This is a genomic window from Pseudonocardia zijingensis, assembly GCF_042657305.1.
Classification (GTDB): Bacteria; Actinomycetota; Actinomycetes; order Mycobacteriales; family Pseudonocardiaceae; genus Pseudonocardia; species Pseudonocardia zijingensis.
Map to the genome: position 1 here is coordinate 53,249 of NZ_JBHSKO010000007.1, position 113,116 is coordinate 166,364.

The following is a 113,116-nucleotide window of genomic DNA, read 5'->3' on the forward strand; positions in this document are numbered from 1 at the left end:
GGCGACAAGACCGGCCTCATGACGGCGCTGGCCGCCGAGGGGTGGGAGCTGCTCGCCGACGCGCTGGCCGAAACCGCCGCCGAGGGCGACGACTTCGGCGCGCTCGGCGTGGCCTACGTCGTGTTCGCCACCTCGCACCCGGCCCACTTCGCCGTGATGCGCGCTCCCGGTCTCGCGCGCGCGGACGACCCCGCGCTCGAAGCCGCCATGGCGAGGGCGCGCGAGCAGCTGGAGGCGGGGGTGCGGCGGTTCGAGGGCGGCAGTTCGGACGACGCCGCGGTCACGGCGCTCACCGCGTGGTCGCTCGTCCACGGCCTGGCCGCCCTGATCCTCGAGGGTGCGGTGCCACTGAAGCCGGATGCGGACGTGGCGGAACTGGCCCGCGCGGTGACCGACCGGCTCCGCCCACCCACCTGAGCACCTGACCGGGGCCGTCACCAACCCGAGAAGAAGCGCTCCTCGACCCGCGGGCGGCCGCTCGACGTGCCGACAACGAGCTCGGTGGGCAGCGTCACCCGGCGCGGGCGGTTGCGGTCGCCGCGCTCGAGCAGGAGCTCACCGGCCACCCGACCCTTCTCCAGCACGGGCTGGCGCACGGTGGTGAGCCCGGCGCGCTCGGCCTCGGGCACCCCGTCGAACCCGGTGATCGTGAGCTGGTCGGGCACGTTGAGGCCGCGGTCGGAGGCGTGGCGCAGCGCGCCGAGGGCGAGGATGTCGGACGTGCAGACCAGCGCGGTGATGTCGGGGTGCTCCGCGAGCAGCGCCGCCGCCGCGTCCTGACCGGCGTCGACGCTGTGCTCGAAGCGCTCGTGCACCGGTACGTCCGCCCAGGCGACGCCCACCTCCGCGAGCCCGTCGCGGATGCCGGCGAGCCGGTCGCGCTGCACGGGGTAGGTGGCGGTCGCCTGCCGGTCGAGAGATGCGGGTCCGTCGTGGTGCCCGGCCGCGAGGCGCATGCAGAGGACGCCGACGCGCCGGTGGCCGAGCCCGGTGAGGTGCCGAGTGAGCGCGAGCATCCCGGCGCGGTCGTCGACCCCGACCCGGTCGACGCCCTCGACCCCCGTGGGCTGGTCGCACACCACGGTGGGCACCGGGCGTTCGAGCACGGCGAGGAAGTGCGGGTCGTCCTCGCGCACCGAGTAGACGACGAACCCGTCGACGCCCGCCTGGTGCACCGCCGTGACGTCCGCCTGCTCGGGGCTCACCGGAACCAGCAGCAGACCCTGCCCCGCCTGCTCGCACGCGAGCGCGAGCCCTTCGAGGAAGCCGGTGGCGGCCGGGTCGCGGAAGGCGTACGAGAGCGCCTCGGTGAGCAGCAGGCCGACGGCACCCGCCTTGCGGGTGCGCAACGACCGCGCGACCGGATCCGGGCCCGGGTAGCCGAGCCGCCTCGCTGCTTCGAGCACGCGGGCGCGCAGCGGCGCGGACAGCTGGTCCGGACGGTTGTAGGCGTTCGAGACCGTCGTCCGCGAGACACCGAGTTCGGCAGCGAGCGAGGCGAGAGTCGCGGGACGGCGGACGTTGGGAGGCCCTGCCATCGTCGAACCGTAACGGTTCAGACACTCCGCGGGAAAGCCGTGTGACACGGCCCTCCGAATCGGCGACCCTCGAACGGCTACAGTGAATCGACAACCGTTATCAGTACTGTTGATCTTTGGGGAGTGCCTCGCCATGCCGATCCGCCGCGCAGCCGTCGCAGCGCTCGCCGTGCTCACCGTCGCAGGCTGCAGCTCCGGAGCGGAGTCACCGGCCGACGCGCCGGCCGCCGAGGGCGCGACCGTGCCCGTCGTGGCCTCCACGAACGTGTACGGCAGCATCGTCGAAGCCGTCGGCGGCTCGCGGGTCAGCGTCGACTCCCTGATCGACGACCCGGGCGCCGACCCCCACTCCTACGAGACCACGCCCGCTGACGCCGCGGCCGTCGGCCGCGCCCGGCTCGTCGTGCTCAACGGCGGCGGCTACGACGACTTCGTCGGTCAGCTGGTGGCGTCGTCCGGCACCAACCCCACCGTGATCGACGTGGCCCACGTCTCGGGCCTCGCCACCACCGAGGACGCGCACGCCGATGACGCGCACGCCGACCAGGAGTACGAGGACCACGCCGAGGCCGAAGGCGAGGAGCACGGGCACGACCACGGCGAGTTCAACGAGCACTTCTGGTACAGCCTGCCCACGGTGCAGAAGGTCGCCACCCGGGTGGCCACCGACCTCGGCACCGTCGACCCGGAGGGCGCGGCCGAGTTCACCGCCAACGCCAAGGCGTTCAACGCCCGCGTGGCAGAGCTGATCACCCGCACCGAGGCGATCGGCGCTGCCCGGCCCGACGCCCGGGTGGCCGTCACCGAGCCGGTGCCGGGCTACCTGGTGGAGACCGCCGGGCTCACCGACGTCACCCCGGCGGAGTTCACGGAGGCCATCGAGGAGGACACCGACCCGCCCGCCTCCGTCCTGCGGGAGACGCTCGCCCTGTTCTCCGACGACCCGGTGCGCGCGCTCATCGTCAACGCGCAGACCGAGACCCCCAGCACCGACCAGGTGCGGGAGGCGGCGCAGACTGCGGGGGTGCCCGTCGTCGAGATGACCGAGACCATGCCCGAGGGCGTCACCGGCTATGCCGACTGGATGAGCGGCCAGATCGACGCCCTCGCCGGCGCACTGGGCGCCACGTCGTCGGGGAGCTGACCCGTGGCCGCCCCTCCCACCACCACCCCGGGCGTCCCGACGCTGCCCGTCACCGCGCCCGCGGTGTCGCTGCGCGGCGCGAGCGTGAGCTTCGGCGAGCGCACCCTGTGGGAGGGGCTCGACCTCGACGTGCCGCCCGGTGAGTTCGTGGCGGTGCTCGGCCCCAACGGCTCCGGCAAGACCACGCTGGTGCGGGTGCTGCTCGGCCTGCTCCCGCTCACCGCGGGCGAGGTGCGCATCTCAGGGCGCCCGCCTCGGCGCGGGAGCCCGAGCATCGGCTACGTCCCCCAGCAGAAGGCGCTCGACCCCGACCTGCCGCTGCGCGGGCGCGACCTCGTCGGCCTCGGGCTCGACGGCCACCGCTTCGGCATCGGGTTCCGCGGCCGCCGCGAGCGCCGGGAGCGGGTGGACGCCGCCCTCGCCGCCGTCGGCGGCACCGCCTATGCCGACGCGCCCGTCGGGCGGCTCTCCGGCGGCGAGCAGCAGCGGCTGCGCGTCGCCCAGGCGCTCGTCGGCGGGCCCGACGTGCTGCTCTGCGACGAACCGCTCCTCTCGCTCGACCTGTCCCACCAGCGCACGGTCACCCGGCTGATCGACGAGCGACGCCGCGCCGCCGACACCGCGGTGCTGTTCGTCACCCACGAGATCAACCCCGTGCTCCCCCTCGTCGACCGCGTGCTCTACCTCGTCAACGGGCGGTTCCGGATCGGGCCGCCGGAGGAGGTCATGACCTCCGAGGTGCTGTCCGAGCTGTACGGCACGCACGTGGACGTCCTGCGGGTGCGCGGGCGGCTCGTCGTCGTCGGGGCCGAGGACCACGGGGAGCACTGCCACGAGGAGTCGGCGTGAGCGAGTTGCTGGGCAGGCTCTTCTCCTTCGAGGACATCGGCGAGCTCCTCGGGGTGCCCTTCGTGCAGACCGCGCTGATCGCCTGCGCCGTGCTCGGCGTGGTGGCAGGCGTGCTCGCCCCGCTGATCGTCTCCCGTGGCATGTCCTTCGCCGTGCACGGCACCGCGGAGCTCTCCTTCACCGGTGGTGCCGCCGCCCTCCTCGCGGGCGTCGCGGTGCAGTACGGCGCCGTGCTGGGTGCGGTCGTCGCGGCGGTCGTCTTCGGCGTGCTCGGGCTCCGCCAGCGCGAACGCGACGCGGTGATCGGCGTGGTGCTCGCGTTCGGGCTCGGGCTCGGCGTCCTCATGCTCTCGCTCTACGAGGGGCGGGCATCGAACAAGTTCGGGTTGCTCACCGGCTCGGTCGTGGCCATCGACACGGCCAACATCGCCGTGCTCAGCGTCGTCACGGTGCTGGTGATCGCCACGCTCGCGGTGCTGTACCGACCCCTGCTGTTCGCCAGCACCGATCCCGACGTCGCCGTGGCCCGCGGCGTGCCGGTGCGCATGCTGTCGCTGGTGTTCTCCGTGCTGATCGGGCTCACCACGGCGCTCGTGGTGCCGATCGTGGGGGCGATCCTCGTGCTCACCGTGATGATCACACCGGGTGCGGCCGCCGCACGCGTGACCGCCAACCCCGTGCTCGCCACGGTCCTCGCGGTCGTCTTCGCCGAGACCGCCCTGCTCGGCGGGATCGTGCTCTCCCTCGCCCCGGGGCTCCCGATCTCCGGCTACGTGGCGGCGATCGCGTTCCTCATCTACGTGGTCTGCAGGCTCGTGGGCAGCAGGCGCCGCGCCGTGAGCGTGGCCTGACCCGGATCAGGCGCGCCGGACGCGCCGCTGGCGCGCCACCTCGGCGAGCACCACACCGGCGGCCACGGAAGCGTTGAGCGACTCGACCTGGCCCGCCAGCGGGATGGAGACCGTGACGTCGCAGGTCTGCCGGACCAGCCGGGACAGGCCCTTGCCCTCCGACCCGACCACGAGCACGAGCGGGTCGGTGGCCAGCTCGAAGTCGTCGAGCGAGACCGTGCCCTCAGCGTCGAGACCGGCGATCATGAAACCGGCGGTGGCGTACTCCCGCAGCGTGCGGGTGAGGTTGGTGGCGCGGGCCACCGGCACGCGGGCGGCGGTGCCGGCCGAGGTGCGCCACGCGACGGCCGTCATGCCGGCGGCGCGCCGCTGCGGCACGACCACGCCGTGGCCGCCGAAGGCGCCCACCGAGCGGACGACGGCGCCGAGGTTGCGCGGGTCGGTGACCCCGTCGAGCGCCACGATCAGGCCCGGGTCGGGCGACTCGCTCGCCGCCTCCAGCAACTCGTCGGGGTGGGCGTAGGCGTAGGGCGGCACCTGCAACGCGACGCCCTGGTGCAGCGCCCCGCCGGTGATCCGGTCGAGGTCGCCGCGCGGCACCTCGAGGATCGAGATCCCCCGGTCGGCGGCCAGCTGCACCGCCTCGGCCACGCGGTCGTCGGCGTTGGTGCCCAGCGCCACGTGCAGCGCCGTGGCCGGCACACCGGCCCGCAGGCACTCGACCACGGGGTTGCGGCCGAGCACCGTCTCCGGGGTCTCGCCGTCGCCCGGACGGCGCCGGTCGCCCCCGCGGCCGCCCTGCTTGGCCTTGGCCGTGGCCGCACGGGCGGCGCGGCGGGCCGCCGGGTGGCCGGGGCGCATCTCCGCGGGCGGAGTGGGCCCCTTGCCCTGCAGACCCCGGCGACGCTGACCGCCGGATCCGACGACCATGCCCTTCTTGGTGCCTTCCTTGCGCATCGCGCCACGGCGTTTGGAGTTGCCGGCCATGTGTCTACGAATCCTTCAGGGACCAGGTGGGGCCGTCGGGGGAGTCCTCCACGGCGATACCGGCGGCCGTGAGGCGGTTGCGCACCTCGTCGGCGGCGGCGAAGTCACGATGGGCGCGCGCCTCCTGGCGCTGGACGAGGAGGTCCTCGACGAGCGCCGCCAGCGCGCCGCCCGCGCTGTCGGCCGCGCGGGTGTGCTCGGCCCAGTGCGGGTCGAGCGGGTCGAGCCCGAGCAGGCCCGTCATCGTCCGGACGGAACCGGCGGCCGCCAGCGCCCCGGCCCGGTCGCCGCCGTCCAGCGCGGCGTTGCCCTCCCGCACCGCACCGTGCACGACGGCGAGCGCCGCCGGGGTGCCGAGGTCGTCGTCCATCGCGGCCGCGAACTCCGCGGGCACCTCACCCGGCTCGGGGATGCCCACCCGCTCCCGAACGCGGTGCACGAACGACTCGATGCGCCGGTACGCGGCCACCGCCTCCTGCAGCGCGTGGTCGGAGTACTCGATGGACGAGCGGTAATGCGGCCCCACGAGGTAGTACCGCAGCTCCACGCCCCGCACGCGCTGCAGCAACGCCTCGATCGACAGCGTGTTGCCCAACGACTTGGACATCTTCTCGCCGCCCATGGTGACCCACGCGTTGTGCAGCCAGTACCGCGCGAACGGGTCGCCCGACGCGTTGGACTGGGCGCGCTCGTTCTCGTGGTGCGGGAACACCAGGTCGAGCCCGCCGCCGTGGATGTCGAACTCCGGGCCGAGGTAGAACGTGGACATCGCCGAGCACTCGAGGTGCCAGCCCGGCCTGCCCCGGCCCCACGGCGTGGGCCAGGACGGCTCGCCCGGCTTGGCCGCCTTCCACAGCGTGAAGTCCTGCGGGTCGCGCTTCGCGCCGATGTCGCCCTCGCCCTGGGCCACGTCGTCGACCTTCTGGTGCGACAGCTCCCCGTAGCCGGGGAACGACCGCACCGAGAAGTACACGTCGCCGCCCGCGGCGTAGGCGTGACCACCGTCGACCAGCCGCTGCATGATCTCGACCATCTGCGTGATGTGGCCGGTGGCGCGCGGCTCCACGGACGCGGGCAGGCAGCCCAGCGCGTCGAAGGCCGCCGAGAACGCGCGCTCGTGCGTGGCCGCCCACTCCCACCACGGCCGGCCGGCCTCCGCCGCCTTGCGCAGGATCTTGTCGTCGATGTCGGTGACGTTGCGCACCAGCAGCACGTCCAGGCCGCCGTGGGCGAGCCAGCGGCGCAGCACGTCGTAGTTCAGGCTGGACCGCACGTGCCCGATGTGCGGCAGACCCTGCACGGTGGCCCCACACACGTACATCGACGCAGCCCCGGCCCGCAGGGGGACGAAGTCCCTCTGCATCCTCGTGGCGGTGTCGTGCAGGCGAAGGCTCACGACACCAGGGTACGGAGCCGGTGTGGCGTCCATCGCGCCTGGTGTTCCGTTTCGTCCACGACAGGGTGCCCCGGGCGGCCGACGATGGGCGTATGAGTCACATCACGGCCCTCTACCCGCGGCTCGTCGTCGACGGCGCCGACGCCGCGCTCGACTTCTACGCCCGCGCGCTCGACGGCTCCGTCACCGAGCGCTTCACCGGCCCCGACGGCCGGGTCGTGCACTCCGTGGTCGAAGCGGGGCCGGCCCGCTTCGCCGTCAAGGACGCGGGCGACGGCGATCCCGCCCCGACCGGCGACGGCGTCCCCGTGATCATGTCGCTCGACGTGTCCGACGCGGACGCCGTCGCCGAACGCATGCTCGGTGCGGGAGCGACGGTGATCTTCCCGTTGGCCGACCACGGCTACGGCCAGTACGCGGGGCGCCTGCGCGATCCCTACGGCCACCAGTGGCTGATCAGCCAGCGCGTGGAGGAGCTCACGCCGGAGCAGATCCAGGAGCGGGTGGGGTAGCTCGGCCGGATGCCTCCGCTGGTTCAGGAAAGCCACATTCAGGGCCTCAGCGGCCCTGAATGTGGCTTTCCAGCCCTTCGGGACCGGCCACCAGCAGCGCCGTCGCGATCGCCGCGAGGCCCTCGCCCCGGCCCGTGAGGCCCAGGCCGTCGGTGGTGGTGCCCGACACCGACACCGGGCCGCCCACGGCGTCCGAGAGCACCCGTTGCGCCTCCGCGCGCCGCGTGCCGATCTTGGGCCGGTTGCCGACGACCTGCACCGCGGCGTTGCCGACCTGCCACCCCTCGGCGGTCACGAGCCTGCGCACCTCGGCGAGCAGGGCGAGCCCGCTCGCGCCCGCCCACTCGGGGCGCCCGGTGCCGAACACCGCGCCGACGTCTCCGAGGCCGGCCGCGGACAGCAGCGCGTCGCACAGGGCGTGTGCCGCGACGTCGCCGTCGGAGTGGCCCGCGCAGCCGTCCACGCCGTCCCAGCGCAGCCCGGCGACCCAGCACTCGCGGCCCGGCTCCACGGGGTGCACGTCCGTGCCGATCCCGACCCTCACAGGCGGATCCTCCCCCCTGCGATCAGCTCGGCGACCTCCAGGTCCCACGCGCTGCGCACGGCGAATGCCGCCGGGTGGCCGGGTACCGCGTGCACCCGGTGGCCCTCCGCTGTGCGCCTGCGGACCAGAGCCAGAGGGTCGGCGCAGTCCTCGCCGCCCCACAGGCCGGCCTGAACGGCGATCGGCGTCTGCAGGACGCGCAGCCCCGCCCGGTCGGGGGTGCCGGTGACGACGCCGTGCTCGTCCACCGACTTGACCGTGTCGGTGAGGGGCAGCACGGGTACGGCCATGCCGTGACCGTCGCGGACCGCCTCGACGACGGCCGTGGCGAGCTCGCCAGGAGCCATCGGCCGACAGGCGTCGTGCAGCAGGACGACGTCACCACCACCAGCTGTGACGAGGTCGTCACTTCCCGTGGCGCCGCGTCGTTGCAGGGTGTGTGCCCTCGTCCCGCTCAGCGCCCGCATGTCGACGGGCGCGCCCGCGCAGGCCGCCTCGACCTGCGGGCGCAGCTCGTCGACGGTGGCGACGGTGACCAGTTCGACCTGGGTACACGCCGCCAGCGCCTGCACGGCGCGCACGACCATCGGGACGCGACCCACCGGGGTGAGCGCACGCTCCGAACCGGCCACGACCACCGCGACTACGCGCACCGGGCGGCCTTCGAACAGAGGCAGAGCCGCCGCGCTCAGGCGTTGGCGGTGGCCAGGACCTCGTCGAGCAGGACCTCGGCCCGCTCCTCGTCGGTGCCCTCGGCGAGCGCCAGCTCGCTGACGAGGATCTGCCGAGCCTTCGCCAGCATGCGCTTCTCACCCGCGGACAGCCCGCGGTCCTTCTCCCGGCGCCACAGGTCGCGGACGACCTCGGCAACCTTGTTCACATCACCCGAGGCCAGCTTCTCGAGATTGGCCTTGTACCGGCGCGACCAGTTGGTGGGCTCTTCGGTGTGCGGGGCGCGGAGCACCTCGAACACCCGATCCAGCCCCTCCTGGCCGACCACATCGCGGACGCCGACAACCTCGGCGTTCTCAGCGGGAACACGCACCGTGAGATCACCCTGCGCGACCTTCAGGACGAGATACTTGCGCTCCTCGCCCTTGATCGTCCGAGTCTCGATGGCCTCGATGAGAGCGGCACCGTGGTGCGGGTAGACGACGGTCTCTCCGACCTTGAAAACCATGTGTCCTCTGCCCCTTTCGCTGCCTCCAGGTTAACACGCCCGAACCCGCCTTCGCTCCCCGGTGTGCACTGTCGTCGCAGGTCAGGGGATTGACAATGGCGGCGAAACGTGCAGGTGCGCGTGCAGCCGACCGAGCGAGGGGACCGCGACCAGCACTGCTACCGGTGGCGTTAGGCTTCGACCGGTCGCACCCGCGGCCACCCGAGCGATCACCGCGGGCATCCGGTGCCCGCCCCCGTCGCGGCGCCTGCCCCCGCTCGGCGCGGTGCCCGGCAATGAGGAAGGACGTCCCAGAGGTGAGCGACCCCCGCCGGAACCGAGCCCAACTCGTCGTCGGCGCCCTGATCGCGGCCGTCGCGGTCGCGGGCTGCGGCGCAGGCCAGATCACGCAGACGAGCCGCCAGGTCGCCGCTGTCGAGGGAGCCAACGTGACGGCGGGGCCGATCTCCATCCGCGACGCGGTGATCGAGTACGAGGAGCCCGCAGCGGGCGCCACGATCTACCCCGTCGGCGGCAGCGCTCCGATCGAGATGGTCATCGTCAACACCGGCACCGAGGTCGACCGCCTGGTGGCGGCCAGCAGCCCGGTCGCTTCGTCGGTGGAGATCAGCGGTGTGCTGCGGATCCCGGGCGGGCAAGCGCTCACCATCGAGGGCGCCCCGGCGCCCGTGGCGGCGCCCGCCCCCGCGGAGGGTGCCGCACCGGCGGAGGGAGCTGCTCCGGAGGCTGCCGCGGGCGCGACGCCCGAGCCCACCGCTGCTCCGGCCACCGAGGCTCCGGCCACCGAAGCTCCCGCGGGCGAGGCCCCTGCCGCCGAGCAGCCCGTTCCCGCTGCCCCGCCGGCGGCCGAGGGTGAGCCGGGCGTCGGCCACATCGTGCTCACCGGCCTGCGCGAGGACGTCCGCGCCGGCCTGACCTACCCGCTCATCCTCACGTTCGAGCGCGCGGGCGAGGTGCGGTTCGACGTGCCGGTGGCCAACCCGGACACGCTGCGCGAGGACGCGGCGCACTGACGGCGTGACGGGGCGCACCCGCGCGGCACGCGGCGGCTACCGCTGCGCCGAGTGCGGGCACCAGGCCGCGCAGTGGGTCGGGCGCTGCCCGACCTGTCAGGCGTGGGGCACGCTCGAGGAGACGGCTCCGGTGGCCGCGCCGCGCCAACGGCAGCGGATCGCCGCGGGCGCTCCGAGCGCACCGGCTCGCCGGATCGCCGACGTGGCGCTGGACGCCGCGCGCGCCCGGCCCACCGGGGTCTCCGAGCTCGACCGGGTGCTGGGCGGCGGTCTCGTGCCGGGCGCCGTGGTGCTGCTCGCGGGAGAGCCGGGGGTGGGCAAGTCGACGCTGCTCCTCGAGGTCGCGGCGCAGGCCGCGCGCACCGGCCGTGTGCTGTATGTCACGGGCGAGGAGTCCGCGGGCCAGGTGCGGCTGCGCGCCGAGCGCACCGGCGCCGTGCACGACGAGCTGTACCTCGCCGCGGAGTCCGACCTCGGGGCGATCGTCTCCCACATCGACGAACTGCGCCCCGACCTGCTGATCGTCGACTCCGTGCAGACGATGTCGAACGCCGAGGCGGACGGCGCCCCCGGCGGGGTCACCCAGACCCGCTCGGTCACCGTGGCGCTCACCGCGCTGGCCAAGGAGCGGGCGCTGCCGGTGCTGCTCGTGGGACACGTCACGAAGGACGGCGGCATCGCGGGCCCCCGTGTGCTGGAGCACGTCGTCGACGTCGTGCTCGCGTTCGAGGGCGACAAACACTCGACGCTGCGCATGGTGCGCGGGGTCAAGAACCGCTTCGGCCCGGCCGACGAGGTGGGCTGCTTCGAGATGCGCGACGCGGGCATCGTCGGCATGCCCGACCCGTCGGGGCTCTTCCTCGCCCGGTTCGGCGGCCCACCGGTGCCGGGCACCGCGGTGACCGTCGTGATGGACGGCAGGCGGCCGCTGCCCGCCGAGCTGCAGGCGCTCGTCACGGGCAAGGACATCCCCAGCCCGCGGCGGGCGGTCAGCGGCCTCGACAGCGCCCGCGTGGCGATGCTCCTCGCCGTGCTCGAGAAGCGCGCGGGCGTGCGGCTGCACGACGCCGAGGTCTACGCCGCCACGGTGGGCGGCATGCGCGTGGTCGAGCCGGCCGCAGACCTCGCGCTCGCGCTGGCGATCACCTCGGCCCGCCGCGACGTGGCGCTCCCCACCGACGTCGTGGTGCTCGGCGAGCTGGGCCTGGCCGGTGAGGTGCGGCGGGTGGCCGGGGTGGAGCGCAGGCTCGCCGAGGCCGCCCGGCTCGGGTTCACGCACGCGCTGGTGCCACCCGACAGCGGGAGCGCCCCCGCCGGCATGCGCCTCACGGAGGTCCGCGACGTCGGGGTGGTGCTGGACGCGATCCGCTGACCCGTCAGGGGAGGCGCACGAACTGGGTCGGCGCGCTGATCACGTCGTCGACCCGGCTCAGGAGGCGGTACTCGCCGGCGGGTACCGTCTCGCGCTGCACCGGGCAGCCCGGAGCGGACGTGCGACCGGCCCAACGCACGGTGAACGCGAGCTCCTCGCCGGGCCGCAGCGTGCGCGGGTCCGGGCCCTTCGCGGACGAGCAGTCGTCGCTCGACCAGAGCCGCGCGCTGCCGTCGGCGCTCCACACGACGATCTCCTGGCGGACCGGGTCGAGGTCGCGCACGCACGGCTGGTCGGACCTGTTGGCGACCACCAGCCGCAGCATCGTGCGCCCGCCGACGCGGCTCTCCGGGCCCATCACCTCGGCCCGCACCTCGAGCACCTCGTTGGCGCACGGCCCCGGCTCGGCCGGCGGAGCGGAGGTGGGCAGTTCCTCCGCGACGAGGCCCTCGGCCGTGGCCGTCCCCTCCTCCTCCGGCGCGCCGGGGCTGACGGGGGTCATGGGCGTGGTGGGCCCCGCCGCCCCCGGCTGCGCGGCCGTGGAGGGCTGCGCCTCGGCGGGCGCCGTCGAGGACGGCAGCACCGGATCCGGAAGCGCTGCGACGGGCGGCGCGGCCGGGGGCGGGGAGGCCAACTGGGGAGCGGACACGGCTGCACGGCTGGCCGGGCGGGAGGTCCCGGACTCGTCGGATTCGGGGGAGCCGCCGTTCGCGAGGGCGGCGACGCCGAACGCGATCAGCACGATCACCGCCACCGCCGATGCGGTGGCCACCGCACGCCGCCTCCAGTAGACGGCTGCGGGCAGTGGACCCACCGGCTCCCACACATCACGGAGGGTATAGCGCCAACTACCACGAGTCGCGAACCGGGGCGTGTCACGGCGCGTCGCGACGCGCCGGAAGCACCCGAGCGGCGGTCGATCATTCGGGCCAGTGATCCACCGAGGGGGGCTGAGCAGCCGCGATCGGGCGTCCGGAGGCCGCATGGCACGATCGTCAGCCGTGTCGGTGGCCGCACTCGTGCTCGACTGGTATCCGGCTGCGGCGCGTGACCTGCCGTGGCGCCGCGAGGGCACCACGCCGTGGGGCGTGCTCGTGAGCGAGTTCATGCTGCAGCAGACGCCGGTCGCGCGCGTCGAGCCGGTCTGGACGGAGTGGATCGCGCGCTGGCCCGCTCCGTCGGCGCTGGCCGCAGCGTCGCGGGCGGACGTGCTCCGGGCGTGGGGCAAGCTCGGCTACCCGCGCCGGGCGCTGCGGCTGCACGAGGCCGCCGGGGCGATCGCGACCCGGCACGGCGACACCGTGCCGTCGGACGTCGAGGCCCTGGAGGCGCTGCCGGGGGTGGGCTCCTACACCGCACGGGCGGTGGCGGCGTTCGGCTACGGGCTGCGCTGCCCGGTGGTCGACACGAACGTCCGCCGGGTGGTCGCGCGCGCGGTGCACGGGCGCGGAGACGCCGGTCCCGCCCGCACGGCGGCCGACCTCGCCGACGTCGACGCGCTGCTGCCGCCCGACGACCGATCGGCGGCGGTGGTCTCGGCAGGGCTGATGGAGCTGGGCGCCGTGGTGTGCACGGCGCGCGGCCCGCGCTGCGGGGTCTGCCCGGTCCGCGAGGTGTGCGCGTGGCGGGCGGCGGGCCGGCCGGAGTACACCGGGCCGCGGCGCCCGGTGCAGGGCTTCGCGGGCACCGACCGGCAGGTGCGCGGCCGCCTGCTCGACGTGCTGCGCGGCGCGGACGGACCGGTCGAGCGGGGCGCCCTCGACGCCGCGTGGGACGACGCCGCCCAGCGCGACCGCTGCCTCGACTCGCTGCTCGTCGACGGGCTCGCCGAGCAGCTCGACGACGGCCGATTCGCCCTGCCCGCCTGATGGCGCGCACGGTCCGCTTCCGCCTCGACGAGCAGGCGTGCGCCGAGCTCACCGCGCTGCGCTCCCGGCTCGCCGAACACGGGATCGCCACGCCGGACCAGCCGCCGTCGGTGATCGCGGCCGCCGCCGGGACGATCCCACCGGCCGCCGAGGAGGCGCTGGCCGCGGAGGTGCGGCTGCTGGCGCTGCCGTCGATCTGGCTGGAAACCCTCGGCACCGTGGCGGGGCGCCCGGACGAGCTCGTGCTCGCCGCCGTGGTGGACGCCGAGCTGCTCGCCGTGCACAGCGCGGTGCACGACGCGCTGGCCGGGCGGGTCCGCGCCCCGGTGGCGGCCTACCTGCCGGGCACCTGGCTGCCGCACTGCGTGCTGGCCACGGAGCGGCCCGCCGACGCGTTCGCGCTGTTGCACCCGGTGCCGACGGTGCGGGCCCGCGTGGTGGCGGTGGGCGTCGGCTGACGAGCGGTCAGGCTCCGCCCGGTCGAGCTCCGCGCGGCATCCGGAGCGCGGCGCGGCGCCCTTCCCCGGTGAGCGCGTCGACGTAGAGCTCGCCGCGCAGGTGGTCGGTCTCGTGCTGCAGGCAGCGGGCGAGCTCACCCGTGCCCTCGACGACGACCGGCCGCCCGTGGACGTCGACGCCCTCCACGCACGCGTACGCCGCCCGCAGCCGCATGGCGTGCACCCCGGCCACCGAGAGGCAGGCCTCCTCGCCGTCGTACTCGCCGTCGGTGGCCACGAGCCGCGGGTTGACGACGTACCCGCGTGCACCCCCGACGCGTAGTCGGTCGTCCACCCCGCCGACCTGGCGAGCGCGAGGTCGACGGGGGCGGGCGGGAACCGGACGTCCTCGAACGCCTCTGCCTGCAGCACGGCGAGCTCGCGGCGGCCCTCGTCGGTGATCTCGTAGACGGTGCACGCGGGCAGGCGGAGTACTACTCGGACGCGGCTCACGGCGCGGGCGGCTAGCCTGGAGCCATGGCCGTCGTGAAGATCAATGCGATCGAGGTGCCCGAGGGCGCGGGCCCCGAGCTCGAGAAGCGGTTCGCCAACCGGCTGCACGCCGTGGACGGTCAGCCGGGCTTCCTGTCGTTCGAGCTGCTGCGCCCGGTGTCCGGCGACAACCGCTACTTCGTGGTCACGCACTGGGAGGACGACGAGTCGTTCCAGGCGTGGATGAAGGGCGCGGGCATGCAGGCCCACTCGGGCGAGCGGGCGCGTCCGGTGGGCACCGGGTCGGCGCTGCTGGAGTTCGAGGTCGTGCAGGAGTCGCACGCCCGCTAGAACGTGAACCCCACCGCGGTGAAGACCCACCACGAGGACGTGAGCCACACCGCCACGAACGCCGTGAAGAGCAGCCCTCCCGCCGCGGGCACCGCCCACCGCGGCAGGCCCGTGCGCACGAGGATCAGCATCTTGGCGACGAAGGCCCCGTACACCAGGCAGCCGACCGCGGAGTGGGCCAGTACCCGTGGATCGTCGGGGCGGAAGCCCAGCGAGTAGAGGCAGTGCACCGCCACCGGCACGGTGAGGAGCACCGCGAGGCGTCCCGACCAGCGGTGCACGGTCGGTAGCACGGGCACGTCCAGCCGCACCCGGCCCTCCAGCGCGAGCGCGGTGACGATCTGGACGAGCGCGAAGGCGAACGCGAGCGTCGTGAGCCACGCCTTGGCGTAGAGGGTGCCGGAGAAGCCGGGAACGGCCAGCGAGAGCCCCGCCGGGGCGTGCAGGCGGCCGTACACGCCGAGCCCGACGGCCACGGCCGTGCCCGCCACGACCGGCAGGACCACGGTGGTCCACGACAGGGCGGCGGGCGGTGGCACCGGTCGCGCGGTGGCCCGCGGCCGGGTGAGCTCCGGGTCGGGCGCGTTCATCGCGGCACCACCTGGCCGTCGACGGCGGCCGACGTGATGACCGGACCACGCGCACCCATGTTCCCCCCGACACCCGCCCCGATCAGCACACCGCGTCACGCAGCCGTTGCACGTTGCTCTTTACCAGCCTGCGACCGTCGGTGCCACGGACCTGGAAGCAGTACGCCGCTGCCGGCTCCGTCGCGATCGTGAGCATGGTTGTCTCGCCCACCCGCTCCTCCCATGGCGGCGCGCCCTGCCGCGTGACGACGAGGGTGTAGGTGAGCCCGGGAGTACCCGACCACCTCAATCGGGTGGCGAGCGCACCTTGCGGGTCGGGGGGCGCCAGCGTGACCACCGGTGGCACCGCGGGATCAGCGGGCGGCGCGCCCCCACCGGCCCGCGACGCGACGGCGGTGGTGACGAGGACACCCGCGGCGAGCACGAGGACCGCCGCCGCGGCACCGACGAGCCGGGAGAGCGAGCGGAAGCGGCCCGGCCTCGGCGGGGAGCCCGGCGGCTCGGAGACCGGTGCGGGCGGCGGGTCCGGCCGCGTGACGCCGTCCCCGAGGTCCGCCAGCCGGTCGGCGACCGCGCTGAGCTCGGGCCGCCGCTCCGGCTCCTTCTCCAGCATGGCCGAGACCAGTTCCCGGAGCCGCTCGCCCACGCTGACGCCCGGCGGCCAGGCAACGGGCTCCTCGAGCACCCGTCGCATGCGCTCGGCGTCCGGCTCGCCCCAGCGCAGCGCGAAGGGCGCCCGGCCGGTGAGCATCGCGTAGAGGGTGGCGCCCAGCCCGTACACGTCGGTGCGCTCGTCGACGCGGCCCGCCGGTCGCACGGACTCCGGTGCCGCGTAGGCGGGGTTGAAGCCGCCTGCGGTGGTGCCCCGGTGGTCGCGCAGGACCGCGAGCCCGAAGTCGGCCAGGACGGGGGCGCCGGAGGCGCGGATGAGCACGTTCTGCGGCGTGACGTCGCCGTGGATCACCTGGGCCGCGTGGGCGGCGAGCAGGGCGATCGCCACCCGGTACGCCAGCTCCACGGCCTCCGGTTCCGGCAGCGCCCCGCCGCGGCGGACCACGAGCTGCTGCAACGACCCGTCGCACAGCTCCGTGATCAGGTACGGCCGGCCGTCCGGGAGGAGGCCCGCGTCGTACACGCGGATCACGTGCAGCTGGTCGTCGAGCCTGCTCACCGCCTGGCACTCGGCGCGGAACCGGTCGGAGACGGTGGGGTCGCGCAGGGCCATCCGGAACACCTTCAGCGCCACCCACCGGCCGAGGTGCGCCTGACGGGCCCGGTAGACGTCGGCGAACCCGCCGGCGCCGAGGGGGGAGATGTCGGCCAGCCCGGGCAGGCTCGGGATTCCGGCAGCCCCCGCTGTCCCCATGCGCCCAGCGTAACGGCGCAACCCGCCTCCGCCGCCCCGCTCGCCGAACCGGCTAGTTTCGGGCGGAGGGGGGAGCATGCGGCTGACCGTGGAGGACGACGCCACCGGGATCAGGAGCGACGTCCACGTCCACTGCGCGCCCTCGCACCAGGTCGGCGACGTCGTGGCAGCGATCGGCGCGGCCCTGCCGGTGCACGGCACGCCCGTGGTGGACGGCGCCCCGCTCCCGCTCGACGGGCCGGTGGCCGGCTCACCGCTGCGGGAGGGCTGCGTGCTGCGCTACGGCCGCCCGCCCGGCCAGGTGCCGCCGCCCGAGCCGCCGCTGGTGCTGCGGGTGGTGTCCGGCCCGGCGGCGGGCACCGAGCTGCCCCTCGTGCCGGGCAGCACCGTGGTGGTCGGCCGCGCGCCGTCCTGCCGGCTCGTGCTGGACGACCCGGACGTCTCCCGCAGGCACGCCCAGCTCGTGGTCGGCCCACGGCGCGTCACGATCGCCGATCTCGGTTCGCGCAACGGCGTGCAGGTGGACGGGCACCCCGTCGCGGGCGATGCGGACGTCCACGGCAAGGTGATCCAGATCGGCGGGAGCCGCATGGTCGTGCAGGCGCCGGGCGAGGGCGCGGCGACCGTGGAGCGCGGGGAGCGCGGCGAGGTGCTGTTCCACCGCACACCCTGGTCCCGCCCGGCGGCCCACGTGCCGCCCACGGTCGCGCTGCCGGCCCGTCCCGTTGCCGACGAGCGCGGCTGGTGGGCGGCCGGGCGCAGGCGCAGGCAGCACGCCGAGCAGGCGCACCGGTCGGCGGTGACCGCGGCCCGGGCCCTCGTCGAGGCGGCCGCCGACGACGAGGACGCCGCGCTGCGCGCCGCGTGGCCCGACCCCACCACCACGGTGCGCACGGCCCTCACTCCGCGCACGGCGCTGTGGGCGCGGCGGCCGTCCGACGACGACTGGCTGGCGGTCCGGCTGGGCCGGGCCGACCGGCCGGCGGGCGTGCGGGTGACCGGTGAACCGCCGTCGGACTGGCTGCCGCCGGTGCTGCGGCTGGCTCCGGTCGGGGTGAGCCTGCTCGAGCGCCCGGTGCTCGGGCTCACCGGGCCGCCGGACCGGGTCGACGGCCTGCTGGCCTGGGTGGTCACCCAGCTCGCCGTGCACCACGGCCCGGACGAGCTGCGGCTCGTCGTCGTCGCCCCGGACGCGGGCGAGGAGCAGCTGGGCTGGGTGCGCTGGCTGCCCCACCTCCGAGCCGGGGACGGCACCGTCCGGGCCGCGTGGGACGGGGCGGTGCCCGATTTCCTGGACGCGCAGCTGCGCGGCAGCGGCCCGGAGCGACGACCGGACCTCGTGGTCGTGCTCGCCGGCACGGCCGGCCTGGACCCCCGGCTCACCGCGCTGCTGCAGCACGCATCGGCCGCGGGCCTGCGCTTCGTGTGCGCCGAGACCGACGAGCGCCTGCTGCCCGAGAGCGCCCGGACGCGGCTGGTGGCCACCGCGGGCGGGGACGCGGTGCTGCACGTCGACGGCGGGCGGTTCCCCGTCGTCGACGACGCGGTCGAGCCTGCCACCGCCGAGCTCGTGGCCCGGGCGCTCGCCCCCGTCCACCCGGCGGACGCCGCCCCGCCACCGTGGCCGCCGGCCCCGGACGCCGGGCCGCGGGCCGTTGCGGTGCCGTGGTTCGACGTGGCGGCATACGATCGACGACCATGATCGCGGAGGCGGGGCCGACGGCGCGCGTGAGCGGCCTGATGCCGCCGGGAGCGATCGCGCCCGAGGTCGTCGACCTGCACGCCGGGCAGGTGTGGTCTGTCGGCCGGCGCGACGAGGGCTACCTGGCGGCGCGCCCCCACCTCGCCGCCACCCACCTCGCGGTTCCCCACGCGCTCCCGGACCTCTCCGTGCGCCAGCTCGAGCTGCGCGTCGGCACCGTCGGCGTGGCGATCCGCAGCCACCGCGGCAGCAGCGTCGTGGTGGACGGCGGAGTCCGGCCCGAGCCGGTGGTGCTCACGCTGGGCACGAGCTGGGTCAGCCCCACGCCCTCGGGCCGGTACGTGGACTTCTCGGTCACCGTGCTCCGCGCCGAGGACTTCGGCCCGCAGGACGCGCCCGACGACAGCGGAACCACACTCCTGCTGCAGGTCAACCTGGAGCCGGCGTCGCTGGCGTGGACGGTCGGGCATGCGCTGGCCTGGCCGTGCATGCCGTGCCGCAGGCGGCCGCACAACGCGGGGTGGTCCGGCCGGGACGTCGCCGGCAGGCTCGAGCAGCTCGGGTGGACGATCGCCGCTCAGAACATGATCACGGTGCTCGGCCGGCAGCTGCACGGCCTCGCCGACCGGGTGACGCACGCGCGGCTGACCGACGGGCGCCGCGCGGACCAGGTGTTCCCGTCCTGGCCCCCGTGGCTCGACGAGGAGTCGGCAGACGAGACCCGCGACCAGAAGGCGGAGCGGCGCAACAGGCACGTGGCAGAGGCCCTCTGGCGGGCCCGCGCGGTGTTCCCGGAGGCGATCGACGGCTGACGCGGCTCGGCTGCGAAATGGCACCGCGGCCGGCACCACCCCCCAGAGGCGCCGGCCGCGGCACTTGTATCGATCGCGGTCGGGCCCCGGCGGTTGGGTGCGGAGCGGGTGATGCGGGTCACAGCCACCCCGGCGTCAGACCCCCGAAAGCCGAAACGGCGCTCCTCCCGAACCGGGAGGAGCGCCGTTGTCGGTGTGACGGCCTGCTCGTCTACTCGTCGCCCGACTTGGCCATGTCGACCGGGGGCGCGTCCGGAACCGTGACCGGCTTCGGCTCGCCGCGGAAGACGAACTTGGCCTTGTCGTCGGCGTTGCGGCCCTCGGGGGCATCGGGGTCGAAGCCCTCGACGTCGACGACCACGATCTGGCCCGGCTCCACCTCGCCGAAGAGGATCTTCTCCGACAGCTGGTCCTCGATCTCGCGCTGGATGGTGCGGCGCAGCGGCCGCGCTCCCAGCACCGGGTCGAACCCGCGGCGGGCGAGCAGCTTCTTGGCGTTCGGCGTGAGCTCGATCGCCATGTCCTTGCCCGCCAGCTGCGTCTCGACGCGGCTGATCATGAGGTCGACCATCGTGATGATCTGGTCCTCGGTGAGCTGGTGGAAGACGATGATGTCGTCGATGCGGTTGAGGAACTCCGGCCGGAAGTGCTTCTTGAGCTCGTCCTCGACCTTGTTCTTCATCCGCTCGTAGTTGGTGCGCTCGTCGTTGCCGGCGGCGAACCCGAGACCCACGGCCTTCGAGATGTCCTGCGTGCCCAGGTTCGAGGTGAAGATGATCACGGTGTTCTTGAAGTCCACCGTGCGGCCCTGACCGTCGGTCAGGCGGCCGTCCTCGAGCACCTGCAGGAGGGTGTTGTAGACCTCCTGGTGGGCCTTCTCGATCTCGTCGAACAGCACCACCGAGAACGGCTTGCGCCGCACCTTCTCGGTGAGCTGGCCGCCCTCCTCGTAGCCCACGTACCCGGGAGGGGCACCGAAGAGCCGCGAGGCGGTGTAGCGGTCGTGGAACTCACCCATGTCGATCTGGATGAGGGCGTCGTCCTCGCCGAACAGGAAGTTGGCCAGCGCCTTCGACAGCTCGGTCTTACCGACACCGGACGGACCGGCGAAGATGAACGAGCCCGACGGGCGCTTCGGGTCCTTCAGGCCGGCGCGCGTGCGGCGGATCGCCTGCGACACCGACTTGACGGCCTCCTCCTGGCCGATGATCCGCTTGTGCAGCTCCTCCTCCATGCGGAGCAGACGCGTGGTCTCCTCCTCGGTGAGCTTGAACACCGGGATCCCGGTCCAGTTGGCCAGCACCTCGGCGATCTGCTCGTCGTCGACCTCCGCGACGACGTCCAGGTCACCGGACTTCCACTGCTTCTCCCGCTCGCCCTTCTGACCGAGCAGCTGCTTCTCCTGGTCGCGCAGGTGCGCGGCCCGCTCGAAGTCCTGCGCGTCGATCGCCGACTCCTTGTCGCGACGCACGGCCGCGATCTTCTCGTCGAACTCGCGCAGGTCCGGCGGAGCGGTCATCCGGCGGATGCGCATCCGGGCGCCCGCCTCGTCGATCAGGTCGATCGCCTTGTCGGGCAGGAACCGGTCGGAGATGTACCGGTCGGCCAGCGTGGCCGCGGCCACCAGCGCCGGGTCGGTGATGGTGACCCGGTGGTGCGCCTCGTACCGGTCGCGCAGCCCCTTGAGGATCTCGATGGTGTGCGTGACGCTCGGCTCGCCCACCTGGATCGGCTGGAAGCGGCGCTCCAGGGCCGGGTCCTTCTCGACGTACTTGCGGTACTCGTCGAGGGTGGTGGCACCGATCGTCTGCAGCTCGCCACGGGCCAGCATCGGCTTGAGGATCGACGCGGCGTCGATCGCGCCCTCCGCTGCACCGGCACCGACCAGCGTGTGGAGCTCGTCGATGAACAGGATGATGTCGCCGCGCGTGCGGATCTCCTTGAGCACCTTCTTCAGGCGCTCCTCGAAGTCACCGCGGTAGCGGGAACCGGCGACCAGCGAGCCCAGGTCGAGCGTGTAGAGCTGCTTGTCCTTGAGCGTCTCGGGCACCTCGCCCTTGACGATGCCCTGGGCCAGCCCCTCGACGACGGCGGTCTTGCCGACGCCGGGCTCGCCGATCAGGACGGGGTTGTTCTTGGTCCTCCGGGAGAGGACCTGCATGACCCGCTCGATCTCCTTCTCCCGGCCGATGACCGGGTCCAGCTTGCCCTCGCGGGCCGACTGGGTGAGGTTGCGACCGAACTGGTCGAGGACGAGGGACGAGCTCGGGGTGCCCTCGCCACGGCCACCGGAGGTGCCCTCCGCGGGCTCCTTGCCCTGGTAGCCCGACAGCAGCTGCAGGACCTGCTGGCGGACCCGGTTGAGGTCTGCGCCCAGCTTGACCAGCACCTGCGCCGCGACACCCTCGCCCTCGCGGATCAGGCCGAGCAGGATGTGCTCGGTGCCGATGTAGTTGTGGCCGAGCTGCAGCGCTTCGCGCAGTGACAGCTCCAGCACCTTCTTCGCCCGCGGTGTGAACGGGATGTGCCCGCTCGGGGCCTGCTGGCCCTGGCCGATGATCTCCTCGACCTGCTGGCGGACGCCCTCCAGCGCGATCCCGAGGGACTCCAGCGCCTTGGCGGCGACACCCTCGCCCTCGTGGATGAGGCCAAGGAGGATGTGCTCGGTGCCGATGTAGTTGTGGTTGAGCATCCGGGCCTCTTCTTGGGCCAGGACGACAACCCGCCTCGCTCGGTCGGTGAACCTCTCGAACATTTACGCTCCTAGCCTGCTGCGCCATGCACCGGCGCATCGCTGGCGCCGGGTACACCCCGTGGCTCCCACTGTATCGGCCCGGGGCGGTGGGTCGCGCCTCTCGCACGTACCTGGAACAACGCGTGCCCCCGGGTCCGAATTCCTCCGGACGGAGGATCCCCTGGTCAGGGCGGCTGTATTGGCCCGTTCAGGGGTTTCCGACCGCCCGGCGCACGGACGCGCCGGCTCGCGGCCCCGGCGACCGCTCTCAGCGAGCGGCGCCCGCCCGCTCCGCCGCCTTCTCGGCCTGCCAGCCGTCCTCGTCCACCCCGCGGCGCCAGTAGCCCGACACCGAGAGCATCTCGCGCGCGACGCCGCGCTCGTCGACCAGGTGCCTGCGCACCGCACGCACGAAACCGGCCTCGCCGTGCACGAAGGCGTGCACGCGCCCGGGCGGGAACTCGAGTGCGCGGACGGCGTCGAGCAGCTGCTGCGGCGCGTCGGGGCGGCGGTGCAGCCAGGTGACCCGAAGGGCGCCCGGGCACCGCAGCTCCTGCTGCTCGGCCACGTCGGCGACCTCCAGCACGGCCACGACCGGGGCCCCGGCCGGCACGCGCTCGCAGGCCGCGCCGATGGCGGGCAGCGCGCTCTCGTCGCCGACCATGAGGTGCCAGTCGGCCTCCGGGTCCGGGGCGTAGGCCCCGCCGGGGCCCACCAGCCGCAGCACGTCGCCCGGGCGGGCCGCGGCGGCCCACGGCCCGGCGAGGCCCACGTCGCCGTGGTGGACGAAGTCGATCGTCAGCTCGCCCGCGGCGTGGTCCAGCGCCCGCACCGTGTAGGTGCGCATCACCGGCCACTGCTCACGCGGCAGCTCGGCCCGGATCACGCTCATGTCGAACGGCTCGGGGTAGGGCACGCCCGGCCGGGGGAAGAGGAGCTTGACGTACCGGTCGGTGTAGGGCGTGTCGGGGAACGCGGACAGCTCCTCGCCGCCGGCGACGACCCTGATCATGTGGGGGGTGAGCCGCTCGGTGCGGCGCACCTCGAGCGTGGTCGTGCTGCGCGCCACGGGGCCTCCTCGGGGATCGACTGAGGCAAGCCTAACCCCACTTCCGGCCCCCGCGGCGCGGCGGAATCAGTTCTCCTTGTGGTACGCCTCGAGCACCTCGGACGGGATCCGCCCGCGGTCGGACACCTTCATCCCGCGCTTGCGCGCCCAATCCCGAATGGCCTGGTTCTGCTCCCGGTCGATCGAGGGACGCCGCGCCGAACTCGAAGCCGATCCGCCGGAGCGGCCCCGCCGGCCACCCGAACGGCGAGCAGCGGCCACGTAGGACGCGAGCGCGTCACGCAGCTTCCCCGCATTCGCGGACGAGAGATCGATCTCGTAGTTCTTGCCGTCGATACCGAACTCGATCGTCTCGTCGGCGGCCTCTCCGTCCAGGTCGTCGATCAGTCGGACCTCGCGGATCTGCGCCATCGCCGCAACCCTCCGTACTTCGCACCCAACAGTGACCGCGGCAATGCCGCTCTCGCGAACCATAAGCCCAATGCGCCGGTTCGTCGAGTCACCCTGTCCGGTGTCGCGCGGCAGTTACTCAGAACGCACGAGCGGGTACAGAATGGTTTCGCGGATTCCGAGCCCGGTGAGGGTCATCAGGAGGCGGTCGATGCCCATTCCCATGCCTCCGGTGGGGGGCAATCCGTACTCCATGGCGCGCAGGAAGTCCTCGTCCAGCTGCATCGCCTCGGGATCACCGGCCGCGGCCTTGAGCGCCTGCTGGGTGAGCCGCTCCCGCTGATCGACGGGGTCGACCAGTTCGGAGTACGCCACCCCGAGCTCGGTGCCGAAGACGAACAGGTCCCATGCCTCCGCGAGTCGCGGATCGTCCCGGTGCCGCCGCGCCAGGGGGCGCAGCTCGATCGGGTAGTCCCGCACGAACGTCGGCTCGTGCAGCGTATGCTCCACGAGCTTCTCGAACAGTTCCAGCACGATCGCACCCGCGGAGTCCGTTTCCGCGACTTCGACGTCGTGTGCGGCCGCGAGCTTGCGCAGGCGTTCTGCGGAAGTGTCGGGCGTCACTTCCTCGCCCACCGCTTCCGACACGGCGTCGTGCATCGTGACCGAACGCCACTCGCCACCCAGATCGTGGGTGGAGCCGTCGACGTGCTCCACGACGGTGGAGCCGAACACGGCGCGTGCGCATGCGAGCACCAAGTCGCGTGTCAGAACGGCCATATCGTCGTAGGTGGCGTAGGCCTGGTAGGCCTCCAGGGTGGTGAACTCCGGCGAGTGGGTGGAGTCGATCCCCTCGTTGCGGAACACACGATTGATCTCGAAGACCCGCTCGATCCCACCCACGACACAGCGCTTCAGGAACAGTTCCGTGGCGATCCGCAGGTATAGGTCGCTGTCGAGTGCGTTGGAGTGCGTGACGAACGGACGGGCGGTGGCACCCCCGTGCAGCAGCTGCAGCATCGGCGTCTCGACCTCCACGAACGAGCGCTCGTCGAGGACCTTCCGCAGCGTGCGCAGGACCTCGGCCCGCCGGTGCACCGTCTCCCGCGCCTGCGGCCGGACGATGAGGTCGACGTAGCGCTGCCGGACCCGGGTCTCCTCCGACAACTCCCGGTGCAGCCCGGGGAGCGGTCGCAGCGCCTTGGCCGCCAGCTGCCACCTGTCGGCCATCACCGACAGCTCACCCCGCCGCGAGGTGACCACCTCGCCGTGCACCTGCACGTGATCACCGAGGTCGACCTGCGACTTCCACCGCGCGAGCTCGTCCTCGCCGACCAGGGCGAGCGACAGCATCGCCTGCAGCTCCGTGCCGTCGCCCTCGCGCAGCGTGGCGAAGCACAGCTTGCCGGTGTTGCGCAGGAACATCACGCGCCCGGTGACGGCCACGATGTCGCCGGTGGCGGTGTCCGGCGGGAGGTCGGGATGGGACTCCCGGACCTCCCGCAAGGTGTGGGTGCGCTCCACGGCTACGGGATAGGGGTCGAGGTTCTGCTCGATCAGCGCCGCGCGCTTGGCCCGGCGGACCCGCATCTGCTCGGGCAGGTCGTCGTCGGGACTGGTGGAGGGCGCGTCGCTCACGGTGTCAAGGGTAGTGAGCCGGATCGAGCGGAATTCGCGCGGCCGCCCCTGGAGCCCCCGTACCGTCGAGGGGCGTGACCACCTGCTCGCGTGCGCGTTCGTTCGGGGCGGCGGCAGCCGCCTATGCGGAACACCGGCCCGGCTACCCGGACGCGGCCGTCGACTGGGCGCTGGAGCCGGTGGCGGGGGGTGCGCTCCGGCTGCTGGACCTGGCCGCGGGCACCGGCAAGCTCACCGAGCCGATGCTGTCGCGGGGCGCGGTGGTGGCCGTCGAGCCCGATGCCGCGATGCGGGCCGAGCTCGTGGCCCGCTTCCCGGACGTCGACGCCCGCGAGGGGAGCGCCGAGGCGATCCCGCTGCCGGACGGCTCGGTGGACGCGGTGCTCGTGGGCCAGGCGTGGCACTGGTTCGACGCCGACCGCGCCTTCGCCGAGATCGCGAGGGTGCTGCGGCCCGGCGGGGTGCTCGCGGCGATCTGGAACCGCGACGACACGCGCGTGGAGTGGGTGTCCGGGATGTACGAGGTGGGGCGGTGGCGCTCGGCGGTGGTGCAGGGCCCGGACGACGAGTTGCGACTGCCGGCGCACGAGGCGTTCGCCGCCGACGGGTTCGCGCAGTTCCCGAACCCGGCGCCCACCACGGTGGAGGGGCTGATCGCCCAGCTGAACACGCACTCGTGGGCCCTCACCGCCGACCCCGGCGAGCGGGAGGCCACTTTCGAGCGCGTGCGGGCCTACCTCGCCGGCCGTCCGGAGACCGCGACGGGTGCGTTCGACCTGCCGATCGTCACCGACGTGGTGCGGCTGGTGCGGCGGGAGCGGGTGCCGAGCTCGACCGCGTGACGAGGTGCGAGGGCAGCAGCACGCGCCGGTCGCGCTCACCCCCGGGCCGCTCCACCAGCTCCATCAGCAACTCCACCGCCAGCCGGCCCGCCTCGCCGCCGCGGCCGTGCACGGTGGTGAGCGGCGGGTAGGTGGTGGCGGCGAGGATGTCGTCGCAGCCGACGATCGAGATCTCGGCGGGCACCGCCACCCCGCTCTCGGCCATCCCGGCGAGGACACCCTGGGCGAGGCCGTCGTCGAAGGCGATGGCGGCGGTGGCCCCCGTGGCGAGCACCTCCGCCGCCGCGGCCCGGCCCTCGTCGTGCTCCGGGCGGTGCGGGCGCAGCACGGTGGCTGTGATCCCGAGTTCGGCGCAGCGCGCCCGCAGCGCCACGCGACGCTGCTCGTCCGACCACGACCCCGCGGGCCCGCTGATGTAGGCGAGGTGGCGGTGGCCGAGGCCGGCGAGGTGGTCGACGGCCTCGCGGATGCCCGGCGCCGAGTCCACCAGGATCCGCGGCACGCCCCGCACGTCACGGTTGACCAGCACCAGCGGGTGGCCCCGCGCCGCGATCTCCCGCACCTGCTCCTCCGGCAGCCGGGAGGAGACGAGCACCACGCCGTCGGTGCGGCGCTCGAGCTCGGCGAGCAGGTCGAGCTCCTTCGCCGGGTCCTCGTCGGTGTCGCCCACCACGGTGCTGACGCCGCCGGCACCCGCGTGGGCCTGGGCGGCCCGGATCACCGGCGGGAAGAACGGGTTGGCGATGTCCGGCACGACCACGGCGATCATCCCGAGCCGGCCGGTGCTCAGCGCCCGCGCCGTGTGGCTGGGCCGGTAGCCCAGCTCCCGGGCGATCTCGGTGACGTGTGCGACCGTGCTCTCCCGCAGCAGGTGGGGGCGGGAGAACACGCGCGAGACCGTGGCCGTCGAGACCCCGGCGGCCGCGGCGACGACCTTGATCGTGGGCGCCTGCCGGCGCCCCTCCAGGCGGGCCACGAGCGGAACCCTACGACGTGGCCCCGGCCACGGATCGGTGGCTCGACTTGACGTGCAACCGGTTGCACGCGAGCATCGCCCGCCACGAGCACCCTTGCGGCGCGAGATGGAGGAACGGTGGATCTGCTCGACTGGCTGGTCGTCGGCGGCTACTTCGTCGTGATGGTGTGCATCGGGCTGTGGGCCAAGGCGCGCGTCCACGACTCCCGCGACTTCTTCACCGCGGGCGGGCGGATGCCGTGGTGGCTCTCCGGCATCTCGCACCACATGTCCGGCTACAGCTCCGCGGTGTTCGTCGGCTACGCGGCGATCGCCTACACGCAGGGCTTCGTGCTCTACGTCTGGTGGGCGCTCGGGATCACCTTCGCGATGGTCGTCGGCTCGTTCCTGTTCGTCCCGCGCTGGCCGCGGCTGCGGCAACGGCTCGGGATCATCTCGCCGCTGGAGTACCTGCGGATCCGCTACGGCGTGCCCACCCAGCAGCTGCTCGCGTGGAGCGGCACGGCGCTCAAGGTCTTCGACGTGGGCGCCAAGTGGACGGCCACGGCGCTGCTGCTCAACGTCTTCACCGGTGTGCCGCTGACGATCGGCATCCTGCTCACCGGCGGCGTCACCCTCGCCTACTCCACGATCGGCGGCCTCTGGGCCGACGCCCTGACCGACATGGGCCAGTTCGTGATCCAGTTCGTGGCCGGCATCGTGATGTTCCTCGCCGTGCTCGCCGCCCTCGACGGCATCCCGACCATCTGGACGCTGTGGGACCAGCTGCCCGAGGGCAACACCCAGCCGTTCAACGGTGAGTACACGGTGCTCTTCGTGATGGTCTACCTGCTGATCAACACGTTGTCCTACAACGGCGGCACCTGGAACCTGGCACAGCGGTTCATCGCCTCCCCCACCGGGAGCAGCGCACGGCGGGCCGCCCTGTTCTCCGCGGCCCTCTACCTCGTCTGGCCGCTCGTGATGTTCTTCCCGATGTGGGCAGCGCCGGTGCTGCTGCCCGGGCTGAGCGACCCCGAGCAGTCCTACGCCCTGCTCACCCAGGAGCTGCTGCCCACCGGCCTCATCGGCCTCGTGCTCGCCGGGTTGTTCTCGCACACCATGGCCATGACCGGCTCGGACGCCAATGCGATCTCGGCGGTGGTCACCCGCGACATCATCCCCGCGGTCTGGAAGCGGGGCCGCAGCCTCGACACCCGCGCCGAGCTCATGATCGGCCGGATCGCCGTGTTCACGTTCATCGCGCTGAGCATGGTGATCGCGCTGACCGCCGACAGCTTCGGCGGCGTGCTCGGCCTGATCATCCTCTGGTTCGGCGGGCTGGTCGGGCCGATCGCGATCCCGATGCTGCTCGGTATGCTCCCCGCGTTCAAGCGGTGCGGGCCGGTCGCGGCGATCTCCTCGTGGGCCGTGGGCCTGCTGGTCTTCGCCCTCACCCGCTACGTCTTCGCCGACGCGATCAGCTCCCTCGCCAAGGACCAGGTCACCGCGATCCAGGTCGGCGGCCCCGTCGTCTGCGCGATCATCACGTTCGTGCTGGTCGGGCTCGTGGCGCCGTGGCGCAACCCCGAGTCCGACGAGCTGGTCGACGCGATCTCCCGGGACGAGCCCGTGGGCGAGCCCGTCCGGTGAACCACCACGACCACCTCGTGGCCGACGTGCTCGCCTGGTGGGCGGCCAACGGCCCGGACCCCGAGCACGGCGGGATCCTCACCTGCTGGGACAACACCGGCGCGCGGCTCGTCGCCACCGACAAGTACACCTGGTCGCAGGGGCGCTGGGCGTGGCTCACGGCCCGGGTGGCGCGGTCCGAACAGCTCGTCGGCGTCGACCGCGACTGGTACGCCGAGCAGGCCGTGTGCACGGCGCGGTTCGTCCGCGACCACGCGCTGCTGCCCGACGGCACCACCGCGTTCGTCACCGACCGCACCGGCGCCGAAGCCGGCCCGCACACCAGCGTCTACGCCGACCTCTTCGCCGCGCTCGGCTTCGCAGGGGTGGCGCAGCTGCGCCCGGACGAGGACTGGGGCGGCCGCGCGGAGGAGCTGCTGCTGCGCTCGGCCGCCGCCATCGAGGCAGGCCGGTTCCGCTCCGACCCGTACCCGGTGCCCGCGGGGCACCGCTCGTTCGGGCTCCCGATGATCCTCGTCGGCGTCGGGGAGCAGGTGCACCGCGCCACGCGCTCGGTGGCGTCCGCTGACGTCGTCCGCGACGCGGCCCGGGAGATCGAGGAGCACCACCTGGACGGCGACGACGTCGCCGAGATGCCGTCCGCCACCGACGGGCTGCTGGCCCGCCATCGCACGCCCGGGCACGTGCTCGAGGCGACGTGGTTCCTGCACCACGCCCGCGACCTGATCGCCGGGTCGCCGCTCGCGGAGCCCGACCGCCTCGCCCGGATCGCCCGGCACGCCCTGGCCCTCGGCTGGGACGACGAGCACGGCGGGCTCCTGCGCTACGTCGACCGCGACGGTGGCCCGCCCACCGGCGCCCGCACCGCCGACCCGTACGAGGCGCTGGTGGTGGACACCTGGGACACCAAGCTGTGGTGGCCGCACGCCGAGGCGCTCTACGCCACCGCGCTGCTCGAGCCGGAGCACCACGCGCGGCTGCACGACTACGTGTTCGCGACGTTCCCGGAGGGCAACGGGCGGGAGTGGACGCAGATCCGCGACCGCGCCGGCTCACCCCTGGAGAAGACCGTGGCGCTCCCGGTGAAGGACCCGTTCCACATCGCCAGGGCGCTGCTCATGCTGGTGGAGCTGGGAGGAGAAGCGTGAGACAGGAAGTGCCGGGCATGCCGGGGGTGCGGTCCTTCCCGGACCGAGCGGCGATGGGCGCCGCTGCCGCCGCCGACATCGCCGAGGAGCTGCGGTCCCGCCTCTCCGCTCAGGGCGCCGTGCGGGTGATCTTCGCGGCGGCGCCGAGCCAGAGCGACATGCTCGACCGGCTCGTGGCCGCCCCGGGCGTCGACTGGACCCGGGTGACCGCGTTCCACATGGACGAGTACATCGGCCTCGCGGCCGACGACCCCGCGCGGTTCGCCAACTGGCTCGACCGGGCGATCTTCACGCGGCTCCCGTTCGCCGAGGTGCACCGCATCGACCCGGAGGCGGACCCCGCCACCTACGCGAAGCTGCTGGCGGAGGCGCCGATCGACGTCGTCTGCCTCGGGATCGGCCAGAACGGGCACCTCGCCTTCAACGACCCGCCCGTGGCCGACCTGGACGACCCCGAGGACGTGAAGATCGTGGAGCTCGACCGCACCTGCAGGCAGCAGCAGGTCGACGACGGCGCGTTCCCCACCTTCGCCGACGTGCCGACCCACGCCGTGACGCTCACGATCCCGCGGCTGCTGAACGCCACGCGCCTGTTCTGCGTGGTGCCCGGTGCGGCGAAGCGCCAGGCCGTGGAGCAGGCCCTGCACGCCCCGATCTCCGCCGCCGACCCGGCGACGGCCCTGCGCACGCACCCGGACGTCACCCTCTACCTCGACGCGGAGGCCGATCCCCGTGGCTGACGGGACGTTCCGCGGTTACCTCGACACCGTCCACGGCCTCCTCGAACGGATCCTCACCGAGGAGTCCGAGGCCATCCGCGCGGCGGCGGAGCTGCTCGCCGAGCAGATCGAGGCCGACCGGCTCGTGCACGTCTTCGGGCCCGGCGGGCACTCCAACCTCGCTGCGCAGGAGGTGTTCTTCCGCGCGGGCGGGCTCATGCACGTCTCGGCGATCCTCGACGAGGGCACGCTGCTGTCGAACGGGGCGCTGCGGTCGATGGCGATCGAGCGCACCCCCGGCTACGGGCGCGTGGTGATCGCCGACCGCGGTCTGGGGGCGGACGATCTGCTCGTGCTCGTCAACGCCTACGGGATCAACGCCGCACTGATCGACGCCGCGCTCACCGCACGCGAGCGCGGCGTGCGCCTGATCGGGATCAGCTCGCGCGAGCACGCCGAGAACACGGCGCCCGACCACCCGGCGCGACACCCGTCGAAGGCGAACCTGCACGACCTCGTCGACGTCGCGATCGACAGCAAGGTGCCGATCGGCGACGCCGTGATGGACGTGGCCGGTTCCGCCGAGCCCGTCGCGGCGGTGTCGACGTTCGCCAACGCGTACGTGCTCAACTGCCTCACGCTCGCCACGGTCGAGACCCTCGCCGCGCGCGGCGTCGAACCGCCGGTGTGGCGCAGCGGCAACGCACCGGGCGGGGACGAGGCCAACGGCCGGTTCCTGCAGCGCTTCCGCGGGCGGGTGCGCTCGCTGTGAGGCTGCGCGGCCGGGACCCGGTGAGCGGGCGCGTCCTCGAGGTCGCGACCGACGGACCGGTGATCGCGCACGTCCGGCCGGTCGACGGCGGCGCGGACCTCCCGTTGCTGCTTCCGGGCCTCGTGGACCTGCAGGTCAACGGATACGGCGGCCACGACGTCAACGGGCCCGACGTCACGCCGGACCACGTGGTGGCGCTCGTGCGCGCGCTCGCGGCGACCGGCACCACCACCGTGGTGCCCACCGTGATCACGGCGGCGGAGGCCGACGTCGTGCGCTCGCTGCGCGCCGTGGCCGAAGCCCGCGCCCGGGACGAGGCCACCCGGCGGGCCGTGCCGTTCGTGCACGTCGAGGGCCCGCACATCTCGGCGGAGGACGGCCCCCGCGGCGCGCACCCCGCCGAACACGTGCGCCCGCCCGACACGGGCGAGTTCGACCGCTGGCAGCGTGCGTGCGACGGCCTGGTCGGGATCGTCACGATCTCCCCGCACCACCCGGAGGCCGTGGCCTACACCGAGCACCTGACGCGGGCGGGCACGCTCGTCGCGATCGGGCACACGCACGCATCGGCCGACCAGGTGCGGGCCGTGGCCGACGCGGGCGCGCGGCTGTCCACCCACCTCGGCAACGGCGCGCACGCGGTGCTCCCCCGGCACCCGAACCACCTGTGGGCCCAGCTCGCCGACGACCGGCTCACCGCGGGCTTCATCGCCGACGGCCACCACCTGCCCGCCGACACCCTCACCGCGATGCTCCGGGCCAAGGGTGTGGAGCGCTCGCTGCTGGTGTCCGACTCGGTCGCGCTGGCCGGGATGCCGCCGGGTGGGTACACGAGCCCGATCGGCGGGGCCGTCGAGCTGTCCGCCGACGGCAGGCTCTCGGTGGCGGGCACCCCCTACCTCGCCGGTGCGGCCCGCACGCTCGCCGACGGCCTCGCGCACGCCGCCCGCGCCACCGGGATCGGGCTGGGCGACGCCGTGCGCCTCGCCACGTCCAACCCCGGCCGGTTCGCGGGTGGCCGGGGCCGGCTCGTGCCCGGCGCGCAGGCCGACCTGCTGCTCGCCGACGGCGACCTGCGGATCCAGCGGGTGGTGGCCGCCGGCACGGAGATCACCGGATGAGAGCCGGGGTCGCCGTGCGGGACGTGACGCCCCCGCCCGGCACGGCGATGTCCGGCTTCGTCGCACGCACGACGCCCGCCACCGGCGCGCACGACCCGCTGCTGGTGCACGCGCTGGTGGTGGACGACACCGCGCTGGTCACCGTGGACGTCGTCGGCCTGCACGAGGACGACTGCGCGCGGATCCGGCAGCGGTGCGCGCTGCCCGCCGACCGCGTCGTCGTGCACGCCACGCACACCCACGGCGGCCCGGCGAGCATGCGCGGGCGCCTCGGCGGCCCGGTCGACGACACCTGGCTCGACCGCCTCGTCGCGACCTGCGCCGAGGCCGTGGACGCCGCGCTCGCCAATGCCGAACCGGTCGAGGTGCGCGCGGGGTACGGCGCGGATCCCGAGGTGGCCCGCAACCGGCGGCGGCCCGGCGGGCCGGTCGACCGCACCCTGCCCGTGGTGCACCTGCGCCGCCCGGACGGGTCCCTCCTCGCCGCCGTGGTCTCCTACGCCTGCCACCCCGTGGTGCTCGGCGCGGACAACACGCTGTTCACCGCCGACTACCCCGGCGTCGTCCGCCGGATCCTCGCCGAGCGACTCGGCGGGCCGGTCCTGTTCGTCACCGGCTGCGCGGGCGACGCCAACACCGGGCACTCCGCGGCGGCGTCGGTCTCCACGGCCCCGGCCACCGCCCGCACGTTCGCCGAGTGCGAGCGGGTGGGCGGGCTGGTCGCCGAGGCCGCGCTGGCCGCCGACCCGGCCCCCGGCCCCGCCCGCGTGGCGGCCGGGCGCCGCGACGTGCCGCTCGCCCTCGACGTCGACCGCGGCGACGCCAGGGCGTGGGAGACGGAAGCCGCGAGCGCCGACCCCGCCCGGGCCGCGCTGCTTCGCTGCTGGACCGACTGGGCCCGCCGCAGGCCCGGCCCGCCACGCCCGCCCGCGCCGTGGCCGGGATCGGTCACGGCGCTGCGGTGGGGCTCCGCCGTGCTCGTCGCGTTGCCCGGGGAGCCGTTCGCGGCGGCCGCCCACGAGATCCGCGCCCACGCGGGCCCCGGCGACACCGTGATCGTCGCGGGCTACTCCGACGGGTGCCCCGGCTACCTGCCACCCGCCGAGGAGTACGCCCACGGCGGCTACGAGGTGGAGGAGGCGCACCGCTACTACGGCCTGCCGGGCCCGTTCGCGCGAGGCGCCGCCGAGGGACTGGTGGCGGCGGCGAGGGCCCTCCTGGGGTGCCAGCATGGTGGCTTTGCCGGCCCATTACGCCAGTGAAGCCACCTTGCCGGCATTGGAGTCTGGCGGCGGCGGGGCTCAGCCCGCGGCCGGCGTCGGCGAGCGCGTGGCCGCGGCTGCGGCGTTGCGCTGGTAGGTCAGGCGCAGCCCCAGCAGCGTCAGGTCCGGCACGAACTCGGTGATCGTCTCCGATTCCCCGGCCATCAACGGGGCCAGGCCACCTGTGCCGAGCACCGTGACGGGCCCGGCCTTCGGGCCGAGCTCGGCGATGATGCGCCGCACCAGCCCGTCCACCTGTCCGGCGAAGCCGAACAGCACGCCGGACTGCAGGCACTCCACCGTGTTCTTGCCGATCACCGACCGCGGCCGCACGAGCTCGACCGTGCGGAGCGCCGCGGCCCGCGTGGCCAGCGCCTCCATCGAGATCTCGATCCCGGGCGCCAGCGCGCCACCGAGGAACTCACCCTTCGCGGAGACGACGTCGATGTTGGTGGACGTGCCGAAGTCGACCACCACGCACGCGGTGCCGTAGAGCCGGTGCGCGGCGAGGGTGTTCATCACGCGGTCGGCACCCACCTCCCGCGGGTTGTCGACCAGCAGCGGCACCCCGGTGCGGACCCCCGGCCCGACGACGACCGCGGGCACCTTCCTGCGGTCGATGAGCAGCCGCAGCTCGCGCAGCAGCGTGGGCACGGTGGAGAGCGCCGCGATCCCGGTGACCCGCCCCGCGTAGACGCCGAGCAGGCCGTCGAAGGCCACCTCGAGCTCGTCGGAGGTCATGCGCGGGTCGGTGCGCATGCGCCAGTCGCGCACGAGCGGCGGGCCGACCTGCTCGGCCGTGCCCGGCTCGTCCGCGTACAGGCCCAGCGCGATCTGGGTGTTGCCGATGTCGACGCAGAGCAGCACGGTGGCCTACCCGGCGCCGGACAGGAGCCCGGAGCCCTCGGGCGCGTGCGCCGGGTCGACGCCGAGTTCGACGGCGTGGTTGGCCGCGTCGACGAACACCACCCGGGGTGCGTACCGGGCCAGCTCCGCCTCGTCCAGCTGGGCGTAGGACATCAGGATGACCAGGTCGCCGGGGTGCACGAGGTGGGCGGCCGCGCCGTTGATCCCGATCACCCCGCTGCCCCGCTCACCGGGGATCACGTAGGTCTCGAGCCGGGCGCCGTTCGTGATGTCGACGATCGCCACCTGCTCGCCCTCGAGCAGGTCGGCCGCCTCCATCAGGTCCCGATCGACGGTGACCGAACCGACGTAGTGCAGGTCGGCCTGGGTCACGGTGGCGCGGTGGATCTTCGACTTGAGCATGGTGCGCAACACGGCGGCTCCTACAGCTGGACCGGGACGTTGTCGATCAACCGGGTGCTGCCGACCCGGGCGGCGACGAGCAGCCGCGCGCGGCCGGGCTGCGGGTCCGGCCCGAGGTCGGGGTCGGTGAGCTCCAGGTAGTCCACCGCCACCTCCGGCTCCTCGGCCAGCACGGCCCGGGCGGTGTCGAGCACGGCCTGCGGCCCGCGGGCCGACACCGCGGCCCCGGCCGTGAGGGCCCGGTACAGCACCGGAGCACGGCGCCGGTCGTCGGCGGACAGGTACGCGTTGCGTGACGAGCGGGCGAGCCCGTCGGCCTCGCGGGCCGTGGGCACCCCGACCACCGACAGCGGGAAGTCCAGGTCCCGGGCCATCTTCCGGACGAGCACGAGCTGCTGGTAGTCCTTCTCGCCGAAGAAGGCCAGGTCGGGCCCGACGATGTGGAAGAGCTTCGCCACCACCGTGAGCACCCCCGCGAAGTGCCCCGGCCGCACGGCCCCCTCGAGCCGCTCGCCGAGCGGGCCCGGCGTGACGGTGGTGTCGGCACCCTCCGGGTACATGTCGGCCACGCCGGGCAGGAACACCAGCTCCGCGCCCTCCTCGCGGCACGCGTCGAGGTCGGCCTCGAGGGGCCGGGGGTAGCGCTCCAGATCCTCCCCGCGGCCGAACTGCAGCGGGTTCACGAAGATCGAGACGACCGGCACGACCGCGCCCGGTGCCCGGCGGGCGTGGCGGATCAGCTCCCGGTGCCCCTCGTGCAGGGCCCCCATGGTCGGGACGAGGGCGATCTTGCGCCCCGCCGCGCGCAACGCCCGCGTGACCGGGGCGATCTCCTGCGGCGAGCGGTGCACGGTGAGAGCGCCCGCGGCGTAGCCGCCCCGGGTCCGCGCGCTCGTCATGGCTTCTCCTGGAGGGTCTCGAGGATGTCGTGGGCCGCGTGGTCGGGCAGCAACCCGGAGTCGACGGCGCGGTGCGCGGTGCGCCCGGCGAGCGCGCGGTAGGTCTCGCCGAGGTCCTGGTCGGCGGCGTCGAGCTCACGCAGGTGGATCCGCACGGTGCCGACGTCGCCGCGGGCCACCGGGCCGGTGAGGGCGCGGTCGCCGTGGCGCAGCGCGTTGTCCAGCGCCGCCGAGAGCAGCGGGGCGACGAGCCGTTCGGCCGGGTGGACGCCCGCGCGCTCCAGCGTGTCGACGCAGTCGCGCACGAGCGTGACCAGGTGGTTCGCGCCGTGCGCCAGCGCGGCGTGGTACAGCGGGCGCACCTCCTCCGCCACCCGCACCGGCTCGGCGCCCATCTCGACGACCAGTGCCTCGCCCACGCTCCACGCCGCCTCGTCGCCTGCGGTGGCGGTGACCCCGACGCTGCAGGCGGCGAGCCGGGCGACGTCCTCGGTGCGACCGGTGAACGTCATCACCGGGTGCAGGGCGAGCGGCAGCACGCCGTGCTCGACGGCGGGCGCGAGCACGTCGACGCCGTGCGCGCCGGAGGTGTGCACCACGATCTGGCCGGTCCGGAAGCTGCCCGCGGCGGCCAGCCCGCGCACGAGCCCGGGCAGGACGTCGTCGGGCACGGCGAGCAGGGCCAGGTCGACGCCGGCCACCACCTCGTCCGGTGGGCGCAGCGGGACGTCCGGGAGGAGCGCGGCCGCCCGCTTGACCGAGTCCCGGGACACGCCCGATGTGGCGACGACCCGGTGCCCGGCGGCGGCCCACGCCGCCCCCACCACGGCGCCGACGCGCCCTGCCGACACCACACCGATCCCGAGCCGCGCAGGCCTGCCAGCGCTCATCGCACCCCACTCCTCGTTCCAGTCCCGGCTCGCGGGTACCAGACGACGCGCACAGGCTAACCATCGCGGACCCCGGCGCAGGGCGCCCGGTGACGGGCTTCACCGCGTCGTGTCGGTCGCACCGGCGGGGCAGCGCTCAGCGGCGCCAACCGCCGGGCGGCTGGGGTGGCTGGCCCGGAGCGTACGGAGGCGGGGGGCCGGGGTGGCCGTACGGCGGCGCAAGCGGCGGCCCGGGAGGCGGCGGGGGCGGGCCGGGAGGCGGCGGCGTCCAGCCCGGCGGGCCGTGCCTGCGGATCGCGACGGTGAGGGCCTCCGGGTGCCCGACGGCGTTGGCACGGGCCCGGCGTACGGCTTCGACCGCCTCCGCGTGCCAGAACGGGCCGTACGGGCCCGCCGTGCCCCGGGCCAGCCGGTCGCGCAGGAACGCCAGCTCGGTGACCGCGGCCTGGTACTCCGCCACGGCCTTCGCGACCCGACGCCCGGAGCGCCTGCGCACGGCCGCCCGCCACCCCTGGCGGCCCGCGAGGCTCGACAGCAACTGCACCTCGCTCGGCACGATCCAGCCCGCGGCGGCGAACGCGGGCAGCTGAGCGGTCACGATGCGCTGCTCGCGGCGCCGCTGCCAGACCACGACGAGCACCAGAGCCACGAACATCGGCACCATGACGAAGGCGTAGACGACGAAGAAGATGCCCCCGCCGTTCACGGTGGCGGAGGTGTTCCACAGCGAGTGCAGCGCCACCGCCACCGCGTACCCGACGGCCACAGCGACCACTCGGGTGGCCACGGACGTGCTGCGCGACGCGATGCCGGCCCCGATGCCGATCATGGCGGTGAACAGGGGGTGGGCGAACGGCGAGAGCACGCCGCGCAGCACCAGCACGCCGAGCACGGCGCCGACCTGGCCGATCCCCACGTCCTCGGTGAACGCCCGGCCGAGGTAGAGGATGTTCTCGGTGAACGCGAACCCGGCGGCCACCAGCCCGGCGTAGACGATCCCGTCCACCACGCCGTCGAACTCGCGGCGCCGGAACACCAGCATCCCCACGAGGAAGGCGCCCTTCACCGCCTCCTCGACGACGGGGGCCACGGCCACCGCGCCGAAGAGGTCCGCCTGCTCGCGCCCCAGCGCCTGGTCGACCACCGCGCTCGCGCTGCTGTTGATCAGCAGGGCGGTGAGCGCGGCGAAGCAGGCGCCCCACAGGAACGCGGCGAGCAGCGTGCGCGGAGGTTCGGGCTCCCACCGGTCGATCCAGAGGAAGGTGGCCACCACCGGCCCGACCGGCACGAGCGCGCACAGCGCCCCGACCACCACGCCGGTGCCGCCCACGACGTTGCCCAGGACACCGAGCACCACGAGCCCGCAGAAGCCCAGCGCGACCAGCCCGATGATCGGGGCGAGCACCGCGCGGCGTTGCCGGCCCGGGGTCGGCATCGGGATGACGCGCGTCGGCTGGGTCATGGGCCCGCAGCCTAGAGCCGATCACGTATCCGCGGCGTGTCCGTTCCGCTCGTCCTCCGGATCATCCGGGGTGCGGCAGCAGTGCTCGAGCCACAGCGCACCGGCCACCAGGCCGAGTGCGCAGACGAGGCCCACGACGGCGGCGACGGAGTCGCTCCCCGCCGCGGTGATGTCACCCGCCCGCGGCAGCACGTACCCGAGCACCCCCGCCCACACGCCGGCCATGATGGCGCCGGCCAGCGAAGAGGCCTTCGCCAGCAGCACGGCGCGGGCCGCGACCAGCGGCTGGACCGGCTGCGTGCCGGGGCGCCTGCGGATGCGGGCGCGCAGCATCGAACCGCCCACCGCCTCCGCGATCCCGAGCACGCCGAGGGTGGCTCCGCCGAGGAGCGGGAGCGGGGGGAGTGAGCCGTAGGAGAGCCGGACGAGCAGGTTGATCGCCAGCGCGGTGATGACGGCGACGGCGAACAGGTCGCGCGGGCGGGTGGCGGTCACCGGGCCGCCACCAGCACGAGGTCGTCGCGGCGGCGCATCCCGTCCTCGGCATCCGGCCCGAGCGCCGCCAGCAGCTCCGCCACCGGCCCGTGGCCGGGCAGCACCGCATCGGGCTCGACGTCCAGCCAGGGGCGCAGCACGGTGGCCCGCTCGGGGGTGCCCGGGTGCGGCAGCAGCAGCTCCGGGTGCTCGCTGTGCACCGGGCCGTGCGGCCCCTCGACGGTGACCACGTCCACGTCCAGCGTGCGGGGGCCCCAGCGCACCTCCCGCACGCGCCCCGCGGCCCGTTCCAGTTCCTGGCCGCGGCGCAGCCAGCCCCACGCGTCGGTGCCCGCGTCCTCGACGACGAGCACGGCGTTGAGGAAGTCGGGCTGCTCCACCCCGCCCCACGCCGCGGTCTCGTACACCGGCGAGGAGGCGCGCACCGCGGTGCCGAACCCGTCCACCGCCGCCCGCAGGTGCGCGAACCGGTCGCCGAGGTTCGAACCGAGGGAGAGCACGGCCCGCGTCACGCCGGCAGCACCCGCCCCCTGCCACCGGCGCGGGTGCGCCGCGCGACCACCGCGACGTCGGCGAACTCCAGCGGGATCGGCGCCTGCGGCTTGTGCAGCGTGACCTCGACCTCCTGCACCCGCACGTCGGCGAACACGTCGTCGGCCACCCGCCCGGCCACGGCCTCGATGAGGTCGCACGGCGGACCGGCGACGATCGCGGCCGCGCGCTGCGCGAGCGCGCCGTAGTCGAGGGTGTCCTCGAGCCGGTCGGAGCGTGCCGCGTGCGTGAGGTCCATCCACACCGTGACGTCGACGACGAAGTCCTGGCCGTCGCGGCGCTCGTGCTCGAACACCCCGTGGTGACCGCGGACGCGCAGGCCCCGCAGCTCGATGCGATCAGGCATCGACCCTCCTCCGTCCGGCCGTTACTGCTCGGGGGTCCCCGCCCACGCCGCCGCCACCCGCACGGCGTCGAGCGTGCCCGGCACATCGTGCACCCGCACGCCCCACGCACCGGAGTGGGCCGCGAGCGCGCTCACGGCGGCCGTGGCCAGGTCGCGGCCGGACGTGGGCCGCTGCTCGCCGTGCTCGTCGGCCAGGAGGGTGCCGAGGAACCGCTTGCGGGAGGCCCCGACCAGCACCGGGAACCCCAGCCCGACGAGCGCGTCCAGCCTGCGCAGCAACGCCCAGTTGTGTTCGGCGGTCTTCGCGAACCCGAGGCCGGGGTCGAGCACCAGCCGCTCCGGTTCGACGCCGGCGGCCACCGCGGCGTCCACCCGCGCGACCAGCTCGTCACGGACGTCGGTGACCACGTCGTCGTACACGGCGAGCGCGTTCATGCGGTCGCTGTGGCCCCGCCAGTGCATGAGGATCCACGGCACCTGCAGCCCGGCAACCGCCTTGCCCATCACCGGGTCGGCCAGCCCGCCGGACACGTCGTTGACCACCACGGCCCCGGCCGCGACGGCCGCCTCGGCCACCGCGGCCCGCGTGGTGTCGACGCTGACGCGCACGCCCGCGGCGGCGAGCTCCTGCACCACAGGGACGACCCGCTCGAGCTCGACCTCGGGGTCGACGCGCGGCGCACCCGGCCGGGTGGACTCGCCGCCGACGTCCACCAGATCGGCGCCCTCCTCGTGCATCGCCACCCCGTGTGCCACCGCCCGGTCGCGGGCGAGCCACAGGCCACCGTCGGAGAACGAGTCCGGTGTGACGTTGAGGATGCCCATCACCAGGCATCGCCCGGGATCGGGAAGGCCGGCCACCATCAGTGCCCCACTCACCCGTTCCGGATCAGCGCGAGCACCTCGGCCCGGGAGGTGGGCGACGACCGGAGCATCCCGCGGACGGCCGACGTGGTGGTGCGCGAGCCGGGTTTGCGGACCCCGCGCATGCCCATGCAGAGGTGCTCGGCCTCCATCACGACGATCACGCCCTTGGGCTCGAGCTTGCGCACGAGCGCGTCGGCCACCTGCGCCGTGAGCCGTTCCTGCACCTGCGGCCGCCGCGCGTACAGGTCGACCAGCCGGGCGATCTTCGACAGCCCGGTGACCCGGCCGTCGGGGTTGGGGATGTAGCCGACGTGCGCGACCCCGTGGAAGGGCACCAGGTGGTGCTCGCACGTGGAGAACATCGGGATGTCCTTCACGAGGATGAGCTCCTGGTGGTGCTCGTCGAACGTGCGGTCCAGCACCTCGTCGGGGTCGGCGTAGAGCCCCTGGAAGATCTCCGCGTACGCGCGTGCCACGCGGGCCGGCGTGTCCCGCAGCCCCTCGCGGTCCGGGTCCTCACCGATGGCCAGCAGCAGCTCCCGCACCGCCGCCTCTGCCCGAGCGTGGTCCATCGCCGGCCTGCCGTTCCTCGACGCCCGCTCGGGCGCCGCGCCACCGGGCACCGCTGCGCTCAGCGCGAACCGCCTTCGTCGGGCGCCGAGCCGCGCTCCTCACCCGGCTGCTTCTCGAGCGAGGGCGGCTCGCCCTGCGGCGCCGGGGCCGCCGGCTCCGAGCCGTTGGCACCCTGCTGCGGGGCGGGCGCCTGCTGCGGCACGGGCGGCTGGTTCTGCGGAGCCCACTGCGGGACGGGCTGCTGCCACTGGCCCGGCGGGGGCCAGGTCTGGCCCGCGGGGGTGGTGGCGGGACGCCAGTCGGGCGGCGCGCCGTAGTTGTGCGGCACCGAGTTGGGCTGCGGCTGCTGTTGCCCACCGCCCCAGCCCTGCTGCGGGGGCGCCTGCTGCGGTGGCGGCGGCGGGTAGCCCGCCGGGAAGCCCGGCTGCCCGGGCCCGCCGGGGTAACCACCGGGCGGGGTGGGGACGGGGCCGCCGTTGGGGCCCGGTGCCGGCACGCCGTTGGCGGCGCCCGGGTAGGAGCCCACGGGCGTGGGTTCGCGCACCGGCTCGGCGTTCGGGGGCCACGGCTCGCCGCGCTCCCGCGCCCGCTCGGCCGGGGTCTTGATCGGCGGCTTGTCCGACGGCGTGCGGTCGCCGAAGTCGTTGAACGCGGTGATCCGCGGCCGCTTCTCGACCCGGCTGAAGATGCGCTCGAGGTCCGTGCGGGTGAGCGTCTCCTTCTCGAGGAGCTCGAACACCAGGTCGTCGAGGACGTCGCGGTAGGTGTTGAGGATCTCCCACGCCTCGGTGTGCGCCGCCTCGATGAGCGCGCGCACCTCCTCGTCGATCTCGTGGGCCACCTCGAGCGAGTAGTCGGCCTGGGCGCCCATCGAACGGCCGAGGAACGGGTCGCCCTGGTCGCGGCCGTAGCGGACGGCGCCGAGCCGGGCGCTCATGCCGTACTCGGTGACCATCGCCTTGGCGATCTTGGTGGCCTGGTCGATGTCGCTGGAGGCGCCGGTGGTGGGCTCGTGGAACACGAGCTCCTCCGCGCTGCGCCCGCCCATCGCGAACACCAGGCGCGCGATCATCTCCGAGCGGGTCATGAGGCCCTTGTCGTCCTCGGGCACGACCAGCGCGTGGCCGCCGGTGCGCCCGCGCGGCAGGATCGTGAGCTTGTAGACCGGCTCCAGGTCGGGCATGGCCCACGCCGCGAGCGCGTGGCCGCCCTCGTGGTAGGCCGTGATCTTCTTCTCCTGCTCGGAGATGATCTTCGACTTGCGTCGCGGCCCGCCGACCACCCGGTCGACCGACTCCTCCAGCGCCGCCGCCGTGATCAGCGTGCCGTTCTCGCGCGCGGTGAGCAGCGCGGCCTCGTTGATGACGTTGGCCAGGTCGGCACCGGACATCCCCACGGTGCGCTTGGCGAGGGCCTCGAATTCGACGTCGGGCGCGAACGGCTTGCCCTTGGCGTGCACGTGCAGGATCGCGCGGCGGCCCGCCAGGTCGGGGGCGGCCACCGGGATCTGCCGGTCGAACCGGCCGGGGCGCAGCAGCGCCGGGTCGAGGATGTCGGGCCGGTTGGTGGCCGCGATCAGGATGATGCCGCCGCGGGCGTCGAAGCCGTCCATCTCGACGAGCAGCTGGTTGAGCGTCTGCTCGCGCTCGTCGTGGCCACCGCCGAGGCCCGCGCCGCGCTGACGGCCGACGGCGTCGATCTCGTCGACGAAGATGATGCAGGGGGAGTTCTGCTTGGCCTGCTCGAACAGGTCGCGCACGCGGGAGGCGCCGACACCCACGAACATCTCGACGAAGTCGGAGCCGGAGATCGTGTAGAACGGCACGCCCGCCTCGCCCGCGACCGCACGCGCGAGCAGCGTCTTACCGGTGCCGGGCGGGCCGTAGAGCAGCACGCCCTTCGGGATCTTCGCGCCCAGCGCCTGGTAGCGCGCCGGGTTCTGCAGGAAGTCCTTGATCTCGTGCAGCTCCTCGACCGCCTCGTCGGCGCCCGCGACGTCGCCGAAGGTGGTCTTCGGCATGTCCTTGTTGAGCTGCTTGGCCTTCGACTTGCCGAAGGACATCACCCGGTTGCCGCCGCCCTGGGCGTTGTTCATCATCCAGAACAGGATGAGCAGCACCAGGCCGAGCGGGATCAGGTAGATCAACATCGTGGTCAGGAACGAGTCCTGGCGCACGGTGGTGTTGAAGGTGGGGTTGTTGCTCGCGTTCTCGAGCGCCTCGACGAGGGTGCCCGCGGTCTGCGCCGGGTACTGGGTGATGATCTGGGTGCTGCCCTCGACCGGCTGCGCGAGGGTGAGCCGGAGCCGCTGCTCCCGGTCCTCGATGAGCGCGTTGCTGACGTTGCCGTCGGAGATCTGGGCCAGCGCCACGGAGGTGTCGACCCGCGTGAAGCCGCGCGTGTCGTCGAAGAGCACGCTGAAGGTGAAGTAGACCAGGATCGCGGCGAGGATCCAGATCAGCGGGTTGCGGAGCAGGCGCTTGCGGTCCATGCAGCTTCGGCCGTGGCGGCCTTCACCCTTCCTGGCGAGATTCTCCGGCGGAGAGACCCGGCACAGCGGACTGACCGGCCCTGAGTCCGCCAGGATAGCGGGCCGGGAGGCATGCTGCGCCGTCGATGTCCAACCACGTACCACGTACGGGTACGTGCACTTTCAACGAACGGCCCCCGACCCGTGTTCCCGGCCTGCACACGCCCATATCCCCGGGCCCGCCCCGTCGTTGGGCCAGTGGCGGAAGAGGATCACTAGCGCCGGCGGTGCGGCGGCGGTGTGGGGGTTTGTGGGATGACGGTGAGGGCCCGTGGGGTCGCGCTCGCGGTGACGCTGGGTGGGGTCGTGCTCGGGGCCGCGGTGCTCGCGCCCGCGGCGGTAGCGGCCCCCGCGCAGGCGGACGAGTGGGCGCCCGCGGGCTCCGCGGCGATCCGGCCCGGTGTCGTCACCGAGACCGAGGGCGGCGGCGCGTGCACGAGCAACTTCGTGTTCACCAGCGGCGACCGCACGTTCATCGGGCAGGCCGCGCACTGCGCGGGCACCGGTGAGGCCACCGAGACCGACGGGTGCGACTCCGGCACCGTCGACCTCGGCGCCGCGGTGACGATCAAGGCGACCGACGGCACCGACCGGCAGGGCCGCCTGGCCTACAGCTCGTGGGTCGCGATGCAGGCGAACGGCGAGACCGACCCCGACACCTGCGCGTTCAACGACTTCGCGCTCGTCGAGATCGCATCGGAGGACGTCGCCGACGTCAACCCGAGCCTCCCGGTGTTCGGCGGGCCCACCGGCCTCGACACCGACGGCGTCGGCGTGGGCGAGGTCGTCTACAGCGTCGGCAACTCCCCGCTGCGCCTCGGCCTCGACGCGCTCGGCCCGAAGGTGGGCGTCAACGTCTCCGAGACCGGCGGCGGGCGCAACCACGACGTCTACACGCTCACCCCCGGCGTGCCCGGTGACTCCGGCAGCGCGTTCGTCGACGGCACGGGCGCCGCGTTCGGCGTGCTGTCCACCCTGAACCTGGCGCCGCTGCCCGCCAGCAACGGCGTGATCGACCTCGCGTACGCGCTGGACTACGCCCAGGCCAACGGCGACGTGGGCGACGTCGAGCTCGCGACCGGCACCGAGCCGTTCACCGCGGGCCCCGCAGCGGGCCTCCCGCTGCCGCAGCTCCCGGCGCTGCCCGTCCTGGGCGGCTGAGCCCGGTGGCCGACGTGCGGCGTCAGGCGTACACCGCGGGGTCGAGCGTGCCGATGAACGGCAGGTCGCGGTAGCGCTCGGCGTAGTCGAGCCCGTAGCCGACGACGAACTCGTTGGGGATGTCGAAGCCGACGTATTTGACCGGCACGTCGACCTTGACCGCGTCCGGCTTACGCAGAAGCGCGCAGATCGACAGCGATGCGGGCTGGCGCGACTCCAGGTTGCCGCGCAGCCAGGACAGCGTGAGCCCGGAGTCGATGATGTCCTCGACGATGAGCACGTCGCGGCCCGCGATGTCGCGGTCGAGGTCCTTGAGGATCCGCACGACGCCCGACGACGAGGTGGCCGAGCCGTAGGAGCTCACCGCCATGAACTCGAGCTGCACCGGCACCGGCAGCGCCCGTGCGAGGTCGGTCATGAACATCACCGCGCCCTTGAGGACGCCCACGAGCAGCAGGTCGGTGTCCGCCCCGGCTCGGTCGGCCGCGATCTGGGCCGCCAACTCGGCGGTCCGCTCCCGGATCGCCTCCTCGGTGATCAGCGTGGATGCGATCTCACCGTCGTACACGGCGGGCGGCCTCCTGCAACATCGTGATCAGCCGCCGGCTCCCCAGCGGATCGGGCGCAGGGAGAGCCTGCCACGCGCGCGCACCAGCTCCAACCCACCCGGTAGGGCGACACCGGCCCGATCGGGCCCCTGAGCTGCGAGGACGTCCGCCGCCCTGAGGTGTTCCTCGGTGAGAGCCGTCACGTCCGCCGTGGCCAGCCATGCCCGCAGCACCCGGCGGCGCAGCGCGGCGGGCACCCCCTCGAGCGGAGCCAGCAGCAGCTCGGGTCCCCGCTGCGGGTCGTGCGCGCTGCGGAGCAGGCCGGCCGCCACGGCGTCCAGCGCGGCACTGTCCTCGCGCAGCTGGCGCGCCGTGCGGGCGAGCGCCTCCGCCACCCCGCCCGCGAGCACCTCCTCCAGCAGCGGGAGCACCTCGTGCCGGAGCCGGACCCGGGTGAACCGCGGATCGGTGTTGTGGGGGTCGTCCCACACCGGCAGCCCGGCCGCGGCGCACGCGGCGCGCGTCACCGAGCGGCGCAGCCCCAGCAGCGGGCGGCACCACGGCGGGTCCCACTCCCGCATGCCGGACAGCGAGCGGGCGCCGGACCCGCGGCCCAGCCCGAGCAGCACGGTCTCGGCCTGGTCGTCGAGGGTGTGCCCGAGCAGCACGGGCGCGTCCGGGTGCGGCCGGGCGGCCCGCAACGCGGCGTAGCGCGCGCGGCGGGCCGCGGCCTCGACCCCGCCCGCACCGCCCACCTCGACCGTGTGGACGGCCGCTGCGATGCCCAGCCCGTCGAGCAGCCCGGCGGTGGCGGCCGCCCGGTCCGCGGACCCGTCCTGCAGGCCGTGGTCGACCACGGCGGCGTTCACCGCACCCGGCCCGCGTTCCGCCACGGCCGCGGCGGCCAGGGCGAGCGAGTCGGCACCGCCGGAGCAGGCGATGAGCAGCGGGGCCGCGCGCTCGGGCGCGGGCAGCGCGGCGAGTGCGGCCCGGACGGCCCGCCGCACGGCGAGGACCGCCGTGTCGTGGCCCACCTGCTGCCCCACGCGGCCGCCCCTCGATCGCAGCGTTCCGTCAGAGGTTGTGCACGCGCTCCAGCCAGCGGCCGGGCTCGGCGAGCTCCGCGCGCGTGGGGAGCGTCTCCGGGCTCTCCCACACCCGGTTGAACCCGTCCATGCCCGCCGCGAGCACCACGTGCCTGGTGAACGCCGAGCCCACGGCGTACTGGCGCACCTTGGCCTCCACACCCAGCAGGGCGCGCAGCAGGCGATCGACGAGCCCACCGCCGCGGCGGCGCAGCGTGAAGCGGTTGCGGATGGTGGCGACCGTCGGCACGACGGACGGGCCGACGGCGTCCATCACGTGGTCGGCGTGGCCCTCCAGCAGGGTGGTGAGGGCGAGCAGCCGGTCGAGCACGGCCCGCTGCTCCGGCCCCTGCAGCAGCTCCACGATGGCGAGCGAGTCGCCGCCGGACTCGCGCAACGAGCGCACCACGTCGGGCAGCCGCTCCAGCACCGCGGTGCCGCGGTCGCCCTGCGCGACCGACAGGAACCGGCCCACCTCGTCGGCGAAGTACGACCGCAGCCACGGCACCGCGGTGAACTGGAGGCGGTGGGTGGCCTCGTGCAGGCAGACCCACAGCCCGAAGTCGGTGCTGGGCACGTCGAGCGCCTTCTGGGCCGCGTGCACGTTGGGTGCGACGAGCAGCAGCCGCCCGCCGCCGTCGGCCCCGCCGAACGGGTCGTACTGGCCGAGCACGCGCCCGCCCAGGTAGGCGACCACGCTGCCGATCTGGATCCCGGCGGTGCGCGCGGTGACGCTGCGCGCCACCCGGGACACCTCGGGCAGGTGCGCCCCCGACGTGAGCGAGGCCATGCTCGCGACGGCGGCGGCCGCCCACGCCTTGCGGTCCACCACGTCGGCGGGCAGCAGCGGAAGGCCGTGGCCGAGGCCGGTGGTCTCCCGCACGTGCCGCTCGGCGACGGCGGCGTCGGAGCGCAGGCGCTGCACCAGCTCCAGGGCCTCACCGGGCGTGGCGTCCGGGCCGGCCTGCATGAGCCGGCCCGCCGTGCGACTCGCGAGATCCCAGTCGACGGGCAGCCCGCGCTCGCCGGGCGGGCTCGGCGTGGGCTGGGCGGAGTCGGTCACGTGGTGCACGCCTCCCACGCTACGTGGCCCGCGCGGGCCGCGCGCCGTCCGCTCAGGGACGGCGGCACCCGCACCGGCTCAGCTCGGCGGCCATCGCGTCGTGCAGCGGGCGGACGACGGCCGGGCTCACCCCGTTGGACATCAGCGCGAAGACCAGCAGCTTCCCGTCGACGTCGGTGACGACGCCCGCGAGGCTGCTCACGCCGGTGAGCGAACCGGTCTTCGCCCGCACCACACCGCGCCCCGCCGCGGCGCGGCCGTCGAGCGCGTACCGCTCGTCGAGCGTGCCGACCCCGCCCGCCACGGGCAGACCGGTGAGGACCGGGCGCAGGAACTGCGTGTCGAAGGGGCCCTTCGCGGGCGACGCCGCGGCGGCGAGAACCCTCCCCAGCAACCGCGCGGGTACCTGGTCCTGGGTGGAGAGACCGCTGCCGTCCACCATCACGGCGCCGGTGGTGTCGATCCCCGCCTGCCGGAGAGCGGCGAGCGTGGCCGCGGCCGCACCCGCGTACGACGGCTCCGCCTCGCGGCCGATCGCCACCTCGCGCGCGAGCACCTCGGCGAGCACGTTGTCCGAGGCGCGCAGCGCGAACTCGGCGAGCTCGCTCAGCTGCGCCGACGACACCGCGGCGATGGCGGTGGCGTCCGGCGGGGCCGTGCCCTTCTCCACGTCGTCGACGCCCAGCTCGTCGGCGAACGCGCGGGCCGCGGTGAGCGCCGGGTCCGAGACGCGGGGGCCGTCCTGCAGCGAGGGGTCGATCCGCCCGCCGTCGAGCATCACGGGTTCGATCGGGGTGATGAACCCGGCGGCGACGTCGCCCTGGCTCACCCCGGGGGCGAGGCCGTCGGCGGTGTACCGGCTCGTGTCGACCAGCACCCGGCGGATCGGCCCCGGGGCCTTCTTCCGCACCGCCTCGGCGAGCTCCACGATGCTCGGGGCGCCCGGGTAGAGGCTCTTCTCGGGGTCGGGGAGCGCGGTGAGCGTCGGGTCACCCCCGCCCACCAGCACGACAGTGCCCGGGTCCGGGCCGGTGACGACGCGGGTGAGCAGCCGGTCGGTCGGGTTGAGCACGAGCATGGCCGCCGCGGCGGTGATCAGCTTCGCGGTGGAGGCAGGAACGAGCGCGCGCTCGGGGGTGTGGGCCCACAGCTCGGTGCCGGTGGCCGGGTCGATCACGATCCCCGCGAACTTGCCCGGCATGTCGGCCGCGTCCTCGTCGAGTGCCGCGCTCAACCCCTGCGGCGTGGGGACCGGCGCGTCGGCCGGCAGCGGCCCCAGCGCGGCGTGCGGCACCGGCGGGAGCGACGCGGGTGCGGGCGCCACCAGGCCGAGCCGCTGCACGAGCGTCGGGCCGGCGAACGCGATCGCACCACCGGCGCCGCCTGCCAGCACGAGCACGACGAGAACCGCGATCGCCCGCCGCGCTCCGCGACCAGGCAATCGCAGGGAGTCACCAATGCGTCGCCCGATGCCCACGGGCGCCCCTCCTCAGCATCTTCGGAGCGCTCGACGCGCGCCCCGGACGTCGGCACCGCCGACGCGGTGCCTCAGACTAGACGCAGGCGCCGGGGCCGGTCGCCCGACCGGTACCGGCCATCCATCCGACCGACGGACCAGCAGGAGAGCGCCAGTGGACTTCGACGTCACCATCGAGATCCCCAAGGGCGGCCGCAACAAGTACGAGGTGGACCACGAGACGGGACGCATCCGGCTCGACCGGACGCTGTTCACGGCCACCCAGTACCCGGCCGACTACGGGTTCATCGAGGACACGCTGGGGGAGGACGGCGATCCGCTCGACGCGCTCGTCCTCGTGCAGGAGCCGACCTTCCCGGGCTGCCTGATCCGCTCGCGCGCGATCGGCATGTTCCGGATGAAGGACGAGAAGGGCGGGGACGACAAGGTCCTCTGCGTGCCCTCCGACGACCCGCGCCAGGAGCACCTGCGCGACATCCACCACCTCCCCGAGTTCGACCGCATGGAGATCCAGCACTTCTTCGAGATCTACAAGGCGCTCGAGCCGGGCAAGAGCGTCGAGGGGGCGATGTGGGTGGGCCGCGCCGACGCCGAGCGGGAGATCAAGGCCTCCTGGCAGCGCGCCAAGACGGCCGAGGCGCACTAGACCATGTGACACAGCCGGCGCCGCCGGCACACGGCCATGATCGCCGGCCTGGCGTTCTCCGACGTGTCTCTGCCCCAAATCAATGATCATGCCTTCGTCGGCCTCCCGGCGGTCTCCCCCGGAAGCGGCGGCTCGACGCCGGGGCCTCCGCGGCGATCACGGCCAACGACGGATCTCACGGCGATCAAGGGGAAATGGTCGCCCCTGAAGATCATCTAGCGACCATTTTGCCCTTGATCGCCGGCTGAGGGAGGCAATCTCGGCCCCCACTGGGCCCATGATCACGAAGTTGGCGCATTCCCGGGTCGATTTCGCCCGAAAATGCTCAAAGACCTGATCATGCCCGCGACACCGCCACAGGTGGCGCCGCGCGCCCACCGGGCAGGCCCCGCCTGCCCCACGTGAATGCCCGCACGATGCGGCGCCACCGGAGGCCCCGGGCCCACCGTGGTCACCCCGACGATCGAGCCGACCGCTGGTCGCTCCGGCGCTCAGCTCGCGGCGCGCACCGCGACGTCCCACACCCGGATCGCGTTGTCACGGGCCGCTGACACGAGGATCGGGCGGCCCTCCAGGTCGACGAAGTCCACATGGGTGAGCTCCGCCTCGTGGCCCGTCATCGGGGCGCCGAACCGCTGCCCCGTGTCGACGTCCAGGAGGATGATCTTGTCCTGGTCCTCGCCCTCCGTGGCGATGACCGGCCTGCCGTTCAGCACTCCGAGCGCAAACTCCTGCAGGAGCCGGGAGCCGACGTCGTGGCGGCGCACCACCGCCCCCGTCCGCAGGTCGACGACCACCAGCTGTTCGCCGAGGCTGACGAGCACGGGAGCGCCGTCGAGCACGGCGATGGAGCCGATGGCCTTGGCCTCCAGCACGTGCTCGCCGGTCTGCATGTCCCAGACGTACGTCAGGTTCGGCCCCGTCACCTGCACGACCAGGCACGACCGCCCGTCGAGCTCGACGGAACTGAGACTGACCGAAACACCGGATCCGGTGACGGGAACCGGCTGCTCCCCGAGCAGGGACCGGCTGCGCAGGTCCCACCGGCGCACCAGCCCGTCGGTGATGCCCGCGGTGGCCAGGACGGACCCCGCCGCGGCGAACCCGTACATGCTCTCGTGCTTGCCGACCGGGGCGATACCGCTGGTCTGCACGTCGACGAGGACGATCTCGGAGGCCCGGGCGGTGACCACCAGGTCACGGCCGTCGATGGTCACCACGTCAGCGGTGGAGATCTGCACTGTGTTGTCCGGCATCCAGGCGAGGTCGCGGTCGGCGACCGGGTCGTAGAGCCGGGTCCGGTTGTCGAGGTCGTCGACGAGGAGGGCCGGGCGTCCCCCCACCCGGGTGGCCTGGAACGGGAACGGGCTGACGCTGCGCACCGCGAGCGCGCGCTCCTCGATCACCGGCTCCGGCGGCGGCCCCGACACCAGCGGTGACGGGCCTGCAGGCTGCCCGCCCGACCGCGTCAGTGTCACGGCGAGGGCTGCGCCGCCCGCGAGCGCCACCGCACCCGCGGCCCCCAGCAGGAGCCGGCGCCGGGACGTGGTACTGCGCTGCGGCGCCGCGGGGCCTGCGAGACCGGGCCCGAGCGCGGCGATCGCATCGTCGGCGAGGGCACCGGCCCATTGGTAGCGCTGGGCGGGGTCCTTGGCCATCCCCCGCGCCACGACCGCGTCCAGTCCGGGCGGGATCGCGCCGAACGTGTCCGTCGGCCGGGGCGGCGGGAGGTACAGGTGCCCGTGCACCTGCGCGGCGAAGTCGGACCCCGGGAACGCGCGCAGCCCGGTGAGCAGCTCGTAGAGGACGCAGGCCAGCGCGTAGACGTCGACCCGGTTGTCCGTCGGGTTCCCGACCAGCCGCTCCGGGGCGAGGTACTCGACCGTGCCGTCCGCACCGCCGCCCGCGGCGGGCCCGGCCGCGATGCCGAAGTCGGCGAGCTGCGCGAAGTCCGGGCGCCCCGGCACCGGCGCGGTGAGCAGCACGTTCGACGGCTTGACGTCGCGGTGCACCAGGCCCGCGGCGTGCGCAGCGTCGAGCGCGGCCGCCACCTGGGCCACGATGCCGACGGCCCGCGCCGGGAACATCGGACCGGTGTGGGCGAGCTCGGCGGCGAGATCCCGCCCGTCCACCAGCTGCATGTCGAGGAACAGCCGGCCGTCGATCTCCCCGTAGCGGTGGATCGGCACGATGTGCGGGTCGTCGAGCCGGGCCGCGGCCTCGCACTCGCGACGGAACCGCTCCCGGTAGCCGGTGTCCGCGGACAGGTGGGGGGCGAGGCGCTTGAGCGCCACCACGCGGTCGTCCTGGCTCGTGTCGGTGGCCCGGTGCACCTCCCCCATGCCACCACGTCCCAGGAGCGGGCCGAGCACGTAGGGACCGAAACGCACGTCCGCGATCGTCACCGGGTCACCTCCCCATCCGGGTGTTCAGGTCCCAGATCCGGATCGACCGGTCCGAGCTGCTCGACACGAGGAAGGTCCTGCCGTCGACCGTCAGGCTGTCGAGGTGCCGGACCGGCGCCTCGTGACCGGCCAGGGGGGCGGTGACCTGCTGCCCGGTGCGCAGGTCCCGGAGCTGGACGGTGTTGTCCGAGTAGCTGGAGACGGCGAGGACCGGGATCCCGCCGACCACGGCTGCCGCCGTCGTGGAGCTGTACATGCGGTCGGTGATGCCGTGGTCGAACCGGGCGCCCGTCCGCAGGTCGACGAACAGCATCTGGCCGTAATCGGGGGTGCTCATCACCGCGAGCCCCCCGGGCAGCGCGACCGTCGTGATGTTGTCCTGCACGGCCGGGACGGGCGGGCCCGCCGGTGCCCCGGTCGCCACGTCGAAGGAGGAGATGGCGTCGTCGTCGTAACCCCGCGCGAGCACGACGGGCCGGTCGTCCCCGACCACGGACATGGCGGTGAGGCGACCCGCGTGGCCGGTGAGCGGTTCCCCGATCTGCGTGGCCGTGGCCAGGTCCCAACGTCGGATCGTCGAGTCATCGCTGCCGGAGATCAGCACCTTCCGCCCGTCGACCTCGACGACGGCGAGGTGGCTGATCACACCGGTGTGGCCGGTCATGGTCGTCGGGAGCGGTTCGCCGGCGGCGAGGTCGTACATCCGGATCACGCGGTCGGAACTACCGGTGATCAGCACGCTGCGGCCGTCGAGGCGGGTCACCGTGGCCGACATGGCACCGAACAGGCCCTGCAGCGGCACGCCGACCCGCTCGCCGGTGGCCAGGTCGTACACGGCCGTCACGTCCGTGTCGACGCGCACGAGCACGGGGGTGCCGTCGAGCTCCGCGATGACCGGTTTCCACACGTCGGGAGCTGCGCCCACGATCGTGCGTTCGATGATCGGCCCGCCGCTCGGCAGCGCGTCGGCCGGCGCCGCGGCCTCCACCTGCAGGTCCGGTGTCCCGGGTTCCGCGGGCGGCTGCGCGACGACGACCAGGACGGTGGCCAGCACCGCGGCGGCGAGGGCGGCGACCCCCGCCGCCGGGAGCCACCGTCGCCCGCGCCCGCGCGGTGGGGGTGGCGGCGGTGTGGCCTGCTGCCACGGCGGAGCTGCGGCGACCGGCGGCACCCAGGTGGGCGGGGCGGGCTCGTCCACCACGGTCGCGGCTCCGCGGGGACCGGCGGGCGGCACGTCGACGCCCGCCAGGGCCTCATGCGCCGCGGCCACGAGCTCCGACGCCGTCGGGTACCGGTGTGCCGGGTCCTTGGCCATGCCGCGGGCGACGACGGCGTCCAGCGCTTCGGGCAGACCGGCGCGCATAGAGCTGGGCCGGGGCGGCGGCTGGTGCAGGTGCCCGGCCACCTGGGCCGCGTACCCGGTTCCGGGGTACGGGCGCGCGCCGGTGAGCAGCTCGTGCAGAACGCAGGCGAGCGAGTAGACGTCGGCCGCGGGCCCGGTCGGCTGGGCGAGGAAGCGCTCCGGCGCCATGTACGACAGCGTGCCGATCACCGCACCGGTCCTGGTGAGCGCCGTGCGGCTGCCCGGCTCCGCGGAGCGTGCGATGCCGAAGTCCAGGAGGTAGGCGAACTCCGCCCGGCCGGCCCCCGGTTGCGTCAGCAGGATGTTCGACGGCTTGACGTCGCGGTGCACCAGGCCGTCGGCGTGAGCGGCGTCGATGGCACCGGCCACCTGTTCGAGGATCGACAGCGCCCGCGCCGGGGCGAGCGGTCCGTCCTGTGCGAGGACGTCGGCGAGCTCCCGGCCGTCGATCAGCAGCATGTCGAGGAACAGGCGGCCGTCGGTCTCCCCGTAGCGGTGGATCGGCACGACGTGCGGGTCGCTCAGGCGCGCCGCGATCTCCGCCTCCCGGCGGAAGCGCGCGACGAACTGCGGGTCACCGGACAGCGCCGAGGGCAGGATCTTGAGGGCCACCCGGCGCCCGTCCTGACCGGTGTCGACGGCCCGGTAGACCTCACCCATCCCGCCGCGCCCGATGAGCGAATCGACCCGGTACGGGCCGAACATCGTGCCGATCACGGCGCCACCTCCACGATCAGCCGCTCCGGATCCCACAAGGTGATCGCTTCGCCGGGCGCGAACGTGGCGAGGAGCGGTCTCCCGCCGCCGGACAGCTCCAGGAAACCCCGGCTCAGCGGGTGCTCGGTCAGGGGCTGCCCCAGCGGCTCACCCGTCGCGAGGTCCCAGAACCGCAGCTGGGGCGCTGCGGCGCGGTAGCCCCCGGACGACGTGACCAGCACCGTGCGATCGCCCTGCTGCACCGCGGCCACACCGCCGACCGAGTCGAGGTGGCCCACGAACGGCTTGCCGATCTGCTCACCCGTCTGCAGGTTCCAGATCCGGACGGTGTTGTCCCCGCCACCGGTCGCCGCGACCGGTACCCCGTCGCGCACCGTGGTGGTGAACGCGAGGAACCCGGCCGGCTGCGGAGCGGTCGGCACACCGACGCGCGCACCGGAGACCAGGTCCCTCGACTGCACGGTGCCCTGATCGGTGACCGTGACGACGACCGGCCTCCCGTCGACATCGGCGAGCGAGAACATGCTGGTCGACAGGCCGTCCTCGGCGAGCACCGGCCCGGCGGGGGCGCCGGTGCGCAGTGCGAACGACCCGACCCCGATCTGGTCCTCCTCGGTGCTGTACGGCCCCGGTATCCGCACCCCGGTCGGCTGGACCGTGACGACGACCGGCTGGCCGTCGACCTCGACGACCTCCAGTGCGCGCCAGGTCGAGAACGGCCCGAGTGCGACCTCGCGCGGCGTGCCCATCGGCTGCCCGATCGGTTCGCCCGTCTCCACGTCCCTCGCCACCACGGTGGTGTCGCGAAGGCGCACGGCCACCACGGCCCTCCCGTCGACCTCCGTCGCGGCGAGGGCGACCGCGGTGCCCGGCGTGGCCTCCCCGATCTCCGCGCCGGTGGACAGGTCCCAGGTGTGGAGGGCGCCGTCGGCGGTGATGCCCGCGAGCACCTCCCGCCCGCCGGACCGGACGACCTCGGCGTCGGCGAGGTTGGCCACCGGCGCGTCGATGGTCAGGACGAGCCCGGGTGGTGCTGCCGCGACCGGCTCCTGGTCACGCGGGAACAGCGCCACCCCCACCAGCACCGCGGCGATCACCAGGACGGACGCCGCCGACACGAGGAGCGTGCGGACGCGGCGGTGCCGGGCGGGACGCGACACGAGCTCAGCGGGCGACACGGCACCGGCAGGAACCGGGGGCCTGCCCAGGCCGAGCCCGACGAGCTGCACGAACTCCCCGCGCCCCGGCGCACCCGTGAGCAGCACGTCGCTGCGCTCGACGGGCCGGTCGCCGAGGCCGCCGCGGCGCAGCGACTCCACGGCCACGCCGATCTGCCCCGCGATCGCCTCCGCCCGCGGCGGCGCCACCGGCCCGCTGCGCAGGACGTCGGCGAGGCTGGGGCCGCGGACCAGCCGCATGTCGAGGTAGAGCCGTCCGCTGATCTCCCCGTGGCGGTGGATCGGCACGATGTGCGGCTCCCGCAGCGCGCTCAGCAGGCCCGCGTCCCGGCGGAACCGCTCCCGGAACCCGGGGTCGGCCGACAGCCGCCGGTCGAACACCTTGAGCGCCACGACCCGCTCGTGGTGGCTCGTGTCCCGGGCGCGGTACACCGTGGCCGCACCGCTGCGCGCCAGCACCGCATCGAGCAGATACGGGCCGAACTGCTGCGCCGATCCCACCATCGTTCCCCCCGGAACCCTCTGCAACGTCGACCCAGTCGACCGTCCCCCCACCCCTGCAGTTGGGGTGATCCGACTCACATCGTGTCAGCCGTCCGGGCGCTGCACCGCCTCGAACGCCGATGTGAACCGGCCGAGCAGCTCGGCGAGCTTGCGCCGGTCGTCCACCGGCCAGTCCGCCAGCATCTCGGCGAACCGCTCGATCCGCATCCGGCGGTTCTCCTCGTACACGCGCCGGCCCTCGTCCGTGGCCGTGAGCAGCGTGGCCCGCCCGTCCTCCGGGTCGGCCATCCGCTCCACGAGGCCGAGCCGCACCAGGTGCCCGACCTGGCGGCTGATCGTCGACGGGTCCGAGTGCACCGTCTCGGCGAGCGTGCCCGCTCGTTGCGGCCCGCCCTTCACGAGGTGGACGAGCAGGTAGTAGGTGGCGCGTTCCACGGCGTCCGGGTGCTCGGCCTGGTACTGCGCCTGCCTGCGGTCCATGAGGCGCACCAACCGGATGAGCTGAACGCCCACCTCATCGGCCAGGGCGAGGTCGTCTTCGGACGGCACGGCGCGAGCATGGACTGCCCGCGGAGCGGGGGCAACAAGGCGGAGCGTGAGCTCAGCCCCGGAGCTCCCGCCACCCGAGCTCCGTGATGCCCGCCGGACCGTGCGGGCGGGCCGGATCCGGCGGGTGGATCAGGCCGGCCGCCACCAGCCGCGCCCCGGCGCCCGAGTCGGCGCAGGCGAGGCCGTCGATCACGAGTTCGGGCTGGCAGCCCGGCCCCAACCGGCACCGGCCCGCCGCCACCGCGCGCAGCAGGGCCCGGTCCCGTCCGCTCAACGTCGCCGTCCCCGCGCCCGCCATCGCACTCGACCCCTCTCGCAGCAGCATCGTCACCAGGCCTGTCGCCCGGGCCGCGCGAGGTGTTTCACATCACGCCACGCGTTCGACCACCGCCGCGAGCCCCTGCCCGCCGCCGATGCACATCGTCTCAAGGCCGTACCGCGCGTCACGGCGGTGCATCTCCCGGGACAGCGTGGCCAGGATGCGCCCGCCGGTGGCGCCGACCGGGTGGCCCAGCGAGATGCCCGAGCCGTTGACGTTGAGCCGCTCGAAGTCCTCCGGCACGAACTTCCACTCCCGCGTGCACGCGAGCACCTGCGCCGCGAACGCCTCGTTGAGCTCGATCAGGTCGATGTCGGCCAGCGTGAGCCCCGCGGCGTCGAGCGCCTTCGCGGTGGCGGGCACCGGGCCGATGCCCATCGTGGCGGGCGGCACGCCGCCGATCCCCCACGACACGAGCCGGACCAGCGGACGCAGCCCCAGCTCGGCGGCCTTGTCCGGGTGGGTGACCACGCAGATCGCGGCACCGTCGTTCTGGCCGCTGGCGTTGCCCGCCGTGACCGTGGCCTCCGGGTCGTCGCGGCCCAGCACCGGACGCAGGCCGGCGAGCTTCTCCACGGTCGAGTCCGGGCGGATGTGCTCGTCGTTGTCGACGACGGTGTCGCCCTTGCGGCCCTTCACCGTGACCGGGACGATCTCGTCGGCGAAGCGGCCCGCGTCACGGGCGGCGGCGGCGCGCCGGTGCGAGCGCACGGCGAACTCGTCCTGCTCCTCGCGCGGGATCGAGTACTCCCGGCGCAGGTTCTCGGCCGTCTCCAGCATCCCGCCCGGCACCGGGTGGTTCACCCCACCCGCCGTGACGCGGCCACGGGCGAGCGAGTCGTGCAACATGACCCCGGGGCCGCCCTTGGCGCCCCAGCGCATCCCCGTGGAGTAGAACGACGCGCTCGACATCGACTCCGCGCCACCCGCGAGCACCAGCTCCGACACCCCGGACTGCACCTGCATGGCGGCGTACAGCACCGCCTGCAGCCCGGAGCCACAGCGCCGGTCGACCTGCAGACCGGTGACCGTGACCGGCAGCCCGGCGTCCAGCGCCGCCACGCGCCCGATCGCCGGCGCGTCCATGGTGGGGTAGCAGTGACCGAGCACCACGTCGTCCACCGCGTCGGGCGCCAGCCCGGTGCGCTCCACCAGCCCGCGGATCACGGTGGCGGCGAGCTCGTGCGCCGGCACGTCGCGCAGCGCACCGCCGAAGCCACCCACGGGCGTCCGCAGGGGTTCGCAGATCACCGCTTCACGCATGGAAGAGCCTCCTCGAGAGATCAGACGTACTGCCGGGTGAGCCACTCGGCGACGAGCGCGGGGCGTTCGGAGCCCTCGATCTCGATCGTCACCTTCGTGGTCAGCTGCACCCCACCGGACACGTCGGAGACGTCGACGAGCTCGACGCTGCCCCGCACCTTGCTGCCGACCGCCACGGGCGAGGTGAACCGCACGCGGTTCAAGCCGTAGTTGACGCCCATCTTCGTGCCCTCGACGCGGTAGACGTCCTTCACGAGGTGCGGCAGCAACGAGAGCGTGAGGAAGCCGTGGGCGATGGTGCCGCCGAACGGCCCCTCCTTCGCCCGCTCCTCGTCGACGTGGATCCACTGGTGGTCGAGGGTGGCGTCGGCGAAGGTGTCGATCCGCGACTGGTCGATCGTCATCCAGTCGCTCACCCCGATCCGGGAACCCACCGCCGCACGCAGCTCGTCGACACCGTTGAAGACGCGCATCCATCCGCTCCGATCCGTCAGCGACCCTGCCGGCTCACCCTGCCACAGGGCCCCACCGCCGACAGACCGCTCGTGAGCGCCACCACGAACTCCCACCCGCCGGGCCTCCGCGTGCCGCGTGAGCGTCATCGCGAGGCCGACCGGCGGTCACCCGGCTCGCATACGGTGGGGACGTGGCCTCATCTCGACGTCTCCGCGCCCTGATCACCAACGACGACGGAATCGACTCGCCGGGTCTCGTGGCCCTCGCCACCGGAGCCCGCGACGCGGGCTTCGACGTGGTGGTCGCCGCCCCGCACGTCGACGCGAGCGGCGTGGGTGGCTCGGTGCTCGCGATCCGCGAGGACGACCGCACCCGCGTGCACCGCAGGGAACTGCCGGGCCTCCCGGGCGTGCCGGCGTTCGCCGTCGAGGGCCACCCCGCCTACATCGTGCACTCGGCCGGGCGCGGCTGGCTCGACCCGGAGCCCGACGTGGTGCTCTCCGGCATCAACATCGGCGCCAACCTCGGCCACTCGGTACTGCACTCGGGCACCGTGGGCGCCGCGCTCGCCGCGGGCCTGCACGGCTGGCGGGCCCTCGCCGTGTCGCTGGGCAGGCCGCTGGTCTCTCCCGAGCGCCCGCACTGGGAGAGCGCGCTGCACCTGCTCCCCGAGGTGCTCGACGTGCTGCTCGCAGCCCCCGACGCCACCGTGCTCTCGCTCAACGTGCCCGACGTCCCCGTCGCCGAACTCAGCCCGCTGCGCGAGGCCCGGCTGGCGAAGTTCGGGTCCGTGCGCGTACGGGTCGACCACGTCGAGGGTGAGGACGGCGACCTGCTCCGCTCCCACGAGGCCGAGCTCGCCACCCCGCTGGAGCCCGACACCGACACCGCCCTGCTCGCGGCGGGCCACCCCACGCTCACCGAGCTGCAGTCGGTGTCCGACCGGCCCGGTGTGCTCGACGGCGGCGAGCTGCGCAGGCGCGCGGGCTGACCCCGGCGCTAGGGCGTGTCTGGTGGATCGTGGTCGATGGGCTTCGGGATCCAGATCGTCCCTGGCAAGGCGAAGGCGCGAGCCGTTGTACCGGCGTACCCGGTCCTGCCGACAACGCAGCCAGGGGCGATCTGGGCCCGAAGACCGCGATCATGATCCGCCGGACGCGCCCTAGTGCTCGTCGGCCCCGGTGAGCTCGTGCTCCAGCCGGTCGGCGACGTCCACCACGAGGCGGAACGAGCGGTCGAAGCCGTCGAGCGCCGTGTCCCCCAGCGGGATGGAGTGGCGGTAGACGACCACGCCGTCCACCGCGGCCGCGCCGCCCGCCACGTACTCGCCAGCGAGCTCGAGCAACCGCGGCAGGTCGAGGTCGGCCACCCGCCCGACGGGCGAGGTGATCTGCGCCCACGGGTGGTCGTCCTCCCCGGTGACCAGCCGCACCGCCACGAGCTGCGTGCGCTCCCCCGTGGTGGGCAAGCGGAACCACAGCTCACCGTCGGCCTGCCGCATGATCTCGTAGCGCACCCGCACGAACGCCACGAGGTCGTCCCACTCAGCCACCCCGCCACCTCCTCGACGCGGACCGTACCGGTAGCCGGAATCAGCTGATCAGCTGGTCGACCGGTGCCCAGTCGTCGGACAGCACTGCGGCGTCGCCAGCGAACCGGAGCGCGGCCGCGGTGTCGAGCACCGACGCCCCCTCGCCGCGCAGCGCAGCCCGCTCCGCCAGCGCGGCGACGTCCAGCGGCAGGTCCGAGGCCACGATCACCGCGTTGCCCCCGCCACCCGGGGCCAGCTGCTCGGGCCGCGCCATCAGCGCGACGTACGGGAACCGGTGCGCCACCGTGGCCACCTCAGCGGCGAGCAGCCCCCACGGGTCGCGATCGATCACGTTGAGCACGTAGACGCCGTCCTCGCGCAGGACGCGGTGGACGTCGGCGACGAACTCGCTGGTGGCCAGGTGCCACGGCACCGAGCGGGCACCGAACGCGTCGCCGACCACGACGTCCGCGGACCCGTCCGGGAGCGCACGCAGCAGGTTGCGCGCGTCCCCGATCCGCACGTCGACGCCCGGGATCGCGGCCACGCCCAGTTCCCGGCGTCCCAGCTCCACCACCCCCGCGTCCACCTCCAGCACCGTGGAGGCCGACCCGGGGCGGGTGGCGGCGAGCCAGCGCGGCATCGTGAAGCCCCCGCCGCCCACGTGCACCGCGTCCACGCGGGTGCCCGGGGCGAACGTCGAGTCGATCGCGTCGGCGAACCGCTGCGCGTAGGCGAACCGCAGGTGCGCCGGGTCGCCCAGGTCCACCGCGGAGTGGTCGAGGTCGTCGAGCACCAGCACCCGGACGTCCGGGTCGGCCGGGTCGGCGCGCACGCTCGCGCAGTAGTAGACCGTGTCGACGTCGCAGCGGCCCGGCACCGCCACCACCGCCACGGCGAGCGCGGTGGCGACGGCCGCGACCGCGGCCACCGCCCTGCGCCGCGGCACCAGCGCGACGAGCAGCGCGAGCCCGAGGCACGCCGCCGCCGTGACCAGCAGGATCATCGCCACCGGCAGCAGCGAGACGAGCACGAACCCGGTGAGGAACACCCCCGCGAGCGACCCGACCGTGCCCGCGGCCGACAGCCCGCCGATCACCGCACCGGAGCCCGCGACCTGGTCGATCCGGGCACGCGTGACCGCGGGCGTCACCATCGCGAGCGCGGTGACCGATACGAGCGTGGACGCCGCCACCAGCACGATCGCCGCCAGCGGGCCGGGACCGAGCGCGGGCCCGAGCACCCGGACCAGCGGCCGCACCGCGAGCACCCCGAGCCCGCCCACGGCGAGCGCACCCGCGGCCACCCGGCGCGGCGGCAGCACGTCGGCCCAGCGCCCTCCCAGCGATGCCCCAGCCGCGATGCCGGCCAGCGCCACCCCGATCACGGCCGACGTCGACTCGAGCGTGAGCCCGACGTACGGCGCGACCAGCCGCGTGGCCAGCGTCTCCACCACCAGGATCGCGGCACCGCTCGCGAGTACGACGATCCGGGCGAACAGGGCGTTCACCCCACCATCCTCGCGCCTGCGTCCGGATGGCCGATGGCGGGGCGGCCGCGGAGGCTCCCGCCGGGTTCAGGAAAGCCACATTCAGGGCCGGAGAGGCCTGCAATGTGGCTTTCCCGAACTTCGGGGACGGACCTCCGGGCGGTGCCTACAGCCCCAGGTGGCGGGCGATCAGCATGCGCTGGACCTCGCTCGTGCCCTCACCCACCTCGAGGATCTTGGCGTCGCGGTAGAAGCGGCCCACCGGGTACTCGTTCATGAAGCCGTAGCCGCCGAACACCTGAGTGGCGTCGCGGGCGTTGTCCATCGCCGCGTTGGACGCCACGAGCTTCGCGATCGCCGCCTCCTTCTTGAACGGCTCGCCGCGCAGCATCTTCGCGGCCGCGGCGTAGTAGGCCAACCGCGCGGTGTGCGCGCGGGCCTCCATGTCGGCGATCTTGAACTGGATGGCCTGGTAGCTGCCGATCGGCGCGCCGAACGCCTCTCGCTCGCGGGCGTAGCGCACCGACTCGTCCACGCAGCCCTGGGCCAGCCCGACCGACAGCGCCGCGATCGCGACGCGGCCCTCGTCGAGGATCGAGAGGAACTGCGCGTAGCCGCGGCCGCGCTCGCCGAGCAGGTTCTCCGCGGGCACGCGGCAGTCGTCGAAGAACAGCTCACGGGTGTCGGAGGCCGACCACCCGACCTTCGAGTACTTCTTCGACACCCGGAAGCCGGGCGTGCCTGCGGGCACGACGATCGCGGAGATCTCCTTGCGCCCGTCGGGCTGGCTGCCGGTGATCGCGGTGACGGTGACGATCGAGGTGATGTCGGTGCCCGCGTTCGTGATGAACGCCTTCGACCCGTTGATCACCCACTCGTCGCCGTCGAGCCGGGCCGTGGTGCGGGTGGCGCCCGCGTCCGACCCGCCGCCGGGCTCGGTGAGCCCGAAGGCACCCAGCTTCGTGCCCGCCGCGAGCTCGGGCAGCCACCGGCGCTTCTGCTCGGCGGAGCCGAAGCGGTAGAGCGGCATCGCGCCCAGCGAGACACCCGCCTCCAGGGTGATCGCCACCGACGAGTCGACGCGCGCGAGCTCCTCGAGCGCGAGGCAGAGCGCGAAGTAGTCGCCGCCCATGCCGCCGTGCTCCTCGTCGATCGGCAGCCCGAACAGGCCCATCGCGCCCATCCGCGCCACGAGCTCGTAGGGGAACTCGCCGCGCTCGTAGAAGTCGCCGATGACCGGCGCCACCTCCTTGCGCGCGAACTCCTCCACGGTGGCGCGCAGCGCCTCGTGCTCCTCGCCCAGCGTGAGGTCCATCAGTCCACCTCCGGTTCCAGCACCAGCAGCACGGCGTCCTTCGCGACGGTGCCGCCCGGGCGGGCGGCCAGCTCGCGGACCACGCCCGCCACCGGGGCGGTGAGCACGTGCTCCATCTTCATCGCCTCCACCACCACGAGCCGGGCACCGGCCTCCACCCGCTGACCGTCGGCCACCTCGACGGCGGTGACGGTGCCGGGCATCGGCGCGAGCACCGGGCCGCCCGCACCCCCTTCGGTGGCCGCGGCGGCGTCGAGCGGGGCCTGCTCGCGCACGCCCCACGCGCGCCCGTCGCGGCCCAGCCAGAGGGTCTCTCCGTCGCGGGCGCAGACGTAGCGGCGCGTGATCCCGTGGAAGGTCACCGCCAGTGCGTCCGCGTCGCGCCACGCGTTGCACGGCACCGGCTCGGCGTCGCCGACGGCCACCTCCGCGGCGATCGCACGTCCGCGGATCCGAACCGCGACCGGGTCGTGGCCGCTCACCGACATCCGCCACGTCGCCCAGGCGGGCTCGCCGACGCGCCAGCCCCCCGGCACGTCGAACGGGTCCACCACCGCATCCGCGGGCTCCAGCTCCAGCAGGGCGTGCGCTGCCGCCGCGGCGAGGACGTCGGCCGGGAGATCGGCGGCGGTCCAGTCGTCGAGCCTGCGCCCGACGAGGCCGGTGTCGAGGCGGCCGGCCTGCACGTCCGGATCGGCGAGCAGGGCGCGCAGGAACCCCACGTTGGTGCCGAGCCCGAGCAGCACGGTGTCGCCCAGCGCCCGGTCGAGCCTGCGCAGCGCCTGACCCCGGTCCTCGCCCCAGGCGATCACCTTGGCGAGCATCGGGTCGTAGTCGCTGCCGACCACCAGCCCCTCGGCGATGCCCGAGTCGACCCGCACGGAGTGGGCGTGCGGCTCGCGCAGCGCGAGGATCCGCCCGCCGGTGGGCAGGAAGCCCGACGCCGGGTCCTCGGCGTAGATCCGCGCCTCGACGGAGTGGCCGTACGGGCGGACGTCCTCCGGCCACGGGCGGCGCTCGCCCGCCGCGATGCGCAGCTGCGCCTCGACCAGGTCCACGTCGTAGACCTGCTCGGTGACCGGGTGCTCCACCTGCAGGCGGGTGTTCATCTCCATGAAGTAGAACTGGTCGGGGTCGTCCGCGCCGACGATGAACTCCACCGTGCCGGCGCCGGTGTACCCCACCGCCCGGGCCGCCTCCACCGCCGCGGCGCCCATCGCCTCCCGCTGCGCGGCCGTGAGCAGCGCCGACGGCGCCTCCTCCACGATCTTCTGGTGCCGCCGCTGCAGGCTGCACTCCCGCTCGCCCAGGTGCACGACGTCGCCGTGGGCGTCGGCGAGCACCTGGATCTCGATGTGCCGTGGGTTCCGAACGAGCCGCTCGACGAGCAGCGTGTCGTCGCCGAAGGAGCCGCGGGCTTCTCGTCGGGCCGACAGGATCGCGTCGCGCAGGTCACCGGGCCGGTGGACCTCGCGCATCCCCTTGCCCCCGCCGCCCGCGCTCGGCTTGAGCAGCACCGGGTAGCCGATCCCCTCGACGGCGGCCACGAGCTCCTCGTCGGTGAGCCCCGCGCCGTCGGAGCCGGGGACGATCGGCACCCCCGCCTTGGCCACGGTGGTCTTCGCCGCGATCTTGTCGCCCATCGCCTCGATCGCCGCGGCGGGCGGGCCCACGAACACGACGCCGGCATCCGCGCAGGCGGCGGCGAACGCGGTGTTCTCCGACAGGAACCCGTAGCCCGGGTGGATCGCCTGCGCCCCGGTGGCGGCGGCGGCCTCCAGCACGGCGGGGATCGAGAGGTAGCTCTCCGCGGCGGGAGCGGGCCCGATCCGCACCGCGACGTCGGCCATCCCGACGTGCGGCGCACGCGCGTCGGCGTCGGAGAACACGGCGACGGACCGGATCCCGAGGCGCCGCAGGGTGCGCAGCACGCGCACGGCGATCTCGCCGCGGTTGGCGACGAGCACGGTCTCGAACACGCGCACCTCCTACATGCGGAAGACGCCGAAGCCCGGCGCCTCCAGCGGGGCGTTCGCCGCGGCGGACAGCGCGAGGCCCAGCACGGTGCGCGTGTCCTTCGGGTCGATCACGCCGTCGTCCCACAGCCGGGCCGTGGAGTAGTACGGGTGGCCCTGCGTCTCGTACTGGCCGCGGACGGCGTCGGGGTCGACGCCCGAGCCGACCGTGGCGAGCACGGTGGCCGCCTGCTCCCCGCCCATCACCGAGATGCGGGCGTTCGGCCACATGAACAGGAACCGCGGCGAGTACGCCCGCCCGCACATCGAGTAGTTCCCGGCGCCGAACGAGCCGCCGATGATCACCGTGAACTTCGGGACGCGGGTGGTGGCCACGGCCGTGACCATCTTCGCGCCGTGCTTGGCGATCCCGCCCGCCTCGTACTCGCGCCCGACCATGAACCCGGAGATGTTCTGCAGGAACACCAGCGGCACGCCGCGCTGGTCGCACAGCTCGATGAAGTGCGCGCCCTTCTGCGCCGACTCGGAGAACAGGATCCCGTTGTTCGCGACGATCCCGACGGGGTGGCCGTGGATGCGCGCGAAGCCCGTGACCAGCGTCGTGCCGAACTCGGCCTTGAACTCGTGCAACCGCGAGCCGTCCACGACGCGGGAGATCACCTCGCGCACGTCGTAGGGAGTGCGCGAGTCGGTGGGCACCACGTCGTACAGCTCATCCGGGTCGGCGAGCGGCGGCTCGGTGGGCACCACGTCCCAGGGCCGCGGTGCGCGCGGGCCGAGCGTGCCCACGATCGACCGCACGATCCGCAGCGCGTGCGCGTCGTCCTCGGCGAGGTGGTCGGTGACCCCGGAGACGCGCGAGTGCAGGTCACCCCCGCCCAGCTCCTCCGCCGTGACGACCTCGCCCGTGGCCGCCTTCACCAGCGGCGGGCCGCCGAGGAAGATCGTGCCCTGGTTGCGCACGATCACGGCCTCGTCGCTCATCGCGGGCACGTACGCCCCTCCCGCGGTGCAGGAGCCGAGCACGGCCGCGATCTGCGGGATGCCGCGCGCCGACATCTGCGCCTGGTTGTAGAAGATGCGCCCGAAGTGCTCCCGGTCCGGGAACACCGCGTCCTGCTCGGGGAGGTAGGCGCCGCCGGAGTCGACGAGGTAGACGCACGGCAGCCGGTTGTGCAGCGCCACCTCCTGCGCCCGCAGGTGCTTCTTGACGGTCATCGGGTAGTACGTGCCGCCCTTGACCGTGGCGTCGTTGGCGACCACCACGACCTCGCGGCCTGCCACCCGCCCGACCCCGGTGATCAGGCCCGCGCCGGGGGCCTCGTCGCCGTACATGCCGTTCGCCGCGAGCGGGGACAGCTCGAGGAACGGGCTCGACGGGTCCACCAGCGCGTCCACCCGGTCGCGCGGCAGCAGCTTGCCCCGCTCGAGGTGGCGGGTCCGCGCGCGCTCCGGCCCGCCGAGCGCCGCAGCGGCGAGCCGGGCCTTCAGATCGGCCACCAGCTCGCGGTGGCCGGCAGCGCTGCGCGGCGTCGTGCCGGGCGTGGCGACGGGCATCGGACCTCCTCCGCTCGGAGCCCTGGCGATGTTAACGTTCATTAACAACGATCGCCAGCAGGGTCACCCGCAGGTTCGCCCGAGCCGATACCGTCGGGGGGTGCGCGTACTGCTGGTCGAGGACGAGGTTCCGCTCGCGGAGATGGTGCGGCGCGGGCTCGCCGCCGAAGGGCATTCGGTCGAGGTCGTGCACGACGGGATGGCCGGGCTCGCCGCGGCGAGCACCGGCCAGCACGACATCGTGGTGCTCGACATCATGCTGCCCGGCCTGTCCGGGTACCGGATCCTGCAGCGGCTGCGCGCCGCCGAGATCTGGACGCCGGTGCTCATGCTCACGGCAAAGGACGGCGAGTACGACGAGGCCGACGCGTTCGACCTCGGCGCCGACGACTACCTCGTCAAACCCTTCTCGTTCGTGGTGCTCCTCGCCCGGCTGCGGGCGCTGCTGCGGCGGGCCGGCGACGCCCGCCCCACGGTGCTCACCGTCGGCGACCTGAAGCTCGACCCCGCCCGGCACCGCGTGCACCGCGGGGACGTCGAGATCACGCTCACCCCGCGCGAGTTCGGCGTGCTGGAGCACCTGATGCGGCACGCGGGCGAGGTCGTCACGAAGACCGACATCCTGCGGGCCGTCTGGGACGCCCACTACGAGGGCGAGGTCAACGTCGTCGAGGTCTACGTCGGCTACCTCCGCCGGAAGATCGACGCGCCGTTCGGCACCAACAGCATCGAGACCCTGCGCGGGGTCGGCTACCGCATGGCCGAGCCGGGCTGAGGCCGCGGCGTCGGGATCCGCGCGGAGCGCTCCGGCTCACCCTCCGGCGGGACAGGCGGGATGCCGTGGGGCGCGGTGACCGGGTCGCGCCGGGCCTCCTCGTCGCGCACGGGCTGCTGCCCGCCCTCCACCGGGCGCCGGCCCCGCGGCCGCGGGGCCGGTGGCTCCTCCCAGGCGGCCTCGCCGGTCCATGCGGCGTCGTCCGCGGTCCACGTGGTGTCCCTGCGGTCGCTCTTGGCGCGGAACCACGCGCTGGTGGCCGCGGTCCGCTTGGACCGGGACGGAGATGGGGCCGGCTGCGGCCCGGGTTGCGCGGCAGGTGGGGGCACGGGCTGCGCGGCGGGCGGCGCCACCGGCGGCGGGCCGGGCGGCGACGCGGGCTGCGGAAGGGGCACGGCCTGCGGCACGGGCGGGGGCACGGGAGCGCCCTGCGGCACCGTGGGCGGCGCAGGGGGCGGCACGGGCGACGGGCTCGGCCGCGCGCCGGCGGGAGGGGCAGCGGCAGGCTTCGCGACCTCGGGCTGCGCAACGGCGGGCTGCGCAACGGTGGTGCGGGCACCCGTCGGCTGGTCGGCCGTGGGCTGGGCGACCGCGCCCTGGACCGCCTTGCCCTGGGCAGCCGCGGGCTGGGCACGTGGCGGCTGGGCACCTGGCGGCTGGGCGGCCGTGGGCCGGGCGCCCGCAGGCGGGGCGTCCTCCGGCTGCGCGTCCTCGGGTTGCGCGTCGAGCCCCGGGGCGACCGGGATCCGCACGCGGAAGAGCGCGCCACCCGCGGGCCCGTCGGTGACCTCGACGCTACCCCCGTGCGCGGCCACGACCTCGGCGACGATCGCCAGGCCGAGCCCGGAGCCGCCGTCGGCGCGGGCGCGGGCGTCGTCGAGGCGGACGAAGCGTTCGAAGACCCGGGCGCGCTCGGACTGCGGCACGCCGGGCCCGTCGTCGGAGACCTCGAGCACGGCGGAGTCGCCGTCGCGCCCGACGGTGACGAGCACCCGGGAACGGGCGTGGCGGCGGGCGTTGTCGACCAGGTTGCGCACCACGCGGGCCAGCTGGCCGCGGTCGCCGACCACCCGCACGGGGACGGCCCGCACCTCGGCGACCACCTGCCCGTCGGCGGGCCTGCCGCGTTCGAGCTCGGCGACCTCGTCGAGGTCGACCTCCTCCCGCCGCGGCTTGAGGCCGCGCTCGTCGGCGCGTGCGAGCAGGATCAGCCCCTCGACCAGGTTGTTCAGCCGGGCCGCTTCGCCGCGGAGGGCGGTGATCGTGCTGCGGTCGACCGTGCCGTTCTGCATGAGCTCGAGGCCGGTGGCGATCGTGGCGAGCGGGCTGCGCAGCTCGTGGCTGGCGTCGGCGACGAACCGCCGCTGCACGCCCTGAGCGTCCTCGAGCCGGGCGAGCATGCCGTTCATGGTCTCGGCGAGCCTGCCGATCTCGTCACGGGTGGGCGGCACCGGCACGCGCTGCGCGAGGTCCTTCTCCGTCATCGCGGACACCTGCGCCCGCATCGCCTCCACCGGGCGCAGCGCGCGACCGGAGAACAGGAACGTGGTGACCCCGGCGACCAGGATCAGCAGCGGGATCCCCCAGAGCAGGAAGAACAGCAGCGTGCGGGTGGCGGCCTCCACCACGGTGAGCGGGGCCGCGTAGAGCAGCACGACGTCCCGGCCTGCCGAGTCGGTGCCCGTGGCGACGAGCACCGCGTCGACCGTGCTGCCGTCGGCCTTGCGGACGGGCACGCCGTACTGCACGACGGTCTCGCCGTCCTCCGGCAGCACCTCCGCGATCGGGACGTCGCGGCCGACCGCGTCGGTGCCGGCCTCGATGGTCCACGTCGCGCCCTCGCCGTCGCCGTACTGCACGCGCACCTGGGCGAGGTCGGACTGCCGAATGAGGGAGTCGATGGCCTCGCGGGCGTTCTCGTTGGCCTCGCCGCGCCAGTTGCCCTCGAGCCGGCTGGCGATCACCTGCGCCTGTGCCCGGGCGTCGGTCTGGACCTGCTGGCGGAGGGAGTGCTGCACGAGCAGCACCAGCGCGACGCCCGCCACCGCCAGCGCCAGGGCGACCACCACGGCCGCCGAGAGCGCCGACACCGCGCGCACGCCCATGCGTGCGCGCAGCCATCCCATCGGCCGTGGCATCGATACAGCGTAACGACCGCGCCCTGTGGCCCGCCTGAGATCGGCGAGCCTGTTAGCGGGCGTTAACCGGTGGTTAGGCTACGGCGCATGGCCACGCCCGCCGCCACGCCCGCGAGCAGCAGGCGGGAGCAGATCCTCGCCGTGGCCGCGCAGCTGTTCGCCCGGCACGGGTTCCACGGCGTCAGCATCGCCGACCTCGGCGCGGCCGTCGGGATCAGCGGGCCCGCGCTGTACCGGCACTTCCCGGGCAAGGAGGCCCTGCTCTCGGAGCTGCTCGTCGGGATCAGCGAGCACCTGCTGGCCGGCGGGCAGGCCCGGGCGGCGCGCACGGAAGACCCGCACGAGCTCCTCGCCGCGCTCGTGGAGTTCCACGCCGACTTCGCCCACCGCGAGCCGGAGCTGATCGTGGTGCAGGACCGGGACCTGGCGAACCTCCCCGCGCCCGACCGGCGCACGGTGCGCCGGCTGCAGCGCACCTACGTCGAGATCTGGGTGGACGCGCTGCAGCGCGCCCATCCGGGCCTGCCGGTGGACGCGGCCCGCACGGCGGCGCACGGCACGTTCGGGCTGCTCAACTCCACCCCGCACGCGGGCCGCAGCCCGGAGGCCGCGGCGCTGCTGCGGAGGATGGCGCTGGCCTCGCTCCGCAGCCTGTCCTGATCTCACGCCGGGGCGGGTCGTCGACCGAGGAGGGGGGATCGGTCGACGACCCTGACCGCGCAGACGGCTGGGCGGGCACACCCGGGACCGCCTGTTCACCGCGGTCGCGCACAGTGTCCGCCCGCTGGCCGTGGGATGTACAGGGGCGTGACGTCGGGATCCGCATCGGCAACATGCGGTAACAGAATATTTCCCTTGAAGTATTGCCGGATCGTTGAACGATCCCTACTCTTCCCACAACCGTCGGATGTGCCACGGGTCACCCGCTTCTCAAGGAGCCTGCGATGAGCGATACGAAGGCCGTGTCCGCGATCGGACCGGGGACGCGCCGCAGCGCCGTGCTCGGCGCGATGTTCCTGATGGCCACCAGTGCCATCGGCCCCGGATTCATCACCCAGACCGCGACCTTCACCGCCCAGCTCGGCGCCGCATTCGCGTTCGCGATCCTCGCGTCGATCCTGGTGGACATCGCGGTGCAGCTGAACGTGTGGCGCGTGATCGGTGTGTCCGGTCAGCGCGGCCACGAGCTGGGCAACAAGGTGGCGCCCGGCGTCGGGTACGTCCTGGCCGCCCTCGTCGTGATCGGCGGGCTGGTGTTCAACATCGGCAACGTCGGCGGCACCGGGCTCGGCCTGGACGCCATGATGGGCATCGACGCCGGCATCGGCGGTGCGATCTCCGCGGTGATCGCCATCGCCATCTTCCTCAGCAAGAAGGCGGGCGTCGCGCTCGACCGGATCGTCGTGGTGCTGGGCGCCCTGATGATCCTCATGACCACCTACGTCGCGATCGTCTCGCAGCCGCCGGTCGGCGAGGCCCTGCGCAGCTTCGTGCTCCCCGACACCGTCGACTTCCTGGTGATCACCACCCTGATCGGTGGCACCGTGGGTGGTTACATCACCTACGCGGGCGCGCACCGGCTGCTCGACTCCGGGATGACCGGGCCCGAGCACGCCGACAACATCGCGAAGAGCTCGATCATCGGCATCATCGTCACCGGGATCATGCGCGTGGTGCTGTTCCTCGCGGTGCTCGGTGTGGTCGCGGGCGGCGTCGCGCTGGCCAAGGAGGACCCGGCCGGCAGCGCGTTCCAGGCCGCGGCGGGCGAGGTCGGCCTCCGGCTGTTCGGCATCATCCTGTGGGCCGCTGCCATCACGTCCGTGATCGGCGCCGCGTACACCTCGGTGTCGTTCCTGACCCGCTCCACCACGAGCGACCGCACGCGCAACCTGCTCACGGTCGGCTTCATCGCTCTTTCGGCGATCATCTACCTGCTGATGGGCACCGCTCCGGCCACTCTGCTGGTGTTCGCCGGTGCGTTCAACGGGCTGATCCTGCCGATCGGCTTCACCGTGGTGCTCTGGGTGGCGTGGCGGCGCCGCGACCTGCTCGGCGGCTACAAGTACCCGACGTGGCTGCTCGGGATCGGCGTCCTCGCCTGGGTGCTCACGCTCTACATGGGTTACGCGTCGCTGTCGGGCCTGGGCAAGCTGTTCGCATGAGCATGATCGATCTGAACTCCGACGTCGGCGAGTCGTTCGGCCGGTGGGAGCTCGGGGACGACACGGCGATGCTGGCGCTCGTCAGCTCCGTCAACGTCGCCTGCGGGTTCCACGCCGGCGACCCGACGACGCTCCGGAGGACCTGCTCCCTGGCCGCGCAGCGCGGGGTCGCGGTCGGGGCGCAGGTCGGTTACCGGGATCTCGCCGGGTTCGGCAGGCGGTTCATCGACGTCGCCCCGGCCGAACTGACCGACGACGTCGTGTACCAGATCGGCGCGCTCGACGGGATCTGCCGGGCGGCCGGCACCCGCGTGCGGTACGTCAAGCCGCACGGGGCGCTGTACAACGCGGTCGTGCACCACGAGGCGCAGGCCGCGGCCGTGGTGGCCGCGGTCCGCGCCTACGACCCCGACCTGCCGGTGCTCGGGCTGCCCGGCTCGGTCTTCCTCGCCGCGGCGGAGGCGGCGGGGCTGCGCACGGTGCGCGAGTTCTTCGTGGACCGCGGCTACACGCCGCAGGCCACGCTCGTGCCCCGTTCGCAGCCGGGGGCGCTGCTCCACGACGCCGACGAGGTCACGACGCGGGTACTGCGGATGATCACCGAAGGCAAGGTCACCGCGGTGGACGGCACCGACGTGCGCGTGGAGGCCGAGTCGGCGTGCGTGCACGGCGACTCGCCGGGCGCGGTGGAGATGGCCACGGCGGTGCGCGCCGGCCTGGAGGCCGCGGGGGTGGCGCTGCGTCCGTTCACGGAGGAGCAGGGGTGAAGGTGCTCCCGTGCGGCGACACCGGCCTGCTCGTCGAGGTCGACGGGCTGCCGGAAGTGCTCGCCCTCGCCGACGCCGTACGGGCGGCACCTCCCGAGGGCGTCCTGGACGTCGTCTCGGCCGCCCGCACGGTGCTGCTCTGCGTCGAGCCGGGCACCGACCTCGACCACGTCCGCCGCGCCGTGCTGGACCTCGAGGTCGAGCCCGGCGCGGCGCCGCCGGAGGGGGAGCGGGTGGTGATCGACGTCGTCTACGACGGCCCCGACCTCGAGGAGGTGGGCGAGCTGACCGGGCTCGGCGCGGAGGGCGTGGTGGCGGCGCACACCGGCACGCCGTGGCGCGCCGCGTTCGGCGGTTTCGCCCCCGGGTTCGCCTACCTCGTGGGCGGCGATCCCCGGCTCGAGGTCGCCCGGCGCCGCGAGTCGCGCACCTCGGTGCCGGCCGGGGCGGTCGGGCTGGCCGGCGAGTTCAGCGGGGTCTACCCCCGTTCGTCGCCCGGGGGGTGGCAGCTCATCGGCCACACCGACGCGGAGCTGTGGAACATCGACCGCGGTGCGCTGATCCAGCCGGGGTGCACGGTCGAGTTCAGGGCGGTCCGATGACCCGCAAGCTGGAGGTGGTCGCCACCGGCGCGCTGGCGCTCGTCGAGGACATGGGCCGTCCCGGGCTGGCCGCCACCGGCGTCGGACGCTCCGGCGCGGCCGACCGCGCGGCGTTGCGGCTGGCCAACCGGCTCGTCGCCAACCCGGAGGACGCGGCGGGGATCGAGGTCGTGTTCGGCGGGCTCGCCGTGCGCGCCCACGGCCTGCTCACGGTGGCGCTGTCCGGAGCCGCGGCCCCCGCGGACGTCGACGGCACGCCGGTAGGCCACCACTCCCTGATCCTGCTGCGGCCAGGGGAGGTGCTGCGGCTGGGCGTGCCGCCCACGGGGCTGCGCACCTACCTCGCCGTGCGCGGGGGCATCGCGGTGGACCCGGTGCTCGGGTCGCGCAGCACGGACATCCTCTCCGGGCTGGGGCCCGAGCGGCTCGGGCCGGGCACGATGCTGCCGATCGGCCCGGAGCCCCGCAACCTTCCCCTCCTCGACGTCGCCCCCGTGGCGCCGCTGCCGGGCGAGGACGTCGTGCTGCGGGCCGTCCCCGGGCCCCGGGCGGAGTTCTTCACCGACGCCCGCGCGCTCACCCGCACCGTGTGGACGGCGTCCAGCCGCAGCGACCGGGTGGGCATGCGGCTCGAGGGCGAACCCCTCGAACGCGCCGGGTCCGGCGAGCTGCCCAGCGAGGGCATCGTCCGGGGCTCCGTGCAGGTGCCGCCGGGTGGGGAGCCGGTGCTGTTCCTCGCCGACCACCCCGTCACGGGCGGGTACCCGGTCGCGGCCGTGGTGCTGGACACCGACGTCGACCGGGCGGCGCAGGTGCGCCCCGGGCAGCGCGTGCGGTTCGTCCTCGTCCCGCCCCCGTGGAAGGAGAGCGCGTGAGCAGCGCCGAGACACCCGCCTCCGCCCGCGCCCGGTTCCGGGCCGGGCTCGTCACCCCGACCGCGGGGTGGTGCGACGGCTACACCCAGGCCAACCTCATCGCGGTGCCGCGGGAGATCGCGTGGGACTTCCTGCTGTTCGCACAGCGCAACCCGCAGCCCTGCCCGGTGCTGGACGTGCTGGAGGCCGGCTCGGTCTCCGGCCCGCTGCTGGCGGGTGACATCCGCACCGACATCCCGCGCTACCGGGTGTACATCGACGGCGAGCTCGTCGACGAGCCCACCGACGTGGTGGACCGGTGGCGCGACGACCTCGTCGGTTTCCTGATCGGCTGCAGCTTCACGTTCGAGCGCGCGCTCGGCGCGGCCGGGGTGCCGGTGCGGCACGTCGAGCAGGGCGTCAACGTGCCGATGTACCGGACGTCGGTGCGCTGCAGGCCCGCGGGTTCTGTCGGCGGGCCGCTCGTCGTGTCGATGCGGCCGGTGCCCAGCGCCCTCGTCGAGACGGCCGTGCGCACCACGGCGGCCTACCCGGCCGTGCACGGCGCGCCCGTGCACGTCGGCGACCCGCGCGAGCTGGGCATCCCTGATCTCGACGCGCCCGACTACGGCGACGCGGTGACCCTCGAGCCCGGCGACGTGCCGGTGTTCTGGGCCTGCGGGGTGACGCCGCAGGCGGCGGTGGTGGAGTCGAAGCCGCCGCTCGCGATCGCGCACGCGCCCGGACACATGCTGATCACCGACGCCGAGGACGAGGCCTACCGCATCCGCGTCTGAGCGGGGCGCGAGCGCCGCCGGGACAGGCCCACGCCGACGAGGCAGATCGCGCCGCCGACGATCGCGAGGAGCGGGGGCGCCTCACCGAGGAGCGCGGCGGACATGACGATCGTGATGGGCGGCACCAGGTAGGTGCTCACCCCGAGCCGCCCCGCGTCCATCCGCGCGAGCGCGTACGCCCAGGTGCTGAAGGCGAGTGCGGTGGGCACCGCGCCGAGGTAGACGAGGCCCGCCGTGGCAGCACCCGGCGCCGCCGCCAGCCCGTGCACGAGGCCGGGCGCGAACGGCAGCGTGCAGGCGGCACCGATCGTGCACGCGAGCCACGTGACCTGCAGGCCGGGCAGCCGGTGCAGCACGAACTTCTGCGACAGCACCCCGATCGCGTACGTGACGGCCGCGACGACGCAGAGCAGCACCCCGAGCAGGTCGGCCTCCGCGGTGTTCGAGGTGGCCGCGCCGACCAGCACCGCGCCGCAGAACGCGACGAGCGCCCCGATCACCAGCCACCGCGGGAAGCCCTCGCCGAGCAGCAGCCCGGCGAACAGCGCGATGAGGATCGGGCCGATGTTCACCAGCATCGCTGTGGTGCCCGCGTCGATGCGCTGCTCGGCCGCGTTGAGGGCGAGGTTGTAGATCGCGAACCAGGCGACGCCGCACAGGACGACCAGCGCCCACTCCCGGCGCGTCGGCCACACCCAGCGGCGCGTGACCAGGAGCCCCGCGCCGAGCGCGAGCGACCCGATGAGCAGGCGGCCGAGGGTCATCGGGCCGGGGTCGTAGTGCACTCCGACGGCGCGGATCGCCACGAACGCCGACGCCCACGCCAGAACCGTGACCGCGACCGCCCCCAGCGCCGCCCACCGGTACCGGGACGCGGGGACGGCGGGCCGGGTGGCGGACGAGCTCATGACCGCGACGCTAACCGCGCACCCCGTCCCCGACCACGCGATTTTCGGTCACGGAGCCGCGAGATCCCGCCGGAACGGCGAGGCGGGTGGGCTCGCTGCGGCCGCGGAGCACGGTGGTGTCGCCGAGCTCCCACCGCGCGGCCTCCTCCTGGCCCGCCATCGCCACGGCCCGGGCGGCGGCCAGCACCCGGCCCGGCTCGCCCTTGGCCAGCTCGGTGAGCCGTGCGGCCTCGTTCACCGGGTCGCCGATCACCGTGTACTCGTAGCGCCGCACGTCGCCGACGTTGCCCGCCACGGCGTCCCCGGCGGAGATCCCGATGCCCGCCGTGACGTCGGGCAGCTCCGCGGCGAGCCGGGCCGCCAGCACCCGGCCGGCCGCGAGCGCCCCACCGGCGGGATCCGGCCCGTCCACCGGGGCCCCGAAGACGGCGAGCGCGGCGTCGCCCTCGAACTTGTTGATCCAGCCGCCGTGCTCCTCGACCACCTCGACGACGACCGCGAAGAAGCGGTTGAGCAGCGCGACGACCTCCTCGGGTGGGCGCTCCGCGGTGAGCGGGGTCGACCCGACGAGGTCCACGAACAGCACCCCGACGCACCGGACCTCGCCACCGAGTCGGATCTCGCCCGCAGCCGCGGCAGCCTGCGCGACGTCACGCCCGACCTGGCGGCCGAACAGGTCGCGGATCCGCTCCCGCTCGCGCAGGCCCGCCACCATCGTGTTGAAGCCGGACTGCAGCTGCCCCAGCTCGGTGCCGTCGTAGACGGTGACACCGCCGTCCAGGTCGCCGTGCTGCACGCGGCGCATGGCGCGGCGCACCGCGTCGACGGGGTCGGCGACGGCCCGGGCCGCCCCCACCGTGACGAGCAGACCGGCGCCCAGGGCGACGCCGCCGAGCACGATCATGATCACCGCGAGCCGGGAGGCCGGGACGTCCCCGTGGACCAGCGCCGACACGGCCATCACCATCGAGCCGACCACCGGCACCCCGGTGCCGAGGGCCCAGAACAGCAGTGACCGCACGACGATCCCGGGCTGCCCGCGCCGCGGCTGCGGCGGGTGCGCGGCGAGCACCTCGGCCGCGGTGCGCCGCAGGATCCGTTCGCTGAGCAGGTACGCCAGCGCGCACGTCGTGATGCCGCCGAGCACGATCGTCTCGCCCACCGAGACCGCGAGCCGCAGCGAGTGCTGCAGGTTGAGCAGCACGAACACGGCGGCAGCCAGCGCCCACAGCGCCACCTGCACGGTGACCAGCCGCAGCGGCCCGTACAGCACCATCCGCCGCTCGCGGCGCCGCTCGGCGTCGGGCTCGCCAGGGCGCAGCCGGAACCGGCGCCCGCCCCACAACAGCCCGATCGGCACCGCCACCACCATGTACACGCCGAACGCGACGACGTTCTGCGTGCGCACGCGGCCCGGGTCGACGAGCGGCCCCTCCGGCAGCACCCACGCCGCCAGGGCGAACACGACCACCGCGCCGCCGAGGTTCGCCAGCACCACCACGACGGCGAGCGCGACCCGGACGGGCCAGTCGATGACCCACCGCCGCCGCCTGGTGCGTGCCACGAGCAGCGAGTCTAGGCCGATCGGAGGAACAGCACGTTCTCCTCAGCTCGGCGTGATCGACGCCCTCAGGTGCGTACCCCGGCTGCCCCGCACCTCCGCGGCCCAGCCCACGCCCGCGGGCACCGTGTGCAGCTGCACCGTGGACGGCAGCAGCAGCGGCTTGCCGAACGCCACGTCGTAGGTGAGGGCCGCGGGCAGCCTCCCCTGCAGCGCGGCGAGCACGCGGGCCGCCGTCCACATCCCGTGCGCGATGGCCCGCGGGAAGCCGAACGCCTTCGCCGTCCACGGGTGCAGGTGGATGGGGTTCACGTCGCCGCTCACGCGGGCGTAGCGGCGGCCCGTGCCGGCACCGACGCGCCAGGTGGCCACCGCGGCGGCGTCCCCGGCACCGGGCGGCTCCGCCGGGTCGGGCGCACCCTCGGGTGCGGTGGCGCCGCGGGCGAGGTAGGTGCTGCAGCCCTCCCACACCGCCTCCCCACCGGCGTCCACCTGCGCCACGAGGTCGACCCGCGCGCCCTTCGGGTGCGCCCGCAGCCCCTCGGCGTGCACGCGCACCGCGAGCGGCTCGGCCGCGTCGACGGCGCGGTGCGCGGTGATCCGGTTGCGCACGTGGACCAGCCCGGGCAGCGCCAGCGGGAACGACCGCCGGGCCATCAACTCCACCTGCAGGCCGAACGCCAGCACGTGCGGGTAGGTCACCGGCAGGGTGTCGGCCACGGGGAAGCCGCAGACGTGCGCGTACTCCGCGAGGTGGTCGCGGTCGACGACGACGTCCCGGGTCAGCTCGGTGTCCGGCAGCACGGTGCCGCGCGGACCCACCGCGCCGACCGCGGCCTTCACGTAGAGCGGGGCGAGGCCTGCCATCAGGCCCCCAGCATGTTCTGGCCGTCGACGCGCACGACCTGCCCGGTGACCCCGGCGGACGCGGCCTGGCCGAGCCAGCCCACCGCCTCGGCCACGTCCACGGGCAGCCCGCCCTGCTTGAGGCTGTTGACGCGGCGGCCCGCCTCGCGGGTGGCGAGCGGCATCTTGGCCGTCATCGCGGTCTCGATGAAGCCGGGGGCGACGGCGTTGATCGTGGCGCCCCGCCCGGCCAGCCGCGGGGCGAGCGCGCGCACCATGCCGATCACGCCCGCCTTGCTCGCCGCGTAGTTCGTCTGCCCGCGGTTGCCCGCGATGCCGCTCATCGACGAGATGCAGACGATCCGCGCGCTGTCCCCGAGCAGGTCCTGGTCGACCAGGAGCGCCTCGTTGATCGTCAGCTGCGCGCGCAGGTTCACCGCGAAGACGGCGTTCCAACGGTCCGCGTCCATGTTGGCGAGCAGCTTGTCGCGGGTGATGCCCGCGTTGTGCACCACCACGTCGACGCGGCCGTGGCGCTCCCGCAGGTGTGCCAGAAGCCGCTTCGGCGCGTCCGCCGCCGTGATGTCGAGCTGCAGCGCGGTGCCGCCGGTGCGGTTGGCCACCCGGGCCAGCGCGTCACCCGCCGCCGGCACGTCCACGGCGACGATCGTGGCGCCGTCGCGGTGCAGGGTGTCGGCGATGGCCTCGCCGATGCCGCGCGCCGCGCCCGTGACCACCGCGATCCGCCCGGCGAGCGGCCGGTCCGGGTCACCCGGCTCGACCGCACCGACCGGCGCGGAGATCCGCACGACCTGCCCGGACACGAATGCCGAGCGGGCGGACAGGAAGAACCGCAACGACGAGGTGAGCGCCGCGGCCCCGGCGTCGGGCGCCACGACGAGCAGGTTGGCGGTGGCGCCCGCCCGCACCTCCTTGCCCGCCGAGCGCACCAGCCCTTCGAACGCCTGCGCCACGGCCGCGGCCTCCACGTCCTCGGCCGGCGCGGCGGGTCCGAGCAGCAGGAGCCGCCCGGAGGGGGCGAGCCGCCGCACCGCGGGCGTCAGGAACTCCCGCGCGGCGGCGAGGTCGTCGAGGGTGCGGGCCCCGGTGGCGTCGAGGACGGCCGCGGCTGCCTTCCCGTCCTCGCCCGCCTCGGCCACGCCCGCGTCGGCGAACAGGGCGCGGACGTCGTCGACGAGCCCGCCCTTGCCGACCGCCCCCACGAGCGCGGGCCCGTCGAGCAGCGGCTGACCGGGTTCCCAGCGGCGCAGCACCGGGATCCGCGGCACCCCGAGCCGCTGGACGAGCCGGTACTGCGACAGGTCACGCAGCGCGTCACCGCTCATCACGCCGCCTCCAGGATCGCGACGACGCCCTGGCCGCCGGCCGCGCAGATGCTGATCAGGCCACGGGCCGGGGCGCCCTTCTCGTGCAGCAGCTTGGCCAGCGTCGCGACGATCCGCCCGCCGGTGGCCGCGAACGGGTGCCCGGTGGCCAGCGACGACCCGGCGACGTTGAGCTTCGACCGGTCGATCGCGCCCAGCGGGGCGTCCAGGCCGAGCCGTTCCTTCGCGAACGCCGGGTCCTCCCACGCCTTCAGCGTGGCCAGCACGGTGGACGCGAACGCCTCGTGGATCTCGTAGAAGTCGAAGTCCTGCAGCGTGAGGCCGTTGCGCTCCAGCAGCCGCGGCACGGCGTGGACGGGCGCTGTGAGCAGCCCGTCACGGCCGTGTACGAAGTCGACGGCGGCGGTCTCGACGTCGACGACGTGCGCGAGCACCGGCAGCCGGTGCTCGGCGGCCCACTCGTCGGATCCGAGCAGCACGGCCGAGGCGCCGTCGGTGAGCGGGGTGGAGTTGCCCGCCGTCATCGTGGCGCCCTCGCCCTTGCCGAAGACCGGCTTGAGCTTCGCGAGCTTCTCCACCGAGGTGTCGGGGCGCAGGTTCTGGTCGCGGGTGAGGCCGAGGTAGGGCGTCACCAGGTCGTCGAAGAAGCCGCGGTCGTAGGCGGCGGCGAGGTTGCGGTGGCTCGCGACGGTGAGCTCGTCCTGCTCCGCGCGCCCGACCTGCCACTCGACGGCGGTCAGAGCGGCGTGCTCGCCCATCGACAGCCCGGTGCGCGGTTCGGCGTTGCGCGGGATCTCCGGCACGATCTGGCCGGGGCGCAGCCCGCGCAACGCGGCGACACGCGCCCCGAGGGTCTTCGCCGCGTTCAGTGCCATCAGCACGCGCCGCAGGTCGTCGTTCAGCGCGACGGGTGCGTCGCTCGCGGTGTCGACGCCCGCGGCGATGCCGCTGTCCACCTGCCCGAGCGCGATCTTGTTGGCCACGAGCACCACGGTCTCCAGCCCTGTGCCACAGGCCTGCTGCACGTCGTAGGCCGGCGTGTACGGCGAGAGGGTGCTGCCGAGCACGGCCTCGCGCGTGAGGTCGCGGTCGCGGCTGTGCTTGAGCACCGCGCCACCTGCGACCTCGCCCAGCCGCTGCCCGGACAGGCCGAAGCGGGCGGCGAGGCCGTCGAGCGTGGCGGTGAGCATGTCGAGGTTGGACGCGCGGGCGTACGCGCCGTTCGCGCGGGCGAACGGGATGCGGTTGCCGCCGATGACGGCGGCCTTCCTCCGGGTCTCCGGCATGTCGGTCTCCTACCCACGAGTAGCCGGTACCCAAAGTACCCGGTACCGTCGGTCCCGTGCAGGCGGTGCCGGATCGACGCGCCAGCCGGTGGGACGCCCACCGGCGCACCCGGCGCGCCGAGCTCACCGACGCGGCGATCGCCGCCATCCGCACCCACGGCGCCGGCGCGGGGATGGACGACGTCGCCGCGGCCGCCCACACGAGCAAGACCGCCGTCTACCGGCACTTCGCCGACCGCACCCAGCTCTACGTCGCGGTCTGCGAGCGGGTGGCGCAGGTCCTGCTCGGGCAGGTGCGCACGGCGATGGACGGTGCGCCCGGACCGCGCGCGAAGACCGCCGCCGCCATCGCGGCCTACCTGCGGCTGATCGAGCACGACCCCGAGGTCTACCGGTTCGTGGTGCACCGGCCGCTCGCCGACGCCGACCTCGTGGCCGACCTGGTCTCCCTGATCGGCGACCAGGTCGCGGAGGTGATCGCCGAGCAGCTCGCCGCCGCGGGGGCCGACCCGGCGCCCGCGGTGCCGTGGGGCCACGGGGTGGTGGGCATGGTCCGCTCGGCGGCGGACAACTGGATCGCCCGTCCGGCGGGTATGAGCAGGGAGCAGCTGGCCGATCACCTCACCGCCCTCGCCTGGGCGGGGCTTTCCGGGGTGGTCGCCCGCACCGAGGAGGAGACGTCATGACGGTGGACCGGGACGCGCTGCAGTCCGTCCTCGACGGGAGGTGGGCGCAGGTCCGCGACGAGATCCGTGCCCAGATGGACGAGCTCGCGTTCAACCCCGACCCGAACCTCTCCACCGAGGAGTACCGCGCGCTCACCACGGAGAACCTGCACCTGCTCGCGCGCACGGGGCGCCCCCGCCAGGGCTTCGACCCCGCGTACGGCGGCGGTGGCGACGTCGGTGGCGTGGTCACCGCGTTCGCGATGCTCGGCTACGGCGACCTGTCGCTGCTGGTCAAGGCCGGTGTGCAGTGGGGGCTGTTCGGCGGGGCGGTGCAGGTGCTCGGCACGAAGCGCCACCACGACGAGTACCTCGAGCGCATCATCGACGGGGAGCTGCTCGGCTGCTTCGCGATGACCGAGACCGGCCACGGCTCCGACGTCCAGCACCTGCGCACCACCGCCACGTACGACCCGGCCACGCGCGAGTTCGAGATCCACACCCCGGACGAGGGCGCCCGCAAGGACTACATCGGCAACGCGGCCCGCGACGGCCGGATGGCGGTGGTGTTCGCGCAGCTGGTCACGCAGGGGCGCTCGCACGGCGTCCACGCGCTCCTCGTGCCGATCCGCGACGCCGACGGCACGCCGATGCCCGGCGTCGCCATCGGCGACTGCGGCCGGAAGGCGGGCCTCAACGGCGTCGACAACGGGCGGCTGACGTTCGACCGCGTGCGCGTGCCGCGAGAGGCGCTGCTCAACCGGTTCGGCGACGTCGCCGAGGACGGCACCTACAGCAGCTCCATCGCCAACGAGACCCGCCGCTTCTTCACGATGCTCGGCACGCTCGTGCGGGGCCGGATCAGCGTGGCGGGCGGTGCGGGCACCGCCACGCAGAAGGCGCTCGCGCTCGCGATCCGCTACGGCGCCGTGCGCAGGCAGTTCGCCGACCCGGCCACCGGCGAGGAAGTGGTGGTGCTCGACTACCTCGTGCACCAGCGCAAGCTGCTGCCCGCACTCGCCACCACCTACGCGCTGCACTTCGCGCAGAGCGACCTCGTGGCGGACATGCACGACCTGCAGGCACCGGGCACCGAGGGCGACGAGTGGCGTCAGCGCGACCTGGAGACCCGTGCCGCGGGGATCAAGGCCGTGGCCACCTGGCACGCCACGACCACGATCCAGACCTGCCGGGAGGCCTGCGGCGGAGCGGGCTACCTCGCCGAGAACCTGCTGCCGCAGCTCAAGGCCGACACGGACGTGTTCACCACGTTCGAGGGCGACAACACCGTGCTGCTGCAGCTCGTCGCGAAGACGCTGCTGTCGGACTACGGCCGCCGTGTGGCCCGGCTCGACCTGGCGGGCAAGGCCCGGTTCGCGGCCGACCTGGTGGCCGACACCGTGGCCGAACGCACCGGGCTGCGGGCGCTCCTGCGCCGCGGCGACGTCCGCGACCGCGCGTACCAGCGGTGGCTGCTCGTCGAGCGCGAGCAGCACCTGCTCGCGAACGCCGCGCAGCGGATGCGCCGGGCGCTGGCACCCGGCGCCGACCAGTTCGGCATCTTCAACGGCGCGCAGGACCACCTGCTCGTCGCGGCCCGCGCGCACGTCGACCGGATCGTCTTCGACTCGTTCGCGGCCGCCGTCGACCGGGTCGCCGACGCCGGGGTGCGCAACCTGCTCTCGGACGTGCTCCGGCTCTACGCGCTGGCGGTGATCGAGGGCGACCGCGCCTTCTTCATCGAGCACGCCTACCTGACGCCCGCCCGGGCCAAGGCCGTCACGCAGGCGGTCAACGGGCTGTGCGGGCGGCTGCGCCCGCACGCCCGCACGCTCGTGGACGGATTCGGCATCCCGGAGGCGTGGCTCGACTGCCCGCTGCTGGACGGTGAGCGCGAGGCCGGTGCCCCGGTGCAGGCGCTGCCGGCGGGCGAGCCGACCGGCCTAGCCTCGGTGGGCTGAGGCCCGCTCGGCGCGCGCCCGCTCGACGTCGGGGATGTGCGTGTCGATCCAGTTGAGCAGGCCGGCGAGGTGGGCGGTGACCTCCTCGCCGAGGTCGGTGAGGCCGTAGGTGACCTGCGGCGGCGCCGTGGGCACCACCTCGCGGCGCACGAAGCCGTCGCCCTCGAGGGTGCGCAGCGTCTGGGCGAGCATCTTCTCGCTCACGCCGCCGATGGCCCGGCGCAGCGCGCTGTAGCGCAGCGGCGCGGGGCGCAGGCCGACCAGCACCAGGACCGCCCACTTGCTCGTGATGTGGTCGAGGATCCCGCGCGCGGGACACCGGCTGTCGAACACGTCACCCCGGCCCAGGGCCATGGCTTCGACGACCTGCGGGCTCACATCGGCCTCCGGTGCCTACCTCGAAGTGCGTACTTACCGGAAGAGAGTACCGCGCGTACGGTCAGTTCCATTCTCGAAGACAGCGAACGGAGCAGAGCATGTACGTCATCACCGGGGTCACCGGGAAGCTCGGCCGGGTGGCCGTCGAGGACCTGCTCGAGCGGGTGCCCGCCGGCGAGGTGGCCGCGGTGGCGCGCGACCCGCGCAAGGCGGCGGACCTCGCCGCGCGCGGCGTCGACGTCCGCCGCGGCGATTACGAGGACCCCGCCTCGCTGCGGGAGGCCTTCGCCGGAGCCGACGTCCTGCTCTTCGTCTCCTCCCCGGACATCACGCCCGGCGCGCGGCCGCGCCAGCACGGGAACGTGGTGGAGGCCGCCGTCGCCGCAGGCGTCGGGCGGGTGGTCTACACCAGCGCGATCGGCGCCGACGGCGACGCACCCGGTTTCCTCGCCGACCACACCGTCACCGAGGGGCTGCTCGCCGGATCGGGCCTGCCGCACACCTTCCTGCGCAACACGTTCTACCTCGAGGCGCTGGTCAACCCGGGTCTACGGGCCGCGGTCGACGCGGGTGAGCTGCTCGGCGCCGACGAGGGTGTGCCCGTCAACTTCGCGGCGCTGGCCGACCTCGGGCTCGCCGCGTCCCGCGCGCTCACCGGCGACCGGCACCCCACGGCCTATGAGCTGCGCGGCCCGGTGTTCACGGTGGCCGACCTCGCCCGCACCGTCTCCGAGGTCTCCGGGAAGGACGTCGCCTACCGGCCGATTGCCGCCGATGCCGTCGATGAGGCGGGCTTCATCCACCAGCTGATCGCGTCCGGGCTCTTCTCGGAGCCCTCTGACGATCTGGGGAAGCTCATCGGACGGCCGCCGACCAGCCTGCGCGAGGCCGTCGAAGCGGTGCTGCGCGGCTGACCCCCGTCAGTCCTCGTCGCGGGCCGGCAGGTCCGCGTGCCGCGCCCGCAGCTCGCGCTTGAGGATCTTGCCGCTCGGGTTCTTCGGCAGCGCGTCGGCGAACACCACGTACTTCGGGCACTTGTAGCCCGCCAGGTGCGCGCGGGCGTGCGCGAGCACGGCGTCGGCGGTCAGGTCGGCGCCCGGCTTCGGCACGACGACGGCGGTGACGGCCTCGATCCAGCGCGGGTGGCTGATCCCGAACACCGCGACCTCCGCCACCCCGTCCAGGAGGTAGATCGCCTCCTCGACCTCGCGGCTCGCAACGTTCTCGCCACCGGTCTTGATCATGTCCTTCTTGCGGTCGACCACCGAGAGGTAGCCGTCGGAGTCCATGATCCCGAGGTCGCCGGAGTGGAACCAGCCGCCGCGGAACGCCTCGGCGGTCTTCTCCTCGTCGCCGTAGTAGCCCAGCGCCGCGTGCGGGCTGCGGTGCACGATCTCGCCGACCTCGCCCGGCGGCACCGGCTCGCCCAGCTCGTCGACCAGCATCGTCTCGACGTTGACCGCGGGCCGGCCCGCCGAACCCGCCTTCGGCAGCTGCTCGTGCGGGCGCAGGATCGTGGCGAGCGGGGCCATCTCGGTCTGGCCGTAGAAGTTCCAGAGCTGGACGTCGGGCAGCCGGCGCTGCAGCTCCTTGAGCACCTCCACCGGCATCGCGGACGCCCCGTAGTAGCCCTTGCGCAGGCTGGACAGGTCGCGCGTGTCGAAGTCCGGGTGGCGCAGCAGGGAGATCCACACCGTGGGCGGGCAGAACAGCTTCGTGACCCGCTCCGCCTCGATCGTGGCCAGCAGCGCCGCCGGGTCCGGCCCGGGCAGGATCACGCTCGTGGCGCCGAGGTAGACGTCCACGGAGAAGAAGCAGTCCAGCTGCGCGCAGTGGTACATCGGCAGCGCGTGCACCTCGACGTCGTCGACGGCCATCCCCCCGTCGATCACGCAGCTCACGTACTGGGCGATGAGCGAACGGCTCGAGAGCACCACGCCCTTCGGCCGCGACTCGGTGCCCGAGGTGTACATCAGCCGGAGCGGGTCGTCGTCGCCGACGGCCACCTCGGGATCGTGGTCGGGCCCGGCGGTCCACCAGTCCGCCACGTCCTCCCAGCCCTCGGCCGCGCCGCCGATGCGCCCGCGCACTCCCGCGGCCACCCCGGCCTCGGCGAGCGCCTTCGCGGCGGTCTCGGTGAACACGTCCTGCACCACCATCCCGGTGGCGCCGGAGTGGCCGAGGATGTAGGCGATCTCCGACGCCCCGAGCATGAAGTTCACCGGCACCAGCACCACTCCGAGCTTCGCCGTGGCGAACGCGGTCACCGCGTACTCCCAGCAGTTGCGCGACAGCAGCGCCAGCCGGTCGCCCTTCGCCACACCGCGGGCGGACAGCGCGTGGGCGGTGCGGTTCACCGCGGCGTCGAACTCCGCGTACGTGAAGCGCCGCTCGCCGCACACCACCGCGAGCTTGTCCGGGTAGCGCAGCGCGGTGCGCCGCAGCAGGTCACCGACCCCGTGCTGGCGGGCGCGGGCGACGGCGGCGGTGGTGTCGGCCGAGAAGGGGGCGTCGGGCATGCCCGGATGATGCCGGACCGGGCGCACGGCATGCACCTGTCCGATCGTCGGTGCACGTTCTACGGTCGGGACGTGCCCCCGATCACCGACCGGATCCCGGACGCCGACACCGACCTGCACGCCTTCGTCGAGGAAACCGGCCGCGCCGAGCGCGTCGCCGCCGAGCTCGACGGCATCGCCCGGCGCTGGCCGGACCCGCAGCACCGGCCGCCGCTGTACGGCGTCCCGGTGGGGGTGAAGGACGTGTTCCGCGTCGACGGCCTGCCCACGAGGGCCGGGTCGGCGGTGCCCGCCGAGGTGCTCGCCGGTCCGGAGGCCACCGCGGTCACCCGCCTGCGGACGGCGGGAGCGGTGGTGGCGGGCAAGACCGCCACCACCGAGTTCGCCTACTTCGCCCCCGGCCCGACGCGCAACCCGCACCACCCCGAGCACACGCCCGGTGGGTCGAGCAGCGGGTCGGCGGCCGCGGTGGCCGCCGGGCTCGTACCGCTCGCGCTCGGCACGCAGACCGTCGGATCCGTCGTCCGGCCCGCGGCGTACTGCGGGTGCATCGGCGTCAAGCCGACCTACGGGCGCGTGCCCTGCGACGGGGTGGTCGCCAACGCGCCGACGTTCGACACCGTCGGCTTCTTCGCCGCCGACCTCCCCCTCGCCCGGGCCGCCGCGGAGGCCCTCGCCGACGGGTGGACACCCGCGCGGGCGGACGAGCGCCCGGTGCTCGGCGTGCCCGTGGGCCCCTACCTCGACCAGGCCGACGCCCGCGAACCGTTCGCCGCGCAGGTGTCCGCGCTGCGCGCGGCCGGCTTCGAGGTGCGCGAGGTCCCGCTGTTCGACGACATCGAGCGGGTCAACCGCAGGCACACCGTCGTCAACCTCGTCGAGCTGGCCCGCAGCCACGACGCCTGGTTCGACCACCACGCCGAGGTCTACCGCTCCCAGACCGCGTCGGCCATCCGGGAGGGCCGGGCGGTCGACGCCGCGACCTACGGCGCCGCGCTCGCCGAGGTGCAGGAGTTCCGCCGCACCCTGCCCGCCCACACAGCCGACGCCGGCGTCGACGTCTGGATCTGCCCGGCGGCCACCGGCCCCGCCCCGCACGGGCTGGACACCACCGGGAACCCGGTGATGGCAGTGCCCTGGACGCAGGCCGGCGTCCCGGCGCTGTCGCTGCCCGCGGGCACCGCGGCGGCCGGTCCGGGCGCTCCGGCGCTGCCGGTGGGCCTGCAGTGCGTCGGCCTCCCCGGCGCCGACGAGCAGCTGCTCGCGTGGGCCGACGGCATCGCAGCGGCGCTCGCCCCCGCTACCGGCCGTCCGTAACCTCGAACCGGTCACCCACCGCGATCTCACCGCCCGCGCTGACGTCCGCGTAGGCCCCGGCGCACGCCCAGGTGCCCAGCCCGGGGATGTCCACGCGGTTGTGCCTGGCGATCGTGCGCAGGGTGTCGGGGTCGCGCGGCAGGTCGTCCTGCGCGAGCGTGGTCATGACGCAGCGCATCGTCGGCATCGACACCGTGATGTTCGGGCCGACGTCCGGGCCGGCGTCCGGGCCGCTGCCGAAGACCAGCGTGCGCCCCTGCCAGCCGTTCTCGACGAACCCCGTGTCCCCGGTGTCCACCACGAGGTTCGGCCGGTAGCGCCGCGCGTCGAACGTGGCAGCGGGCGCGAGCTCGCGCAGCCTGCGCAGCGTGGCGGTGGTGAGCAGGTGCAGCACCGCGAGGTCGAAGAACGCCGGGTGGGGCGCCAGCGCGGCCAGGTCGAACCGGCTCACCGCCTCACCGGTGACCTCGGTGCGCACGCGGGTGCCCGCGACGACCGCCTCGGGGGCGAGCCCGTCGATCTCCGGCCACACCTCCTCGAACGCGGCGCCCTCGGGCGGGATGGCGGTCAGGCGCACGGCGCGCCCGATCGCCGTGCTCAGCGCGGCGTCGATGTCGGCGTCGCCACTGTGGTGCACCGACCCGTCGGGAAAGGTGATCTCGACCGGCGGCGGCCCGGCCCCGTCGGGCTCCTGCGCGCAGCGGGCCGAGAACCCGAGGAGCCCGCCCCAGAGCCGCGGAACCTTCGCGCTGGCCACGGTGCCCGTCTCGACGTCGATCAGGGCGTAGGCACGGTCGCCCGCCAGCCCGCGCTCGTCCACCACCCGGCACCGCTCCAGCGGCTCGCCGAGCATCGACTTGACCGGGTAGCGGTACAGCTGCGTGACGACCATCGCCCGTTCCTAGCAGCTGCGTGGCCGGGCGGCTCGCCGTGATCGGCAGCGACCGGTATTACTATCGGGCTCATGGTGCGCGTGCCGCTGACCCCCGCCGACCGCGAGCGCGGCGAGCGCCTCGGCCTGCTCCTGCGCGACGCCCGCGGCGACCGCAGCCTGGTGGACGTCGCCGCCGCGGCCGGCATCTCGGCCGAGACCCTGCGCAAGATCGAGACGGGACGCATCCCGACGCCGGCGTTCTTCACGGTGGCCGCGCTCGCCGACGCGCTGGCACTGTCGCTCGACACCATCGCCGCCACCACCACGCCGGCCGGGGCCCCGCTGACCCCGACCTGACCTCAGCCCGCGGCGGCGCGCAGCGCCACCAGCCGCGACGCCGCCTCGGCGAGCACCTCGTCGCGCTTGCAGAAGGCGAAGCGCACCAGCGGACGGCCCAGCTCCGGGTCGGCGCAGAACACCGACACGGGCACCGCGGCCACCCCGACCTTCTCCGGGAGGCTCCAGCAGAACTCGGCCCCGTCGGTGAAGCCCAGGGGCGTGACGTCGGTGACCACGAAGTACGTGCCCGCCGTGTCGAACACCGTGAAGCCCGCCTCCCGCAGCCCGGCGGACAGCAGGTCGCGCTTGCGCTGCAGGTCGCCCGCCAGCTGCGCGTAGAAGGAGTCGGGCAGACCCAGCGCCGTCGCGATCGCCGGCTGGAAGGGCGCGCCGCTGACGTAGGTGAGGAACTGCTTGACCGCCCGCACCGCCGAGACGAGCTCCGCGGGCCCGCTCACCCAGCCGACCTTCCAGCCCGTGACGGAGAAGGTCTTGCCCACCGAGGAGATCGTGAGCGTGCGCTCGGCCAGCCCCGGCAGGGTGGCCATCGGCACGTGCGGGCGCCCGTCGTAGATCATGTGCTCGTACACCTCGTCGGTGACGATCACGGCGTCGTGCTCGGCGGCGAGCTCGCCGATCAGCGTGAGCTGCTCCCGGTCGAGCACGGTCCCGGTCGGGTTGTGCGGGGTGTTGACCAGCACCACCCGGGTGCGCGAGGAGAAGGCCGCACGCAGCTCGTCCGGGTCGAAGGCGAACGTCGACCCGTTCGGCCGCAGCGGCACCGGGCGGATCACCGCGCCCGCCAGCGCGATCGTGGCGGCGTAGGAGTCGTAGTACGGCTGGAACGTGACGACCTCGTCACCGGCCTCGCACAGGGCCAGCACCGCGGAGGCGATCGCCTCCGTGGCCCCGGTGGTGATCAGCACGGTGTCCGGGTCGACGTCGAGCCCGTAGAAGCGGCGCTGGTGCTCGGCCACGGCGGTGCGCAGCTCGGGCACACCGACGCCCGGGGGGTACTGGTTGATCCCGCCCTTGATGTTCGCGGCGGCATCCTCGAGCAGGGAGGCGGGCCCGTCGGTGTCGGGGAAGCCCTGGCCGAGGTTGATCGCGCCGGTGCGCAGTGCGAGCGCCGACATCTCGGCGAAGATCGTGGAGGTGTGGGCGCGCATGCGTTCGACGAGCATGGGTGCACCGTACGTTGTCAGACCACGCTCCTACCCTGCGCCGCATGCCGATGCCCGAGCACGAACGCCAGGAGTTCCTCGCCGAGCCGCACGTCGCGGCGCTGTCGGTCGCCGCGGGCCCGGAGCGTGCCCCGCTGGTGGTGCCGATCTGGTACGCCTACGAGCCCGGCGGCGACATCTGGTTCCACACGTCGGTCGGCTCGCGCAAGGCGCAGCTCATCGACGAGGCGGGCCGCGTCTCCCTGATGATCGACGAGGCCGCGGCCCGGGTCCGTTACGTGTCGGTCGAGGGCCCGGTCGTGCACACCCGACCGGGCACCGCCGAGGACGTGCGCGCGATGACGGTCCGGTACATGCCGCCCGAGCAGGTCGAGTCCTACCTCGAGTTCGCCCTGGCCGAGCACGGCGAGCAGGTCGTCTACCACGTTCGGCCGCAGCGCTGGCTCTCCGCCGACCTCACGGGCTGAGGACCGACCCGGCTCACCAGCCGCGCATGTCCACCGGCCAGGTCTCCAGCACGGTGTCACCGTCCACGAGGTGCATCCGCTCGTGCAGGGCGACGGTCGGGTCCACGTGGGCGGGGAGCACCCGCACCCGCCCGCCCACGTGGACGGGCTCCCGGGGCACGAACGTCGTGTGCTCGTCGGAGCAGGCCCGCACGTGGGCACCCTCGATGGTCGGCAGACCGTGGTCCATGCCGAGCGCCTTGAGCCCGACGTCCGCCACGGCGCGATCCGGTGCCACCGAGATCACGGTGCCGAGCACGGAGAGAGCCTGACCGAACGGGTGGCCGAGCGCCCCGTAGGCGGTGTCCATCAACGCGTACGACCCGGCCTGGATCTCCGTGGCCCACGTGTTGTCGAGGTGGGTGCCGGTGCCGCCCGCGCTGATCACGTCGCCGCCCACGTCGGCGGCAGCGCGCAGGAGCAGCTCCATCGCCCCACCCGTCCGGCGGGCCCGCTCGGCCGCGTCGGGCACGAGCACGAGGTGGCCCTCGTAGCCCATCACGCCGCGGACGTGCAGGCCGGCGGCGCGCGCCGCCCGGGCCAGCGCGCCGGCGTTCTCGGGCGCGCACCCGCACCGGTTCTGCCCCACGTTCACGTCCACCAGCACCTCGCGGACGCCACCCGCGGCGGCAGCGGCCACGGTCTCCGCCGAGTCGACGGCCACCGTCACCCGCGCCCCGTCCGCCACGAGCGCACCGAGGCGGCGCGTGTCGAGCACCTCGTTGGCGAGCAGGAGGTCGGCACCGAGCCCCGTTGCCGCCATCACCTCGCACTCGCGGACCGTCGCGCACGTGAAGCCGGTGTGCCCGTGCCCCGCCTGCCGCCGGGCGAGCGCGCTGGTCTTGTGCGCCTTGACGTGCGGGCGCAGCCGCGGGCCGGGCAGCGTCGCGCTCATCGTGGCGAGGTTGGCGTCGAGAACGTCGCGTTCGACGAGCAGGGCGGGGGTCGTCAGCTCGGAGATCAGCACGAAACCCAGTGTCCTGCCCCACACAATCGGGTGATCCGGAATGTCGCCGCGGCGATTCTTCTTGATCGATCAGTGACGCTGACTGCCGGCCGTGTGGCCCCTGCCGTTCCGGGCTCCCGCTGGGATCGCCTCCGGCTCGTCCTGATCCTCGGTTCGTTCACGGCGCTCGGCCCGCTGACCATCGACCTCTACCTGCCGGCACTCCCCACGATCACCGGGGAACTGCTCACCACCTCGGCCAACGTCCAGCTGACGCTCACCGGCACCCTGCTCGGTCTCGGCCTCGGCCAGCTCGTGATCGGCCCGCTCGGCGACCGGTTCGGCCGCAGGCGGCCGCTCATCGCCGGCGCTGCCGTGCACGTGGTCGCCTCCCTGCTGTGCATCGTGGCGCCCGACGTGGCCGTGCTCGGGGTGCTGCGGGTCCTGCAGGGCCTCGGCGCCGCGGCGGGCGCCGTCACGGCGATGGCGATCGTCCGCGACCTCTACACCGGCCGCGCCGCCGCCACGCTGCTGTCGCGATTGATCCTCGTGATGGGGGCCGCACCGGTCCTCGCGCCGACCCTCGGCGCGCAGATCCTCGCCTTCACCTCGTGGCGCGGTGTCTTCGCCGTGCTCGCGCTCTACAGCCTGATCCTGCTGCCCGTCGCGGCCCGTGCGCTCCCGGAGACCCTCCCCCCGCACCGCCGCGTCACGTCCGGGGTCGTCGGCACCCTGCGCACCTACCGCGGCCTGCTGCGCGACCGCACGTTCGTCGGCCTGATCCTGGTGGCGGGCCTCGCGATGTCGGCCGTGATGAGCTACGTGTCGGGCGCCTCCTTCGTGTTCCAGGAGGAGTTCGGGCTCAACCAGCAGCAGTTCGGCCTCGCGTTCTCCAGCGGCGCGATCTGGCTGATCCTCGCCAGCCAGCTCAACCCGGTCCTCCTGCGCCGCTTCGAACCCCGCCAGCTGCTGCTGAGCGCGATCGCCGTGGCCGCGACGGCGAGCCTCCTGCTCGTCGCCGTCGCCGCATCGGGCGCGGGCGGGCTGTTCGGCGTGCTCGTGCCGCTGTGGATGGTGCTGCTCTCCGTCGGCTTCGGCCTGCCCAACGCGCCCGCCGTCGCGCTCTCCCGCCACGGCGAGACCGCCGGCACGGCCGCCGCCCTGCTCGGCGCCACCCAGTTCGGCGTCGGCGCCGTGATCTCGCCGCTCGTCGGTGTGCTGGGCAACAACGCCGTGGCCATGAGCACGACGATCGCGAGCGGGCTGGTGCTGTCGCTGACGGTGCTCGTGCTGCTCGTCCGCCCCTGGCGGCTGATCGACGCCGAGCCGGAGCCCGCGGCCGTCGCGGCCTGAGTCAGCGGCGGGTGCGCACGGCGAGGAAGGGCAGGAACAGCTGGGTGAGCGGGCCGATCGCCAGCGCGTAGAGCACGGTGCCCACCCCGACCGTGCCCCCGAGCAGCCACCCGCCCGCCAGCACGGCCACCTCGATGCAGGTGCGCACCAGCCGCACGGAACGCCCGGTGCGCGCCGACAGCCCGGTCATCAGACCGTCGCGTGGGCCCGGCCCGAGCCGCGCACCCACGTACGCCGCGGTCGCCACGCCGTTCAGCACGACCCCGCCCACCAGCAGCGCGATCCGGGCGACCAACGCGCCCGGCTCCGGCAGCACGGCGAGCGCGACATCGATCGTCGCCGCGATCACGACGACGTTCGCGACCGTGCCGATGCCGGGCCGCTGGCGCAACGGGATCCACAGCAGGAGCACGATCACACCGGTGATCCCGGTGGTAACGCCGAAGCTGAGCGGCGTCTGCCGGGTGAGCCCCTCGTGCAGCACGTCCCACGGGTTCAGGCCGAGGCCGCTGCGGATCTGCATCGCCATGCTCAGTGCGTAGAGCACGAGCCCGCAGAGCAGCTGGGGCACCCGGCGGCCGGGGTTGCGGGTGACGGGGAGCGGGCGGAGATCGACGACGGCCACGATGCCATCCTGCGCGTCGCGGCCACCACCGCCGACGGCCAATCCGGCGCTGGTGGACCGCACCGGGGACCGAGGCGAGATGATGGGCCCGTGTCGATCGCAGAGGGCGCCCTGCGCAGGTTGTCCGTTCTGATCGTGGTGGTCGCAGCGCTCGTGCTGGCCGGCGGCACGGCCGGGGCCGAGCCACCGCTGCGGCTCGACGACCGCGTCACCGACCGGGCCGGGGTGCTCGCACCCGAGGACGTCGCGGAGGTCCAGGACGCGATCGAACGCCTGCGCGCCGAGACCGGCGTGGACCTCTTCGTGGTCTTCGTCGAGTCCTTCGACGGCGCGGGCGGGCAGGAATGGGCCGACGAGACCGCGCAGCGTTCGCAGCTCGGCGAGGAGGACGCGCTGCTCGCCGTCGCCGTCCGCGACCGCGCCTACGGGGTGTCGATCTCCGACGACTTCCCGATCGACGAGTCGCGGGTGGACGCGGTCCGCACCGAGGACGTCGAGCCGCGGCTGTCGGCGCAGGCGTGGGCGGGTGCCGCGATCGCCATGGCCGACGGGTTGCGCTCCGGCGGCAGCGGCGGGCTCGGGCTCGGACTGGCGCTGGCCGGGGGTGCCGCGGTCGTGGGGGCAGGTGCCTACGTCATGCACCGCAGGCGGCGGCGCGCCACGGAGGAACCTCCGGCCGGCGACGTCGCGCCCGACGACTTCCCCGGCGTCTCGAACGAGGACCTGGCCTACCGCGCCAGCGCCGCGCTGATCGAGGTCGACGACGCCGTGCGCACCTCCGAGCAGGAGCTCACCGCGGCGCGCGCCCACTTCGGCGACGAGGCCGTGGCGGGTTTCGCGGCCGCGCTGGAGCAGGCGCGCGCCGACATGCTGCGCGCGTTCGCGCTGCGCCAGCAGCTCGACGACGACCAGCCCGAGGACGAACGCGCCGCCCGGGCATTGCACGCGGAGATCATCCGCATCGCCACAGCGGCCGACGACCGGCTCGACGAACAGGTCGAGGCGTTCGACGCCCTGCGGGGCCTCGAGGCCAGGGCGCCGGAGTACGTCGGTGAGCTGCGCACCCGGCTCGACGGCGTCCGCGGGCGGCTGCCCGCCGCCGACGCCGCGTGGGCGGCATTGCGGTCCCGGTACGCCGCCACCGCGCTCGAACCGGTGGACGGCGACCTGGAGCAGGCACGGGAACTGCTGACGGGGGCCGAGGCCGAGCTGGTCGAGGCGCAGGAGGCGCTGTCCGCCGGCAGCGGCACCGCAGCCGCGGTCGTGGCGGGCCGCGCGGCGGAGGACGCGATCACACAGGCCGAGACCCTGCTCGACGGCATCGGGCGCCGCGAGGCCGAGCTCACCGACGCCGCAGGCCGGATCCCGGCGGCCCGCGCGGAGGTGGAGCTGGACCTCGCCGAGGCGCGCGCGTTGCCCGGTGAGGAGATCGGTCCCGTGGTCGCACGCGCGTCGGCGGCGCTCGCCGCGGCCGACGAGGCGGCGGGCGGACCCACCCCGGACCCGATCGCCGCGCTGCGGCTGCTCGACGAGGCCGGCAGCGCCCTCGACCGGGGCATCGCCGACGCCCGCGCCGCTGCCGACCGGCGGCGGAAGGCCGCCGCCGCGCTCGAGCAGGCCGTGCTCACGGCGCGGTCGAGCATCGCCGCGGCCGAGGATTTCGTGGCCACGCGGCGGGGCGCGGTGGGCGCCCAGGCGCGCACCCGGCTCGCGGAGGCGAGCCGCCACCTGGACCGGGCCGGGTCGCCGGACCCGGTGGCCGGGCTGCGGGAGGCGCGGCAGGCCGACGCCCTCGCGCAGGAGGCGCTGCGCCTGGCCCGGGCGGACGTGGCGCGGTGGTCGCGCCCCGGGCCGACCACGAGCACGGGCGCCGACCTCGCCGGGCTCGTCCTCGGCGGGATCCTCGCCGGGGCCACGGGCGGGTACCGCGGGCATCGACGGGGCGGTGGCGGATTCTCGCCCGGCAGCTTCGGCGGCTCGGCGAGCCGGGGTCGGCGGGGCGGCGGCGGCCGTTTCTGATCGCCATTCTGGCGAAATCGTTCACAATAGTTAACGGTGCGGATCACCCGTTCAGACCTACTGATCGAACACGTGTTCGAATAAAGTCCGTCGCATGTCGGAATCGGATCCTGCCGCGGCCACCAGCGCCGATACGGCTGCCATCTCCGAGTGGATCGACCGACTCGCCGCGCTGCAGCGGGACGTGAGCGATGCCGAGCGGATCGACCTGATCCGAGCCCTCGAACACCTCAAGGCCGCTGCGGCCGCCGCACAAGCCCGCACCACCGCCGACCTGCACACCTCGGTACGAGCCGCGCACCAAGCAGCCGGGATACCGGCCCGCAGGCAAGGCCGTGGCGTGGCCGCGCAGATCGCGATGGCCCGACAGGAGTCCCCCTACCGGGGCAGCAGACACCTCGGGCTGGCCCGCACCCTGATAGACGACATGCCACACACCCTCGCCGCCCTCGAACGGGGCACCATCTCGGAATGGCAGGCCACCCTGCTGGTGCGCGAAACGGTGTGCCTCTCCCGCGAACACCGCCGGCTCATCGACACCCGACTGTGCACCGACCCCTCATTGCTCGACGGGTGGGGCGACCGCCGGCTGGTCGCAGAAATCCTGAAAGAGGCCTATCGGCTCGACCCGATCGCCGTCACCAAACGACGCAGCCAGGCCGAGTCCGAACGACGGGTCACCAGCAGGCCCGCACCCCACACGATGTCCCACATCACCGCGTTGCTCCCCGTGGCGCGCGGGGTGGCCGTGTACGCCGCCCTGTGCAAGGCCGCCGACACCGCGATCGCCGCCGGCGACGGCCGCACCCGGGGGCAGCTGATGGCCGACACGCTCGTCGAGCGGGTCACCGGGCAGGCATTCGCGAGCGCCGTGCCGGTGGAGGTCCAGCTCTTGATGACCGACGGCGCGCTCCTCGGCGCCGACGACGAACCCGCGCACCTGGTCGGCCATGGCCCGATCCCCGCCGACATGGCCCGCCGCCTCGCGGTCGCGGCCGCCGAGGGCGAGACGGCGTGGCTGCGCCGCCTCTACGCCACCCCGGACACCGGTCGCCTGGTCGCGATGGAATCCACCCGCCAGCGCTTCCCGGCCGGGCTCGCCAGGTTCATCGAGGTCCGCGACCAGTACTGCCGCACCCCCTGGTGCAGCGCGCTCATCCGCCACATCGACCACGCCCGTCCCCACCACGAGGACGGCGCCACCTCCGAGGCCAACGGCAACGGGCTCTGCGTCCAGTGCAACCACGCCCGGCAGGCACCAGGCTGGCAGGCCCGGCCGGTGCCCGGGCCACGCCACACCGTGCAGGTCACCACACCCACCGGCCACACCCACCGCACCACCGCGCCGGCACCGCCCGGGCACCCGCCCGCGGCACGGCGCCGCCCACGCGGAAAGCGGGCGGGCCGGCCCCGCGGCGGGTCGCAGTCGGTCAGCGGGTGATCTCCACCGCCACCACCCTGCGGTCCGCGCCGGTGATCTCGTGCACCGGGCCGGTGAGCTCGACCTCGCCGGTGAGCACGGGCTCGGCGCAGCTGCGGCCCACGAAGAGGCGCACCGATCCCGGCTCGACCACGCGGACCATGCGCCGGTCGCTGAAGGCCAGTCGCTGCGTGGGCACGTCCAGCCGCACCTCGGCAGTCTCACCAGGCTCGAGGTGCACGCGGGCGTAGCCGAGCAGTTGCACCACAGGCCGGGTCACGGAGGCCACGACGTCGGCGGCGTAGAGCTGCACGACGTCGGCGCCGGCACGGTCGCCGGTGTTCGTCACCCGGCAGCTCGCCACGATCGCGCCGTCGGTGGGCACCTGGGATGCCGCGATCCGCAGGTCGGAGTGGGTGAACGTCGTGTAGGAGAGCCCGTGCCCGAAGGGCCGGACGGGGGCGGTGTCGAGGTTGCTGACCGAGCTTGCGCCGCCGAGCGTCGGGTGCAGGTAGCTGTAGGGCTGGGCCCCCACCGACGGCGGCATGCTCACCGGCAACCGGCCCGACGGGTTGATCCGCCCGGAGAGCACGCCTGCCACAGCGCCCGCCCCTTCCTGCCCGGGGAAGAACGCCTGCACGACGGCGGCGCAGCGCTCGAGCGCCCAGCCGACGGCGTAGGGCCGGCCGGTGAGCAGCACCAGGACGATGGGCGTGCCGGTCTCCAGCAGCGCCTCGACGAGCTGCCGCTGCACACCGGGCAGCTCGAGCGAGTCGGCGTCGCAGCCCTCGCCGGAGGTGCCGCGGCCGAAGAGGCCCGCCCGGTCGCCGACGACTGCCACGCACAGCTGGGCGGCCCGCGCGGCCGCGACCGCCTCGGCGATGCGGCTGGTGTCGTCCGTGTCGACGTCGGCGCCGGCAGCGTGGGTGATCGTGGCGTCCGGCAGCTCGGCGCGCAGCGCGTCGAGGACGCTTGCGATCTCCAGGCCCGGTTCGACGCCGTCGTGCAGGGAGAGCACGTGGTTGAGGAAGCTGTAGCAGCCGAAGAGCGCCGCGGTGTCGTCGGCGTTCGGCCCGACGACGGCCACCCGGTCCGGGGAGGCGAGCGGCAGGGTGCCGTCGTTCGACAGCAGCACCACCGACTCCTCGGCCAGCCGGGCCGCGATGGCCCGGTGGGCGGGTGGGTCGAGGTCGATGGCGGCCGCGTCGACGTCGGCGTAGTCCTCCGGCTGCCGGTCGAGCAGGCCCAGCCGCGCCTTCTGGTTCAGCACCCGCTCCAGGGCGCGGTCGACGAGGGCCTCGGGCAGCGCACCGGATCGGACCTGCTCCGCCAGCGGCTCCAGGAAGGCGTTGCCGGTCGGCAGCTCCACGTCGATGCCGGCGGCGAGGGCCTGGGCTGCCGCGGCGCCCAGGTCGCCGGCCACCTTGTGCAGGGTGTGCAGGAACGCGACGGAGAAGTAGTCGGCCACGACGGTGCCGGTGAACCCCCACCGGCTCCGCAGCACGCCGGTGAGCAGTGCGGCATCGGCGGCGACCGGCAGGCCGTCGATCTCGGCATAGGAGTTCATGACCGAGTCGACGCCGCCGTCGAGGACGGCCATCTCGAACGGCGGCAGGAGGACGTCGGCCACCTCGCGCGGGCCGGCGTGCACGGGGGCGAGGTTGCGCCCGGCCCGGGAGTTCGAGTAGCCGACGAAGTGCTTGAGGGTGGCGACGACGCCGGTGGACTGCACGCCCCGCACGTACGCGGTGCCGATCGTGCCGACGACGTACGGGTCCTCGGAGATGCATTCCTCGACGCGCCCCCAGCGGGCGTCGCGCACGACGTCCAGGACGGGGGCGAGGCCCTGGTGCACACCGAGGCTGCGCATGGACGCACCGATCGCGGCACCCATCTCCTCGATGAGCTCCGGGTCGAAGCTGGCGCCCCAGGAGAGCGGGGCGGGGAAGGTCGTCGCCTTCCAGGCGGCGAGGCCGGTGAGGCACTCCTCGTGGACGAGCGCGGGGATGCCGAGGCGGGTGTGCTCGACGAGCCAGCGCTGGCGGGCGGCGAGCTTCCGCGCCCCGTCCACGGGTTCGACGGGGGCCGTGCCGAACGGCCGGGTGAGCTGCCCGAGTCCGTTGGCGGCGAATGTTTCGAACGCGGTTTCGGCGGCCTGCATGGCGTCCTGCATGGGGGCGACGTCGCCGCCCTCCCCGGTTCCGCCGCGTCCTTCCCACAGGGCCACGAGCTGGGCGAGCTTCTCCTCGAGGCTCATCCCGGCGACGAGCTCGGCGACCCGCGTCGATGCGCGGGGTGTCACGTCTGTGCTCATGGTAGCGTCCTCGAAAGTTTCCGACACTTGCGGGCGTGCGCGACGACGGTAAGTTCGGCGTCGCCACCCGTCAAGCCGCGCAGCGAGTTCGCCGGGGAGGACCGTGATGCCCAGCCGCCGCGTGACGATCGCCGAGATCGCCGCTTCCGCCGGCGTGTCGGTGCCCACCGTCTCGAAGGTCCTCAACGGCAGGGCCGATGTCTCGGAGACCACGCGCAAACGCGTGCAACAGATCATGGTCGACCGCGGCTACCAGCGACGTGCGGCCGGAGCCCAGCGCCCGGTCGGCCTGATCGACATGGTGGTGCCCGGCCTCGACTCCCCGTGGGTCGTCGACGTGTTGCGCGGCGCGGAGTCCGAGGCGCGCAAGGTCGGCAGCCAGATCGTCCTCACCTCCGCGGAGGGAGCGCCTGCGGGCGACCGGCGGTGGCTCGACCGGCTGGCCAGCCGCCGGTCCGACGGGCTGGTGCTGGTGGTGAGCGAGGCAGCCCCGGAGGCGGTCGAGCAGCTCAGGGCCCTGCACACCCCGGTCGTGCTGCTCGATCCCGTCGGCGGCAGCGACCCGTCGTTCCCCACGGTCGGGGCCACGAACTGGGCGGGCGGGCTGTCCGCGGTCGAGCACCTCGTCTCCCTCGGCCACCGCAGGATCGCCGCGCTCTCGGGGCCGCCGCAGCTGGCGTGCAGCCAGGAACGGGTGGAGGGCTACCGCGCCGCGCTGGGCCGGGCGGACATCGCGGTGGACGAGCGACTGGTGCGGTTCACAGAATTCACCACCAGCGGGGGCCTGGCCGGCGCCCGCGCCGTGCTCGACGCGCCCGACCCGCCCACGGCGATCTTCGCGGGGTCCGACATGCAAGCGTTCGGGGTGTTCCACGAGGCGGCGGCGCGGGGGCTGCGCATCCCGGAGGACCTCAGCGTCGTCGGGTTCGACGACGTCACGTTCAGCGCGCTGGCCACGCCGCCGCTCACCACGGTGCGCCAGCCGCTGACGCGGATGGCGGCCGAGGCGGTGCGGATCCTGCTCGACGCGGACGACGCGTCGCCGGGCCCGCCGCCGCGCGTGGAACTTGCCACACACCTGGTCGTGCGTGGGAGTACGGGGCCTGTTCGGCGCTGATCGCGCGCGAGACGGCGTATAGTTGCTTATTGGCAGGCAACTATACGGAGGTCCCATGACGTTGATCGGCGAGCGCGCGCTCGCCCCCCTCGACGCACTGCGTCGCCAGACGTTCGCATCACTCGCCACCCCCAACTACCGCCGGTTCATCAGTGGCCAGGCCGTCTCGCTGGCCGGCACCTGGATGCAGACGATCGCCCAGTCCTGGCTCGTGCTGCAGCTCACCGGATCGGCCACCGCCGTCGGCCTCGTCGTGGCCCTCCAGACCCTGCCGATCCTGCTGTTCGGACCGTACGCGGGTGTGGTCGTCGACCGCATCGACCGGCGCAGGCTGATGATCGGCCTGCACATGCTGATGGGCACCCAGGCCCTTGCGCTCGGTCTCCTCACCGCCACCGGCACGGTGCAGCTGTGGCACGTCTACGTGCTCGCCTTCGTGCTCGGCTCGGTCACCAGCCTCGAGAACCCCGCCCGCCAGACGTTCGTGCTGGAGCTGGTCGGCCCCGCGAACCTGCGCAACGCGGTGAGCCTGAACTCGGTGCTCGCGAACGTGGCCCGCGCGGTCGGCCCCGCGCTCGCGGGCATCGTGATCGCCACCGGCGGCATGGCCATCTGCTTCCTGGTCAACGCGGCGAGCTTCGGCGCGGTCATCGTGTCGTTGCTGCGGCTCGACCTCACCGCACTCATCCGCTCCGCACCGACGCCCCGCGCCCCCGGCCAGCTGCGCGAAGGCTTCGCCTACGTCCGGCGCACCCCCGCGATCGCGGTGCCGCTGCTGACGATGGCGCTCGTCGGCTGCCTCGCCTTCGAGTTCTCGGTGGTGCTGCCGATCTTCGCGAGCGAGACCTTCGCCGGCGACGCCAGCACCTACGGCTTCCTGACGGCCGCGATGGGTGTCGGCGCCGTCGTCGGCGGCCTCTGCATGGCCGCGTGGGGCCGCACGGGCCTGGTGTCGCTCGCCGCGACCGCGGGTGCGTTCGGCCTCGCGATGCTGGCCACCGCCCTCGCCCCCACCCTGGTCCTCGCTCTGATCGGCATGGCTCTCGTGGGCGCCGCGAGCGTCGCGTTCCAGTCCACCGGCAACAGCACCCTCCAGCTGTCCTCCGCACCCCACATGCGCGGCCGTGTCATGGCGCTCTGGACGGTGGCGTTCCTGGGCTCGACCCCTATCGGCGGGCCGATCGCGGGCTACGTCAGCCAGCACCTCGGCGGCCGCGCCGGCCTGGCGCTCGGCGCGGCAGCCTGTTTCGTCGCCGCGGCGCTGACCTGGGCCGTCGCGCGACGGGAGCAACACGCCGCGCCGGCGGCGGCGGCGCGGATGGACGAGTGAGGTGTCGGCAAACGGTCACAGCACGGCGTCGGTGTGTGCAGCGCAGCTCCAGGCACCGATAATCGCAGCATGACCGCGGTGAGCGTTGTCGTCGCCGACGACGACGTGCTGCTCCGGGAGGGGCTCGCCAGCCTGCTCGAGCGCAGCGGGTTCGAGGTCGTGGGACAGGCCGGGGACGCCGCGGCGCTCCTGGAGCTGGTGCACGAGGCCCGGCCGGACCTGGCGATCGTCGACATCCGGATGCCGCCGTCGCACACCACCGAGGGGCTGGACGCCGCCAAGGAGATCCGCCGCGACCGCCCGGAGACGGGGATCCTCGTCCTGTCGGCGCACGCGGAGGTCGACCACGCCATGGAGCTGCTGGCCAGCGGGCGGGGCATCGGCTACCTGCTCAAGAGCCGCGTCAGCGACGTGGCGGAGTTCATCGAGACGCTCGAGCGGATCGCCCGGGGCGGTTCGGTCGTCGACCCCGCGCTCGTGCAGGAGCTGGTCTCGGCGCGCAAGCGCAACGACCCGCTCGCCGTGGTGAGCGAGCGGGAGCGCGACGTGCTGTCGCTGATGGCCGAGGGCCGGTCCAACGCCGGGATCGCGCGCCGACTGTGGATCACCGAGGGCACCGTCGAGAAGCACGTCCGCAGCATCCTGACCAAGCTGGGCCTGCCCGACACCGACGAGGACCACCGCCGGGTGCTCGCGGTGCTCACGTTCCTGGAGCGGCGTTAGCAGCCCAGGAGGTCGCTGACGGCCCGCGCGGAGAGCAGGTTCTTCGGCAGGAAGCCCGCAGCGGGGCTCGCCGCGATCAGGTCGGCGAAGTCGTCCTGGTCGCGGGTGGAGATCAGGACGACCCGGTCCTGCAGGGCCGGGAAGTCCTCCACGAGCCGCCGGGTGACCTCGAATCCACTGTCGGCGCCGAGACTGATGTCGACGAGCACGACGTCCGGGTGCAGCTCCTCGGCCAGCTGGAGCGCTTCCTTCTGCGAGGTGGCCGTGCCGACGACGTCCAGGCCGTCGCGCACGAGACGATCACGGGCGACCGCGAGGAATCGCTCGTTGTCGTCGACGATCATGCATCGCCCCACGCGATCAGGATCGCAGCGGCATCACCCCGGCACATTGAAGGTAACCGGAAGGTGAGGGCTCGCGGTGAGGTCGGTCTTCCTGCCAGCAGGTATCCGGAGATGGCCGCGAGCACGGTCGACGCGGGCGCGGCGGCCCGCCACCCTGGTGAGTTGAACCCCGCGGCGGTGCGGCCACGGATGCACTGCACGACGTCGCCGTCGAGGCGACCCGCAGGGAGGCTCCCCCCACGATGATGACCGCGATACTGCTGGCCTATGTGGTCGTCGGCGCGATCCTGCTGGTCCTGCTCGTCGGTTTCGACGAGCCCGCGGTCACCGCGGCGTTCCGGCGCGACCTGCGTGCCCTGCGGGCGCACGGCTCGCTCGCGGTGATGGCGGGCGGCCCCGTCTGGGTGGCCGGCGCGGTGGCGGCGTGGCCGGTGGTGGCGGCCTGCGAGGCGATCAACTGGCGCGATCGGTCCTGAGGCGGCAGATCAGGCCGGTCCGTCCAGCTCGGCGGGCCCTTCCTGGGGGTGCATGCCGAGCTGATCGGCCACCGAGCCCAGCACGTCCTGCACGGCGATCGTGTCGGCCAGCGGCATCACGGTGCTCTCCGTGCGCCCTGCGAGCACGCCGTCGGTGACCTCCCGCAGCTCGTGGACGTACCCGCCGCCGGTGTGCGGGCGGGTGATCTCCTCGGGTTCGCGACCCGCGCGGTGCAGCACGATCGTGTCCGGGTGGTGGAACCGCGGGAGGACGTCGATCCACCCCTCGGTGCCGTACACGCGCATCTGTCCGGGCGTGGCGCACCGCAGCGAGGTGAACAGCGACGCGGTGCGCCCGTCGGCCCAGCCGAGGAGCACGGCCTCCTCGACGTCCACTCCGGACGGCGCGAGGACGCCGTGCGCGTGCACGGTGTCGGGCGTGCCGAGCACCATCTGCGCGAACGACACCGGGTAGACCGTCAGGTCGAACAGGGCGCCGCCGCCGATCTCCGGGTTGTAGAACCGGTCGGCCGGATCGATGGGGGCACTCACGCCGAGCTCGCCCTGCACGCCGCGCACCTCGCCGATAGCGCCGTCGGCGAGCAGCTCGCGCACGCGGACGACGGCGGGCTGGAAGCGGGTCCACATCGCCTCCATCACGAACACGCCCGCGTCGCGGGCCGCCGTCGCGATCTCCCTGGTGGCGGCCGGGGTGACGGTGAACGACTTCTCCACCAGCAGGGCCTTGCCCGCCTTGATCGCCGCGAGCGCCACCGCGCGGTGCTGCGGGTGCGGGGTGGCGATGTAGAGCACGTCCACGTCGGGGTCATCGAGGATCGCCCGGTACGACCCGTGGGCACGCGCGATGCCGTTGGCGTCGGCGAACGCCCGCGCGCGCTCGGCCGAGCGTGACGCCACGGCCACCACCTCGGCGTCGGGCATGTGTGCGAAGTCGCGCACGACCTTCGCCGCGATGCGGCCCGGACCCACCACTCCCCAGCGGACGCTCGTCATGCCGTCCATCCTCGCCCACCGCCCTCCACAGCTGTGGACAACCCCGTGGAAGGACCGAACTAGTGTTCGAGCACCCCGGCGAGCGACCGCTCGAACTCGGCCGGGAGGTCCGCGCCCTTCATCGCGTCCCACACGGCGTCCACGAGGATCGAGGACGGTTCCCTGGGCAGGGCGACGAGGCCGACCGGCGGGTGCGGGTTGGGCTCGGCGAGCGGGCGCACGCAGCTGCCCTCGGGCACGCCGAACGCGTGCACCCAGGCGTGGGACACGATGCTCGACAGCCCCCGTTTCGCGATGTGCGCGTACAGGGCGCCGACGTTGTCGGTCTCCACCACCGGTGCCAGCCGAGCCCCCGCCGCCGCCATCGTGGCGTCGAGGATCCGGCGGTTGCGCATGTCCGGGGTGAGGGCGCAGAGCGGCAACTGCGCCGCAGCGGCCCATTCGACCACCCGCTCACCCGCCAGCGGGCAGTCGCGCGGCATCAGGAGCAGGAAGCGCTCCGCGTAGAGCTGCACCACCCGCATGGAGGCGGCCGACTCGTCGTCGAGGTAGGTGATGCCGATGTCGAGCTCGAAGTCGGAGAGCCGCCGCGTGATCTCGCGGGACGAGAGCGCCTCGATCCGCACCCGCGCCCGCGGGTGGGCGGCCTCGAACCGCGCTGTGATCAGCGGCGTGGCCGGCACCGCTGTGGGGATGGCACCGATCCGCAACGTGGCGGAGAGGCCGCTGCGCATCCGGTCCAGGTCGGTGCGCAGTCCGTCGCGTTCGGCGAGGATCCGGTGCGCCCACCCCACGACGCGCTGCCCCTCGGGGGTGAAGCCGCCGAAGCGCCGCCCGCGCAACACGATCGGGACGTCCAGCTCGTGCTCCAGCCTGCGGATCGCCGCCGACAGGGCGGGCTGGCTGACGTGGCAGGCCTGGGCCGCCCGGGCGAAGTGCCGCTCCCTGGCCAGCGCGACCAGGTACTCGAGCTGGCGGATCAGCACGTCGCCGGTCACGACGATCAGCGTAGGGCCGCGTCGAGTGCCGGAACCAGCTGTTCCTCCTCGTAGGCGAGGTGCCGTTCGAGCTCGCCGGTGAGCCGGTCGACCTCGCGCCGCAGCAGCGCCGGGTCTGCGGTGTCGCCGACGGTGGCCCGCAGTTGCGCGACGAGTGCGGCGATCCGCTCGTGCTCGATCCGCAGGCGTCCGAGGGTGGGCTCCAGGTCGGGGTGGCGCGCCGCGAGCATCGGGAAGAGCGCGCCGTCCTCGCCGAGGTGGTGGTTGTGCAGGCCGGCGCAGAGGGTCAGGCAGTTCGCCCGCAGCTGTGCCCCCACGCTCGCGCCGGTGGCGGCCACCTCGCTGCGGATCAGGGCGAGCTCGCGGCGGAACGCGTCATGGACCCGCAGGAGCGTGGCGCCTGCGACGGGGGAAGCCCCTCCGGCGTAGCGGGGCGGGCCGGGCAGCGCCCGGAGCGCGACCACGGGCAGGAGCCGCCCCGCCCGCTCCTCGTACGCGGCCCATCCGGGGTCGCTCTCCACGGCACGGGCGAAGGCGCGGTCCCGGTCAGCGCCCTCCAGGACGACAGCCACCGCGTCGACGACGAAGACCCCGTCCTCCACCGTGACCTGCGGGTGCGCCACGAGGTTGTGGAACCAGGCCGGGTGGCGCGGTGACCCGCCCGCGGAGCCGATGACGAGGAACTGCTCGCCGCCGTCGGGCAGGTAGCCGAGCGGCACGGTGTGCGGCGCGCCGGACCGCGCGCCGGTGGTGGTCAGCAGGAGCAGGCGGGCGCCTTCGAACGGTCCGTCGACCCGGCCGCCGTTGGCGCGGAACTCGTCGATGACCTGTTGCTGGAAATCACGGGGCATGTGGGTGGGGTGGTCCTCTCTCACGACATCCGGTGGGTGCGGGTGTTCGTGAGAGGCGGCGGGCTGCGAGCCCGCTGGGGCGTCACGCCCTGGCCGGGTACCCCGTCCGTGAATGGCCCGTGGCCGACCCGGCAGTCACGCGGGCGAACCTACTGGCGCCGGTGTGGAGGATCAACCGCATGCACCGCAGCCGCGTCTACGCCGTGATCATCGACACCCCCACCGCGGAGGCGGCGCGCGCCGCTGAGTTCTGGTCCGCCGCGCTCGGCGTGCCCGCCCGCCCCCTCCCGGACCAGCCGCAGTTCACGTCGTTGCGGGGTGCGGTACCCGGGCTGGTCACCGCGGTCCAGGCGGTGGACGACGCGCCGGGCATCCACATCGACATCGAGTCCGACGACCCGGACGCCGAGACCGCCCGCCTGGTCGCCCTCGGGGCCGAGCAGGTCGGGCGGTGGCTCGAGTGCCGGATCCTGCGGGTCCCCGGCGGGCAGGTGGTGTGCGTCCTGCCGGTCGAGAGCGATCCCGAGCTCTTCGACGCCCAGGCCAGGACGTGGCCATGACTCCGCCGCGGGGCGTAGGGTGCGACAGAAGATCATGAAGCTGTAGCCCGACGGGGAGGTCGGGGTGGGTGTGGGGGCGCTGCTGCAGGCATGGCGGGCGCGAGCATTGCTGACCCAGGAGGAGCTCGCCGAGCGCGCGGGGCTGAGCGTGCGCACGGTCCGCAGGCTGGAGTCGGACGCCGCGGCACGGCCCCAGGGAAGCACGCTCCGCCGGCTCGTCGAGGCGCTCGGGCTGGGCCCGGCCCAGCTGCAGGAGCTCGCCGCGGCAGCCCGTTCCCGGCCCCACGGTGATCCGCCTGCGCTCCGCCCCTCGCGGGGCGAGCCACCGGAGCGGGCCGGCCCGGCTGTGCTGCGGCAGCTGCCGGCACCTCCTCCGCTCTTCACCGGCCGGGCGCCGGAGCTCACCGAGCTGGAGCGGGCCCACGACCCGAGCGCCGTGGTGGTCGCGACGATCGACGGGATGGCCGGGATCGGGAAGACCGCCCTGGCCCTGCACGCCGCCCACCGGTTGTCGGGTGCGTACTCCGACGGGCAGCTCTTCCTCGACCTGCACGGCTACACGCAGAACGTGGAGCCCGTGCAGCCGGGCGAGGCCCTGGCCCGGTTGCTGCGGGCGCTGGGGGTGCCGCGGGAGCGGATCCCGGCGCACCCGCAGGACCGGGCCGCGTTGTACCGCAGCCGGCTGGCCGGCCGGAAGATGCTGGTGGTGCTGGACAACGCGGTCAGCGAGGCACAGGTACGGCCGCTGCTGCCGGGCACGCCCGGCGCGATGGCCCTGGTCACCAGCAGGCGCAGGCTGATCGAGCTGGACCACACGCTGACGGTCTCGCTGGACGTGCTCCCGCAACCGGATGCGGTCGCGTTGTTCGCCCGCTCCGCCGGGGTCGGTGCCGACGACGCGGGCGTGGCCGGCGTCGTCGACCTGTGCGGGCGGCTGCCGCTGGCCCTGCGGATCGCGGCGGCCCGGCTCCGGTCGCGTCCGACGTGGGCGGCGGGGCACCTGCTGGAGCGGCTGCGTGATCGGCAGCAACGTCTCGGGGAGCTCGACCTGGGCGAGCTGGACCTGGGGGAGCGCAGCGTCGCCGCGGCGCTGGACGTGTCGTACCTGCAGCTCGACCCCGACCTGCAGCGCGCGTACCGGTTGTGCGGACCGCTCCCGGAGTCGGCCTTCGACGTCCACGTGGCCGCGGCGCTCGTCGACGCCACGGTGGATCGGGCCGCGCGGCTGCTCGATGCCCTGGTCGACGTGAACCTGTTGCAGGAGCTGGTGCCGGGCAGGTTCACCTTCCACGACCTCGTCCGTTCCCACGCGGGGGCGGCAGCGGCGCGCGAGGAACCGGATCGGCCGTCCGCGTTCGGCCGGATGTTCGACTACTACAGCCACACCGCGTCGGTGGCGATGGACGTGCTGTTCCCCCACGAACGGGAACGGCGCCCACCGGCACCACCGGCCGGCACCCCGATCCCCGACCTGCGCGGTGCGGACGACGCCGCCGCGTGGCTCGACCTCGAACTGCCCAACCTGCTCACCGCCGCCCGGTACGCCGCCCGGTTCTGCCCGCGCAATCACCCCGTGCACCTGTCGACGACCCTGGACCGGTACCTGCGCGCGCGGGGCCGCGACGTCGAGGCGGAGGTGCTGCACCAGCAGGCGCTGACCGTCGCCCGGCGCAACGGCGAGCGGGCGGGCGAGGCGGACGTGCTCACCAGCCTCGGCCACGTCAGCAGGCGTCAGGGCCGCACCGCCCGGGCCGCCGATCACTACGGGGCCGCGCTGACCGTCGCGCGCTCCGCAGGCAACCGCCGGGCCGAGGTGGACGCGCTGCTCGGCCTGGGCCGGCTCATGGACCTGCAGGGTCGCCACGAGGCGGCCGTCGACCACATCGGCCGGGCCCTCGAACTCGCCACCGACCTCGGGCTCCCCGTCGACCAGGCCCGCGCCCACGACGGCCTCGCCCGCGTGCACCACGCGCTGGGCCGGCGGGAGGAGGCACAGCGGCACTGGCGTGCGGCGCTGGACGTCCTCTCGGACCTCGGCCCCGACATCAGCCGGGACATCGACGTGGACGAGGAGCTCAGCACCGCCGCGCTCCGGGCCCGCCTCGACGCTCAGACCACGACCTGAGCCCTCGGCGCGTCGGGGGCGGTCCGGCGGACGAGGTCGGGCACCAGGGTGAGGATCCCGAGCACGGCGAGCCCCGCCCCGATCCACAGCGGTGCCCGCAGGCCGAACCCGTCGATCACGAGCCCTCCGAGGGTGGAGCTGACGATGATCCCGCCGGTGATGAACGAACCGTGGACGGTGTTGACGAGCGGCCCGACGTTCCCGGCGCGCTGCACCCGCACCACCATCGCCGGGTTCATCGTGACGCCGACGAGCCCGATCCCGAGCATGCAGGCCACGGCGGCCGCACCGACGTGGGCGAAGAGCGCGAAGCCGGTGAGGAAGAGCAGGTTCAGCCCGAGCCCGCACAGCAGCACCACGAGCGCGTGCCGGTCGGCGAGGCGCCCGACGACCGCGTTGCCGACCACGGTGGCCGCCCCGTAGGCCACCAGCAGGAACGGCACGAGGCCGGCCTCGAACCCGCTGATCGTGGTGAGGATCGGGGTGAGGAAGCTGAACGCGGCGAACGTCGCACCGATCACGAGCAGGCTCGTGGACAGCACCAGCCACAGCCGCGGCCGCCGGAACACCCCCAGCTCGTGGCGCAGGGGGCCCGCCGCGATGCGGTCGAGCGCAGGCACCGCGGCGAACGTGGCCACGGCCGCCAGCACGGTGAGCCCGGAGATCGCCCAGAAGGCCACCCGCCAGCCGAAGGCAGCGCCGACGAACGTGGCGAGCGGTAGGCCGAGGAGCGTGCCGAGCATGAGGCCGTTGATGACCACGGCGACGGCCCGGCCGCGGACCTCCGGTGCCACCAGGACGGCGCAGATCGACACCGCGATGCCGAAGAACGCCTGGGACGCGGCACCCGTCACGAGCCGCGCGAGCAGCATCAGCGGGTAGTTCGGCGCGACGGCGGCCAGGACGTTGCCCACGAGGAACGAGGCGAAGACCAGCTGGAGCGCGGTTCTCGGGAGCAGGCGCATCACGAGCACGGTGAGCACCGGGCCGCCGAGGGCCATCGCCGCGGCGAACGCCGTGATCAGGTAGGCGACCTGGGGGATCGAGGCGTCCAGTCCGGTCGCGATCTGCGGCATGAGCCCCGCGACCACGAATTCGCTCGTGACCATGGCGAAGATGCCGAGGGCCAGCACGTGTACGGCGCGGGGCACGGTTCCTCCAAGTTTTGTACTGATCTATCCATAACGTGGGCACGCGTGTGACCCCGGGGCAGCCACCCCCGGGACTCAGCCGGTCAGTGCGTCGAGCGCCGTGTCGGCGATCGACTGCAGGACGGCCCGGTCCGCGCCGCTCTGCCCGGCCACGCGCATCCCCGCGATCACCGCGTTCAGGTATCCCGCGAGGGCGTCGGGCGCCCGCCGCGACGTGATCTCACCGGCCCGTTGCCCGGCCTCGACGACCACGCGGATCGCCGCGGCCCGCCGCGCGCCGTCCCGCTCGAGCGCCTCGGCCGCTTCCGGGTCGCGGCCGGCGAGCTCGACGGTGGCGTTCACGCTGAGGCACCCGATGCTGCGCCCGTCGCGCCGCGTGGCCATCTCTCCGTCGATCACGGTCGTGAACAGCGCCCGCAACCGCTCGACGGGCGAGCGCGACTCGTCCTCGAGGATGCCCTGCTGGTTCGCGGTCATCATCTCCAGGTAGCGCACCAGAGCGCGCCGGAAGAGCTCGTGCTTGCTGGTGAACGCGTTGTAGATGCTGCTGCGCCCCAGACCGGTGGCGGCGCAGAGGTCCTCGGTGGTGGTGGCCTCGTAGCCGTTGGCCCAGAACGTGCGCATGGCGGCGTCGACGGCGCGGTCCTCGTCGAAGGTGCGGGGGCGGGGCACCCGAGCACCGTAGCACGTTCTGTAACAGCCAGTTCAAAACCGGGTCCGCGAGCGGACCACAGCGGCGAAGGCCTCAGGCTCGTGAACCGGGAGCACCGTCGAGCCCGACCCGTGCCTGATCACGACGACGTCCCCCGCGGGCGGCCAGAACGTGTACCCGTCGACGACGAACCACGGCCCTTCCCGATCCGCTGCCGGCCGGACGAGGACACCGGTGACGTCCGCGAGATCGATCCGCGCCGCATAGCCGAACTTCGGGGTCGGACGCACCGTGATGATCAGTGCGTCGTCCGTCATCCGCACGTCGTGCTGGGAAAGCCACGCGGGTTGCCACGCCGCATCCGAGCGGATCTCGACGAGGATCTCCACATCCATTTCGCCGAGTTCGGGGGTGAGCGGGAACCGCAGCACCCGGCTCGCCCGCCAGATCGCCCCGAACTCGACCACCAGCAGCAGACCGGCGAACAACAGCGCCTGCCCCCAGGGCGGGGAAGCCGGCTCGGACCTCACCGCCACCACGATCCCGAACACAGCGGCATGGGGAAGGACCACCAACAGACCGCGGCGCGGCCAGATCGCCGGCCGCCGCCTGCTCGGCGCTCGACGTTCCTGCAGCGCGAACGCGACGAGCGGAGCCACGAGGAGCGCACCCGCCGCCATCGCGCCGACTGGCGGCACGGCCCCGTCGACCAGGGCGAGCACGACGAACACGAACGAGCCGCCGTGAACGACCTGCGCCCACGTGAGCCACAGGCGGGTCCGGCGCAGCCGGGATCGGACCCTCGCCCGCGCATCCAGCGACTGCCCGGTTTCCCGGCCGCGGGTCTCCCCTGCGGAACGATCGAACGACGCCATCCGGATCGCCGCCCGACCGGTCAACAGGAAGGACGGTCGAATGGCGAGATATTGGCGATCTTTGTCATTTTGTGGACGCTCCGCTCTTCGTTGGGCCGGCGAGATCGACCAAGAAAAATAGGCGGCTCGCGAGGCGTCGAGCCGCTGTCGAGGAGTTTCTTTGCAGGCGCTTAGGACGTCGCCGTCCGGCGGTGGACGTCGCGGTCACGACAACGGCAGCGCCGCAGCGAGGATCGGCACCCCCACGGCCGTCGCGAGGACCGTGACCGTTCGGCCCACCCACCGCAGCAACCGCGGGGCGAGCGAGGACCGCGCCAACCACACCCCGCCCGCCACCACCGTGCCGGCGATGATCGCGGCCTGCCCCGCACCGGCCAGGAAGCCGAGCACGCCCGCCCCAGGCCCGGTGATCGCCGCCCCGCCGAGCGCGATCACCGCAGCGACGACGACCAGGGCGACCGGCGGGGCCCGCCACGGCACAGCCATGGACGTCGTCGGCAGTGTGCGGAGGGCTGCGGCACGTACCCGCGGCCCCGTCGCGCGGCGCAACCACAGCGCAACCGCCAGCGCTCCCACGATCGTGAGCGCGCCACCCATCCACATGGGGCCCCGGCCGCCGAACCACTCCGCGTGGAGCCCGATCAGAGGTGCGGTCAGCGGGACGACCGTCAGCACCAGCGACTGCAGGCTGTTGACACGGCCGCTCATCTCCCGGTCGACCAGCTGCACGCGGTGATCGGCCAGCCTCGTGAACAGCACCTCCGCCAACCCCGCTGCAGCCAGCACCGCCCCGGTGAGCCACAGCGAGGGCATCAACCCGGCCGCGGCCCCCAGCACGCCGAAGCCCACGGCCCAGCCCACCACCACTCGTACCGGCGCGAGCTCGACGCGACGTGCGGCCAGCACCGCACCGAGGAGCGCACCCACCGCGACCACGGCGGTCAGCACCCCCGCCGCGGTCGCCCCCGCCCCGAACCCGGCACCGACCAGCAACGGCACCTTGAGCGCCAGGCTCTTCCCGAAGGCGGCCACGATCCCGACGAGAGCCATCGCCGCCACCAGCTCCGGCCGGACGCGCACGTACCGCAGGCCGTCGCGAACGGCGTCCCGCAGCGCGAGTCGTTTCTGCGTGGCAGCACGCCGCACGCTGTTCGGGTCGATCACGAGCAGCGACGCGACCACGGCGGCGAAGGACGCAGCGTTCGCAAGGAACAGCCATCCGGTCGCCAGCACGCCCACGAGCACACCGGCGACCGCGGGGCCCACGATGACGGCGATCTCCGTGGCCATCGACATCAGGCCTCCCGCGTTCGCCATCCGCTCCTCGGGGACCATCTCGCGCAGCAACGCCTTGCGCGACGGCCCGCCGATCGACGTCACGGCCGCGGTGAACACGCTCGCCAGGTAGACGTGCACGAGCGCGATGGCACCCGTGAGATCGAGGACGCCGAGCAGCACCGCGGAGGCCGCCAGCGCCACGTTCGTCCAGATCAGCAGCCGGCGCTTGTCGAGCCGATCCGCGAGCACCCCTCCCCAGAGCAGCACGAGCACCCGCGGGACGAACGGCATGAAGGAGACCAGCGCCAGTGCCATCGGATCGCCGCCGGTCAGCCGGAGCACCAGCCAGACCTGGGCCGTGTAATGCATCCAGCCGCCCAGCTCCGACACGGCCTGACCGATCAGGTACCTCCTGAAGTTGCGGTCCTCGAGCGACGCGAAGACCGCGGAACGAGGCGACGACGAGCGCCCGGGCAGATGACGGAACCACCGCCCCACGGCTCGGAGAGCGGCGGCGGCCGCCCGCACCACACCGGCGACGGGCCTCCCGGCTGCCGGGCGACCCGCCCAGGCGCGCAGAGCGACCACGAGCCCGAGCACCACCAACCCACCCATCGCACCGAGGAGCACGGGCAGTGCCGGCCCGGCACCGAGGACCGGTGCCGCCACCACCACTGCCGAGAGGGCGAACGCGATGGTGGCGGGATGTGCCTGGAGGCCCGTGTCATCGGGCTCGCGGCGCATCGACGCGGTGGTCGGCCCAGGGGCACGTTCGCGGACCGCGCGGACGATGTCGACGAACCGGCCGGCCTCCCTGCTGCCCGACAGGAGCGGCAGCGCCGTCTCCACCATCGGCGCCAGCGCGTCGAGCGCACCCGCGTACTCCGCGGGCAGGGCCGGGTCCGTGCGGTTGTCCAGATCGGCCAGCAGGTCCATGGCGTCGCCCGAGACCGAGTAGACGTATCTGACGTGCCGGCGCACGCTGACCCGCCTGCGATCGAGCAGCCCGGCGGCGACGAGCGTCATCGCGCGGCTGCCGGCGGTCGTCACCGGCATTCCCTGGGTCGAGGCGAAGTCGCGCACCAGCATCTCCCCCCGCTCGTCCAGGAGCTCGAGCAGGGACCGCACCGACGCCCGGTGCGTACGGGACATGAGGTCGGCGGGCAGCGGGCCGGCGGGGTGGTCGGCGATCGCCTGGATGAGCTCGACGACCCAGCCGTGCCGCACGGTATTCGTCGGGATCTGCCGGAGCTGGTTGCCGTGCAGGTCCAGCCACACCGCGAGATCGTCGAGCAGCGCGGCGTAACCCGGGTCGGCCTGACCGCTCCGGTTGTCGACGTCGTGCACCAGGGCCCGGGTGTGGGCCGG

Annotated in this window: 107 protein-coding genes (2 of these 107 cut by a window edge); 44 read left to right on the forward strand and 63 right to left on the reverse strand. The window is 74.1% G+C overall.

Translation table 11 applies throughout. The features are described 5' to 3' along the window. Positions 1–417: the 3' portion of a TetR/AcrR family transcriptional regulator gene (locus tag ACFPL3_RS16255; protein ID WP_343940622.1), read on the forward strand. It extends 144 nt beyond the left edge of the window; only the last 417 of its 561 coding nucleotides appear in the window; its start codon lies off the left edge, out of view; the stop codon is at positions 415–417. 17 nt (positions 418–434) lie between these two features. Here ACFPL3_RS16255 and ACFPL3_RS16260 read toward each other — a convergent pair whose 3' ends face one another. After that, on the reverse strand, positions 435–1,538 hold the full coding sequence (locus tag ACFPL3_RS16260) for a LacI family DNA-binding transcriptional regulator (RefSeq protein ID WP_343940623.1): 1,104 nt from the start codon (positions 1,536–1,538) through the stop codon (positions 435–437). Positions 1,539–1,671: 133 nt separating this feature from the next. Here ACFPL3_RS16260 and ACFPL3_RS16265 point away from each other — a divergent pair, with 133 nt between their 5' ends. From ACFPL3_RS16265 to ACFPL3_RS16275, 3 genes are read left to right on the forward strand one after another with little or no spacing between them, the layout of a single operon-like run. Then, on the forward strand, positions 1,672–2,682 hold the full coding sequence (locus ACFPL3_RS16265; protein ID WP_343940624.1) for a metal ABC transporter substrate-binding protein: 1,011 nt from the start codon (positions 1,672–1,674) through the stop codon (positions 2,680–2,682). A 3-nt stretch (positions 2,683–2,685) separates the two neighbouring features. Then, positions 2,686–3,531, forward strand: coding sequence for a metal ABC transporter ATP-binding protein (locus ACFPL3_RS16270; RefSeq protein WP_343940625.1), 846 nt, complete (start codon positions 2,686–2,688; stop codon positions 3,529–3,531). An 8-nt stretch (positions 3,532–3,539) separates the two neighbouring features. Then, complete coding sequence (locus ACFPL3_RS16275; protein WP_343940648.1) at positions 3,540–4,382, forward strand: metal ABC transporter permease; 843 nt, start codon at positions 3,540–3,542, stop codon at positions 4,380–4,382. Between the two features lie 6 nt (positions 4,383–4,388). Here the strand turns inward: ACFPL3_RS16275 and rlmB are convergent, their stop codons facing one another. Together rlmB and cysS are read right to left on the reverse strand one after the other, a co-directional pair. Next, complete coding sequence (rlmB, locus tag ACFPL3_RS16280; RefSeq protein ID WP_343940626.1) at positions 4,389–5,369, reverse strand: 23S rRNA (guanosine(2251)-2'-O)-methyltransferase RlmB; 981 nt, start codon at positions 5,367–5,369, stop codon at positions 4,389–4,391. 4 nt (positions 5,370–5,373) lie between these two features. Then, positions 5,374–6,765 carry a cysteine--tRNA ligase gene (cysS, locus tag ACFPL3_RS16285; protein WP_343940627.1) on the reverse strand — a complete coding sequence of 464 codons (1,392 nt, stop codon included), beginning with the start codon at positions 6,763–6,765 and terminating at the stop codon, positions 5,374–5,376. Positions 6,766–6,857: 92 nt separating this feature from the next. Between cysS and ACFPL3_RS16290 the strand changes: the two genes are divergently transcribed. Next, positions 6,858–7,277 carry a VOC family protein gene (locus tag ACFPL3_RS16290; RefSeq protein ID WP_343940628.1) on the forward strand — a complete coding sequence of 140 codons (420 nt, stop codon included), beginning with the start codon at positions 6,858–6,860 and terminating at the stop codon, positions 7,275–7,277. A 46-nt stretch (positions 7,278–7,323) separates the two neighbouring features. Here the strand turns inward: ACFPL3_RS16290 and ispF are convergent, their stop codons facing one another. Genes ispF through ACFPL3_RS16305 form a run of 3 tightly spaced genes read right to left on the reverse strand, consistent with a single transcriptional unit; the run spans position 7,324 to position 9,001 of the window. Next, entirely contained in the window at positions 7,324–7,821 is a 498-nt protein-coding gene (gene ispF, locus ACFPL3_RS16295; RefSeq protein ID WP_343940629.1) for a 2-C-methyl-D-erythritol 2,4-cyclodiphosphate synthase, read from the reverse strand. Next, complete coding sequence (locus ACFPL3_RS16300) at positions 7,818–8,474, reverse strand: IspD/TarI family cytidylyltransferase (RefSeq protein WP_343940630.1); 657 nt, start codon at positions 8,472–8,474, stop codon at positions 7,818–7,820. Before ACFPL3_RS16300 ends, ispF begins: the two co-directional genes overlap by 4 nt. Positions 8,475–8,509: 35 nt before the next feature. Next, complete coding sequence (locus ACFPL3_RS16305; RefSeq protein ID WP_094921897.1) at positions 8,510–9,001, reverse strand: CarD family transcriptional regulator; 492 nt, start codon at positions 8,999–9,001, stop codon at positions 8,510–8,512. Between the two features lie 296 nt (positions 9,002–9,297). Here ACFPL3_RS16305 and ACFPL3_RS16310 point away from each other — a divergent pair, with 296 nt between their 5' ends. Together ACFPL3_RS16310 and radA are read left to right on the forward strand one after the other, a co-directional pair. Continuing rightward, complete coding sequence (locus ACFPL3_RS16310; protein WP_343940631.1) at positions 9,298–10,014, forward strand: copper chaperone PCu(A)C domain-containing protein; 717 nt, start codon at positions 9,298–9,300, stop codon at positions 10,012–10,014. A gap of 4 nt (positions 10,015–10,018) precedes the next feature. Next, entirely contained in the window at positions 10,019–11,386 is a 1,368-nt protein-coding gene (radA, locus tag ACFPL3_RS16315; RefSeq protein WP_343940632.1) for a DNA repair protein RadA, read from the forward strand. A gap of 4 nt (positions 11,387–11,390) precedes the next feature. On the opposite strand, the gene ACFPL3_RS16320 is transcribed toward radA, so the two are convergent. Continuing rightward, complete coding sequence (locus tag ACFPL3_RS16320; protein ID WP_343940633.1) at positions 11,391–12,158, reverse strand: hypothetical protein; 768 nt, start codon at positions 12,156–12,158, stop codon at positions 11,391–11,393. Positions 12,159–12,369: 211 nt separating this feature from the next. Here ACFPL3_RS16320 and ACFPL3_RS16325 point away from each other — a divergent pair, with 211 nt between their 5' ends. Both ACFPL3_RS16325 and ACFPL3_RS16330 read left to right on the forward strand, forming a co-directional pair. Continuing rightward, positions 12,370–13,254, forward strand: coding sequence for an HhH-GPD family protein (locus tag ACFPL3_RS16325; RefSeq protein WP_343940634.1), 885 nt, complete (start codon positions 12,370–12,372; stop codon positions 13,252–13,254). Then, positions 13,254–13,712 (forward strand): 2'-5' RNA ligase family protein, encoded by a 459-nt coding sequence (locus tag ACFPL3_RS16330; protein ID WP_343940635.1) that lies wholly within the window; start codon positions 13,254–13,256, stop codon positions 13,710–13,712. The genes ACFPL3_RS16325 and ACFPL3_RS16330 overlap by 1 nt, the downstream gene beginning before the upstream one ends. A 7-nt stretch (positions 13,713–13,719) precedes the next feature. On the opposite strand, the gene ACFPL3_RS16335 is transcribed toward ACFPL3_RS16330, so the two are convergent. Further along, complete coding sequence (locus ACFPL3_RS16335) at positions 13,720–14,046, reverse strand: peptide deformylase (protein WP_343940636.1); 327 nt, start codon at positions 14,044–14,046, stop codon at positions 13,720–13,722. A gap of 182 nt (positions 14,047–14,228) precedes the next feature. Between ACFPL3_RS16335 and ACFPL3_RS16340 the strand changes: the two genes are divergently transcribed. Next, on the forward strand, positions 14,229–14,534 hold the full coding sequence (locus ACFPL3_RS16340) for an antibiotic biosynthesis monooxygenase family protein (protein ID WP_343940638.1): 306 nt from the start codon (positions 14,229–14,231) through the stop codon (positions 14,532–14,534). Here the strand turns inward: ACFPL3_RS16340 and ACFPL3_RS16345 are convergent. Both ACFPL3_RS16345 and ACFPL3_RS16350 read right to left on the reverse strand, forming a co-directional pair. Then, positions 14,531–15,124: a DUF6529 family protein gene (locus ACFPL3_RS16345; RefSeq protein ID WP_343940640.1), complete on the reverse strand. Its 594-nt coding sequence runs from the start codon at positions 15,122–15,124 to the stop codon at positions 14,531–14,533. The two genes, ACFPL3_RS16340 and ACFPL3_RS16345, sit on opposite strands and share 4 nt — an antisense overlap. 82 nt (positions 15,125–15,206) lie before the next feature. After that, a complete protein-coding gene (locus ACFPL3_RS16350) occupies positions 15,207–16,490 on the reverse strand; it encodes a serine/threonine-protein kinase (RefSeq protein WP_343940642.1) in 1,284 nt (427 codons plus the stop codon). Positions 16,491–16,566: 76 nt separating this feature from the next. Here ACFPL3_RS16350 and ACFPL3_RS16355 point away from each other — a divergent pair, with 76 nt between their 5' ends. Further along, a complete protein-coding gene (locus ACFPL3_RS16355) occupies positions 16,567–18,192 on the forward strand; it encodes an FHA domain-containing protein (RefSeq protein ID WP_379589244.1) in 1,626 nt (541 codons plus the stop codon). Next, positions 18,189–19,004, forward strand: coding sequence for a hypothetical protein (locus tag ACFPL3_RS16360; RefSeq protein WP_343945905.1), 816 nt, complete (start codon positions 18,189–18,191; stop codon positions 19,002–19,004). The genes ACFPL3_RS16355 and ACFPL3_RS16360 overlap by 4 nt, the downstream gene beginning before the upstream one ends. A 211-nt stretch (positions 19,005–19,215) precedes the next feature. Here the strand turns inward: ACFPL3_RS16360 and ACFPL3_RS16365 are convergent, their stop codons facing one another. The 4 genes from ACFPL3_RS16365 to lysS all read right to left on the reverse strand — a co-directional run bounded on the left by ACFPL3_RS16365 (position 19,216) and on the right by lysS (position 24,787). Beyond that, positions 19,216–21,759: an ATP-dependent Clp protease ATP-binding subunit gene (locus ACFPL3_RS16365; RefSeq protein ID WP_343945904.1), complete on the reverse strand. Its 2,544-nt coding sequence runs from the start codon at positions 21,757–21,759 to the stop codon at positions 19,216–19,218. A 247-nt stretch (positions 21,760–22,006) separates the two neighbouring features. After that, positions 22,007–22,807 carry a siderophore-interacting protein gene (locus ACFPL3_RS16370; RefSeq protein ID WP_343945903.1) on the reverse strand — a complete coding sequence of 267 codons (801 nt, stop codon included), beginning with the start codon at positions 22,805–22,807 and terminating at the stop codon, positions 22,007–22,009. Between the two features lie 66 nt (positions 22,808–22,873). After that, positions 22,874–23,218 carry a histone-like nucleoid-structuring protein Lsr2 gene (locus ACFPL3_RS16375; protein WP_343945902.1) on the reverse strand — a complete coding sequence of 115 codons (345 nt, stop codon included), beginning with the start codon at positions 23,216–23,218 and terminating at the stop codon, positions 22,874–22,876. A gap of 114 nt (positions 23,219–23,332) precedes the next feature. Continuing rightward, complete coding sequence (gene lysS, locus ACFPL3_RS16380) at positions 23,333–24,787, reverse strand: lysine--tRNA ligase (RefSeq protein ID WP_343945906.1); 1,455 nt, start codon at positions 24,785–24,787, stop codon at positions 23,333–23,335. A gap of 122 nt (positions 24,788–24,909) precedes the next feature. Here lysS and ACFPL3_RS16385 point away from each other — a divergent pair, with 122 nt between their 5' ends. Continuing rightward, positions 24,910–25,677: a class I SAM-dependent methyltransferase gene (locus tag ACFPL3_RS16385; RefSeq protein ID WP_343945901.1), complete on the forward strand. Its 768-nt coding sequence runs from the start codon at positions 24,910–24,912 to the stop codon at positions 25,675–25,677. On the opposite strand, the gene ACFPL3_RS16390 is transcribed toward ACFPL3_RS16385, so the two are convergent. After that, positions 25,622–26,653 (reverse strand): LacI family DNA-binding transcriptional regulator, encoded by a 1,032-nt coding sequence (locus ACFPL3_RS16390; RefSeq protein WP_343945900.1) that lies wholly within the window; start codon positions 26,651–26,653, stop codon positions 25,622–25,624. The two genes, ACFPL3_RS16385 and ACFPL3_RS16390, sit on opposite strands and share 56 nt — an antisense overlap. Positions 26,654–26,770: 117 nt before the next feature. Between ACFPL3_RS16390 and ACFPL3_RS16395 the strand changes: the two genes are divergently transcribed. Genes ACFPL3_RS16395 through ACFPL3_RS16420 form a run of 6 tightly spaced genes read left to right on the forward strand, consistent with a single transcriptional unit; the run spans position 26,771 to position 33,307 of the window. Next, positions 26,771–28,285: a sodium:solute symporter family protein gene (locus ACFPL3_RS16395; protein WP_343945899.1), complete on the forward strand. Its 1,515-nt coding sequence runs from the start codon at positions 26,771–26,773 to the stop codon at positions 28,283–28,285. Then, on the forward strand, positions 28,282–29,433 hold the full coding sequence (locus tag ACFPL3_RS16400) for an AGE family epimerase/isomerase (RefSeq protein ID WP_343945898.1): 1,152 nt from the start codon (positions 28,282–28,284) through the stop codon (positions 29,431–29,433). Before ACFPL3_RS16395 ends, ACFPL3_RS16400 begins: the two co-directional genes overlap by 4 nt. Continuing rightward, on the forward strand, positions 29,430–30,173 hold the full coding sequence (locus ACFPL3_RS16405) for a 6-phosphogluconolactonase (protein ID WP_343945897.1): 744 nt from the start codon (positions 29,430–29,432) through the stop codon (positions 30,171–30,173). Before ACFPL3_RS16400 ends, ACFPL3_RS16405 begins: the two co-directional genes overlap by 4 nt. Further along, the gene (locus ACFPL3_RS16410) at positions 30,166–30,924 is read left to right on the forward strand and encodes an SIS domain-containing protein (protein ID WP_343945896.1); all 759 of its coding nucleotides are present in this window, start codon (positions 30,166–30,168) and stop codon (positions 30,922–30,924) included. The genes ACFPL3_RS16405 and ACFPL3_RS16410 overlap by 8 nt, the downstream gene beginning before the upstream one ends. Next, positions 30,921–32,045, forward strand: a complete 1,125-nt coding sequence (locus ACFPL3_RS16415) for an N-acetylglucosamine-6-phosphate deacetylase (RefSeq protein WP_379589247.1) — start codon at positions 30,921–30,923, stop codon at positions 32,043–32,045. Before ACFPL3_RS16410 ends, ACFPL3_RS16415 begins: the two co-directional genes overlap by 4 nt. Beyond that, the gene (locus ACFPL3_RS16420; RefSeq protein WP_379589248.1) at positions 32,042–33,307 is read left to right on the forward strand and encodes a hypothetical protein; all 1,266 of its coding nucleotides are present in this window, start codon (positions 32,042–32,044) and stop codon (positions 33,305–33,307) included. Before ACFPL3_RS16415 ends, ACFPL3_RS16420 begins: the two co-directional genes overlap by 4 nt. A 39-nt stretch (positions 33,308–33,346) precedes the next feature. On the opposite strand, the gene ACFPL3_RS16425 is transcribed toward ACFPL3_RS16420, so the two are convergent. The 11 genes from ACFPL3_RS16425 to ftsH form a co-directional block, all read right to left on the reverse strand. Further along, complete coding sequence (locus ACFPL3_RS16425) at positions 33,347–34,174, reverse strand: type III pantothenate kinase (RefSeq protein ID WP_343946522.1); 828 nt, start codon at positions 34,172–34,174, stop codon at positions 33,347–33,349. Positions 34,175–34,180: 6 nt separating this feature from the next. Then, positions 34,181–34,588 carry an aspartate 1-decarboxylase gene (gene panD, locus ACFPL3_RS16430; protein WP_343946521.1) on the reverse strand — a complete coding sequence of 136 codons (408 nt, stop codon included), beginning with the start codon at positions 34,586–34,588 and terminating at the stop codon, positions 34,181–34,183. An 8-nt stretch (positions 34,589–34,596) separates the two neighbouring features. Further along, positions 34,597–35,475, reverse strand: coding sequence for a pantoate--beta-alanine ligase (panC, locus tag ACFPL3_RS16435; protein WP_343946520.1), 879 nt, complete (start codon positions 35,473–35,475; stop codon positions 34,597–34,599). Continuing rightward, on the reverse strand, positions 35,472–36,365 hold the full coding sequence (locus ACFPL3_RS16440; protein WP_343946519.1) for a Rossmann-like and DUF2520 domain-containing protein: 894 nt from the start codon (positions 36,363–36,365) through the stop codon (positions 35,472–35,474). Before ACFPL3_RS16440 ends, panC begins: the two co-directional genes overlap by 4 nt. Before the next feature lie 136 nt (positions 36,366–36,501). Beyond that, entirely contained in the window at positions 36,502–37,827 is a 1,326-nt protein-coding gene (locus ACFPL3_RS16445; RefSeq protein ID WP_379589252.1) for a PrsW family intramembrane metalloprotease, read from the reverse strand. Between the two features lie 21 nt (positions 37,828–37,848). Further along, complete coding sequence (locus tag ACFPL3_RS16450; RefSeq protein ID WP_343946517.1) at positions 37,849–38,322, reverse strand: DUF3180 domain-containing protein; 474 nt, start codon at positions 38,320–38,322, stop codon at positions 37,849–37,851. Then, a complete protein-coding gene (gene folK / locus ACFPL3_RS16455) occupies positions 38,319–38,834 on the reverse strand; it encodes a 2-amino-4-hydroxy-6-hydroxymethyldihydropteridine diphosphokinase (RefSeq protein WP_343946516.1) in 516 nt (171 codons plus the stop codon). The genes ACFPL3_RS16450 and folK overlap by 4 nt, the downstream gene beginning before the upstream one ends. Beyond that, on the reverse strand, positions 38,831–39,220 hold the full coding sequence (gene folB / locus ACFPL3_RS16460) for a dihydroneopterin aldolase (protein WP_343946515.1): 390 nt from the start codon (positions 39,218–39,220) through the stop codon (positions 38,831–38,833). Before folB ends, folK begins: the two co-directional genes overlap by 4 nt. A 21-nt stretch (positions 39,221–39,241) precedes the next feature. After that, positions 39,242–40,084, reverse strand: coding sequence for a dihydropteroate synthase (gene folP / locus ACFPL3_RS16465; protein WP_343946524.1), 843 nt, complete (start codon positions 40,082–40,084; stop codon positions 39,242–39,244). Positions 40,085–40,095: 11 nt separating this feature from the next. After that, positions 40,096–40,659, reverse strand: coding sequence for a GTP cyclohydrolase I FolE (gene folE / locus ACFPL3_RS16470; protein WP_343946514.1), 564 nt, complete (start codon positions 40,657–40,659; stop codon positions 40,096–40,098). A gap of 59 nt (positions 40,660–40,718) precedes the next feature. Beyond that, positions 40,719–43,151 (reverse strand): ATP-dependent zinc metalloprotease FtsH, encoded by a 2,433-nt coding sequence (gene ftsH / locus ACFPL3_RS16475; RefSeq protein WP_343946513.1) that lies wholly within the window; start codon positions 43,149–43,151, stop codon positions 40,719–40,721. A gap of 294 nt (positions 43,152–43,445) precedes the next feature. Between ftsH and ACFPL3_RS16480 the strand changes: the two genes are divergently transcribed. Beyond that, complete coding sequence (locus tag ACFPL3_RS16480) at positions 43,446–44,351, forward strand: serine protease (protein ID WP_343946512.1); 906 nt, start codon at positions 43,446–43,448, stop codon at positions 44,349–44,351. 22 nt (positions 44,352–44,373) lie between these two features. On the opposite strand, the gene hpt is transcribed toward ACFPL3_RS16480, so the two are convergent. The 4 genes from hpt to dacB are packed head-to-tail and all read right to left on the reverse strand — an operon-like array spanning position 44,374 to position 48,446. Then, positions 44,374–44,919 (reverse strand): hypoxanthine phosphoribosyltransferase, encoded by a 546-nt coding sequence (gene hpt, locus ACFPL3_RS16485; protein WP_343946511.1) that lies wholly within the window; start codon positions 44,917–44,919, stop codon positions 44,374–44,376. Positions 44,920–44,946: 27 nt separating this feature from the next. Then, positions 44,947–45,945 (reverse strand): tRNA lysidine(34) synthetase TilS, encoded by a 999-nt coding sequence (tilS, locus tag ACFPL3_RS16490; RefSeq protein ID WP_379589256.1) that lies wholly within the window; start codon positions 45,943–45,945, stop codon positions 44,947–44,949. 28 nt (positions 45,946–45,973) lie between these two features. Further along, on the reverse strand, positions 45,974–47,047 hold the full coding sequence (locus tag ACFPL3_RS16495; RefSeq protein ID WP_343942015.1) for a zinc-dependent metalloprotease: 1,074 nt from the start codon (positions 47,045–47,047) through the stop codon (positions 45,974–45,976). A gap of 52 nt (positions 47,048–47,099) precedes the next feature. Next, the gene (dacB, locus tag ACFPL3_RS16500; protein ID WP_343942013.1) at positions 47,100–48,446 is read right to left on the reverse strand and encodes a D-alanyl-D-alanine carboxypeptidase/D-alanyl-D-alanine endopeptidase; all 1,347 of its coding nucleotides are present in this window, start codon (positions 48,444–48,446) and stop codon (positions 47,100–47,102) included. A gap of 232 nt (positions 48,447–48,678) precedes the next feature. Between dacB and ACFPL3_RS16505 the strand changes: the two genes are divergently transcribed. Continuing rightward, the gene (locus tag ACFPL3_RS16505; protein ID WP_343942012.1) at positions 48,679–49,170 is read left to right on the forward strand and encodes an inorganic diphosphatase; all 492 of its coding nucleotides are present in this window, start codon (positions 48,679–48,681) and stop codon (positions 49,168–49,170) included. Between the two features lie 491 nt (positions 49,171–49,661). Here the strand turns inward: ACFPL3_RS16505 and ACFPL3_RS16510 are convergent, their stop codons facing one another. From ACFPL3_RS16510 to ACFPL3_RS16540, 7 genes are all read right to left on the reverse strand, one after another. Further along, positions 49,662–51,575, reverse strand: a complete 1,914-nt coding sequence (locus tag ACFPL3_RS16510) for a WD40 repeat domain-containing serine/threonine protein kinase (RefSeq protein ID WP_343942011.1) — start codon at positions 51,573–51,575, stop codon at positions 49,662–49,664. Positions 51,576–51,579: 4 nt separating this feature from the next. Beyond that, entirely contained in the window at positions 51,580–53,655 is a 2,076-nt protein-coding gene (locus ACFPL3_RS16515; protein ID WP_379589258.1) for a WD40 repeat domain-containing serine/threonine protein kinase, read from the reverse strand. After that, the gene (locus ACFPL3_RS16520; protein WP_343942008.1) at positions 53,652–55,337 is read right to left on the reverse strand and encodes a hypothetical protein; all 1,686 of its coding nucleotides are present in this window, start codon (positions 55,335–55,337) and stop codon (positions 53,652–53,654) included. The genes ACFPL3_RS16515 and ACFPL3_RS16520 overlap by 4 nt, the downstream gene beginning before the upstream one ends. 84 nt (positions 55,338–55,421) lie before the next feature. Further along, positions 55,422–55,886, reverse strand: a complete 465-nt coding sequence (locus ACFPL3_RS16525) for a MarR family winged helix-turn-helix transcriptional regulator (RefSeq protein WP_343942007.1) — start codon at positions 55,884–55,886, stop codon at positions 55,422–55,424. 52 nt (positions 55,887–55,938) lie between these two features. Next, positions 55,939–56,160 carry a hypothetical protein gene (locus tag ACFPL3_RS16530; RefSeq protein WP_343942006.1) on the reverse strand — a complete coding sequence of 74 codons (222 nt, stop codon included), beginning with the start codon at positions 56,158–56,160 and terminating at the stop codon, positions 55,939–55,941. Between the two features lie 93 nt (positions 56,161–56,253). Continuing rightward, positions 56,254–57,468: an acetyl-CoA C-acetyltransferase gene (locus tag ACFPL3_RS16535; protein ID WP_343942005.1), complete on the reverse strand. Its 1,215-nt coding sequence runs from the start codon at positions 57,466–57,468 to the stop codon at positions 56,254–56,256. A 20-nt stretch (positions 57,469–57,488) separates the two neighbouring features. Next, entirely contained in the window at positions 57,489–57,941 is a 453-nt protein-coding gene (locus ACFPL3_RS16540; protein WP_343942004.1) for a MaoC family dehydratase, read from the reverse strand. A gap of 173 nt (positions 57,942–58,114) precedes the next feature. On the opposite strand from ACFPL3_RS16540, the gene surE reads away from it, so the two are divergent. Next, complete coding sequence (gene surE / locus ACFPL3_RS16545) at positions 58,115–58,915, forward strand: 5'/3'-nucleotidase SurE (protein ID WP_343942003.1); 801 nt, start codon at positions 58,115–58,117, stop codon at positions 58,913–58,915. Positions 58,916–59,086: 171 nt separating this feature from the next. Here surE and ACFPL3_RS16550 read toward each other — a convergent pair whose 3' ends face one another. The 5 genes from ACFPL3_RS16550 to ACFPL3_RS16570 all read right to left on the reverse strand — a co-directional run bounded on the left by ACFPL3_RS16550 (position 59,087) and on the right by ACFPL3_RS16570 (position 65,792). Continuing rightward, a complete protein-coding gene (locus tag ACFPL3_RS16550) occupies positions 59,087–59,476 on the reverse strand; it encodes a hypothetical protein (RefSeq protein WP_343942002.1) in 390 nt (129 codons plus the stop codon). 40 nt (positions 59,477–59,516) lie between these two features. Then, on the reverse strand, positions 59,517–60,965 hold the full coding sequence (locus ACFPL3_RS16555; protein WP_343942001.1) for a fused MFS/spermidine synthase: 1,449 nt from the start codon (positions 60,963–60,965) through the stop codon (positions 59,517–59,519). 145 nt (positions 60,966–61,110) lie between these two features. Continuing rightward, positions 61,111–62,259: an acyl-CoA dehydrogenase family protein gene (locus ACFPL3_RS16560; protein WP_379589261.1), complete on the reverse strand. Its 1,149-nt coding sequence runs from the start codon at positions 62,257–62,259 to the stop codon at positions 61,111–61,113. Further along, positions 62,259–64,238, reverse strand: coding sequence for an ATP-binding protein (locus ACFPL3_RS16565; RefSeq protein ID WP_343942000.1), 1,980 nt, complete (start codon positions 64,236–64,238; stop codon positions 62,259–62,261). Before ACFPL3_RS16565 ends, ACFPL3_RS16560 begins: the two co-directional genes overlap by 1 nt. 9 nt (positions 64,239–64,247) lie before the next feature. Then, a complete protein-coding gene (locus ACFPL3_RS16570; RefSeq protein ID WP_343941999.1) occupies positions 64,248–65,792 on the reverse strand; it encodes a carboxyl transferase domain-containing protein in 1,545 nt (514 codons plus the stop codon). A 100-nt stretch (positions 65,793–65,892) separates the two neighbouring features. On the opposite strand from ACFPL3_RS16570, the gene ACFPL3_RS16575 reads away from it, so the two are divergent. Next, positions 65,893–66,567 (forward strand): response regulator transcription factor, encoded by a 675-nt coding sequence (locus tag ACFPL3_RS16575; RefSeq protein WP_343941998.1) that lies wholly within the window; start codon positions 65,893–65,895, stop codon positions 66,565–66,567. Here the strand turns inward: ACFPL3_RS16575 and ACFPL3_RS16580 are convergent. Further along, positions 66,543–68,705, reverse strand: coding sequence for an ATP-binding protein (locus ACFPL3_RS16580; protein ID WP_379589264.1), 2,163 nt, complete (start codon positions 68,703–68,705; stop codon positions 66,543–66,545). The two genes, ACFPL3_RS16575 and ACFPL3_RS16580, sit on opposite strands and share 25 nt — an antisense overlap. Positions 68,706–68,792: 87 nt before the next feature. Between ACFPL3_RS16580 and ACFPL3_RS16585 the strand changes: the two genes are divergently transcribed. From ACFPL3_RS16585 to ACFPL3_RS16610, 6 genes are all read left to right on the forward strand, one after another. After that, positions 68,793–69,365 carry an SACE_7040 family transcriptional regulator gene (locus ACFPL3_RS16585; protein ID WP_343943929.1) on the forward strand — a complete coding sequence of 191 codons (573 nt, stop codon included), beginning with the start codon at positions 68,793–68,795 and terminating at the stop codon, positions 69,363–69,365. A 284-nt stretch (positions 69,366–69,649) separates the two neighbouring features. Next, positions 69,650–70,867 (forward strand): NRAMP family divalent metal transporter, encoded by a 1,218-nt coding sequence (locus ACFPL3_RS16590; protein WP_343943930.1) that lies wholly within the window; start codon positions 69,650–69,652, stop codon positions 70,865–70,867. Then, complete coding sequence (locus ACFPL3_RS16595; RefSeq protein ID WP_343943931.1) at positions 70,864–71,634, forward strand: LamB/YcsF family protein; 771 nt, start codon at positions 70,864–70,866, stop codon at positions 71,632–71,634. Before ACFPL3_RS16590 ends, ACFPL3_RS16595 begins: the two co-directional genes overlap by 4 nt. Next, positions 71,631–72,236 carry a 5-oxoprolinase subunit B family protein gene (locus ACFPL3_RS16600; protein ID WP_343943932.1) on the forward strand — a complete coding sequence of 202 codons (606 nt, stop codon included), beginning with the start codon at positions 71,631–71,633 and terminating at the stop codon, positions 72,234–72,236. The genes ACFPL3_RS16595 and ACFPL3_RS16600 overlap by 4 nt, the downstream gene beginning before the upstream one ends. Next, the gene (locus tag ACFPL3_RS16605) at positions 72,233–73,111 is read left to right on the forward strand and encodes a 5-oxoprolinase subunit C family protein (protein ID WP_343943933.1); all 879 of its coding nucleotides are present in this window, start codon (positions 72,233–72,235) and stop codon (positions 73,109–73,111) included. Before ACFPL3_RS16600 ends, ACFPL3_RS16605 begins: the two co-directional genes overlap by 4 nt. After that, entirely contained in the window at positions 73,108–73,887 is a 780-nt protein-coding gene (locus ACFPL3_RS16610; protein WP_343943934.1) for a putative hydro-lyase, read from the forward strand. Before ACFPL3_RS16605 ends, ACFPL3_RS16610 begins: the two co-directional genes overlap by 4 nt. Here the strand turns inward: ACFPL3_RS16610 and ACFPL3_RS16615 are convergent. The 5 genes from ACFPL3_RS16615 to ACFPL3_RS16635 are packed head-to-tail and all read right to left on the reverse strand — an operon-like array spanning position 73,869 to position 79,834. Continuing rightward, complete coding sequence (locus ACFPL3_RS16615; RefSeq protein ID WP_343943935.1) at positions 73,869–74,795, reverse strand: DMT family transporter; 927 nt, start codon at positions 74,793–74,795, stop codon at positions 73,869–73,871. The two genes, ACFPL3_RS16610 and ACFPL3_RS16615, sit on opposite strands and share 19 nt — an antisense overlap. Positions 74,796–74,805: 10 nt before the next feature. Further along, positions 74,806–76,359 carry an adenylate/guanylate cyclase domain-containing protein gene (locus tag ACFPL3_RS16620; RefSeq protein ID WP_343943936.1) on the reverse strand — a complete coding sequence of 518 codons (1,554 nt, stop codon included), beginning with the start codon at positions 76,357–76,359 and terminating at the stop codon, positions 74,806–74,808. Between the two features lie 42 nt (positions 76,360–76,401). Continuing rightward, positions 76,402–77,223, reverse strand: coding sequence for a MaoC family dehydratase (locus ACFPL3_RS16625; protein ID WP_343943937.1), 822 nt, complete (start codon positions 77,221–77,223; stop codon positions 76,402–76,404). Beyond that, positions 77,223–78,548, reverse strand: coding sequence for a 3-oxoacyl-ACP reductase (locus tag ACFPL3_RS16630; RefSeq protein WP_343943938.1), 1,326 nt, complete (start codon positions 78,546–78,548; stop codon positions 77,223–77,225). Before ACFPL3_RS16630 ends, ACFPL3_RS16625 begins: the two co-directional genes overlap by 1 nt. Continuing rightward, positions 78,548–79,834, reverse strand: coding sequence for an acetyl-CoA C-acetyltransferase (locus ACFPL3_RS16635; protein WP_343943939.1), 1,287 nt, complete (start codon positions 79,832–79,834; stop codon positions 78,548–78,550). Before ACFPL3_RS16635 ends, ACFPL3_RS16630 begins: the two co-directional genes overlap by 1 nt. A 56-nt stretch (positions 79,835–79,890) precedes the next feature. Between ACFPL3_RS16635 and ACFPL3_RS16640 the strand changes: the two genes are divergently transcribed. Beyond that, a complete protein-coding gene (locus ACFPL3_RS16640; RefSeq protein ID WP_343943940.1) occupies positions 79,891–80,520 on the forward strand; it encodes a TetR family transcriptional regulator in 630 nt (209 codons plus the stop codon). Beyond that, positions 80,517–82,460, forward strand: coding sequence for an acyl-CoA dehydrogenase family protein (locus tag ACFPL3_RS16645; protein ID WP_343943941.1), 1,944 nt, complete (start codon positions 80,517–80,519; stop codon positions 82,458–82,460). The genes ACFPL3_RS16640 and ACFPL3_RS16645 overlap by 4 nt, the downstream gene beginning before the upstream one ends. Here the strand turns inward: ACFPL3_RS16645 and ACFPL3_RS16650 are convergent. Next, positions 82,443–82,838 carry a winged helix-turn-helix transcriptional regulator gene (locus ACFPL3_RS16650; protein WP_343943942.1) on the reverse strand — a complete coding sequence of 132 codons (396 nt, stop codon included), beginning with the start codon at positions 82,836–82,838 and terminating at the stop codon, positions 82,443–82,445. The two genes, ACFPL3_RS16645 and ACFPL3_RS16650, sit on opposite strands and share 18 nt — an antisense overlap. 98 nt (positions 82,839–82,936) lie before the next feature. Here ACFPL3_RS16650 and ACFPL3_RS16655 point away from each other — a divergent pair, with 98 nt between their 5' ends. After that, the gene (locus ACFPL3_RS16655) at positions 82,937–83,752 is read left to right on the forward strand and encodes an NAD(P)H-binding protein (RefSeq protein WP_343943943.1); all 816 of its coding nucleotides are present in this window, start codon (positions 82,937–82,939) and stop codon (positions 83,750–83,752) included. A 6-nt stretch (positions 83,753–83,758) separates the two neighbouring features. Here ACFPL3_RS16655 and ACFPL3_RS16660 read toward each other — a convergent pair whose 3' ends face one another. Next, complete coding sequence (locus ACFPL3_RS16660) at positions 83,759–85,357, reverse strand: acyl-CoA synthetase (protein WP_343943944.1); 1,599 nt, start codon at positions 85,355–85,357, stop codon at positions 83,759–83,761. A gap of 72 nt (positions 85,358–85,429) precedes the next feature. Here ACFPL3_RS16660 and ACFPL3_RS16665 point away from each other — a divergent pair, with 72 nt between their 5' ends. After that, positions 85,430–86,674, forward strand: a complete 1,245-nt coding sequence (locus tag ACFPL3_RS16665; RefSeq protein ID WP_343943945.1) for an amidase — start codon at positions 85,430–85,432, stop codon at positions 86,672–86,674. Here ACFPL3_RS16665 and ACFPL3_RS16670 read toward each other — a convergent pair. Continuing rightward, positions 86,658–87,566 (reverse strand): MOSC domain-containing protein, encoded by a 909-nt coding sequence (locus ACFPL3_RS16670; RefSeq protein WP_343943946.1) that lies wholly within the window; start codon positions 87,564–87,566, stop codon positions 86,658–86,660. The genes ACFPL3_RS16665 and ACFPL3_RS16670 overlap by 17 nt on opposite strands. 72 nt (positions 87,567–87,638) lie before the next feature. Here ACFPL3_RS16670 and ACFPL3_RS16675 point away from each other — a divergent pair, with 72 nt between their 5' ends. After that, positions 87,639–87,905, forward strand: coding sequence for a helix-turn-helix transcriptional regulator (locus tag ACFPL3_RS16675; protein ID WP_343943947.1), 267 nt, complete (start codon positions 87,639–87,641; stop codon positions 87,903–87,905). A 2-nt stretch (positions 87,906–87,907) separates the two neighbouring features. On the opposite strand, the gene ACFPL3_RS16680 is transcribed toward ACFPL3_RS16675, so the two are convergent. Beyond that, positions 87,908–89,071 carry a pyridoxal phosphate-dependent aminotransferase gene (locus ACFPL3_RS16680; protein WP_343943948.1) on the reverse strand — a complete coding sequence of 388 codons (1,164 nt, stop codon included), beginning with the start codon at positions 89,069–89,071 and terminating at the stop codon, positions 87,908–87,910. 44 nt (positions 89,072–89,115) lie between these two features. On the opposite strand from ACFPL3_RS16680, the gene ACFPL3_RS16685 reads away from it, so the two are divergent. Continuing rightward, on the forward strand, positions 89,116–89,538 hold the full coding sequence (locus ACFPL3_RS16685; RefSeq protein WP_343943949.1) for a pyridoxamine 5'-phosphate oxidase family protein: 423 nt from the start codon (positions 89,116–89,118) through the stop codon (positions 89,536–89,538). A gap of 13 nt (positions 89,539–89,551) precedes the next feature. Here the strand turns inward: ACFPL3_RS16685 and ACFPL3_RS16690 are convergent, their stop codons facing one another. Then, on the reverse strand, positions 89,552–90,544 hold the full coding sequence (locus ACFPL3_RS16690; protein ID WP_343943950.1) for an alanine racemase: 993 nt from the start codon (positions 90,542–90,544) through the stop codon (positions 89,552–89,554). A 72-nt stretch (positions 90,545–90,616) separates the two neighbouring features. On the opposite strand from ACFPL3_RS16690, the gene ACFPL3_RS16695 reads away from it, so the two are divergent. Beyond that, positions 90,617–91,876 carry a multidrug effflux MFS transporter gene (locus ACFPL3_RS16695; RefSeq protein ID WP_379589274.1) on the forward strand — a complete coding sequence of 420 codons (1,260 nt, stop codon included), beginning with the start codon at positions 90,617–90,619 and terminating at the stop codon, positions 91,874–91,876. A gap of 1 nt (position 91,877) precedes the next feature. Here the strand turns inward: ACFPL3_RS16695 and yczE are convergent, their stop codons facing one another. Continuing rightward, entirely contained in the window at positions 91,878–92,504 is a 627-nt protein-coding gene (yczE, locus tag ACFPL3_RS16700; RefSeq protein WP_343943953.1) for a membrane protein YczE, read from the reverse strand. A gap of 87 nt (positions 92,505–92,591) precedes the next feature. Between yczE and ACFPL3_RS16705 the strand changes: the two genes are divergently transcribed. Both ACFPL3_RS16705 and ACFPL3_RS16710 read left to right on the forward strand, forming a co-directional pair. Then, positions 92,592–94,520: a TPM domain-containing protein gene (locus ACFPL3_RS16705; protein ID WP_379589276.1), complete on the forward strand. Its 1,929-nt coding sequence runs from the start codon at positions 92,592–92,594 to the stop codon at positions 94,518–94,520. A 94-nt stretch (positions 94,521–94,614) separates the two neighbouring features. Beyond that, the gene (locus tag ACFPL3_RS16710; RefSeq protein WP_343939323.1) at positions 94,615–95,961 is read left to right on the forward strand and encodes a DUF222 domain-containing protein; all 1,347 of its coding nucleotides are present in this window, start codon (positions 94,615–94,617) and stop codon (positions 95,959–95,961) included. Here the strand turns inward: ACFPL3_RS16710 and ACFPL3_RS16715 are convergent. Beyond that, on the reverse strand, positions 95,951–98,254 hold the full coding sequence (locus tag ACFPL3_RS16715) for a beta-xylosidase/alpha-l-arabinosidase (RefSeq protein WP_343939325.1): 2,304 nt from the start codon (positions 98,252–98,254) through the stop codon (positions 95,951–95,953). The two genes, ACFPL3_RS16710 and ACFPL3_RS16715, sit on opposite strands and share 11 nt — an antisense overlap. Positions 98,255–98,360: 106 nt before the next feature. On the opposite strand from ACFPL3_RS16715, the gene ACFPL3_RS16720 reads away from it, so the two are divergent. The 3 genes from ACFPL3_RS16720 (at position 98,361) to ACFPL3_RS16730 (ending at position 101,424) form a co-directional block, all read left to right on the forward strand. After that, on the forward strand, positions 98,361–99,371 hold the full coding sequence (locus ACFPL3_RS16720; RefSeq protein ID WP_343939327.1) for a LacI family DNA-binding transcriptional regulator: 1,011 nt from the start codon (positions 98,361–98,363) through the stop codon (positions 99,369–99,371). Positions 99,372–99,426: 55 nt separating this feature from the next. Continuing rightward, positions 99,427–100,701, forward strand: a complete 1,275-nt coding sequence (locus ACFPL3_RS16725; RefSeq protein ID WP_343939329.1) for an MFS transporter — start codon at positions 99,427–99,429, stop codon at positions 100,699–100,701. Positions 100,702–100,770: 69 nt separating this feature from the next. Next, positions 100,771–101,424, forward strand: a complete 654-nt coding sequence (locus tag ACFPL3_RS16730) for a response regulator transcription factor (protein ID WP_343939330.1) — start codon at positions 100,771–100,773, stop codon at positions 101,422–101,424. Here the strand turns inward: ACFPL3_RS16730 and ACFPL3_RS16735 are convergent. Continuing rightward, positions 101,421–101,768, reverse strand: a complete 348-nt coding sequence (locus ACFPL3_RS16735; RefSeq protein WP_343939332.1) for a response regulator — start codon at positions 101,766–101,768, stop codon at positions 101,421–101,423. The two genes, ACFPL3_RS16730 and ACFPL3_RS16735, sit on opposite strands and share 4 nt — an antisense overlap. Before the next feature lie 242 nt (positions 101,769–102,010). Between ACFPL3_RS16735 and ACFPL3_RS16740 the strand changes: the two genes are divergently transcribed. Further along, on the forward strand, positions 102,011–102,244 hold the full coding sequence (locus tag ACFPL3_RS16740; RefSeq protein WP_343939334.1) for a hypothetical protein: 234 nt from the start codon (positions 102,011–102,013) through the stop codon (positions 102,242–102,244). Positions 102,245–102,253: 9 nt separating this feature from the next. On the opposite strand, the gene ACFPL3_RS16745 is transcribed toward ACFPL3_RS16740, so the two are convergent. The 3 genes from ACFPL3_RS16745 to ACFPL3_RS16755 are packed head-to-tail and all read right to left on the reverse strand — an operon-like array spanning position 102,254 to position 105,107. Next, positions 102,254–103,258 (reverse strand): Gfo/Idh/MocA family protein, encoded by a 1,005-nt coding sequence (locus ACFPL3_RS16745; protein ID WP_343939336.1) that lies wholly within the window; start codon positions 103,256–103,258, stop codon positions 102,254–102,256. A gap of 59 nt (positions 103,259–103,317) precedes the next feature. Beyond that, the gene (locus ACFPL3_RS16750; RefSeq protein ID WP_343939338.1) at positions 103,318–104,256 is read right to left on the reverse strand and encodes a LysR family transcriptional regulator; all 939 of its coding nucleotides are present in this window, start codon (positions 104,254–104,256) and stop codon (positions 103,318–103,320) included. 5 nt (positions 104,257–104,261) lie between these two features. After that, positions 104,262–105,107 carry a nitroreductase/quinone reductase family protein gene (locus ACFPL3_RS16755; protein ID WP_343939340.1) on the reverse strand — a complete coding sequence of 282 codons (846 nt, stop codon included), beginning with the start codon at positions 105,105–105,107 and terminating at the stop codon, positions 104,262–104,264. Positions 105,108–105,286: 179 nt separating this feature from the next. Here ACFPL3_RS16755 and ACFPL3_RS16760 point away from each other — a divergent pair, with 179 nt between their 5' ends. Next, positions 105,287–105,667, forward strand: a complete 381-nt coding sequence (locus tag ACFPL3_RS16760; RefSeq protein ID WP_343939342.1) for a VOC family protein — start codon at positions 105,287–105,289, stop codon at positions 105,665–105,667. A gap of 64 nt (positions 105,668–105,731) precedes the next feature. After that, the gene (locus tag ACFPL3_RS16765) at positions 105,732–107,792 is read left to right on the forward strand and encodes an ATP-binding protein (protein ID WP_343939344.1); all 2,061 of its coding nucleotides are present in this window, start codon (positions 105,732–105,734) and stop codon (positions 107,790–107,792) included. Here the strand turns inward: ACFPL3_RS16765 and ACFPL3_RS16770 are convergent. The 4 genes from ACFPL3_RS16770 to ACFPL3_RS16785 form a co-directional block, all read right to left on the reverse strand. Beyond that, positions 107,777–108,943, reverse strand: a complete 1,167-nt coding sequence (locus tag ACFPL3_RS16770) for an MFS transporter (protein ID WP_343939346.1) — start codon at positions 108,941–108,943, stop codon at positions 107,777–107,779. The genes ACFPL3_RS16765 and ACFPL3_RS16770 overlap by 16 nt on opposite strands. Positions 108,944–109,018: 75 nt before the next feature. Then, a complete protein-coding gene (locus ACFPL3_RS16775; protein ID WP_343939348.1) occupies positions 109,019–109,615 on the reverse strand; it encodes a TetR/AcrR family transcriptional regulator in 597 nt (198 codons plus the stop codon). Positions 109,616–109,648: 33 nt separating this feature from the next. Then, positions 109,649–110,494, reverse strand: coding sequence for a hypothetical protein (locus ACFPL3_RS16780; RefSeq protein WP_343939350.1), 846 nt, complete (start codon positions 110,492–110,494; stop codon positions 109,649–109,651). A gap of 180 nt (positions 110,495–110,674) precedes the next feature. Next, on the reverse strand, positions 110,675–113,116 hold the 3' end of the coding sequence (locus ACFPL3_RS16785) for an MFS transporter (protein ID WP_343939352.1). 24,648 nt of this gene lie beyond the right edge of the window; only the last 2,442 of its 27,090 coding nucleotides appear in the window; its start codon lies beyond the right edge, outside the window; it ends in the stop codon at positions 110,675–110,677.

What these genes read in the sequence shown, in the direction of transcription:
- ACFPL3_RS16260 (WP_343940623.1), bottom strand. Translation starts at nt 1,538, where the DNA reads ATGGCAGGGCCTCCCAACGTCCGCCGTCCCGCGACTCTCGCCTCGCTC.
- ACFPL3_RS16265 (WP_343940624.1), top strand. Translation starts at nt 1,672, where the DNA reads ATGCCGATCCGCCGCGCAGCCGTCGCAGCGCTCGCCGTGCTCACCGTC.
- rlmB (WP_343940626.1), bottom strand. Translation starts at nt 5,369, where the DNA reads ATGGCCGGCAACTCCAAACGCCGTGGCGCGATGCGCAAGGAAGGCACC.
- ACFPL3_RS16290 (WP_343940628.1), top strand. Translation starts at nt 6,858, where the DNA reads ATGAGTCACATCACGGCCCTCTACCCGCGGCTCGTCGTCGACGGCGCC.
- ACFPL3_RS16305 (WP_094921897.1), bottom strand. Translation starts at nt 9,001, where the DNA reads ATGGTTTTCAAGGTCGGAGAGACCGTCGTCTACCCGCACCACGGTGCC.
- ACFPL3_RS16325 (WP_343940634.1), top strand. Translation starts at nt 12,370, where the DNA reads ATGGCACGATCGTCAGCCGTGTCGGTGGCCGCACTCGTGCTCGACTGG.
- ACFPL3_RS16330 (WP_343940635.1), top strand. Translation starts at nt 13,254, where the DNA reads ATGGCGCGCACGGTCCGCTTCCGCCTCGACGAGCAGGCGTGCGCCGAG.
- ACFPL3_RS16340 (WP_343940638.1), top strand. Translation starts at nt 14,229, where the DNA reads ATGGCCGTCGTGAAGATCAATGCGATCGAGGTGCCCGAGGGCGCGGGC.
- ACFPL3_RS16345 (WP_343940640.1), bottom strand. Translation starts at nt 15,124, where the DNA reads ATGAACGCGCCCGACCCGGAGCTCACCCGGCCGCGGGCCACCGCGCGA.
- ACFPL3_RS16350 (WP_343940642.1), bottom strand. Translation starts at nt 16,490, where the DNA reads ATGGGGACAGCGGGGGCTGCCGGAATCCCGAGCCTGCCCGGGCTGGCC.
- ACFPL3_RS16355 (WP_379589244.1), top strand. Translation starts at nt 16,567, where the DNA reads ATGCGGCTGACCGTGGAGGACGACGCCACCGGGATCAGGAGCGACGTC.
- ACFPL3_RS16360 (WP_343945905.1), top strand. Translation starts at nt 18,189, where the DNA reads ATGATCGCGGAGGCGGGGCCGACGGCGCGCGTGAGCGGCCTGATGCCG.
- ACFPL3_RS16365 (WP_343945904.1), bottom strand. Translation starts at nt 21,759, where the DNA reads ATGTTCGAGAGGTTCACCGACCGAGCGAGGCGGGTTGTCGTCCTGGCC.
- ACFPL3_RS16375 (WP_343945902.1), bottom strand. Translation starts at nt 23,218, where the DNA reads ATGGCGCAGATCCGCGAGGTCCGACTGATCGACGACCTGGACGGAGAG.
- lysS (WP_343945906.1), bottom strand. Translation starts at nt 24,787, where the DNA reads ATGCGGGTCCGCCGGGCCAAGCGCGCGGCGCTGATCGAGCAGAACCTC.
- ACFPL3_RS16420 (WP_379589248.1), top strand. Translation starts at nt 32,042, where the DNA reads ATGAGAGCCGGGGTCGCCGTGCGGGACGTGACGCCCCCGCCCGGCACG.
- panC (WP_343946520.1), bottom strand. Translation starts at nt 35,475, where the DNA reads ATGACGAGCGCGCGGACCCGGGGCGGCTACGCCGCGGGCGCTCTCACC.
- ACFPL3_RS16440 (WP_343946519.1), bottom strand. Translation starts at nt 36,365, where the DNA reads ATGAGCGCTGGCAGGCCTGCGCGGCTCGGGATCGGTGTGGTGTCGGCA.
- ACFPL3_RS16445 (WP_379589252.1), bottom strand. Translation starts at nt 37,827, where the DNA reads ATGACCCAGCCGACGCGCGTCATCCCGATGCCGACCCCGGGCCGGCAA.
- folB (WP_343946515.1), bottom strand. Translation starts at nt 39,220, where the DNA reads ATGCCTGATCGCATCGAGCTGCGGGGCCTGCGCGTCCGCGGTCACCAC.
- folP (WP_343946524.1), bottom strand. Translation starts at nt 40,084, where the DNA reads ATGGTGGCCGGCCTTCCCGATCCCGGGCGATGCCTGGTGATGGGCATC.
- folE (WP_343946514.1), bottom strand. Translation starts at nt 40,659, where the DNA reads ATGGACCACGCTCGGGCAGAGGCGGCGGTGCGGGAGCTGCTGCTGGCC.
- ftsH (WP_343946513.1), bottom strand. Translation starts at nt 43,151, where the DNA reads ATGGACCGCAAGCGCCTGCTCCGCAACCCGCTGATCTGGATCCTCGCC.
- ACFPL3_RS16480 (WP_343946512.1), top strand. Translation starts at nt 43,446, where the DNA reads ATGACGGTGAGGGCCCGTGGGGTCGCGCTCGCGGTGACGCTGGGTGGG.
- ACFPL3_RS16520 (WP_343942008.1), bottom strand. Translation starts at nt 55,337, where the DNA reads ATGGTGGGATCGGCGCAGCAGTTCGGCCCGTATCTGCTCGATGCGGTG.
- ACFPL3_RS16535 (WP_343942005.1), bottom strand. Translation starts at nt 57,468, where the DNA reads ATGCGTGAAGCGGTGATCTGCGAACCCCTGCGGACGCCCGTGGGTGGC.
- ACFPL3_RS16540 (WP_343942004.1), bottom strand. Translation starts at nt 57,941, where the DNA reads ATGCGCGTCTTCAACGGTGTCGACGAGCTGCGTGCGGCGGTGGGTTCC.
- ACFPL3_RS16560 (WP_379589261.1), bottom strand. Translation starts at nt 62,259, where the DNA reads ATGGACCTCACGCTGGGCGAGGAGCACGAGGCGCTGCGCGCCACCGTG.
- ACFPL3_RS16570 (WP_343941999.1), bottom strand. Translation starts at nt 65,792, where the DNA reads ATGCCCGTCGCCACGCCCGGCACGACGCCGCGCAGCGCTGCCGGCCAC.
- ACFPL3_RS16580 (WP_379589264.1), bottom strand. Translation starts at nt 68,705, where the DNA reads ATGCCACGGCCGATGGGATGGCTGCGCGCACGCATGGGCGTGCGCGCG.
- ACFPL3_RS16585 (WP_343943929.1), top strand. Translation starts at nt 68,793, where the DNA reads ATGGCCACGCCCGCCGCCACGCCCGCGAGCAGCAGGCGGGAGCAGATC.
- ACFPL3_RS16590 (WP_343943930.1), top strand. Translation starts at nt 69,650, where the DNA reads ATGAGCGATACGAAGGCCGTGTCCGCGATCGGACCGGGGACGCGCCGC.
- ACFPL3_RS16595 (WP_343943931.1), top strand. Translation starts at nt 70,864, where the DNA reads ATGAGCATGATCGATCTGAACTCCGACGTCGGCGAGTCGTTCGGCCGG.
- ACFPL3_RS16605 (WP_343943933.1), top strand. Translation starts at nt 72,233, where the DNA reads ATGACCCGCAAGCTGGAGGTGGTCGCCACCGGCGCGCTGGCGCTCGTC.
- ACFPL3_RS16615 (WP_343943935.1), bottom strand. Translation starts at nt 74,795, where the DNA reads ATGAGCTCGTCCGCCACCCGGCCCGCCGTCCCCGCGTCCCGGTACCGG.
- ACFPL3_RS16625 (WP_343943937.1), bottom strand. Translation starts at nt 77,223, where the DNA reads ATGGCAGGCCTCGCCCCGCTCTACGTGAAGGCCGCGGTCGGCGCGGTG.
- ACFPL3_RS16630 (WP_343943938.1), bottom strand. Translation starts at nt 78,548, where the DNA reads ATGAGCGGTGACGCGCTGCGTGACCTGTCGCAGTACCGGCTCGTCCAG.
- ACFPL3_RS16635 (WP_343943939.1), bottom strand. Translation starts at nt 79,834, where the DNA reads ATGCCGGAGACCCGGAGGAAGGCCGCCGTCATCGGCGGCAACCGCATC.
- ACFPL3_RS16645 (WP_343943941.1), top strand. Translation starts at nt 80,517, where the DNA reads ATGACGGTGGACCGGGACGCGCTGCAGTCCGTCCTCGACGGGAGGTGG.
- ACFPL3_RS16655 (WP_343943943.1), top strand. Translation starts at nt 82,937, where the DNA reads ATGTACGTCATCACCGGGGTCACCGGGAAGCTCGGCCGGGTGGCCGTC.
- ACFPL3_RS16660 (WP_343943944.1), bottom strand. Translation starts at nt 85,357, where the DNA reads ATGCCCGACGCCCCCTTCTCGGCCGACACCACCGCCGCCGTCGCCCGC.
- ACFPL3_RS16670 (WP_343943946.1), bottom strand. Translation starts at nt 87,566, where the DNA reads ATGGTCGTCACGCAGCTGTACCGCTACCCGGTCAAGTCGATGCTCGGC.
- ACFPL3_RS16675 (WP_343943947.1), top strand. Translation starts at nt 87,639, where the DNA reads ATGGTGCGCGTGCCGCTGACCCCCGCCGACCGCGAGCGCGGCGAGCGC.
- ACFPL3_RS16680 (WP_343943948.1), bottom strand. Translation starts at nt 89,071, where the DNA reads ATGCTCGTCGAACGCATGCGCGCCCACACCTCCACGATCTTCGCCGAG.
- ACFPL3_RS16685 (WP_343943949.1), top strand. Translation starts at nt 89,116, where the DNA reads ATGCCGATGCCCGAGCACGAACGCCAGGAGTTCCTCGCCGAGCCGCAC.
- ACFPL3_RS16710 (WP_343939323.1), top strand. Translation starts at nt 94,615, where the DNA reads ATGTCGGAATCGGATCCTGCCGCGGCCACCAGCGCCGATACGGCTGCC.
- ACFPL3_RS16715 (WP_343939325.1), bottom strand. Translation starts at nt 98,254, where the DNA reads ATGAGCACAGACGTGACACCCCGCGCATCGACGCGGGTCGCCGAGCTC.
- ACFPL3_RS16720 (WP_343939327.1), top strand. Translation starts at nt 98,361, where the DNA reads ATGCCCAGCCGCCGCGTGACGATCGCCGAGATCGCCGCTTCCGCCGGC.
- ACFPL3_RS16725 (WP_343939329.1), top strand. Translation starts at nt 99,427, where the DNA reads ATGACGTTGATCGGCGAGCGCGCGCTCGCCCCCCTCGACGCACTGCGT.
- ACFPL3_RS16730 (WP_343939330.1), top strand. Translation starts at nt 100,771, where the DNA reads ATGACCGCGGTGAGCGTTGTCGTCGCCGACGACGACGTGCTGCTCCGG.
- ACFPL3_RS16735 (WP_343939332.1), bottom strand. Translation starts at nt 101,768, where the DNA reads ATGATCGTCGACGACAACGAGCGATTCCTCGCGGTCGCCCGTGATCGT.
- ACFPL3_RS16740 (WP_343939334.1), top strand. Translation starts at nt 102,011, where the DNA reads ATGATGACCGCGATACTGCTGGCCTATGTGGTCGTCGGCGCGATCCTG.
- ACFPL3_RS16745 (WP_343939336.1), bottom strand. Translation starts at nt 103,258, where the DNA reads ATGACGAGCGTCCGCTGGGGAGTGGTGGGTCCGGGCCGCATCGCGGCG.
- ACFPL3_RS16755 (WP_343939340.1), bottom strand. Translation starts at nt 105,107, where the DNA reads ATGCCCCGTGATTTCCAGCAACAGGTCATCGACGAGTTCCGCGCCAAC.
- ACFPL3_RS16760 (WP_343939342.1), top strand. Translation starts at nt 105,287, where the DNA reads ATGCACCGCAGCCGCGTCTACGCCGTGATCATCGACACCCCCACCGCG.